This is a genomic window from Escherichia sp. XD33, assembly GCF_019375075.1.
Taxonomy (GTDB): Bacteria; Pseudomonadota; Gammaproteobacteria; order Enterobacterales; family Enterobacteriaceae; genus Enterobacter; species Enterobacter flexneri_A.
This window is the reverse complement of sequence record NZ_JAENDM010000021.1, coordinates 1-82,575: the sequence shown is the minus strand read 5'-3', so window position 1 is coordinate 82,575 and position 82,575 is coordinate 1. Positions and strand designations below refer to the sequence as shown.

General features: G+C 50.7%; 74 protein-coding genes, 1 tRNA gene, 1 other RNA gene and 2 pseudogenes. 45 read left to right on the top strand and 33 right to left on the bottom strand.

The genetic code is table 11. From position 1 onward, the window contains the following. Positions 1-64, bottom strand: a 64-nt coding sequence (locus K0778_RS14185) for an IS1 family transposase (RefSeq protein WP_001676991.1), incomplete at its 3' end; no start/stop codon positions are given. Between the two features lie 72 nt (positions 65-136). On the opposite strand from K0778_RS14185, the gene K0778_RS14180 reads away from it, so the two are divergent. The 11 genes from K0778_RS14180 to K0778_RS14130 all read left to right on the top strand — a co-directional run bounded on the left by K0778_RS14180 (position 137) and on the right by K0778_RS14130 (position 11,316). Further along, positions 137-1,414 (top strand): zinc-binding dehydrogenase, encoded by a 1,278-nt coding sequence (locus tag K0778_RS14180; RefSeq protein ID WP_063084615.1) that lies wholly within the window; start codon positions 137-139, stop codon positions 1,412-1,414. Next, positions 1,411-2,376 (top strand): class II fructose-bisphosphatase, encoded by a 966-nt coding sequence (glpX, locus tag K0778_RS14175; RefSeq protein ID WP_063084614.1) that lies wholly within the window; start codon positions 1,411-1,413, stop codon positions 2,374-2,376. The genes K0778_RS14180 and glpX overlap by 4 nt, the downstream gene beginning before the upstream one ends. A 21-nt stretch (positions 2,377-2,397) precedes the next feature. Further along, positions 2,398-2,907: a fumarase E gene (fumE, locus tag K0778_RS14170; RefSeq protein ID WP_000224146.1), complete on the top strand. Its 510-nt coding sequence runs from the start codon at positions 2,398-2,400 to the stop codon at positions 2,905-2,907. Beyond that, a complete protein-coding gene (locus tag K0778_RS14165) occupies positions 2,904-3,617 on the top strand; it encodes a nucleoside/nucleotide kinase family protein (RefSeq protein ID WP_000687705.1) in 714 nt (237 codons plus the stop codon). The genes fumE and K0778_RS14165 overlap by 4 nt, the downstream gene beginning before the upstream one ends. A gap of 284 nt (positions 3,618-3,901) precedes the next feature. After that, the gene (gene epd / locus K0778_RS14160; RefSeq protein WP_000218480.1) at positions 3,902-4,921 is read left to right on the top strand and encodes an erythrose-4-phosphate dehydrogenase; all 1,020 of its coding nucleotides are present in this window, start codon (positions 3,902-3,904) and stop codon (positions 4,919-4,921) included. Between the two features lie 49 nt (positions 4,922-4,970). Then, positions 4,971-6,134, top strand: a complete 1,164-nt coding sequence (pgk, locus tag K0778_RS14155; protein WP_000111269.1) for a phosphoglycerate kinase — start codon at positions 4,971-4,973, stop codon at positions 6,132-6,134. A 214-nt stretch (positions 6,135-6,348) separates the two neighbouring features. Next, a complete protein-coding gene (gene fbaA, locus K0778_RS14150) occupies positions 6,349-7,428 on the top strand; it encodes a class II fructose-bisphosphate aldolase (protein WP_000034372.1) in 1,080 nt (359 codons plus the stop codon). A gap of 357 nt (positions 7,429-7,785) precedes the next feature. After that, positions 7,786-8,646: a small-conductance mechanosensitive channel MscS gene (mscS, locus tag K0778_RS14145; RefSeq protein ID WP_000389818.1), complete on the top strand. Its 861-nt coding sequence runs from the start codon at positions 7,786-7,788 to the stop codon at positions 8,644-8,646. Positions 8,647-8,784: 138 nt separating this feature from the next. After that, complete coding sequence (gene argO / locus K0778_RS14140; protein WP_000493352.1) at positions 8,785-9,420, top strand: arginine exporter ArgO; 636 nt, start codon at positions 8,785-8,787, stop codon at positions 9,418-9,420. A 92-nt stretch (positions 9,421-9,512) separates the two neighbouring features. Further along, on the top strand, positions 9,513-10,253 hold the full coding sequence (locus K0778_RS14135) for an oxidative stress defense protein (protein ID WP_000669834.1): 741 nt from the start codon (positions 9,513-9,515) through the stop codon (positions 10,251-10,253). Between the two features lie 166 nt (positions 10,254-10,419). Further along, positions 10,420-11,316 (top strand): LysR family transcriptional regulator, encoded by an 897-nt coding sequence (locus K0778_RS14130; protein ID WP_000350807.1) that lies wholly within the window; start codon positions 10,420-10,422, stop codon positions 11,314-11,316. Here K0778_RS14130 and scpC read toward each other — a convergent pair. From scpC to argP, 5 genes are all read right to left on the bottom strand, one after another. Beyond that, positions 11,313-12,791, bottom strand: coding sequence for a propionyl-CoA:succinate CoA transferase (gene scpC, locus K0778_RS14125; RefSeq protein ID WP_000449965.1), 1,479 nt, complete (start codon positions 12,789-12,791; stop codon positions 11,313-11,315). The genes K0778_RS14130 and scpC overlap by 4 nt on opposite strands. A 23-nt stretch (positions 12,792-12,814) precedes the next feature. Beyond that, on the bottom strand, positions 12,815-13,600 hold the full coding sequence (scpB, locus tag K0778_RS14120; protein ID WP_000122080.1) for a methylmalonyl-CoA decarboxylase: 786 nt from the start codon (positions 13,598-13,600) through the stop codon (positions 12,815-12,817). 10 nt (positions 13,601-13,610) lie between these two features. After that, positions 13,611-14,606: a methylmalonyl Co-A mutase-associated GTPase MeaB gene (gene meaB / locus K0778_RS14115; protein ID WP_063084613.1), complete on the bottom strand. Its 996-nt coding sequence runs from the start codon at positions 14,604-14,606 to the stop codon at positions 13,611-13,613. Further along, positions 14,599-16,701 (bottom strand): methylmalonyl-CoA mutase, encoded by a 2,103-nt coding sequence (gene scpA / locus K0778_RS14110; RefSeq protein WP_223367342.1) that lies wholly within the window; start codon positions 16,699-16,701, stop codon positions 14,599-14,601. Before scpA ends, meaB begins: the two co-directional genes overlap by 8 nt. Positions 16,702-16,946: 245 nt before the next feature. Further along, positions 16,947-17,840 (bottom strand): DNA-binding transcriptional regulator ArgP, encoded by an 894-nt coding sequence (gene argP, locus K0778_RS14105; protein WP_000828351.1) that lies wholly within the window; start codon positions 17,838-17,840, stop codon positions 16,947-16,949. A gap of 141 nt (positions 17,841-17,981) precedes the next feature. Between argP and K0778_RS14100 the strand changes: the two genes are divergently transcribed. From K0778_RS14100 to ibsC, 4 genes are all read left to right on the top strand, one after another. Continuing rightward, positions 17,982-18,212, top strand: a complete 231-nt coding sequence (locus K0778_RS14100; protein ID WP_001322018.1) for a hypothetical protein — start codon at positions 17,982-17,984, stop codon at positions 18,210-18,212. 55 nt (positions 18,213-18,267) lie between these two features. Then, positions 18,268-18,927: a ribose-5-phosphate isomerase RpiA gene (gene rpiA / locus K0778_RS14095; RefSeq protein WP_000189743.1), complete on the top strand. Its 660-nt coding sequence runs from the start codon at positions 18,268-18,270 to the stop codon at positions 18,925-18,927. A gap of 255 nt (positions 18,928-19,182) precedes the next feature. Further along, a complete protein-coding gene (gene serA / locus K0778_RS14090; protein WP_001151604.1) occupies positions 19,183-20,415 on the top strand; it encodes a phosphoglycerate dehydrogenase in 1,233 nt (410 codons plus the stop codon). A gap of 228 nt (positions 20,416-20,643) precedes the next feature. Further along, positions 20,644-20,703, top strand: a complete 60-nt coding sequence (gene ibsC, locus K0778_RS14085; RefSeq protein WP_010723220.1) for a type I toxin-antitoxin system toxin IbsC — start codon at positions 20,644-20,646, stop codon at positions 20,701-20,703. A gap of 100 nt (positions 20,704-20,803) precedes the next feature. Here ibsC and K0778_RS14080 read toward each other — a convergent pair whose 3' ends face one another. The 3 genes from K0778_RS14080 to zapA form a co-directional block, all read right to left on the bottom strand. Further along, positions 20,804-21,406, bottom strand: coding sequence for a 5-formyltetrahydrofolate cyclo-ligase (locus K0778_RS14080; RefSeq protein WP_001298273.1), 603 nt, complete (start codon positions 21,404-21,406; stop codon positions 20,804-20,806). A 20-nt stretch (positions 21,407-21,426) separates the two neighbouring features. Then, positions 21,427-21,610, bottom strand: a non-coding RNA gene (gene ssrS, locus K0778_RS14075) — 6S RNA. 41 nt (positions 21,611-21,651) lie between these two features. Further along, positions 21,652-21,981: a cell division protein ZapA gene (gene zapA, locus K0778_RS14070; RefSeq protein WP_001276008.1), complete on the bottom strand. Its 330-nt coding sequence runs from the start codon at positions 21,979-21,981 to the stop codon at positions 21,652-21,654. A gap of 167 nt (positions 21,982-22,148) precedes the next feature. Here zapA and ygfB point away from each other — a divergent pair, with 167 nt between their 5' ends. The 4 genes from ygfB to ubiI are packed head-to-tail and all read left to right on the top strand — an operon-like array spanning position 22,149 to position 26,478. Next, on the top strand, positions 22,149-22,727 hold the full coding sequence (gene ygfB / locus K0778_RS14065) for a UPF0149 family protein YgfB (RefSeq protein WP_001295378.1): 579 nt from the start codon (positions 22,149-22,151) through the stop codon (positions 22,725-22,727). A 25-nt stretch (positions 22,728-22,752) separates the two neighbouring features. After that, positions 22,753-24,078 carry a Xaa-Pro aminopeptidase gene (gene pepP / locus K0778_RS14060; protein WP_001290123.1) on the top strand — a complete coding sequence of 442 codons (1,326 nt, stop codon included), beginning with the start codon at positions 22,753-22,755 and terminating at the stop codon, positions 24,076-24,078. Continuing rightward, a complete protein-coding gene (ubiH, locus tag K0778_RS14055) occupies positions 24,075-25,253 on the top strand; it encodes a 2-octaprenyl-6-methoxyphenyl hydroxylase (protein ID WP_000111199.1) in 1,179 nt (392 codons plus the stop codon). The genes pepP and ubiH overlap by 4 nt, the downstream gene beginning before the upstream one ends. A gap of 22 nt (positions 25,254-25,275) precedes the next feature. Beyond that, positions 25,276-26,478 carry an FAD-dependent 2-octaprenylphenol hydroxylase gene (gene ubiI, locus K0778_RS14050; protein WP_001192185.1) on the top strand — a complete coding sequence of 401 codons (1,203 nt, stop codon included), beginning with the start codon at positions 25,276-25,278 and terminating at the stop codon, positions 26,476-26,478. A 73-nt stretch (positions 26,479-26,551) separates the two neighbouring features. Here the strand turns inward: ubiI and K0778_RS14045 are convergent, their stop codons facing one another. Then, a complete protein-coding gene (locus K0778_RS14045) occupies positions 26,552-26,635 on the bottom strand; it encodes a hypothetical protein (RefSeq protein WP_122056850.1) in 84 nt (27 codons plus the stop codon). 289 nt (positions 26,636-26,924) lie between these two features. Here K0778_RS14045 and gcvT point away from each other — a divergent pair, with 289 nt between their 5' ends. The 4 genes from gcvT to K0778_RS14025 all read left to right on the top strand — a co-directional run bounded on the left by gcvT (position 26,925) and on the right by K0778_RS14025 (position 32,434). Beyond that, a complete protein-coding gene (gene gcvT, locus K0778_RS14040) occupies positions 26,925-28,019 on the top strand; it encodes a glycine cleavage system aminomethyltransferase GcvT (protein WP_063084612.1) in 1,095 nt (364 codons plus the stop codon). 23 nt (positions 28,020-28,042) lie between these two features. Next, complete coding sequence (gcvH, locus tag K0778_RS14035; protein WP_001295377.1) at positions 28,043-28,432, top strand: glycine cleavage system protein GcvH; 390 nt, start codon at positions 28,043-28,045, stop codon at positions 28,430-28,432. Between the two features lie 118 nt (positions 28,433-28,550). Next, a complete protein-coding gene (gcvP, locus tag K0778_RS14030; protein ID WP_000195062.1) occupies positions 28,551-31,424 on the top strand; it encodes an aminomethyl-transferring glycine dehydrogenase in 2,874 nt (957 codons plus the stop codon). A gap of 266 nt (positions 31,425-31,690) precedes the next feature. Further along, entirely contained in the window at positions 31,691-32,434 is a 744-nt protein-coding gene (locus K0778_RS14025) for an SDR family oxidoreductase (protein WP_000951964.1), read from the top strand. Between the two features lie 56 nt (positions 32,435-32,490). Here K0778_RS14025 and bglA read toward each other — a convergent pair whose 3' ends face one another. Next, a complete protein-coding gene (gene bglA / locus K0778_RS14020; protein ID WP_001336277.1) occupies positions 32,491-33,924 on the bottom strand; it encodes a 6-phospho-beta-glucosidase BglA in 1,434 nt (477 codons plus the stop codon). 44 nt (positions 33,925-33,968) lie between these two features. Here bglA and yqfB point away from each other — a divergent pair, with 44 nt between their 5' ends. Further along, positions 33,969-34,280: a N(4)-acetylcytidine aminohydrolase gene (gene yqfB / locus K0778_RS14015; protein ID WP_001182957.1), complete on the top strand. Its 312-nt coding sequence runs from the start codon at positions 33,969-33,971 to the stop codon at positions 34,278-34,280. A gap of 163 nt (positions 34,281-34,443) precedes the next feature. Then, positions 34,444-35,103: a hemolysin III family protein gene (locus K0778_RS14010; RefSeq protein ID WP_000250272.1), complete on the top strand. Its 660-nt coding sequence runs from the start codon at positions 34,444-34,446 to the stop codon at positions 35,101-35,103. 195 nt (positions 35,104-35,298) lie between these two features. On the opposite strand, the gene ygfZ is transcribed toward K0778_RS14010, so the two are convergent. Beyond that, positions 35,299-36,279, bottom strand: coding sequence for a tRNA-modifying protein YgfZ (gene ygfZ / locus K0778_RS14005; RefSeq protein WP_000886062.1), 981 nt, complete (start codon positions 36,277-36,279; stop codon positions 35,299-35,301). Between the two features lie 242 nt (positions 36,280-36,521). On the opposite strand from ygfZ, the gene sdhE reads away from it, so the two are divergent. Together sdhE and K0778_RS13995 are read left to right on the top strand one after the other, a co-directional pair. Then, the gene (gene sdhE / locus K0778_RS14000; RefSeq protein ID WP_000354046.1) at positions 36,522-36,788 is read left to right on the top strand and encodes an FAD assembly factor SdhE; all 267 of its coding nucleotides are present in this window, start codon (positions 36,522-36,524) and stop codon (positions 36,786-36,788) included. Beyond that, on the top strand, positions 36,769-37,176 hold the full coding sequence (locus K0778_RS13995) for a protein YgfX (protein WP_000244777.1): 408 nt from the start codon (positions 36,769-36,771) through the stop codon (positions 37,174-37,176). Before sdhE ends, K0778_RS13995 begins: the two co-directional genes overlap by 20 nt. A gap of 39 nt (positions 37,177-37,215) precedes the next feature. Here the strand turns inward: K0778_RS13995 and fldB are convergent, their stop codons facing one another. Further along, on the bottom strand, positions 37,216-37,737 hold the full coding sequence (gene fldB / locus K0778_RS13990) for a flavodoxin FldB (RefSeq protein ID WP_001055874.1): 522 nt from the start codon (positions 37,735-37,737) through the stop codon (positions 37,216-37,218). A gap of 111 nt (positions 37,738-37,848) precedes the next feature. On the opposite strand from fldB, the gene xerD reads away from it, so the two are divergent. The 5 genes from xerD to lysS all read left to right on the top strand — a co-directional run bounded on the left by xerD (position 37,849) and on the right by lysS (position 43,935). Next, positions 37,849-38,745 carry a site-specific tyrosine recombinase XerD gene (gene xerD / locus K0778_RS13985; RefSeq protein ID WP_000806638.1) on the top strand — a complete coding sequence of 299 codons (897 nt, stop codon included), beginning with the start codon at positions 37,849-37,851 and terminating at the stop codon, positions 38,743-38,745. 24 nt (positions 38,746-38,769) lie between these two features. After that, a complete protein-coding gene (gene dsbC, locus K0778_RS13980; protein ID WP_000715214.1) occupies positions 38,770-39,480 on the top strand; it encodes a bifunctional protein-disulfide isomerase/oxidoreductase DsbC in 711 nt (236 codons plus the stop codon). Positions 39,481-39,485: 5 nt separating this feature from the next. Further along, on the top strand, positions 39,486-41,219 hold the full coding sequence (gene recJ / locus K0778_RS13975; RefSeq protein ID WP_000813200.1) for a single-stranded-DNA-specific exonuclease RecJ: 1,734 nt from the start codon (positions 39,486-39,488) through the stop codon (positions 41,217-41,219). Positions 41,220-41,309: 90 nt separating this feature from the next. After that, positions 41,310-42,408 (top strand): peptide chain release factor 2 gene (gene prfB / locus K0778_RS13970; RefSeq protein ID WP_001701073.1). Its coding sequence is split into 2 segments (ribosomal slippage): positions 41,310-41,384 and positions 41,386-42,408, totalling 1,098 coding nucleotides; the frame shifts between segments, so codons are not numbered across the junction. Between the two features lie 9 nt (positions 42,409-42,417). Beyond that, positions 42,418-43,935 (top strand): lysine--tRNA ligase, encoded by a 1,518-nt coding sequence (gene lysS / locus K0778_RS13965; RefSeq protein ID WP_000003071.1) that lies wholly within the window; start codon positions 42,418-42,420, stop codon positions 43,933-43,935. A 43-nt stretch (positions 43,936-43,978) separates the two neighbouring features. On the opposite strand, the gene idi is transcribed toward lysS, so the two are convergent. After that, complete coding sequence (idi, locus tag K0778_RS13960; RefSeq protein WP_001192820.1) at positions 43,979-44,527, bottom strand: isopentenyl-diphosphate Delta-isomerase; 549 nt, start codon at positions 44,525-44,527, stop codon at positions 43,979-43,981. A 54-nt stretch (positions 44,528-44,581) separates the two neighbouring features. On the opposite strand from idi, the gene K0778_RS13955 reads away from it, so the two are divergent. Further along, the gene (locus K0778_RS13955) at positions 44,582-44,653 is read left to right on the top strand and encodes a protein YqfH (protein ID WP_120795390.1); all 72 of its coding nucleotides are present in this window, start codon (positions 44,582-44,584) and stop codon (positions 44,651-44,653) included. Here K0778_RS13955 and yqfG read toward each other — a convergent pair. Together yqfG and uacT are read right to left on the bottom strand one after the other, a co-directional pair. Further along, the gene (gene yqfG / locus K0778_RS13950; RefSeq protein WP_001010156.1) at positions 44,650-44,775 is read right to left on the bottom strand and encodes a protein YqfG; all 126 of its coding nucleotides are present in this window, start codon (positions 44,773-44,775) and stop codon (positions 44,650-44,652) included. The two genes, K0778_RS13955 and yqfG, sit on opposite strands and share 4 nt — an antisense overlap. A 1-nt stretch (position 44,776) precedes the next feature. Continuing rightward, complete coding sequence (gene uacT / locus K0778_RS13945; RefSeq protein WP_001295374.1) at positions 44,777-46,225, bottom strand: urate/proton symporter UacT; 1,449 nt, start codon at positions 46,223-46,225, stop codon at positions 44,777-44,779. A 435-nt stretch (positions 46,226-46,660) separates the two neighbouring features. On the opposite strand from uacT, the gene ygfT reads away from it, so the two are divergent. Both ygfT and K0778_RS13935 read left to right on the top strand, forming a co-directional pair. Beyond that, positions 46,661-48,580 (top strand): formate-dependent uric acid utilization protein YgfT, encoded by a 1,920-nt coding sequence (ygfT, locus tag K0778_RS13940; RefSeq protein WP_001350545.1) that lies wholly within the window; start codon positions 46,661-46,663, stop codon positions 48,578-48,580. Then, complete coding sequence (locus tag K0778_RS13935; RefSeq protein WP_000838428.1) at positions 48,580-49,068, top strand: 4Fe-4S dicluster domain-containing protein; 489 nt, start codon at positions 48,580-48,582, stop codon at positions 49,066-49,068. The genes ygfT and K0778_RS13935 overlap by 1 nt, the downstream gene beginning before the upstream one ends. Before the next feature lie 35 nt (positions 49,069-49,103). Here K0778_RS13935 and ghxQ read toward each other — a convergent pair whose 3' ends face one another. The 8 genes from ghxQ to mocA all read right to left on the bottom strand — a co-directional run bounded on the left by ghxQ (position 49,104) and on the right by mocA (position 62,432). Next, entirely contained in the window at positions 49,104-50,471 is a 1,368-nt protein-coding gene (ghxQ, locus tag K0778_RS13930) for a guanine/hypoxanthine transporter GhxQ (RefSeq protein WP_000012163.1), read from the bottom strand. Positions 50,472-50,506: 35 nt separating this feature from the next. Continuing rightward, entirely contained in the window at positions 50,507-51,823 is a 1,317-nt protein-coding gene (gene guaD, locus K0778_RS13925; protein WP_001336279.1) for a guanine deaminase, read from the bottom strand. 17 nt (positions 51,824-51,840) lie between these two features. Continuing rightward, the gene (gene xanQ / locus K0778_RS13920) at positions 51,841-53,241 is read right to left on the bottom strand and encodes a xanthine/proton symporter XanQ (protein WP_001280192.1); all 1,401 of its coding nucleotides are present in this window, start codon (positions 53,239-53,241) and stop codon (positions 51,841-51,843) included. Positions 53,242-53,405: 164 nt separating this feature from the next. After that, complete coding sequence (locus tag K0778_RS13915; RefSeq protein ID WP_000583615.1) at positions 53,406-56,276, bottom strand: molybdopterin-dependent oxidoreductase Mo/Fe-S-binding subunit; 2,871 nt, start codon at positions 56,274-56,276, stop codon at positions 53,406-53,408. Beyond that, the gene (gene ygfM, locus K0778_RS13910; protein ID WP_000572462.1) at positions 56,273-57,052 is read right to left on the bottom strand and encodes a molybdopterin-dependent oxidoreductase FAD-binding subunit; all 780 of its coding nucleotides are present in this window, start codon (positions 57,050-57,052) and stop codon (positions 56,273-56,275) included. Before ygfM ends, K0778_RS13915 begins: the two co-directional genes overlap by 4 nt. 50 nt (positions 57,053-57,102) lie before the next feature. Continuing rightward, the gene (gene ssnA / locus K0778_RS13905; protein ID WP_000906252.1) at positions 57,103-58,431 is read right to left on the bottom strand and encodes a putative aminohydrolase SsnA; all 1,329 of its coding nucleotides are present in this window, start codon (positions 58,429-58,431) and stop codon (positions 57,103-57,105) included. Positions 58,432-58,433: 2 nt separating this feature from the next. Continuing rightward, positions 58,434-61,532 carry a putative selenate reductase subunit YgfK gene (gene ygfK, locus K0778_RS13900; RefSeq protein WP_000502391.1) on the bottom strand — a complete coding sequence of 1,033 codons (3,099 nt, stop codon included), beginning with the start codon at positions 61,530-61,532 and terminating at the stop codon, positions 58,434-58,436. 321 nt (positions 61,533-61,853) lie between these two features. Further along, on the bottom strand, positions 61,854-62,432 hold the full coding sequence (gene mocA / locus K0778_RS13895) for a molybdenum cofactor cytidylyltransferase (protein WP_001272828.1): 579 nt from the start codon (positions 62,430-62,432) through the stop codon (positions 61,854-61,856). 102 nt (positions 62,433-62,534) lie between these two features. Here mocA and yqeC point away from each other — a divergent pair, with 102 nt between their 5' ends. Together yqeC and yqeB are read left to right on the top strand one after the other, a co-directional pair. After that, positions 62,535-63,305 (top strand): selenium cofactor biosynthesis protein YqeC, encoded by a 771-nt coding sequence (gene yqeC, locus K0778_RS13890; RefSeq protein WP_001298920.1) that lies wholly within the window; start codon positions 62,535-62,537, stop codon positions 63,303-63,305. Between the two features lie 47 nt (positions 63,306-63,352). Next, entirely contained in the window at positions 63,353-64,978 is a 1,626-nt protein-coding gene (yqeB, locus tag K0778_RS13885) for a selenium-dependent molybdenum cofactor biosynthesis protein YqeB (protein ID WP_001020381.1), read from the top strand. A 40-nt stretch (positions 64,979-65,018) separates the two neighbouring features. On the opposite strand, the gene arcC is transcribed toward yqeB, so the two are convergent. Genes arcC through ygeW form a run of 5 tightly spaced genes read right to left on the bottom strand, consistent with a single transcriptional unit; the run spans position 65,019 to position 71,147 of the window. Beyond that, entirely contained in the window at positions 65,019-65,951 is a 933-nt protein-coding gene (gene arcC / locus K0778_RS13880; RefSeq protein WP_000037992.1) for a carbamate kinase, read from the bottom strand. Positions 65,952-65,998: 47 nt separating this feature from the next. Further along, positions 65,999-67,384, bottom strand: a complete 1,386-nt coding sequence (gene hyuA, locus K0778_RS13875; protein ID WP_063084617.1) for a D-phenylhydantoinase — start codon at positions 67,382-67,384, stop codon at positions 65,999-66,001. 52 nt (positions 67,385-67,436) lie between these two features. Further along, positions 67,437-68,648 (bottom strand): YgeY family selenium metabolism-linked hydrolase, encoded by a 1,212-nt coding sequence (locus tag K0778_RS13870; RefSeq protein ID WP_001107125.1) that lies wholly within the window; start codon positions 68,646-68,648, stop codon positions 67,437-67,439. A 57-nt stretch (positions 68,649-68,705) separates the two neighbouring features. Then, positions 68,706-69,902 (bottom strand): diaminopropionate ammonia-lyase, encoded by a 1,197-nt coding sequence (dpaL, locus tag K0778_RS13865; protein ID WP_000110493.1) that lies wholly within the window; start codon positions 69,900-69,902, stop codon positions 68,706-68,708. Between the two features lie 57 nt (positions 69,903-69,959). After that, complete coding sequence (gene ygeW / locus K0778_RS13860) at positions 69,960-71,147, bottom strand: knotted carbamoyltransferase YgeW (RefSeq protein ID WP_000859787.1); 1,188 nt, start codon at positions 71,145-71,147, stop codon at positions 69,960-69,962. 478 nt (positions 71,148-71,625) lie between these two features. On the opposite strand from ygeW, the gene K0778_RS13855 reads away from it, so the two are divergent. Beyond that, positions 71,626-73,404 carry a sigma-54-dependent Fis family transcriptional regulator gene (locus K0778_RS13855; RefSeq protein WP_000417791.1) on the top strand — a complete coding sequence of 593 codons (1,779 nt, stop codon included), beginning with the start codon at positions 71,626-71,628 and terminating at the stop codon, positions 73,402-73,404. A 39-nt stretch (positions 73,405-73,443) separates the two neighbouring features. On the opposite strand, the gene xdhC is transcribed toward K0778_RS13855, so the two are convergent. Genes xdhC through xdhA form a run of 3 tightly spaced genes read right to left on the bottom strand, consistent with a single transcriptional unit; the run spans position 73,444 to position 77,106 of the window. Continuing rightward, entirely contained in the window at positions 73,444-73,923 is a 480-nt protein-coding gene (xdhC, locus tag K0778_RS13850) for a xanthine dehydrogenase iron sulfur-binding subunit XdhC (RefSeq protein ID WP_001016605.1), read from the bottom strand. Then, entirely contained in the window at positions 73,920-74,798 is an 879-nt protein-coding gene (xdhB, locus tag K0778_RS13845; protein ID WP_000459182.1) for a xanthine dehydrogenase FAD-binding subunit XdhB, read from the bottom strand. Before xdhB ends, xdhC begins: the two co-directional genes overlap by 4 nt. Before the next feature lie 10 nt (positions 74,799-74,808). Continuing rightward, complete coding sequence (gene xdhA / locus K0778_RS13840; protein WP_072651265.1) at positions 74,809-77,106, bottom strand: xanthine dehydrogenase molybdenum-binding subunit XdhA; 2,298 nt, start codon at positions 77,104-77,106, stop codon at positions 74,809-74,811. Between the two features lie 414 nt (positions 77,107-77,520). Here xdhA and actS point away from each other — a divergent pair, with 414 nt between their 5' ends. The 7 genes and pseudogenes from actS (at position 77,521) to K0778_RS13805 (ending at position 82,276) form a co-directional block, all read left to right on the top strand. Then, positions 77,521-78,276 (top strand): amidase activator ActS, encoded by a 756-nt coding sequence (gene actS, locus K0778_RS13835; protein ID WP_001301085.1) that lies wholly within the window; start codon positions 77,521-77,523, stop codon positions 78,274-78,276. Between the two features lie 78 nt (positions 78,277-78,354). Continuing rightward, positions 78,355-78,428 (top strand) — tRNA-Gly (locus K0778_RS13830). Between the two features lie 233 nt (positions 78,429-78,661). Next, positions 78,662-80,272 (top strand): glycoside hydrolase family 15 protein, encoded by a 1,611-nt coding sequence (locus tag K0778_RS13825; protein ID WP_000676901.1) that lies wholly within the window; start codon positions 78,662-78,664, stop codon positions 80,270-80,272. Positions 80,273-80,284: 12 nt separating this feature from the next. Continuing rightward, positions 80,285-80,404: pseudogene (locus K0778_RS13820) on the top strand (type III secretion protein); the annotation flags it as partial. Next, positions 80,364-81,351: pseudogene (locus tag K0778_RS13815) on the top strand (YscQ/HrcQ family type III secretion apparatus protein). The pseudogenes K0778_RS13820 and K0778_RS13815, both read left to right, overlap by 41 nt. Next, positions 81,341-82,006: an EscR/YscR/HrcR family type III secretion system export apparatus protein gene (locus K0778_RS13810; protein WP_000071554.1), complete on the top strand. Its 666-nt coding sequence runs from the start codon at positions 81,341-81,343 to the stop codon at positions 82,004-82,006. Before K0778_RS13815 ends, K0778_RS13810 begins: the two are co-directional and overlap by 11 nt. Before the next feature lie 9 nt (positions 82,007-82,015). After that, positions 82,016-82,276: an EscS/YscS/HrcS family type III secretion system export apparatus protein gene (locus tag K0778_RS13805; protein ID WP_000341004.1), complete on the top strand. Its 261-nt coding sequence runs from the start codon at positions 82,016-82,018 to the stop codon at positions 82,274-82,276. A 74-nt stretch (positions 82,277-82,350) separates the two neighbouring features. Here K0778_RS13805 and K0778_RS13800 read toward each other — a convergent pair. Next, positions 82,351-82,575, bottom strand: a 225-nt coding sequence (locus K0778_RS13800) for an IS1 family transposase (RefSeq protein ID WP_024169623.1), incomplete at its 5' end; no start/stop codon positions are given.

Here is an 82,575-nt window from a genome sequence, read left to right as displayed (position 1 = left end):
TGCCGTTACGCACCACCCCGTCAGTAGCTGAACAGGAGGGACAGCTGATAGAAACAGAAGCCACTGGAGCACCTCAAAAACACCATCATACACTAAATCAGTAAGTTGGCAGCATCACCTGATTACAGAGGTAAAAATGAAAACCAAAGTTGCTGCTATTTATGGCAAGCGGGATGTCCGTCTGCGCATATTTGAACTGCCAGAAATTACCGATAATGAATTACTGGTGAGTGTAATTTCTGACAGCGTCTGTTTATCGACCTGGAAAGCGGCGTTACTCGGTAGTGAACATAAACGCGTACCCGACGATTTAGAAAATCATCCGGTCATTACCGGGCATGAATGTGCCGGGGTTATTGTCGAAGTGGGTAAAAATCTCACTGGCAAATATAAAAAAGGCCAGCGTTTTGTATTGCAGCCGGCGATGGGGTTACCAAGCGGATATTCAGCGGGCTACAGCTACGAATATTTTGGCGGCAATGCCACTTATATGATTATTCCCGAAATCGCCATTAATTTGGGCTGCGTATTACCGTATCACGGCTCTTATTTTGCTGCGGCGTCGCTGGCAGAGCCTATGTGCTGCATTATTGGTGCTTATCATGCCAATTATCACACCACGCAATATGTTTATGAGCATCGCATGGGCGTCAAACCTGGCGGCAATATTGCACTGCTGGCGTGTGCAGGTCCGATGGGCATTGGCGCTATCGATTACGCCATTAACGGCGGCATACAACCGTCGCGGGTGGTGGTGGTCGATATCGACGACAAACGTCTGGCGCAGGTACAGAAGCTGCTGCCGGTGGAACTGGCGGCCAGTAAAGGCATTGAGCTGGTGTATGTGAATACCAAAGGGATGAGCGATCCTGTCCAGATGCTGCGGGCGCTGACAGGAGATGCCGGGTTCGATGACATTTTTGTTTATGCGGCGGTGCCTGCTGTCGTTGAGATGGCTGATGAATTACTGGCGGAAGATGGCTGTCTGAACTTCTTTGCCGGGCCGACGGATAAAAACTTCAAAGTGCCGTTTAATTTCTACAACGTCCATTACAACAGCACGCACGTCATCGGTACATCTGGCGGTTCAACGGACGACATGAAAGAGGCGATTGCCCTTAGCGCCACTGGGCAGTTACAGCCGTCGTTTATGGTGACCCATATCGGTGGCCTGGATGCGGTGCCAGAAACCGTGCTCAATCTGCCGGATATCCCTGGCGGTAAAAAACTCATTTATAACGGCGTGACCATGCCGCTCACTGCCATTGCCGATTTTGCCGAAAAAGGCAAAACCGATCCGCTGTTTAAAGAGTTGGCGCGGCTGGTTGAGGAAACGCACGGCATCTGGAATGAACAGGCCGAGAAATATCTGCTGGCACAATTTGGCGTTGATATCGGGGAGGCCGCGCAATGATGTCCCTGGCGTGGCCATTATTTCGCGTTACGGAACAGGCAGCGTTGGCTGCCTGGCCGCAAACCGGATGTGGCGACAAAAATAAAATTGATGGCCTGGCGGTCACCGCGATGCGCCAGGCATTAAACGACGTCGCTTTTCGTGGACGATTGGTTATCGGCGAAGGAGAAATTGACCATGCGCCGATGCTGTGGATTGGCGAAGAGGTGGGCAAAGGCGATGGGCCAGAAGTCGATATCGCGGTTGATCCCATTGAAGGCACGCGGATGGTGGCGATGGGGCAGAGCAATGCGCTGGCGGTCATGGCTTTCGCCCCTCGAGATAGCCTGTTACATGCGCCCGATATGTATATGAAAAAGCTGGTTGTTAATCGGCTGGCGGCGGGCGCGATTGATCTGTCTTTGCCTCTGACGGACAACCTGCGCAACGTGGCGAAAGCGTTAGGCAAACCGCTGGATAAGCTGCGCATGGTTACGCTGGATAAACCGCGCCTGAGTGCCGCGATTGAGGAAGCAACACAGCTGGGCGTGAAGGTTTTTGCCCTGCCGGATGGCGATGTCGCCGCCAGCGTGCTGGCCTGCTGGCAGGATAATCCTTACGATGTGATGTACACCATCGGCGGTGCGCCAGAAGGCGTGATTTCTGCCTGTGCCGTTAAAGCATTAGGCGGGGATATGCAGGCCGAGCTGATTGACTTTTGCCAGGCTAAAGGGGATTACACGGAAAATCGGCAGATTGCAGAGCAGGAGCGCAAGCGTTGCAAGGCAATGGGCGTTGACGTTAACCGTGTGTACTCGCTCGATGAACTGGTGAGGGGGAACGATATCCTCTTTAGCGCTACGGGCGTGACGGGCGGTGAGCTGGTGAACGGTATCCAACAGACGGCGAATGGGGTGCGGACGCAGACATTACTGATCGGCGGCGCGGACCAAACGTGTAATATAATAGACTCCCTGCATTGATGGTGATCTATCGGAAGACCAATGGCGACGCTGACAGAAGATGATGTGCTTGAGCAACTGGATGCACAGGACAATTTATTTTCATTTATGAAAACTGCGCATACCATTTTGCTCCAGGGGATACGCCAGTTTCTGCCGTCGCTGTTTGTCGATAACGATGAAGAGATCGTGGAATATGCAGTGAAGCCGTTACTCGCCCAAAGCGGCCCGCTTGACGATATTGATGTTGCACTGCGTTTGATTTATGCGTTGGGGAAAATGGATAAATGGTTGTACGCCGATATCACGCATTTTTCCCAGTTCTGGCATTACCTGAACGAACAGGATGAAACGCCCGGATTTGCCGATGACATGACCTGGGATTTTATCAGCAACGTCAATAGCATAACCTGCAATGCGACGCTCTATGACGCGTTGAAAGCGATGAAGTTCGCCGATTTCGCCGTCTGGTCAGAGGCGCGTTTTAGCGGAATGGTCAAAACGGCGCTGACGCTGGCAGTAACGACCACCTTAAAGGAATTAACGCCGTGAAAATTGAATTAACGGTGAATGGGCTGAAGATACAGGCACAGTACCAGAACGAAGAGATTGAAAATGTACATAAACCGTTGCTGCACATGTTGGCGGCCTTACAGACGGTAAATCCGCAGCGGCGTACGGTGGTTTTTCTTTGCGCTCCGCCGGGGACGGGTAAATCAACCCTAACCACCTTCTGGGAATATCTCGCGCAACAAGACCCGGAACTGCCCGCTATTCAGACGCTCCCGATGGATGGTTTTCACCATTACAATAGCTGGCTGGATGCGCATCAATTGCGCCCCTTCAAAGGCGCACCAGAGACATTTGACGTTGCGAAACTGACGGAAAATCTGCGCCAGGTCGTGGAAGGGGATTGTACGTGGCCGCAGTACGATCGACAAAAGCATGATCCTGTTGAAGATGCGTTGCACGTTACCGCACCACTCGTCATCGTCGAAGGAAACTGGTTGTTACTGGATGATGAAAAGTGGCTGGAGTTGGCATCTTTCTGCGATTTTTCTATTTTTATTCATGCACCTGCTCAAATTCTGCGGGAGCGCTTGATTAGTCGTAAAATTGCGGGAGGATTAACGCGGCAAGTAGCCGAAGCATTTTATGCCCGCACCGATGGCCCCAATGTCGAGCGTGTGCTGATGAATAGCCGTCAGGCCAATCTGATAGTAGAGATGACTGAAGAAGGCCGGTATCACTTCACAAGCTGACAATTTATTCCAGTTATTGTAGGGTTATTATTACGCCAGCCTGGAATAAAGCTTCCCACAAAAGGGGATAAAAGTGTGATGTGAGTCAGATAAATGTCTTCTTCGGCTGGACAAACATTCCTTTTATTCCACGTTTCGCTTATCCTAGCTGAAGCGTTTCAGTCGATTAAATGTTCGACAATTAACCAATCAGTCGCAGTTTGCGACAGGTAAGGTTTCCCCGGACGATTTGCTGGATTACTCTGTCTGGCAAATTTGCTCAGGGAAAACCTTGCAGGAGATCTATGACCGTACGCGTAGCGATAAATGGCTTCGGTCGCATCGGGCGTAATGTGGTTCGTGCTTTGTATGAATCCGGACGCCGGGCGGAAATTACCGTGGTGGCAATCAACGAACTGGCGGATGCTGCGGGCATGGCGCATTTGTTGAAATATGACACCAGCCATGGCCGTTTTGCATGGGAAGTACGACAGGAACGCGATCAACTTTTTGTTGGTGATGACGCCATCCGCGTATTGCATGAACGTTCACTGCAATCGCTCCCCTGGCGTGAACTTGGCGTTGATGTAGTCCTCGACTGCACCGGCGTATATGGCTCCCGCGAGCATGGCGAAGCGCATATTGCCGCCGGGGCCAAAAAAGTGCTCTTTTCACATCCTGGCAGTAACGATCTCGACGCGACCGTTGTTTACGGCGTCAATCAGGATCAACTTCGTGCGGAACACCGCATCGTTTCTAACGCTTCCTGTACCACGAATTGCATAATTCCCGTCATCAAATTGTTAGATGATGCGTACGGTATTGAGTCCGGCACTGTGACCACAATTCACTCCGCCATGCACGATCAACAGGTTATTGATGCATACCATCCTGACCTGCGTCGCACCCGGGCAGCCAGCCAGTCGATCATTCCGGTCGATACTAAACTGGCCGCCGGTATCACACGATTTTTTCCGCAATTTAACGATCGCTTTGAAGCGATTGCGGTACGTGTGCCAACCATAAATGTGACGGCAATCGATTTAAGCGTGACGGTGAAGAAACCTGTAAAAGCCAATGAAGTCAACCTGTTGCTGCAAAAAGCAGCACAAGGTGCATTTCATGGTATAGTTGACTATACGGAATTGCCGTTGGTCTCTGTAGATTTTAACCACGATCCGCACAGTGCCATTGTCGATGGCACCCAAACCCGGGTCAGTGGCGCACACCTGATCAAAACGTTGGTCTGGTGCGATAACGAATGGGGCTTTGCTAACCGAATGCTCGACACGACGTTAGCTATGGCTACTGTTGCTTTCAGGTAAGACGCAAGCAGCGTCTGCAAAACTTTTAGAATCAACGAGAGGATTCACCATGTCTGTAATTAAGATGACCGATCTGGATCTTGCTGGGAAACGTGTATTTATCCGTGCGGATCTGAACGTACCAGTAAAAGACGGGAAAGTAACCAGCGACGCGCGTATCCGTGCTTCTCTGCCGACCATCGAACTGGCCCTGAAACAAGGCGCAAAAGTGATGGTAACTTCCCACCTGGGTCGTCCTACCGAAGGCGAGTACAACGAAGAATTCTCTCTGCTGCCGGTTGTTAACTACCTGAAAGACAAACTGTCTAACCCGGTTCGTCTGGTTAAAGATTACCTCGACGGCGTTGACGTTGCTGAAGGTGAACTGGTTGTTCTGGAAAACGTTCGCTTCAACAAAGGCGAGAAGAAAGACGACGAAACCCTGTCCAAAAAATACGCTGCACTGTGTGACGTGTTCGTAATGGACGCATTCGGTACTGCTCACCGCGCGCAGGCTTCTACTCACGGTATCGGTAAATTCGCTGACGTTGCGTGCGCAGGCCCGCTGCTGGCAGCTGAACTGGACGCGCTGGGTAAAGCACTGAAAGAACCTGCTCGCCCGATGGTGGCTATCGTTGGTGGTTCTAAAGTATCTACCAAACTGACCGTTCTGGACTCCCTGTCTAAAATCGCTGACCAGCTGATTGTTGGTGGTGGTATCGCTAACACCTTTATCGCGGCACAAGGCCACGATGTGGGTAAATCCCTGTACGAAGCTGACCTGGTTGACGAAGCTAAACGTCTGCTGACCACCTGCAACATCCCGGTTCCGTCTGATGTTCGCGTAGCAACCGAGTTCTCTGAAACTGCACCGGCTACCCTGAAATCTGTTAACGATGTGAAAGCTGACGAGCAGATCCTGGATATCGGTGATGCTTCCGCTCAGGAACTGGCTGAAATCCTGAAGAATGCGAAAACCATTCTGTGGAACGGTCCGGTTGGCGTGTTCGAATTCCCGAACTTCCGCAAAGGTACTGAAATCGTGGCTAACGCTATCGCAGACAGCGAAGCGTTCTCCATCGCTGGCGGCGGCGACACTCTGGCAGCAATCGACCTGTTCGGCATTGCTGACAAAATCTCCTACATCTCCACTGGCGGCGGCGCATTCCTCGAATTCGTGGAAGGTAAAGTACTGCCTGCAGTAGCGATGCTCGAAGAGCGCGCTAAGAAGTAAAAAATCACAGGGCAGGGAAACCTGCCCTTGTTTCAGCGCGCTTTTAGAGCACGCAATTTTTCATACTCTAAATAATTCGAGTTGCAGGAAGGCGACAAGAGAGTGAATCCCCAGGAGCTTACATAAGTAAGTGACTGGGGTGAGCGAACGCAGACGCAGCACATGCAACTTGAAGTATGACGAGTATAAGGCCCGACGATACAGGACAAGAGACATGTCTAAGATTTTTGATTTCGTAAAACCTGGCGTAATCACTGGTGATGACGTACAGAAAGTTTTCCAGGTAGCAAAAGAAAACAACTTCGCACTGCCAGCAGTAAACTGCGTCGGTACTGACTCCATCAACGCCGTACTGGAAACCGCTGCTAAAGTTAAAGCGCCGGTTATCGTTCAGTTCTCCAACGGTGGTGCTTCCTTTATCGCTGGTAAAGGCGTGAAATCTGACGTTCCGCAGGGTGCTGCTATCCTGGGCGCGATCTCTGGTGCGCATCACGTTCACCAGATGGCTGAACATTATGGTGTTCCGGTTATCCTGCACACTGACCACTGCGCGAAGAAACTGCTGCCGTGGATCGACGGTCTGTTGGACGCGGGTGAAAAACACTTCGCAGCTACCGGTAAGCCGCTGTTCTCTTCTCACATGATCGACCTGTCTGAAGAATCTCTGCAAGAGAACATCGAAATCTGCTCTAAATACCTGGAGCGCATGTCCAAAATCGGCATGACTCTGGAAATCGAACTGGGTTGCACCGGTGGTGAAGAAGACGGCGTGGACAACAGCCACATGGACGCTTCTGCACTGTACACCCAGCCGGAAGACGTTGATTACGCATACACCGAACTGAGCAAAATCAGCCCGCGTTTCACCATCGCAGCGTCCTTCGGTAACGTACACGGTGTTTACAAGCCGGGTAACGTGGTTCTGACTCCGACCATCCTGCGTGATTCTCAGGAATATGTTTCCAAGAAACACAACCTGCCGCACAACAGCCTGAACTTCGTATTCCACGGTGGTTCCGGTTCTACTGCTCAGGAAATCAAAGACTCCGTAAGCTACGGCGTAGTAAAAATGAACATCGATACCGATACCCAATGGGCAACCTGGGAAGGCGTTCTGAACTACTACAAAGCGAACGAAGCTTATCTGCAGGGTCAGCTGGGTAACCCGAAAGGCGAAGATCAGCCGAACAAGAAATACTACGATCCGCGCGTATGGCTGCGTGCCGGTCAGACTTCGATGATCGCTCGTCTGGAGAAAGCATTCCAGGAACTGAACGCGATCGACGTTCTGTAAGATATTCCTTTCTGCTTATCTCAAGGCCCGCTCTGCGGGTCTTTTTTTCGCCAAAAGCAAAATTGCCTGATGCGCTACGCTTATCAGGCCTACACGTATCCTGCAATATATTGAATTTGCAGGTTTTTGTAGGCCGGATAAGGCGTTCACGCCGCATCCGGCATGACAAAGCGCACATTGATATCTGTCTGAGCCCCGCTCTGCGGGGATTTTTTCGCCAAAAGCAAGGTGATTCAGATGAGAAATCTGTGATCTATTTGGCAAAATTATGCTTTATTGTTTACCCTTGTCAGACTGCCCGTCATAAGGCGGCGGAGTGTATTTCTCCATTTTGAGTCAGTTGAAAAGGAATATTGAATGGAAGATTTGAATGTTGTCGATAGCATAAACGGCGCGGGAAGCTGGCTGGTAGCTAACCAGGCGCTGCTGCTAAGTTATGCAGTAAACATCGTGGCGGCACTCGCGATCATCATCGTTGGTTTGATTATCGCGCGGATGATTTCCAACGCGGTGAATCGCCTGATGATCTCCCGTAAAATCGATGCCACTGTTGCTGATTTTCTTTCTGCATTAGTCCGTTACGGTATTATCGCCTTTACGCTAATCGCAGCCCTGGGACGCGTGGGTGTACAAACCGCGTCAGTCATTGCTGTACTCGGTGCCGCAGGCTTAGCTGTTGGTCTGGCTTTGCAGGGGTCACTGTCTAACCTGGCCGCTGGCGTGTTACTTGTCATGTTCCGCCCGTTCCGTGCCGGAGAATATGTTGACCTGGGCGGCGTAGCCGGTACTGTGCTGAGTGTGCAGATTTTCTCCACCACCATGCGTACTGCAGACGGTAAAATTATCGTTATTCCGAACGGTAAAATTATTGCCGGAAATATTATTAACTTCTCCCGCGAGCCAGTTCGCCGTAACGAATTTATTATTGGCGTGGCGTATGATTCCGATATCGATCAGGTTAAGCAGATCCTGACCAATATTATCCAGTCTGAAGATCGCATTTTGAAAGATCGCGAAATGACTGTGCGCCTGAACGAACTTGGTGCATCGTCGATTAATTTCGTGGTCCGCGTCTGGAGCAACAGCGGCGATCTGCAAAACGTGTACTGGGATGTGCTGGAGCGTATTAAACGTGAATTTGATGCCGCCGGTATCAGCTTCCCGTACCCGCAAATGGATGTGAACTTTAAGCGGGTGAAAGAAGACAAAGCTGCGTAATCAACGCTGAGGCCAGATAATACTCTCTGGCCTCTCTCTTATTAGTTTTTCTGATTGCCAATTAATATTATCAATTTCCGCTAATAACAATCCCGCGATATAGTCTCTGCATCAGATACTTAATTCGGAATATCCAACGTGTTTTCTTATTACTTTCAAGGTCTTGCACTTGGGGCGGCTATGATCCTACCGCTCGGTCCACAAAATGCTTTTGTGATGAATCAGGGCATACGTCGTCAGTACCACATTATGATTGCCTTACTTTGTGCTATCAGCGATTTGGTCCTGATTTGCGCCGGGATTTTTGGTGGCAGCGCGTTATTGATGCAGTCGCCGTGGTTGCTGGCGCTGGTCACCTGGGGCGGCGTAGCCTTCTTGCTGTGGTATGGTTTTGGCGCTTTTAAAACAGCAATGAGCAGTAATATTGAGTTAGCCAGCGCCGAAGTCATGAAGCAAGGCAGATGGAAAATTATCGCCACCATGTTGGCAGTGACCTGGCTGAATCCGCATGTTTACCTGGATACTTTTGTTGTACTGGGCAGCCTTGGCGGGCAACTTGATGTGGAACCAAAACGCTGGTTTGCACTCGGGACAATTAGCGCCTCTTTCCTGTGGTTCTTTGGTCTGGCTCTTCTCGCAGCCTGGCTGGCACCGCGTCTGCGCACGGCAAAAGCACAGCGCATTATCAATCTGGTTGTGGGATGTGTTATGTGGTTTATTGCCTTGCAGCTGGCGAGAGACGGTATTGCTCATGCACAAGCCTTGTTCAGTTAGGCGCTATCTGATGGAAAAATAAAACAGAGGCGCTAAGCTTGCCTCCAGAGGTCCTGAATTTTGGGCAAGTCAATTAACACGGAGAGACTAACGTGAAGTTCAAAGTTATCGCCCTGGCGGCATTAATGGGTATTAGCGGGATGGCAGCGCAGGCTAACGAATTGCCGGATGGACCGCATATTGTCACCTCCGGTACGGCAAGCGTGGATGCGGTGCCAGACATTGCCACTCTTGCGATTGAAGTTAACGTGGCCGCGAAGGATGCCGCTACTGCCAAGAAACAGGCAGATGAGCGCGTCGCACAATACATTTCCTTCCTTGAACTCAATCAGATCGCGAAAAAAGATATCAGCTCAGCGAACTTACGCACCCAGCCAGATTATGATTATCAGGATGGTAAAAGTATCCTTAAAGGCTACCGCGCTGTGAGAACGGTGGAAGTCACGCTCCGTCAGTTAGACAAACTGAATTCCTTGCTGGATGGCGCGCTGAAGGCGGGTCTTAACGAAATTCGTTCTGTGTCGCTGGGCGTGGCGCAGCCGGATGCCTATAAAGACAAAGCGCGTAAGGCAGCGATTGATAACGCGATTCATCAGGCGCAGGAACTGGCGAACGGCTTTCATCGTAAACTGGGGCCGGTATATAGCGTGCGCTACCATGTTTCCAACTATCAGCCCAGCCCAATGGTGCGGATGATGAAAGCCGATGCCGCGCCGGTGTCCGCCCAGGAAACTTACGAGCAGGCCGCTATTCAGTTTGATGATCAGGTCGATGTGGTCTTCCAGTTAGAACCTGTGGATCAACAACCCGCTAAAACACCTGCAGCACAATAATATTTGTAGCCCGACGTATTCGTCGGGCTAATGCCTTTACCCGATATTGCCTCCTTTTTCTGTAATTTTCTGTAAAACCATGACGTAATCACCTATCTTTGCTCGCGGTTTCATCAAGGATAGGCTGACTGAAACGGTTAAGCGGACAAGGATGCGGGGGAGGGGGATGGACATTTTTATTTCGAAAAAGATGCGCAATTTCATTTTATTAGCGCAAACCAATAATATTGCCCGGGCGGCAGAAAAAATCCATATGACGGCTTCGCCATTTGGTAAAAGCATTGCCGCGCTGGAAGAACAAATTGGCTATACGCTATTTACCCGCAAAGATAATAATATCAGCCTCAATAAAGCCGGACAGGAACTGTATCAAAAACTGTTCCCGGTTTATCAACGGCTTTCTGCGATTGATAATGAAATCCATAACTCAGGGCGTCGTTCACGAGAAATTGTGATTGGCATAGATAATACTTATCCGACAATTATTTTCGATCAGTTGATTAGTCTCGGAGATAAGTATGAAGGCGTGACCGCCCAGCCAGTTGAGTTCAGCGAAAATGGCGTTATCGATAATCTTTTTGACCGCCAGTTAGATTTTATTATCTCCCCACAGCATGTATCTGCACGAGTTCAGGAACTGGAAAACCTGACTATCAGTGAACTACCACCGCTGCGATTAGGCTTTCTCGTTTCTCGCCGTTATGAAGAGCGACAAGAGCAAGAGCTGCTTCAGGAGCTGCCCTGGCTACAAATGCGCTTTCAGAACCGGGCCAACTTCGAAGCAATGATTGATGCGAATATGCGACCTTGTGGGATCAATCCAACCATTATTTATCGTCCCTACAGTTTTATGGCCAAAATCAGCGCCGTGGAGCGCGGACATTTTCTGACGGTGATCCCGCATTTTGCCTGGCGACTGGTGAATCCGGCAACGCTGAAATATTTTGATGCACCGCACAGGCCGATGTATATGCAGGAATATCTTTATTCAATCAGAAATCATCGTTATACCGCCACGATGCTTCAGCATATTGCTGAAGATCGTGACGGGACGAGTCATTAACCCAGCATCGAGCCGGTTGCAATTAAATTACGGTGTAAGTCGAAGACGTGGCTAAGATCGTGGTGAATATGTCCGCCAGGCGCATTTTCCAGATAGCGATGCAGATAATCCCGATACATAGGATGTGCACAATTATCAATGATAGTGCGGGCGCGTTGAAGCGGGGAAAGACCGCGCAGATCGGCGATCCCTTGTTCGGTGATGATCACTTTGACGCTGTGTTCGCTGTGATCAACATGGCTGCACATTGGCACGACGGTTGAGATCTTGCCTTCTTTAGCAATCGACGGGGCCATAAAGATCGACAGATACGCGTTGCGTTCAAAATCACCGCTGCCGCCGATGCCGTTCATCAGATCGACCCCGGCTACGTGTGTTGAGTTGGCATGCCCGTAAATATCAAACTCCAGGCCGACGTTCAGAGCGATGACGCCCAGACGACGGATGATTTCCGGGTTATTGGAAATCTCCTGCGGACGCAACACAATGCGGCTGGCAAAGTAATCCATATTGTCGTAAATCTTGCGCAGGGAATCGGCCGAGATTGTCAGGCTGGAGGCGCTGGCCCCGCTGATTTTGCCGGTTTCCAGTAAATGCACCACCGATTCCTGTAGCACTTCCGAATACATCATAAACGGAGGAATTACCGGGTTTTCCCCCAGACGCGCCATTACCGCATTATTGATATTGCCCACGCCACTTTGCAGCGGCAGAAATTCCGGCGGAATACGCCCATGCGCCATTTCCTGCAATAAGAACGTGACCACGTTATCGGCAATCTGCTGGCACATGGGATTTTGCTTATCCAGCATATTACCGGCGTCGGGCAAGTTGGTTTCCACGACGGCGACAATCTTTTTCGGATCGATTTGCACATAGCGGGTACCGACGCGATCCATTGCATGGAAGATCGACACGCTATTGCGCCGCGGTGGCGCGCCAGGAATCACAATATCCGCCAGTTCTGCAACGCGCGGATCGTGATAGTGATTGAGTTCAATGATCACTTTCTTCGCCCGCAGCAGCCAGGTCGGCGCATTACCGATCCCGCTGGTTAACCAGACTCGACCATCCGGTGCCAGTGCCGATGCTTCAATGACGGCAACATCAATGTCGCCGAAGAAACCGTAATTGACCATTTGCGCCACTTCGCTCAAATGCAGGTCAACGAAACTCACCGCGCCCTGATTGATCTTTTTACGTAAACCGGACGATGTTTGATATGGCGCACGCCAGGAAACAGCATCGGCGTCAGAAAGTACATCGTCAGCGGCGGCGCTGATTGACGCACCCGTCAGAAGGCGAATTTGATACGGCTTTTTGGCCTCATGCTGTTCGTTAGCTCTGCGGGCAATCGCGGTGGGTAGGGCTTTCGGCGAACCCGCCGGGGTAAAGCCGCTAAATGCCACCATGTCGTTATGCTGGATAATTTCTGCCGCTTCATTGGCGGTCATCCTTGTCCACTGAGTTTCCATTTTTACTCCTTCGTTCGCAGGGATTAATGACCAACGAAATTAGGTTTACGTTTTTCGAGGAAAGCGTTCATCCCTTCCTGGTAATCTTCGCTGTCATACACCGCGCGGCGCATCCCCTGAATACGTTCAAATTCATCGGAGTTCATGGTGTGTGCTTCGCCCAGTACACGCAGCTCTTCTTTGATAACGGCAATGGCTAACGGCGCTTTCTCAGAGATGTGGTGCGCCATTTGTAAGGTGAAATCTTCCAGTTCTTCCACTTCCACAACATGGTTGAGGATGCCGACAGCCAGCGCGCGCTGGGCGGTGATTGGCGAAGCGGTAAAAATCAGCTCTTTGACAATGTGGAAGCCCGCGTCGCGGGTCAGGTTGTGAATGCCGACCAGGTTATACGGGACGCCGAGGTTTACAGGCGTCATTGAGAAGGTTGAGGTACTGGCGGCGATGATCAGATCGGAACTCATGATCATTTCAAATGCGCCACCCCAAACACTACCTTCCACCATCGAAATGATCGGTTTCGGGAATTTTTGGATCATGCGGGTGATTTGACGCAATGGATCATCATAGGAGAGCGGATCGCGACCGCCAGACGGCAGTTCGTGAATATCGTGACCTGCGGAGAAGACTTTGGATCCACTCGGTGCGCGCAAAATGATACAGCGAATTTCCGGCCGGTTGAGATCGCTTAACGCCTGCATAAGATCATCAATAAAGACTTTACTTAAGGCATTAAGTTTTCGGCCATAGTTAAACTCAATGACCGCCACTTTGTTGATAGTGACAACGTTAACATACTGATAAGACATAAAAATTCCTTTAATCAAAATATTGCGTCTGGATAAATTCACTGAGCTGCCGCAGGCCGGTGCGCGGTGAGAGCGTATTGTTTTTGACCGCTAAAAGCGTCTGGCGGTAATAGCGATCGAAATCTTCATTCGCGAACAGGTGATTCAGTACTTCTTCTTCGGTCTGCTTACGCAGCCATTCCACCGATTGTTGTTGCCGCACTTGTTGTAAACGACCACTGGCAGTTAGCGCGGTTTTGAAGTCGATGATGGCGTGCCAGATCTCATCGATTCCACGTTTTTCCAGTGCGCTACAAGTCAGAACCCGTGGCTGCCATTCGTCGTATTTACGTCGCAGAATATGCAGGGCACTCTCGTACATATGCCGGGCAATGGCGACATTGGTATGGTTATCGCCATCGTCTTTGTTGATAACGATCAGATCAGCCACTTCCATCAGCCCTTTTTTAATGCCCTGCAGATCATCGCCGCCACCGGCAATTTGCAACGAGATAAAACAGTCCACTATGCGGGCGACTTCTGTTTCCGACTGCCCGACGCCAACCGTTTCGACAATCACTACGTCATAACCCGCTGCTTCGCATAACAGCATTAATTCCCGCGCTCGCTGACTGGCACCGCCCAGATGACCGGAGGATGGTACCGGGCGAATAAACGCCGCTTCGGCACGCGCCAGGTCATTCATGCGGGTTTTATCCCCGAGAATGCTACCGCCAGTGACCGGGCTGCTGGGATCGACCGCAATAACCGCGACCTTTAATCCCTCTCGAATCAACAACATGCCAAAGGCCTCAAGAAAGGTACTTTTCCCCGCGCCGGGGGTGCCGGTAACGCCCAGTCGCAGGGTGTTACCGCAGTACGGCATAATGGCATCAAGCAGCTGCGTACTTAGTGCCTGATGACGCGGATGACGGCTTTCCACCAGCGTCATGGCCTGGGCGAGTGTGGCACGCTCACCCTGACGTAAGCGGCGAATACTTTCTGCCAGCGTGGCTTCATTAATCATGATGCTGGCTTATCAGATTCAGTACGTCGCGCACACTGTCGAGCATAGGTGTACCTGGACCATAAATCGCCGCCACGCCGCGCTCTTGCAGGAAGGCGTAATCCTGCGGCGGAATGACGCCACCCGCGACCACGCAGATATCTTCGCGTCCCCATTTTTTCAGCGCTTCGACCAGTTCCGGGATCAGCGTTTTATGACCGGCAGCCAGTGAGGATGCGCCCACTACGTGAACGTCGTTTTCTACGGCCAGGCGGGCGATCTCTTCAGGTGTAGAGAACATCGGGCTTAAATCTACGTCGAAACCGAGATCGGAATAGGCGCTGGCGATCACTTTCGCGCCGCGATCGTGTCCATCCTGGCCCATCTTAGCGATCAGAATGCGCGGGCGACGACCATTGTCGGCAAGGAACTGCTCCGTTTGCGCAACAATGGCATCGAACTCGGAGGCCGATTTCTCAGACTGATGATAGCTTTGCGCAATCACGCCGGTAACACACTGGCTTGGCACCAGATAACGGTCGAAAGCGACTTCCAGCGCATCGGAAATTTCACCCAGGGTGGCGCGAACGCGAGCGGCATTAACAGCGGCAGCCAGCAGGTTTTCGTTATGCTGTGCGGCGTGAGTCAGGGCGTTCAACGCGGCGGTTACGGCGGCATCATCACGGGTGGCGCGAATGCGTTCCAGCGAAGCAATTTGCTCGTTACGCACCATCACGTTGTCGATCTCAAGTACATCGGTTTCGTCTTCGTGATCCAGTTTGTACTTGTTGACACCAACGATGACACGCTTGCCCTGGTCGATCAGCGACTGTTCGCGCGCTGAGGCCTCTTCGATCATTCGTTTTGGCAGACCTGCTTCGATCGCTTTCGCCATGCCACCGGCTTCGTCGATCTGTTGGATAATAGCTCTGGCTTGTTTGACGATTTGATCGGTCAGCGACTCAATGTAATAGGATCCGGCCAGTGGATCGACGGTGCGGCAGAGTTCTGATTCTTCCTGGATGATGATCTGGGTGTTGCGGGCAATGCGTGCTGAGAAATCGGTAGGCAAACCAAGCGCTTCGTCAAAGGCGTTGGTATGCAGTGACTGAGTACCGCCCAGCGTCGCAGCCAGCGCTTCAATGGTGGTGCGGATAACGTTGTTATACGGATCCTGTTCAGTCAGGCTCCAGCCTGAGGTCTGGCAGTGGGTACGCAGCGCCAGTGATTTCGGGTCCTGTGCGCCAAATCCACTGACCGCTTCGCTCCATAAATAACGTGCCGCACGCAACATGGCGACGTTCATAAACAGATCCATGCCGATGCCGAAGAAGAACGACAGGCGAGGAGCGAAGTCATCAATTTTCAGTCCGGCAGAGATTGCTGCTTTGATGTACTCAATCCCATCAGCGAGCGTAAATGCTACCTGCTGCACGCAGTTGGCACCCGCTTCACCCATGTGGTAACCGCTGATACTGATGGTATTAAATCGCGGCATGTTGCCGGAACACCAGGCGATGATGTCGGCGATAATGCGCATTGACGGTTTTGGTGGGTAAATATAGGTGTTGCGGCAGAGGTACTCTTTGAGAATATCGTTTTGAATGGTGCCGGTCAGTTTATCAGGTGTAACACCTTGCTCTTCTGCGGCGACGATATAAAACGCCAGTACTGGTAGCACTGCGCCATTCATGGTCATCGAAACCGACATTTTATCCAGCGGGATCTGGTCGAACAGGACTTTCATATCTTCCACGGTGTCGATAGCGACGCCCGCTTTGCCGACGTCGCCCGCCACGCGCGGGTTATCGGAGTCGTAGCCACGGTGGGTGGCAAGGTCAAACGCAACGGAAAGACCTTTTTGCCCGGCGGCCAGGTTACGGCGATAAAAAGCGTTGGACTCTTTTGCTGTTGAAAAACCAGCATACTGACGGATGGTCCACGGTTGGGCGGTATACATAGTGGCACGCGGGCCACGAACGTAGGGCGGCAAACCAGGAAGGGTACCTGTCACCTCCAGATTATCGAGATCGGCTTCGGTATACAGCGGCTTGATGGCGATCCCTTCCGCGGTTTGATGAACCAGCGAGTCGACAGTTTTCTCCCGACGGCTCAATTCCTTGTTGGCAAGCTGTTGCCACTCCTACACGTTAGACATTATTTGCTCCGTAAAACGCAATCAAAATGAGGGTATTTGCGCCTACGGTGAGCTTTTTACGTGGGTTTGTCGCCAGCAAAAAAAATGCATTCAGACGTCGTTTTTTGCCGCCTGAGATTTGTCTATTTTGTGATGTGATTCAAGGAATACAAAAAGAAGTGAGGACAACGCCTGATATGTGCTATCAGGCATTATTTGATGGATTAATCCTGACGAAGGACTTTGTGACCATAATCGAGTAACGCATCAGTGACTTTACGCATCATGCGGCTTTCAGGAGCAAAGCGGTGCCAGTAGAGCATCCGTCGTTGAAATAGCCCAGGCGTTAAGTCAATCAGTTCACCGCTGGCCAGCTCTTTCTCGATTTGCAGGTGCGGGATCATACAGCAGGTGGTGCCCTGGCGAGCAAGTTGTACGAACGCTTCTGAAGAATTAACGATATGGCAGGGCACGCTGCCTGGAGGCAGATCGAAGTTTTGCTGCAAAAAGGCCTGGTGCATATCGTCAAGATGGTCAAACGCGACCACTGGCGCTTTCAGTAATGCCGAACGCGTTACGCCGTTAGGGAAATATTTTTCGGCAAAGGGTTTTGAGCTGACGAACAGATAGTCGAGCGCACCAAGTTTATCGACAAGACAACTCGGCAGCGCCTGATGTTGAATACTCACCGCGCCGACCACTTCGCCGCGGCGCAGACGTTCCTGAGTGCGGGTTTCATCTTCTACCTGCAAGTTGAGGCGGATAGGCGAATCAGCCAACACAGGAGCCAGTGCAGGAAGCAACCACGTCGCCAGACTGTCGGCGTTGACCGCCAGTGAAAGCAGCAGCGGAGTCGAACCGGTTTGTTCATCGCCCAGCCACTCTTCTTCCAGCAACTCCACCTGGCGCAGCAGTGCCAGCAGTTTTTGCCCTTGTTCCGTCGGGCGCGGCGGTACGGTACGCACCAACAGCGGCTGCCCGAACATATTTTCCAGTTGCTTAATGCGCTGTGAGACGGCTGATTGTGTAATGCACAGCTTTTGTGCCGCGCGCTCAAATCCTCGTTCACGTATCACCGCATCCAGTGCCTGTAATGTTCTGTAGTCCGGGCGTTTCATTGCTGTTGTCTGCTCCTGGTAAATGCTTTTTCCTGCACTATGACACAATTTTGTGTCAGGTTGCATATACCGAAGCCGTCGGCGGGTAACATTTGTATTCGTGGTTAAACGCGCAGCTTAAAAGATCAGGGATTTGCGCTAATGCATTTCGCTCAGCGAGTTCGCGCCCTGGTTGTGTTGAATGGCGTGGCGTTATTGCCTCAATTTGCCTGTAAACAGGGGCTTGTGAACGGTGAACTGGTGCGCCTGTTTGCTCCGTGGAGCGGCATACCCAGATTGTTGCATGCCTTATTTGCGGGGCGAAAGGGGATGCCTGCCATTGCGCGATATTTTATGGATGAGTTAACCACGCGGCTTGCCAACGGGGTCTGAATCGCTTTTTTTGTATATAATGCGTGTGAAATTTCATACCACAGGCGAAACGATCATGACGCAGGATGAATTGAAAAAAGCAGTAGGATGGGCGGCACTTCAGTATGTCCAGCCCGGCACCATTGTTGGTGTAGGTACAGGTTCCACCGCCGCACACTTTATTGACGCGCTCGGTACAATGAAAGGCCAGATTGAAGGGGCCGTTTCCAGTTCAGATGCTTCCACTGAAAAACTGAAAAGCCTCGGCATTCACGTTTTTGATCTCAACGAAGTCGACAGCCTTGGCATCTACGTTGATGGCGCAGATGAAATCAACGGCCACATGCAAATGATCAAAGGCGGCGGCGCGGCGCTGACCCGTGAAAAAATCATTGCTTCGGTTGCAGAAAAATTTATCTGTATTGCAGACGCTTCCAAGCAGGTTGATATTCTGGGTAAATTCCCGCTGCCAGTAGAAGTTATCCCGATGGCACGTAGTGCAGTGGCGCGTCAGCTGGTGAAACTGGGCGGTCGTCCGGAATACCGTCAGGGCGTGGTGACCGATAATGGCAACGTGATCCTCGACGTCCACGGCATGGAAATCCTTGACCCGATAGCGATGGAAAACGCCATAAATGCGATTCCTGGCGTGGTGACTGTTGGCTTGTTTGCTAACCGTGGCGCGGACGTTGCGCTGATTGGCACACCTGACGGTGTCAAAACCATTGTGAAATGATCTGACGGGGGAACCTCCCCCGTTAAAAAAATTCTCTTCATTAAATTTGGTGACATGTGTCACGTTTTTACCTGGCTATTGTCGATTGCTCTAAATAAATCTTCTAAACCAGCATATTCATCCAAGAATTACCTTTGCGTGATATTTCCTCAACATCGCGACGCAAACGTTCATATTGCCGCAATATTATTTTTTGATATGTTGAAAGGCGGACGCAAATCCGCACACAACATTTCAAAAGACAGGATTGGGTAAATGGCAAAGGTATCGCTGGAGAAAGACAAGATTAAGTTTCTGCTGGTAGAAGGCGTGCACCAAAAGGCGCTGGAAAGCCTTCGTGCAGCTGGTTACACCAACATCGAATTTCACAAAGGCGCGCTGGATGATGAACAATTAAAAGAATCCATCCGCGATGCCCACTTCATCGGCCTGCGATCCCGTACCCATCTGACTGAAGACGTGATCAACGCCGCAGAAAAACTGGTCGCTATTGGCTGTTTCTGTATCGGAACAAACCAGGTTGATCTGGATGCGGCGGCAAAGCGCGGGATCCCGGTATTTAACGCACCGTTCTCAAATACGCGCTCTGTTGCGGAGCTGGTGATTGGCGAACTGCTGCTGCTATTGCGCGGCGTGCCGGAAGCCAATGCTAAAGCGCACCGTGGCGTGTGGAACAAACTGGCGGCGGGTTCTTTTGAAGCGCGCGGCAAAAAGCTGGGTATCATCGGCTACGGTCATATTGGTACGCAATTGGGCATTCTGGCTGAATCGCTGGGAATGTATGTTTACTTTTATGATATTGAAAATAAACTGCCGCTGGGCAACGCCACTCAGGTACAGCATCTTTCTGACCTGCTGAATATGAGCGATGTGGTGAGTCTGCATGTACCAGAGAATCCGTCCACCAAAAATATGATGGGCGCGAAAGAAATTTCACTAATGAAGCCCGGCTCGCTGCTGATTAATGCTTCGCGCGGTACTGTGGTGGATATTCCGGCGCTGTGTGATGCGCTGGCGAGCAAACATCTGGCGGGGGCGGCAATCGACGTATTCCCGACGGAACCGGCGACCAATAGCGATCCATTTACCTCTCCGCTGTGTGAATTCGACAACGTCCTTCTGACGCCACACATTGGCGGTTCGACTCAGGAAGCGCAGGAGAATATCGGCCTGGAAGTTGCGGGTAAATTGATCAAGTATTCTGACAATGGCTCAACGCTCTCTGCGGTGAACTTCCCGGAAGTCTCGCTGCCACTGCACGGTGGGCGTCGTCTGATGCACATCCACGAAAACCGTCCGGGCGTGCTAACTGCGCTGAACAAAATCTTCGCCGAGCAGGGCGTCAACATCGCCGCGCAATATCTGCAAACTTCCGCCCAGATGGGTTATGTGGTTATTGATATTGAAGCCGACGAAGACGTTGCCGAAAAAGCGCTGCAGGCAATGAAAGCTATTCCGGGTACCATTCGCGCCCGTCTGCTGTACTAATTCCCCTTCTCTGAAAATCAACGGGCAGGTCACTGACTTGCCCGTTTTTTTATCCCTTCTCCACACCGTTGCCGCGTTGCGCATTCTACTTTGCGAGTCTGCTCCAGAAAATAAATCAAAGTCAGATCAATGCGTTGTGTTTATTTAATGGGGATTTACGATGGCAGGGCAGCATGGGGCTGTAACGGTAAAGCCCTCACCGAAGCGAGGGCTTGAAGGAGAAGGGTTATGATGCGACTTGTCATCATACTGATTGTACTGTTACTCATAAGTTTCAGCGCTTATTAACAGTCAGTCTCAGGGGAGGAGCAATCCTCCCTTACCCTTACTCACTAAATTAGGTCAAAGAATCAACGATGTCAATCAGGGCGATGCAGGTGTGTCGCCCTTACCACTCCCAGACTTTCGACGGTGTAACCACCGCAGGCAGTGGGATATCCCACTCTTCAACGGGGAGTTTTTCCACCAACTGACAATCATGCGCATAACCCACCGGTTGCATTTTATAGTGCTGCCAGTTTTGTAAGGTCCGATCATAAAAACCTCCGCCCATTCCCAGGCGCTGACCGTACTCATCAAAGGCGACCAGGGGGGTGATCAGGACGTCTAATCGGGAAAGGGGGAGCACGTCACGCACATCCAATTTTGGCTCATGGATCTTCAACCTGTTCATCACCAGTTCGCTTTGCGGATGGTAATTCAGGAACAGCAAATTACCGGCACTAAAGGGATGCAAAACTGGAAGATATACGCGCTTACCGGCGCGCCAGAGTTGTTCTATGAGTGGCTGGGTGTCGAGTTCGCCATCAAAAGAGAGGAATACAGCGACCGTATGTGCCATCACCACCGGGGGATAAGTCATCATCCGGGTAGCGGCTTGTTGACCCATTTCCTGCTGTTGTTCCGGCGTTAACGCACGACGACGTTGCCGAATCATTTTGCGGATTTCTTGTCGGGATAATGTCAGTGGGAGTTCTGGTAGTTGCGTCATGGCTGGTGCCAGATAAGAAGGGAATCTCCGAGATGCCGCCGCAGGCTGTAACCCTTGAACCCTTGGTTCAAGGTGAATGTGTCGTCGCAGTTTTAAGGCTTCTCGGACGGACCGAGCATGCTCACCAACCGCGGAGCGCCACATTCTTGTGGTATGAAATATCGGCTCAGGGGACTGGCCCGCTTGCGAACATCTCAGAGAAATTTTGTCTTCACGGTTACTCTACCACAGTAAACCGAAAAGTGTCATTCAAAGTTTTGGTTAGTTTTTTCGGTGATGCGACCTTGTTCAAGTAACGCTTGTTCTATGGTCTGCTGCAGCATCCGAATACGCTGTTCCATACTTGCCGCGTAGTCACGAGTCTTTGCTTTTTCTTGCGCTAACTCATAGCTGATATTCAATGCGGCAATGAAGACCAACTGTTCAGTATTTGTGACTCTAGTGCGTTCTTTCAGATCTTGCAACCGTTGGTTCAGATCGTCCGCTGCCTGATTCAACGCATCCCTTTGGTCAGGCGGGCAGTTCACACGCAGTGAACGGCCAAAAATTTGGATATCGACGGGTTGTGCAGACATGCCACCTTCCTGCTGATTGACTGCGCTGCCTTCGTCTTTAGACCCATGGTCTGCGAAGGGGCGACACTATAGCTACCCTGATGAGAAGAGACAAGCCCTTTTCTGGTCCACCAGGGCCCAAAGTGGTAGCATATCATGAATATTCCTCCCTTTGACGACGAATGCTTATGTCTATACAGAACGAAATGCCTGGTTACAACGAAATGAACCAGTATCTGAACCAACAAGGGACGGGTCTGACCCCAGCTGAGATGCATGGTTTAATCAGCGGGATGATATGTGGCGGTAACGATGACAGCTCATGGCTACCGCTACTTCACGACCTGACGAACGAAGGCATGGCTTTCGGTCATGAGCTGGCACAGGCACTGCGTAAAATGCACTCTGCCACCAGCGATGCCCTGCAGGATGACGGCTTCCTTTTTCAGCTTTATCTGCCTGATGGCGATGATGTCAGCGTTTTCGATCGGGCTGATGCATTGGCAGGTTGGGTCAATCACTTCCTGCTTGGTCTTGGCGTTACGCAACCGAAGCTGGATAAAGTGACCGGCGAAACCGGTGAAGCTATCGACGATCTGCGTAACATTGCGCAACTGGGTTACGACGAAGACGAAGATCAGGAAGAGCTTGAAATGTCGCTTGAAGAGATCATCGAATACGTTCGTGTTGCCGCGCTGTTATGCCACGACACCTTTACTCATCCGCAACCGACCGCGCCAGAAGTACAAAAACCGACTCTACACTAAAAACAAAAAACGTAAGGAGAGTGTTATGAGTGAGATATCCCGGCAAGAGTTTCAGCGTCGCCGTCAGGCCCTGGTGGAGCAAATGCAACCCGGCAGCGCCGCGCTGATTTTTGCTGCACCAGAAGTAACACGTAGCGCCGACAGCGAATACCCCTATCGTCAGAACAGTGACTTCTGGTACTTCACCGGCTTTAACGAACCGGAAGCGGTGCTGGTGCTGATTAAAAGCGATGACACTCATAACCACAGCGTTCTGTTTAACCGCGTTCGCGACCTGACGGCGGAGATCTGGTTTGGCCGTCGCTTAGGCCAGGATGCCGCGCCAGAGAAACTGGGCGTTGACCGCGCACTGGCATTCAGCGAAATCAATCAGCAACTTTATCAACTACTTAACGGCCTGGATGTGGTTTACCATGCCCAGGGCGAATATGCATATGCTGATGAAATCGTGAACAGTGCGCTGGAAAAACTGCGTAAAGGTTCGCGGCAAAATCTCACCGCACCGGCAACGATGATCGACTGGCGTCCTGTTGTTCATGAAATGCGCCTGTTCAAATCGCCAGAAGAGATTGCCGTACTCCGCCGCGCGGGAGAAATCACCGCCATGGCACATACCCGGGCGATGGAAAAATGCCGTCCGGGAATGTTCGAGTACCATCTGGAAGGCGAAATTCACCACGAATTTAACCGCCACGGTGCGCGCTATCCGTCCTATAACACCATTGTCGGCAGCGGTGAAAACGGCTGCATTCTGCACTACACCGAAAACGAGTGTGAAATGCGCGACGGCGACCTGGTGTTGATTGACGCGGGTTGCGAATACAAAGGTTACGCTGGCGATATTACCCGCACCTTCCCGGTCAACGGCAAATTCACCCAGGCCCAGCGTGAAATCTACGACATTGTGCTGGAGTCTCTCGAAACCAGCCTGCGCCTGTATCGTCCGGGAACTTCCATTCTGGAAGTCACTGGTGAAGTGGTGCGCATCATGGTTAGCGGCCTGGTAAAACTCGGCATCCTGAAAGGTGATGTTGATGAACTGATCGCTCAGAACGCCCATCGTCCTTTCTTTATGCATGGCCTTAGCCACTGGTTAGGACTGGATGTCCATGACGTTGGCGTTTATGGTCAGGATCGCTCGCGCATTCTGGAACCGGGGATGGTACTGACCGTAGAGCCTGGTCTGTATATCGCGCCGGATGCGGATGTGCCAGAACAATATCGCGGTATCGGCATTCGTATTGAAGACGACATTGTGATTACCGAAACCGGTAACGAAAACCTCACCGCCAGCGTGGTGAAAAAGCCGGAAGAAATCGAAGCGTTGATGGCTGCTGCGAGAAAGCAATGAGCGTAATCATCGTCGGTGGCGGCATGGCGGGCGCGACGCTGGCGCTGGCTATTTCCCGGTTAAGTCACGGGGCGCTGCCGGTACATTTGATTGAAGCGACTGCGCCAGAGTCACATGCTCATCCGGGCTTTGATGGACGAGCGATAGCGCTGGCGGCGGGTACCTGTCAGCAACTGGCGCGCATCGGCGTCTGGCAATCTCTGGCGGATTGCGCAACTGCCATCACCACCGTGCATGTCAGCGATCGTGGTCACGCTGGATTTGTCACCCTCGCCGCAGAAGATTACCAACTGGCGGCGCTGGGACAGGTTGTCGAATTGCACAATGTCGGGCAACGGCTGTTTGCATTGCTGCGTAAAGCACCTGGCGTAACGCTGCATTGCCCTGATCGCGTGGCTAACGTTGCCCGTACTCAGAGTCACGTTGAAGTGACGCTGGAGAGTGGCGAGACGCTGACGGGCCGCGTGCTGGTAGCCGCTGATGGCACCCATTCAGCGTTAGCCACCGCGTGCGGCGTTGACTGGCAGCAGGAGCCTTACGAACAACTGGCAGTGATTGCCAACGTTGCTACTTCTGTTGCGCACGAAGGCCGCGCTTTTGAACGCTTCACGCAACATGGCCCGCTGGCGATGTTGCCGATGTCTGACGGACGCTGTTCGCTGGTCTGGTGTCATCCACTGGAACGGCGCGAAGAGGTGCTGTCGTGGAGTGACGAGAAGTTTTGCCGTGAGCTCCAGTCGGCCTTTGGCTGGCGACTTGGAAAAATTACCCACGCCGGTAAACGCAGTGCTTATCCGCTGGCGTTAACCCGCGCCGCCAGAGCTATTACCCATCGTACCGTGCTGGTGGGCAATGCGGCGCAAACCCTGCACCCGATTGCCGGGCAAGGGTTCAACCTCGGTATGCGAGATGTGATGAGTCTTGCGGAAACCCTGACTCAGGCGCAGGAGCGCGGAGAAGACATGGGGGATTACGGCGTATTGTGCCGTTATCAGCAGCGTCGACAGAGCGATCGCGAAGCAACCATCGGCGTCACGGACAGCCTGGTACATCTTTTTGCCAACCGTTGGGCACCGCTGGTTGTCGGGCGCAACATCGGACTGATGACGATGGAATTATTCACCCCGGCACGCGATGTGCTGGCGCAGCGCACCCTCGGTTGGGTGGCGCGTTGAAGGCGGTTTTAAGGAATAAACAATGCAAAGTGTTGATGTAGCCATTGTTGGTGGCGGCATGGTGGGGCTGGCGGTTGCCTGCGGCTTACAGGGGAGCGGCTTACGCGTTGCCGTACTGGAGCAGCGCGTACCGGAACCTCTGGCGGCGGATGCACCACCACAACTGCGCGTTTCGGCTATCAATGCCGCCAGCGAAAAATTACTCACCCGTCTTGGCGTCTGGCAGGACATTCTCTCTCGTAGGGCCAGTTGTTATCACGGTATGGAAGTGTGGGACAAAGACAGTTTTGGTCACATTTCGTTTGACGATCAAAGCATGGGCTATAGCCATCTTGGGCATATCGTTGAAAACTCAGTGATTCACTACGCGCTGTGGAACAAAGCGCAGCAGTCGTCAGATATCACTCTGTTGGCCCCCGCAGAATTACAGCAGGTCGCCTGGGGAGAAAATGAAACTTTCCTGACGCTGAAAGATGGCAGCATGTTAACGGCGCGTCTGGTGATTGGCGCGGACGGTGCTAATTCCTGGTTGCGCAATAAAGCAGATATTCCGCTGACTTTCTGGGATTATCAGCATCACGCGCTGGTAGCGACCATTCGCACGGAAGAACCGCATGATGCGGTGGCGCGGCAGGTTTTCCATGGCGAAGGCATTCTGGCCTTTTTACCGCTTAGCGATCCGCATCTTTGCTCAATTGTCTGGTCACTGTCGCCAGAGGAAGCGCAGCGGATGCAGCAGGCAAGTGAAGATGAATTTAATCGCGCGTTAAATATCGCTTTTGATAATCGCCTGGGCTTATGCAAGGTTGAGAGCGCGCGTCAGGTGTTCCCACTGACGGGGCGTTATGCGCGCCAGTTTGCCGCGCACCGTCTGGTGCTGGTGGGCGACGCCGCGCATACCATTCACCCGCTGGCGGGGCAGGGAGTAAATCTCGGCTTTATGGATGCTGCAGAGCTGATTGCTGAACTGAAACGGTTGCATCGTCAGGGGAAAGACATCGGGCAGTACATTTACCTGCGCCGGTATGAGCGTAGCCGCAAGCACAGTGCGGCGCTGATGCTGGCTGGTATGCAGGGATTCCGCGATCTGTTTTCCGGTACCAATCCGGCGAAAAAACTGCTGCGTGATATTGGTTTGAAACTGGCCGACACGCTTCCTGGCGTTAAACCACAACTTATCCGCCAGGCAATGGGATTAAACGATTTGCCTGAATGGCTGCGTTAAAAATTTCTCTTCTGCTGTTTATTTGATACCCATCACACTTTCATCTCCCGGTTTTTTCGCCGGGAGATTTTCCTCATTTGAAATAAACTAATTTCACCTCCGTTTTCGCATTATATTTTCTAATGTCATTATTTTTTGATTTAGTGTTTTTTGACATTTTTTTAGCTCTTAATATTGCCTTATTCAAATTAGCTTTCTAATGGCATCATCTTTATATAGAAACTGGTGTGTTTTTTGGTTTTTTATTCTGTCGCGATTTTGGCGTTTTTTAACCATAAGCTAATGTGATGATCAATTTTACCTTATGGTTAACAGTCTGTTTCGGTGGTAAGTTCAGGCAAAAGAGAACGATTGCGTTGGGGACCGGGAGTGGCTCCGACGCTGGGTTTCGTGGTGATAATTTCACCATGAAAAGTTGTCAGCCCCGCTTATTCAATGAGGACAAGATGGCACAACAGACTCCTTTGTACGAACAACACACGCTTTGCGGCGCTCGCATGGTGGATTTCCACGGCTGGATGATGCCGCTGCATTACGGTTCGCAAATCGACGAACATCATGCGGTACGTACCGATGCCGGAATGTTTGATGTGTCACATATGACCATCGTCGATCTTCGCGGCAGCCGCACCCGGGAGTTTCTGCGTTATCTGCTGGCGAACGATGTGGCGAAGCTCACCAAAGGCGGCAAAGCCCTTTACTCGGGGATGTTGAATGCCTCTGGCGGTGTGATAGATGACCTCATCGTCTACTACTTTACTGAAGATTTCTTCCGCCTCGTTGTTAACTCCGCCACCCGCGAAAAAGACCTCTCCTGGATTACCCAACACGCTGAACCTTTCGGCATCGAAATTACCGTTCGTGATGACCTTTCCATGATTGCCGTGCAAGGGCCGAATGCGCAGGCAAAAGCTGCCACACTGTTTAATGACGCCCAGCGTCAGGCGGTGGAAGGGATGAAACCGTTCTTTGGCGTGCAGGCGGGCGATCTGTTTATTGCCACCACTGGTTATACCGGTGAAGCGGGCTATGAAATTGCGCTGCCCAATGAAAAAGCGGCCGATTTCTGGCGTGCGCTGGTGGAAGCGGGTGTTAAGCCATGTGGCTTGGGCGCGCGTGACACGCTGCGTCTGGAAGCGGGCATGAATCTTTATGGTCAGGAGATGGACGAAACCATCTCTCCTTTAGCCGCCAACATGGGCTGGACCATCGCCTGGGAACCGGCAGATCGTGACTTTATCGGTCGTGAAGCCCTGGAAGTGCAGCGTGAGCATGGTACAGAAAAACTGGTTGGTCTGGTGATGACCGAAAAAGGCGTGCTGCGTAATGAACTGCCGGTACGCTTTACCGATGCGCAGGGCAACCAGCATGAAGGCATTATCACCAGCGGTACTTTCTCCCCGACGCTGGGTTACAGCATTGCGCTGGCGCGCGTGCCGGAAGGTATTGGCGAAACGGCGATTGTGCAAATTCGCAACCGTGAAATGCCGGTTAAAGTGACAAAACCTGTTTTTGTGCGTAACGGCAAAGCCGTCGCGTGATTTACTTTTTTGGAGATTGATTGATGAGCAACGTACCAGCAGAACTGAAATACAGCAAAGAACACGAATGGCTGCGTAAAGAAGCCGACGGCACTTACACCGTTGGTATTACCGAACATGCTCAGGAGCTGTTAGGCGATATGGTGTTTGTTGACCTGCCGGAAGTGGGCGCAACGGTTAGCGCGGGCGATGACTGCGCGGTTGCCGAATCGGTAAAAGCGGCGTCAGACATTTATGCGCCAGTAAGCGGTGAAATCGTGGCGGTAAACGACGCACTGAGCGATTCCCCGGAACTGGTGAACAGCGAACCGTATGCAGGCGGCTGGATCTTTAAAATCAAAGCCAGCGATGAAAGCGAACTGGAATCACTGCTGGATGCGACCGCATACGAAGCATTGTTAGAAGACGAGTAACGGCTTTATTCCTCTTCTGCGGGAGAGGATCAGGGTGAGGAAAATTTATGCCTCACCCTCACTCTCTTCGTAAGGAGAGAGGTTCACAATTCACTGCACGTTTCAGGAACCATCGCTCATGACACAGACGTTAAGCCAGCTTGAAAACAGCGGCGCTTTTATTGAACGCCATATCGGACCGGACGCCGCGCAACAGCAAGAAATGCTGAATGCCGTTGGTGCACAATCGTTAAACGCGCTGACCGGCCAGATTGTGCCGAAAGATATTCAACTTGCGACACCACCGCAGGTTGGCGCACCGGCGACCGAATACGCCGCACTGGCAGAACTCAAGGCTATTGCCAGTCGCAATAAACGCTTCACGTCTTACATCGGCATGGGTTACACCGCCGTGCAGCTACCGCCGGTTATCCTGCGTAACATGCTGGAAAATCCGGGCTGGTATACCGCGTACACTCCGTATCAACCTGAAGTCTCCCAGGGCCGCCTTGAAGCACTGCTCAACTTCCAGCAGGTAACGCTGGATTTGACTGGACTGGATATGGCCTCTGCTTCTCTTCTGGACGAGGCCACCGCTGCCGCCGAAGCAATGGCGATGGCGAAACGCGTCAGCAAACTGAAAAATGCCAACCGCTTCTTCGTGGCTTCCGATGTGCATCCGCAAACGCTGGATGTGGTCCGTACTCGTGCCGAAACCTTTGGTTTTGAAGTGATTGTCGATGACGCGCAAAAAGTGCTCGACCATCAGGACGTCTTCGGCGTGCTGTTACAGCAGGTAGGCACTACCGGTGAAATTCACGACTACACTGCGCTTATTAGCGAACTGAAATCACGCAAAATTGTGGTCAGCGTTGCCGCCGATATTATGGCGCTGGTGCTGTTAACTGCGCCGGGTAAACAGGGCGCGGATATTGTTTTTGGTTCGGCGCAACGCTTCGGCGTGCCGATGGGCTACGGTGGCCCACACGCGGCATTCTTTGCGGCGAAAGATGAATACAAACGCTCAATGCCGGGCCGTATTATCGGTGTATCGAAAGATGCAGCTGGCAATACCGCGCTGCGCATGGCGATGCAGACTCGCGAGCAACATATCCGCCGTGAGAAAGCGAACTCCAACATTTGTACTTCCCAGGTACTGCTGGCAAACATCGCCAGCCTGTATGCCGTTTATCACGGCCCGGTTGGCCTGAAACGTATCGCTAACCGCATTCACCGTCTGACCGATATCCTGGCGGCGGGCCTGCAACAAAAAGGTCTGAAACTGCGCCATGCGCACTATTTCGACACCTTGTGTGTGGAAGTGGCCGACAAAGCGGGCGTACTGACGCGTGCCGAAGCGGCTGAAATCAACCTGCGTAGCGATATTCTGAACGCGGTTGGGATCACCCTTGATGAAACAACCACGCGTGAAAACGTAATGCAGCTTTTCAACGTGCTGCTGGGCGATAACCACGGCCTGGACATCGACACGCTGGACAAAGACGTGGCTCACGACAGCCGCTCTATCCAGCCTGCGATGCTGCGCGACGACGAAATCCTCACCCATCCGGTGTTTAATCGCTACCACAGCGAAACCGAAATGATGCGCTATATGCACTCGCTGGAGCGTAAAGATCTGGCGCTGAATCAGGCGATGATCCCGCTGGGTTCCTGCACCATGAAACTGAACGCCGCCGCCGAGATGATCCCAATCACCTGGCCGGAATTTGCCGAACTGCACCCGTTCTGCCCGCCGGAGCAGGCCGAAGGTTATCAGCAGATGATTGCGCAGCTGGCTGACTGGCTGGTGAAACTGACCGGTTACGACGCCGTTTGTATGCAGCCGAACTCTGGCGCACAGGGCGAATACGCGGGCCTGCTGGCGATTCGTCATTATCATGAAAGCCGCAACGAAGGGCATCGCGATATCTGCCTGATCCCGGCTTCTGCGCACGGAACTAACCCCGCTTCTGCACATATGGCAGGAATGCAGGTGGTGGTTGTGGCGTGTGATAAAAACGGCAACATCGATCTGACTGATCTGCGCGCGAAAGCGGAACAGGCGGGCGATAACCTCTCCTGTATCATGGTGACTTATCCTTCTACCCACGGCGTGTATGAAGAAACGATCCGTGAAGTGTGTGAAGTCGTGCATCAGTTCGGCGGTCAGGTTTACCTTGATGGCGCGAACATGAACGCCCAGGTTGGCATCACCTCGCCGGGCTTTATTGGTGCGGACGTTTCACACCTTAACCTACATAAAACTTTCTGCATTCCGCACGGCGGTGGTGGTCCGGGTATGGGACCGATCGGCGTGAAAGCGCATTTGGCACCGTTTGTACCGGGTCATAGCGTGGTGCAAATCGAAGGCATGTTAACCCGTCAGGGCGCGGTTTCTGCGGCACCGTTCGGTAGCGCCTCTATCCTGCCAATCAGCTGGATGTACATCCGCATGATGGGCGCAGAAGGGCTGAAAAAAGCAAGCCAGGTGGCAATCCTCAACGCCAACTATATTGCCAGCCGCCTGCAGGATGCCTTCCCGGTGCTGTATACCGGTCGCGACGGTCGCGTGGCGCACGAATGTATTCTCGATATTCGCCCGCTGAAAGAAGAAACCGGCATCAGCGAGCTGGATATTGCCAAGCGCCTGATCGACTACGGTTTCCACGCGCCGACGATGTCGTTCCCGGTGGCGGGTACGCTGATGGTTGAACCGACTGAATCTGAAAGCAAAGTGGAACTGGATCGCTTTATCGACGCGATGCTGGCTATCCGCGCAGAAATTGACCAGGTGAAAGCCGGTGTCTGGCCGCTGGAAGATAACCCGCTGGTGAACGCGCCGCACATTCAGAGCGAACTGGTCGCCGAGTGGGCGCATCCGTACAGCCGTGAAGTTGCGGTATTCCCGGCAGGTGTGGCAGACAAATACTGGCCGACAGTGAAACGTCTGGATGATGTTTACGGCGACCGTAACCTGTTCTGCTCCTGCGTACCGATTAGCGAATACCAGTAATTCACTGATTCGACTATTTTCTAAAGGCGCTTCGGCGCCTTTTTAGTCAGATGACAAAGTACAAAAGTGCTCAGACAGTCCCCTCGCCCCTTTGGGGAGAGGGTTAGGGTGAGGGGAACAGGCCGGCACTGGCGCGAATATTTACCCTCACCCCGGCCCTCTCCCTGAAAGGGCGAGGGGGAAAAGCGTGCCAACATTGAAGATTGAGCCAGTTTGTTAGCAATCTCAAAGATACGTCAACGAATTAATTTTTCTCGGAAAAACAAATGGCTATAGCACTTGTGACTGGTGGCAGTCGCGGCATCGGGCGGGCAACTGCATTACTGTTGGCGCAAGAAGGGTATACGGTGGCGGTTAATTATCAGCAAAACCTCCACGCGGCGCAGGAAGTGATGAACTTAATAACGCAAGCCGGTGGCAAAGCATTCGTGCTCCAGGCGGATATCAGCGACGAAAACCAGGTCGTTGCGATGTTTACAGCAATCGATCAGCACGATGAACCGCTAGCAGCGCTGGTCAATAACGCCGGGATCTTGTTTACCCAGTGCACCGTTGAAAACCTTACCGCAGAGCGAATCAACCGAGTACTTTCCACCAACGTGACGGGATATTTTCTCTGCTGCCGCGAGGCGGTAAAACGCATGGCGCTTAAAAATGGTGGCAGTGGCGGCGCTATCGTCAATGTCTCTTCGGTGGCCTCACGGTTGGGTTCGCCAGGGGAATATGTTGATTACGCGGCATCGAAAGGGGCGATTGATACGTTAACCACCGGACTATCGCTGGAAGTCGCCGCGCAGGGGATCCGCGTTAACTGCGTGCGGCCAGGGTTTATTTATACCGAAATGCACGCCAGCGGCGGCGAGCCTGGACGCGTCGATCGCGTTAAGTCGAACATCCCCATGCAGCGTGGTGGACAGGCAGAAGAGGTCGCGCAGGCCATTGTCTGGCTACTAAGTGATAAAGCCTCTTACGTCACGGGAAGTTTTATCGATTTGGCGGGCGGGAAATAAAACAGGGAAGTTGTCTGACCGGATGCAACAAGTATTGCATCCGGTACTTCATCGACTTAAAGCTTCTCGCCGTTGCTGGCAATCACCTCTTTGTACCAGTTAAAGCTCTTCTTACGTGAACGCGACATATCGCCAGTACCGTCGTCATGTTTATTCACATAGATAAAGCCGTAGCGTTTGCTGTACTGCCCGGTGGTGAACGACACGCAGTCGATGCAGCCCCACGGTGTGTAGCCCATCAGATCCACGCCATCGTAAGTCACCGCTTTTTTCATCTCTTCGATATGGGCGCGCAGGTAGTCAATGCGGTAGTCGTCGTTGATGCTGCCATCTTCTTCCACTTTGTCGTAAGCGCCAAAACCGTTTTCGACAATAAACAGCGGCCTCTGATAACGCTCATACAGTTCGCAAAGTGCATAGCGCAGACCTACTGGATCAATCTGCCAGCCCCAGTCAGATGCTTTAACATACGGGTTTGGTACGCTGCCTTCAAAACCAGAGATCGCATCGCCGGTGCCGCCTTCGGCCTTCACTGCATTGGTCATGTAATAGCTGAAACCAAGATAATCGCAGGTGCCTTCACGCAGCACATCCAGATCGCCGTCTTCCATTTTGATGTTAAATCCGCGACGCTCCCACTCGTTCAACACATAGGACGGGTAATAGCCGCGTAGCTGCACATCGGTAAAGACGTAGCGTTCGCGCATCGACTCCTGAGCGAACATCACATCGTCCGGGTTACAGGAGTAAGGATAGAGCGGCACCATCGCCAGCATACAGCCGACTTTCATCTCCGGGTTAATGCGACGCGCAGCTTTCACCGCCAGGGCGCTGGCGACAAACTGGTGATGCAGCACCTGATACATCGTCTCTTCCGGGTTTTCATGCTCGGTATACACCACGCCGGAGCAGCAGTAACCGAACAGCGGTGCACGCCAGTTACGCTGGTTGTTAATTTCGTTGAAGGTCATCCAGTATTTGACTTTGTGCTTATAGCGTTCAAATACCACTTCCGCGAAACGTACAAAGAAATCAACCACTTTACGGTTGGTCCAGCTACCGTATTGCTGCACCAGATGCAGCGGCATTTCAAAGTGGGAGAGGGTGATCACCGGTTCGATGTTGTATTTCAGCAGTTCATCGAACATATCATCGTAGAACTTCAGCCCTTCTTCGTTTGGCTGAGCTTCATCGCCTTTTGGAAAAATGCGCGTCCAGGCAATGGATGTACGAAAACATTTGAAGCCCATTTCGGCAAATAGCTTGATGTCTTCCTTATAGTGACCATAAAAATCAACGGCTTCATGGTTTGGATAGTATTTTCCTGGCAAGACTTCTTTGGTGATTTCGCGCGGCACGCCGTGTGCGCCACCGGTCAGAACGTCACAAATGCTCGGCCCTTTTCCGCCTTTGTTCCAGCCGCCTTCGACCTGATGAGCGGCAACTGCGCCGCCCCATAAGAAATCTTTCGGTAAGGTGAGTTTTTTCACTATCATAGGCTCCAGATGAGTCAATTCTTACAGGAAATAGTACCATGCAGCCAAACGACATCACTTTTTTTCAACGTTTCCAGGATGACATTCTGGCTGGGCGTAAAACCATCACCATCCGCGACGAGTCTGAATCGCACTTCAAAACGGGTGATGTGCTTCGTGTCGGACGTTTTGAAGATGACGGTTATTTTTGCACGATTGAAGTCACCGCAACCTCAACCGTAACGCTGGATACGCTGACTGAAAAACATGCAGAGCAGGAAAATATGACCCTGACTGAACTGAAAAAAGTCATTGCTGACATCTATCCCGGTCAGACACAATTTTATGTGATTGAATTTAAATGTCTTTAAATTGAACTCACGCCTGTTAGTTGAAATTTCGCATTTAATTTCATGATTTTTAGGAGATTAGTCTCAAATCAGAATTTATTTTAGCTAACAGGTGTTCACTGGAACTATTCTCAGTTACGCTGGAGAGGTATACATGTGCGTGTACGTTTCTCCGGAGTAAGTTATGGTTCAGAAGCCCCTCATTAAGCAGGGATATTCACTGGCAGAGGAAATAGCCAACAGCGTCAGTCACGGCATTGGGTTGGTGTTTGGTATCGTTGGGCTGGTGTTGCTACTGGTTCAGGCGGTGGATCTTAATGCCAGCGCCACAGCGATAACCAGCTACAGCCTCTATGGCGGCAGTATGATCCTGCTGTTCCTCGCTTCGACGCTCTATCACGCCATTCCTCATCAACGGGCAAAAATGTGGCTGAAGAAATTTGACCATTGCGCTATTTACCTGTTGATTGCCGGAACCTACACGCCGTTTTTGCTGGTGGGGCTGGATTCTCCGTTAGCGCGCGGGTTGATGATTGTTATCTGGAGCCTGGCATTGCTGGGTATTCTGTTTAAACTGACCATCGCGCACCGATTCAAAATTTTATCTCTGGTGACCTATCTGGCGATGGGCTGGCTGTCGCTGGTGGTAATTTATGAAATGGCAGTTAAGCTCGCGGCGGGCAGCGTTACCTTACTGGCGGTAGGCGGCGTGGTTTATTCGCTCGGGGTGATTTTCTACGTCTGCAAACGCATTCCATACAACCATGCCATCTGGCACGGCTTCGTGCTCGGCGGTAGTATGTGCCACTTTCTGGCGATCTATTTGTATATTGGGCAGGCGTAATGGGTATGCCTTTGTAGGCCTGATAAGACGCGCCAGCGTCGCATCAGGCATCGGAGCACAACTGCCGGATTCGGCGTGAACGCCTTATCCGATCTACGGGCCTCGTCCCTGTTGTGATAAAGGCATCAAATCCCAGACATGATAAGACGCGCCAGCGTCGCATCAGGCGATAAATGCCTGATGCGATAAAGAGATTTACTCTTCGAGCGAATACGGCAGCGGCTCGATATGCAATGTATTCGCATCGTCGCGTACGCGGAAGATGCTATCCGGTTCCATATCGTTATTCATGACGACCTGTACCACGACCTGACCATCTTCCAGTTTTACCGCAGCCAGTACCGTACCGGTACGACGCCAGTTCTCGCCCATTTTCAGCTCTAAGTCTTCACCAGCTTCCGGCAGTCGGCTGGCGCTACCTGCCAGCAACCAGAGCGCACGTTTATTGGCACCACGGAATTTTGCTCGCGCCACCATCTCTTGTCCGGTATAACAGCCTTTCTTAAAGCTGATACCGCCCAGCGCCTGGAGATTGGTCGCCTGTGGGATAAACTGCCCGCTGTTGGCGGCATCAATCACCGGGAAACCCGCTTCAATGTTTAATGCCAGCCACTGTTGGCTATTGTTCAGTTCCGCTTCACCGCGCAGTTTATCGGTCAGCATATTAGCAGTAGCTTCATCGGTTACGATCAGGAAACGTTCTGCCGGGTGTTCAAACCATAGCAAAGTGGTCGCGCCTTCTTTGACTACCTGTTTTTCTTTCGAAGGCAGTTCGCTAAAGAGATTTGCCAGCGCGGCGCGCGCCTGAAAACCGGCAACACCAAGCAGCACACGCTCGTCGTCTGGCGCGATGGTCACTTTAGAGAATACCGCATATTTTTTCAGTTCAGTCAGCTGCGGTTCACGCACGCTGCGCCGTTCAATCCATGCAAAGCCATCGCCGTCGCGGAACAGACGTAAATTGCTCCACATTTTACCTTTGGCGTCGCAATGGGCGGCGAGCAGGTGCTGATCTTCTGCCATCTGGCTGACATCTGCTGTCACCTGACCCTGCATATATTTTTCGCTGTCCGCGCCAGTAATGGTGGCAAGCGCCCAGTCATCAAGCGTCATCAGCGTCAGCGGTAAACGGGCAGAAGCCGTAGGCTGACGGGGAGGAAAAGGTGTAAAAGCCATAATAGAGTCCTGAGTTGCTTAACGGCGTATTAATGACTAATGGTAAAAGAGCTATGAGGCAATGCAAGTGCTTTCACTACGCGATCTGTGCCTTCTGCGAGGCGACTTCCAAAAAAATGAAGCCATTGAATTGTTGTGAATTAATTTCGCGATCGCGATGGTGTTTACTGATATTCCCGTAAAAGAAGGCGAAAAACACGTTACAATAGCCGGGTACTGGATTTTCGTGAGACAGGAAGAAGATGGACATTAACAACAAAGCCCGCATTCATTGGGCATGCCGCCGTGGTATGCGCGAACTCGATATTTCAATCATGCCGTTTTTCGAACATGAGTACGACAGCTTAAGCGATGACGAAAAACGCATCTTTATTCGTCTGCTGGAATGTGACGATCCGGACCTGTTTAACTGGCTGATGAATCACGGTAAACCGGCCGATGCAGAACTGGAAATGATGGTCCGACTCATCCAGACACGGAACCGGGAACGTGGTCCTGTGGCAATCTGATTTGCGCGTCTCCTGGCGCGCACAGTGGCTTTCCTTGCTGATTCATGGGCTGGTTGCCGCTGTTATTTTACTCATGCCCTGGCCACTCAGTTACACCCCGTTATGGATGGTGTTACTTTCGCTGGTGGTGTTTGATTGCGTTCGCAGCCAGCGGCGTATTAATGCTCGCCAGGGGGAAATTCGCTTGTTGATGGACGGGCGTTTGCGTTGGCAAGGGCAGGAGTGGAGCATCGTCAAAGCACCGTGGATGATTAAGAGCGGCATGATGCTGCGTTTACGTTCTGATGGCGGTAAACGGCAACATTTATGGCTGGCAGCCGACAGCATGGACGAAGCTGAATGGCGGGATTTACGGCGGATTTTGTTGCAACAAGAGACGCAAAGATAAAGATGACGGCAAAGCATATGCGCTAAGCCGTCAGTGAGATCAGGCGTAATGCTCTGCCATTTCGTTGAGGATTTGCTCGCACCAGCTCTGAATACGCTCGTCGCTAAGGTCATACTGGTTAGTTTCATCCAGCGCCAGACCCACGAACAGTTGCCCGTCAGCAATCACCGGTTTCGGGCTGGTAAATTCATATCCTTCCGTTGGCCAGTAGCCGACGAACTTCACGCCTTTGGTCGAGAGTTTGTCATGCAGCATACCGAGCGCATCGAGGAACCACTCGCCGTATCCCAGTTGATCGCCAAGCCCATACAGCGCAACAATTTTACCTTCAAGGTTCAGGTCGTCGAGCTGATCCCAGACGGCTTCCCAGTCTTCCTGGATTTCACCAAAATCCCAGGTCGGGATACCCAGAATGAGCACATCGTACTGCTCCATTAATTTCGGGGAGTCGTCCTTGAGGTTATGTAAGGTCACCAGTTCTGGGCCGATAATATCGCGGATTTTTTCTGCCGCCATTTCGGTGTAACAGGTGCTGGAACCGTAAAAAAGACCCATATTCATAACGTAAGCTTCTCGATTCTGCTGTGGCTTTTGCGGCTAGTGTATCAGAATCGCTTTAGTCACGGCACAATAAGGCATAATGGATCAAATGAGTGACCATAAGGGGCGCAAGTGAAACAGGATCTGGCACGCATCGAGCAGTTTCTTGATGCTCTGTGGCTGGAAAAAAATCTGGCTGAAAATACGTTGAACGCTTACCGTCGCGATCTGTCAATGATGGTGGAGTGGTTGCATCACCGCGGGTTGACGCTGGCGACGGCGCAAAGTGACGATTTGCAGGCATTACTGGCAGAACGGCTGGAGGGCGGGTATAAAGCCACCAGCTCAGCGCGTTTGCTGAGTGCAGTGCGCCGATTGTTCCAGTATCTTTATCGCGAAAAGTTTCGTGAAGACGATCCCAGTGCGCATCTCGCTTCACCGAAATTGCCCCAGCGTTTGCCAAAAGATTTAAGCGAAGCGCAGGTCGAACGTTTATTACAGGCACCATTAATCGATCAGCCACTGGAGCTACGCGATAAAGCCATGCTTGAAGTGTTGTATGCTACCGGGCTGCGTGTCTCTGAACTGGTCGGACTGACAATGAGTGATATCAGCCTGCGTCAGGGCGTGGTACGGGTCATTGGTAAAGGCAACAAAGAGCGTCTGGTGCCGTTAGGTGAAGAGGCGGTTTACTGGCTGGAAACCTATCTGGAACATGGGCGTCCGTGGCTGCTGAATGGTGTGTCAATTGACGTGTTGTTTCCCAGCCAGCGTGCGCAGCAGATGACGCGACAGACCTTCTGGCACCGTATTAAACATTATGCTGTGCTGGCGGGTATCGACAGCGAAAAGCTGTCACCGCATGTGTTGCGTCACGCTTTTGCCACTCATTTATTAAATCATGGTGCGGATTTACGCGTGGTGCAGATGCTACTGGGCCACAGCGATCTCTCCACCACGCAAATTTATACGCATGTCGCTACCGAGCGTCTGCGGCAACTTCATCAACAGCATCACCCGCGGGCGTGATGTCTGAAAAGAACGGGAAGATTTATGAAGAAAGGTTTTATGTTGTTTACTTTGTTAGCGGCGTTTTCAGGCTTTGCTCAGGCTGATGACGCGGCAATTCAACAAACGTTAGCCAAAATGGGCATCAAAAGCAGCGATATTCAGCCCGCGCCTGTAGCTGGCATGAAGACAGTTCTGACTAACAGCGGCGTGTTGTACATCACCGATGATGGTAAACATATCATTCAGGGGCCAATGTATGACGTTAGTGGCACGGCTCCGGTCAATGTCACCAATAAGATGCTGTTAAAGCAGTTGAATGCGCTTGAAAAAGAGATGATCGTTTATAAAGCGCCGCAGGAAAAACACGTCATCACCGTGTTTACTGATATTACCTGTGGTTACTGCCACAAACTGCATGAGCAAATGGCAGACTACAACGCGCTGGGGATCACCGTGCGTTATCTTGCTTTTCCGCGCCAGGGGCTGGACAGCGATGCAGAGAAAGAAATGAAAGCTATCTGGTGTGCGAAAGATAAAAACAAAGCGTTTGATGATGTGATGGCAGGTAAAAGCGTCGCACCAGCCAGTTGCGACGTGGATATTGCCGACCATTACGCACTTGGCGTCCAGCTTGGCGTTAGCGGTACTCCGGCAGTTGTGCTGAGCAATGGCACACTTGTTCCGGGTTACCAGCCGCCGAAAGAGATGAAAGAATTCCTCGACGAACACCAAAAAATGACCAGCGGTAAATAATTCGCGTGAAACAACAGATACAACTTCGTCGCCGTGAAGTCGATGAAACGGCAGACTTGCCCGCTGAATTGCCTCCCTTGCTGCGCCGTTTATACGCCAGCCGGGGAGTACGCAGTGCGCAAGAACTGGAACGCAGTGTTAAAGGTATGCTGCCCTGGCAGCAACTGAGCGGCGTCGAAAAGGCCGTTGAGATCCTTTACAACGCTTTTCGCGAAGGAACGCGGATTATTGTGGTCGGTGATTTCGACGCCGACGGCGCGACCAGCACGGCTCTAAGCGTGCTGGCGATGCGCTCGCTTGGTTGCAGCAATATCGACTACCTGGTACCAAACCGTTTCGAAGACGGTTACGGCTTAAGCCCGGAAGTGGTCGATCAGGCCCATGCCCGTGGCGCGCAGTTAATTGTCACGGTGGATAACGGTATTTCCTCCCATGCGGGGGTTGAGCACGCTCGCTCGTTGGGCATCCCGGTTATTGTTACCGATCACCATTTGCCAGGCGACACATTACCCGCAGCGGAAGCGATCATTAACCCTAACTTGCGCGACTGTAATTTCCCGTCGAAATCACTGGCAGGCGTGGGTGTGGCGTTTTATCTGATGCTGGCGCTGCGCACCTTTTTGCGCGATCAGGGCTGGTTTGATGAGCGTAACATCGCAATTCCTAACCTGGCAGAACTGCTGGATCTGGTCGCGCTGGGGACAGTGGCGGACGTCGTGCCGCTGGACGCTAATAATCGCATTCTGACCTGGCAGGGGATGAGTCGCATCCGAGCCGGAAAGTGCCGTCCGGGGATTAAAGCGCTGCTTGAAGTGGCAAACCGTGATGCACAAAAACTCGCCGCCAGCGATTTAGGTTTTGCGCTGGGGCCACGTCTCAATGCTGCCGGACGACTGGACGATATGTCCGTCGGTGTGGCGCTGTTGTTGTGCGACAACATCGGCGAAGCGCGCGTGCTGGCAAATGAACTCGATGCGCTAAACCAGACGCGAAAAGAGATCGAACAAGGAATGCAAATTGAAGCCCTGACCCTGTGCGAGAAACTGGAGCGCAGCCGTGACACGCTACCCGGCGGGCTGGCAATGTATCACCCCGAATGGCATCAGGGCGTTGTCGGTATTCTGGCTTCGCGCATCAAAGAGCGTTTTCACCGTCCGGTTATCGCGTTTGCGCCAGCAGGTGACGGTACGCTGAAAGGTTCCGGTCGCTCCATTCAGGGGCTGCATATGCGTGATGCGCTGGAGCGATTAGACACACTCTACCCTGGCATGATGCTGAAGTTTGGCGGTCATGCGATGGCGGCGGGTTTGTCGCTGGAAGAGGATAAATTCAAACTCTTTCAACAACGGTTTGGCGAACTGGTTACTGAGTGGCTGGACCCTTCGCTATTGCAAGGCGAAGTGGTATCAGACGGTCCGTTAAGCCCGGCCGAAATGACCATGGAAGTGGCGCAGCTGCTGCGCGATGCTGGCCCGTGGGGGCAGATGTTCCCGGAGCCGCTGTTTGACGGTCATTTCCGTCTGCTGCAACAGCGGCTGGTGGGCGAACGTCATTTGAAGGTGATGGTCGAACCGGTCGGCGGCGGTCCACTGCTGGATGGTATTGCTTTTAATGTCGATACCGCCCTCTGGCCGGATAACGGCGTGCGCGAAGTGCAACTGGCTTATAAGCTCGATATCAACGAGTTTCGCGGCAACCGCAGCCTGCAAATTATCATCGACAATATCTGGCCAATTTAGCGTCATCTTCTCTATAAAAAAGAGCGTGGATTGGGTACAATCCCGCTCTTATCACCGCATTTTGACTAGCTCAATAAAAGAAATCAGACCATGTTTGAAATTAATCCGGTAAATAATCGCATTCAGGACCTCACGGAACGCTCCGACGTTCTTAGGGGGTATCTTTGACTACGACGCCAAGAAAGAGCGTCTGGAAGAAGTAAACGCCGAGCTGGAACAGCCGGATGTCTGGAACGAACCCGAACGCGCACAGGCGCTGGGTAAAGAGCGTTCCTCCCTCGAAGCCGTTGTCGACACCCTCGACCAAATGAAACAGGGGCTGGAAGATGTTTCTGGTCTGCTGGAACTGGCTGTAGAAGCTGACGACGAAGAAACCTTTAACGAAGCCGTTGCTGAACTCGACGCCCTGGAAGAAAAACTGGCGCAGCTTGAGTTCCGCCGTATGTTCTCTGGCGAATATGACAGCGCCGACTGCTACCTCGATATTCAGGCGGGGTCTGGCGGTACGGAAGCACAGGACTGGGCGAGCATGCTTGAGCGTATGTATCTGCGCTGGGCAGAATCGCGTGGTTTCAAAACTGAAATCATCGAAGAGTCGGAAGGTGAAGTGGCGGGTATTAAATCCGTGACGATCAAAATCTCCGGCGATTACGCTTACGGCTGGCTGCGTACAGAAACCGGCGTTCACCGCCTGGTGCGTAAAAGCCCGTTTGACTCCGGCGGTCGTCGCCACACGTCGTTCAGCTCCGCGTTTGTTTATCCGGAAGTTGATGATGATATTGATATCGAAATCAACCCGGCGGATCTGCGCATTGACGTTTATCGCGCGTCCGGCGCGGGCGGTCAGCACGTTAACCGTACCGAATCTGCGGTGCGTATTACCCACATCCCGACCGGGATCGTGACCCAGTGCCAGAACGACCGTTCCCAGCACAAGAACAAAGATCAGGCCATGAAGCAGATGAAAGCGAAGCTTTATGAACTGGAGATGCAGAAGAAAAATGCCGAGAAACAGGCGATGGAAGATAACAAATCCGACATCGGCTGGGGCAGCCAGATTCGTTCTTATGTCCTTGATGACTCCCGCATTAAAGATCTGCGCACCGGGGTAGAAACCCGCAACACGCAGGCCGTGCTGGACGGCAGCCTGGATCAATTTATCGAAGCAAGTTTGAAAGCAGGGTTATGAGGAACCAACATGTCTGAACAACACGCACAGGGCGCTGACGCGGTAGTCGATCTTAACAATGAACTGAAAACGCGTCGTGAGAAGCTGGCGAACCTGCGCGAGCAGGGGATTGCCTTCCCGAACGATTTCCGTCGCGATCATACCTCTGACCAATTGCACGCAGAATTCGACGGCAAAGAGAACGAAGAACTGGAAGCGCTGAACATCGAAGTCGCCGTTGCTGGCCGCATGATGACCCGTCGTATTATGGGTAAAGCGTCTTTCGTTACCCTGCAGGACGTTGGCGGTCGCATTCAGCTGTACGTTGCCCGTGACGATCTCCCGGAAGGCGTTTATAACGAGCAGTTCAAAAAATGGGACCTCGGCGACATCCTCGGCGCGAAAGGTAAGCTGTTCAAAACCAAAACCGGCGAACTGTCTATCCACTGCACCGAGTTGCGTCTGCTGACCAAAGCACTGCGTCCGCTGCCGGATAAATTCCACGGCTTGCAGGATCAGGAAGCGCGCTATCGTCAGCGTTATCTCGATCTCATCTCCAACGATGAATCCCGCAACACCTTTAAAGTGCGCTCGCAGATCCTCTCTGGTATTCGCCAGTTCATGGTGAACCGCGGCTTTATGGAAGTTGAAACGCCGATGATGCAGGTGATCCCTGGCGGTGCCGCTGCGCGTCCGTTTATCACCCACCATAACGCGCTGGATCTCGACATGTACCTGCGTATCGCGCCGGAACTGTACCTCAAGCGTCTGGTGGTTGGTGGCTTCGAGCGTGTATTCGAAATCAACCGTAACTTCCGTAACGAAGGTATTTCCGTACGTCATAACCCAGAGTTCACCATGATGGAACTCTACATGGCTTACGCAGATTACAAAGATCTGATCGAGCTGACCGAATCGCTGTTCCGTACTCTGGCACAGGATATTCTCGGTAAGACGGAAGTGACCTACGGCGACGTGACGCTGGACTTCGGTAAACCGTTCGAAAAACTGACCATGCGTGAAGCGATCAAGAAATATCGCCCGGAAACCGACATGGCGGATCTGGACAACTTCGACTCTGCGAAAGCAATTGCTGAATCTATCGGCATCCACGTTGAGAAGAGCTGGGGTCTGGGCCGTATCGTTACCGAGATCTTCGAAGAAGTGGCAGAAGCACATCTGATTCAGCCGACCTTCATTACTGAATATCCGGCAGAAGTTTCTCCGCTGGCGCGTCGTAACGACGTTAACCCGGAAATCACAGACCGCTTTGAGTTCTTCATTGGTGGTCGTGAAATCGGTAACGGCTTTAGCGAGCTGAATGACGCGGAAGATCAGGCGCAACGCTTCCTGGATCAGGTTGCCGCGAAAGACGCAGGTGACGACGAAGCGATGTTCTACGATGAAGATTACGTCACCGCACTGGAACATGGCTTACCGCCGACAGCAGGTCTGGGAATTGGTATCGACCGTATGGTAATGCTGTTCACCAACAGCCATACCATCCGCGACGTTATTCTGTTCCCGGCGATGCGTCCGGTAAAATAAGCATTACGTTATGCTCACAACCCCGGCAAATGTCGGGGTTTTTTTATTTAAGCTGGGTAAATGCAGATAATCGTTTTCTGGCTTCGCGATTTGTCGCCTGCATCACCATCCACGGACTGAACGCCCACGGCGTGGCATCAATACCGTGTAATACATCTGCTAAATCACACCATTGATAATCCATCACTTCATCATCATTGATCTGTAACGCACTAGTGGTGCGTGCGGCAAATACCGGACACACTTCATTTTCCACAATGCCACTCGGATCGGTGGCGCGGTAGCGAAAGTCAGGATAGATAGATTCAGGAGGCGTAATTTCCACGCCAAGCTCATAACGGCAACGGCGGATCACTGCGTCTTCGTTGCTTTCTCCCAGTTGTGGGTGCCCACAAACCGAGTTAGTCCACACGCCAGGCCATGCTTTTTTGCTCAGTGCGCGGCGGGTAACTAATAATTGTCCTTTGGCATTAAACAGCCAACTGGAGAACGCGAGATGTAAGCGGGTGTCTGCCGTGTGTGCGGCATACTTTTCCAGCGTACCCGTGGGAACTCCCTGTGCATTCAATAAAATGACGTGTTCCGTTTGCATAATTTCTCACATGTAATTCTGATCACTCATCATTATAGATAATTGAAGAGTGAAATGATTAACCAAGTGAGCGTTTATCGACAACCGCCCGTTTTGAGCGGATGCCGACAGGTAAAAACCATTTAAAAAAGTAGCATCATATATTTGAAGCGACTTTCAATGGCCATTGCAACACAGTCAGAAATGACAGGAATAGAGAGAGTAAAAAGCAACAACAGACTGAATATAGCGCGCATTAAAAAATTCATATTATTCTCCATGCTCATTTTTCTTCAGCTTGCGCATCAGAAGCCACATACGTACTGTCCTGACTTTTAAATCTTTATCAGAGACGGATTCCTTCACCAGGTCAGCATGATGCTGATAGCCATTAAAGAAGACGTTCAGCACAACGGCGCTAAGGGTTGCGAGCATAATGCCGCTATGTAGCAGCGGTTGCAGTACGGCCGGTAACTTAGAAAAGAAATCGTGAGAGAGCGTCGGAGTCATGCCAACGCCGAGACTGATCGCCACAATATAGAGGTTGTAACGGTTGGTGGTGTAGTTACAGCGCGACAGAATTCGAATCCCTGTCGCCAGTACCATGCCGAACATCACTAGACCAGCGCCGCCCAGCACAAATTGCGGAATGGAGGCTACCAGCACCGCCATTTTTGGCACCATGCCAAACAGGATTAATATAATTCCCGAAGAAATACACACCCAGCGGCTATGAACGCGCGTCACGCTAACCAGGCCAACGTTTTGAGAAAATGACGTGTGGGGGAAGCTGTTAAACGTGCCGCCTATCATTGTCCCTACGCCATCGACACGCAGCCCGCGAATAATATCGTGCGAAGAGAGTTTACGACCGACTATTTCACCCAGTGCCAGGAACATCCCCATCGACTCGATAAACACGATGATTAACACGGCAGTCATGGTCAGAATGGAAACGGGATCGAAAATCGGCATACCAAACGACATCGGCGTAACAATCGCAAACCATGAAGCATCATGTAGCCCGGATAAATTGACTTCATTCATCATCCACGAAAGTAAAAAGCCAAATACAATCCCCAGTAATACGGCGACGTTGGACATAAATCCTTTCGCATAGCGAGTAATGAGCAAGATAAAAATTAAGACGGCAAAGGAGATACCTAAATAAACGGGATTACCATATTGCGGATTCCCTTTACCTCCGGCGGCCCAGTCAATACCCACCTGAATGATGCTAAGCCCGATAGAAGTAATAACCACACCGGTAACCAGTGGCGGGAATAAAGGCATCAAGCGACCGATAAGTGGCGCTAATAATGTGGTGATAAAACCCGCGGCGATAGTGGCACCAAATATCCCCAGCAGGCCGATATCCGGGTTCATCCCAATGGCTATCATTGGTGTTACAGCAGCAAAGGTCACCGACATAATCACCGGCAGGCGGATCCCCATAAAGCGGCCGATACCGATACATTGCAATAATGTGACGATCCCGCAGCAAAAGAGATCCGAGCTAATGAGCATCGCAATAGCTTCTTTTGAGAGGCCCAGTCGGTCACCAATCATAAGAGGAACAGCGACTGCACCTGCGTACATGACAAGGACGTGTTGCAGACCGAGTATGATCAGCTTTCCTGGTGATAATATGCGGTCAACCTCATCAGTTGGGCGGTCTTGCCCAGAAGATGAGGGAAGTTGGGAATCTATGGCGCTCATCAGTGTTTCTCCTTTCGCCCGCCAGAGTAAAAAGCAACCGTTTACGTTAATGAAACTGTCTAAACACATGCTCGTGGAGTGCCAGTTTTTGCGAGGAAGGGGAGTTAGAGACAGGAATTGCGGAGGCAATCACATAATCGTGGTTAAACCACGAAAATGAGAAGAGAACCTGACAATGGAATTATCTGTAATTTTCTCATATTGATATTTCATTAATCATTCTGGCATGTCGCACTCTCGCATTTAATCGTTTTTATCTGGATAGCGCTCTTTTGATCGGCAATGTTGAAATAATGAAAGCGGCATAGATTGAGGGGCAATAATTTGAACTCAGTCGCAAAATTATAATTAAAACGGTCATGCTACCTAATATATGCCCGTTTATTGCATCGCGAAATTTGAGAAGACATAACTCATTAAATGAAAGGGATGCAAATGAATAAGTTTATTGCTGCTGAAGCTGCGGAATGTATAGGCTGTCATGCTTGTGAAATTGCCTGTGCGGTGGCACACAATCAAGAAAACTGGCCGCTGAGTCACAGTGACTTTCGACCGCGTATCCACGTTGTAGGGAAAGGCCAGGCTGCGAATCCGGTGGCCTGCCATCACTGCAACAATGCCCCTTGCGTTACGGCTTGTCCGGTTAATGCTCTGACTTTCCAGTCCGATAGCGTACAACTGGACGAGCAAAAATGTATTGGTTGTAAAAGATGCGCAATCGCTTGCCCCTTTGGCGTCGTTGAGATGGTCGATACGATTGCGCAGAAATGCGACCTTTGTAACCAGCGCAGTTCCGGCACGCAAGCCTGTATTGAAGTTTGCCCAACACAGGCGTTACGACTGATGGACGATAAAGGGTTGCAGCAGATAAAGGTGGCCCGCCAGCGCAAAACGGCAGCAGGAAAAGCGTCATCAGACGCTCAGCCATCTCGCAGTGCAGCGTTGCTCCCCGTTAACTCGCGTAAAGGCGCAGATAAAATTTCAGCGAGTGAACGGAAAACCCACTTTGGCGAAATATATTGCGGGCTGGATCCACAACAAGCGACTTATGAGAGTGACCGCTGTGTTTATTGTGCCGAAAAAGCTAACTGCAACTGGCATTGCCCGCTGCATAACGCTATTCCGGATTACATCCGTCTGGTACAGGAAGGAAAGATTATTGAAGCGGCAGAACTTTGCCACCAGACCAGTTCCTTACCAGAAATTTGCGGCAGGGTATGTCCACAGGACCGTCTTTGTGAAGGCGCATGTACTTTGAAAGATCACTCGGGCGCAGTCTCTATCGGTAATCTGGAACGCTACATCACCGATACCGCGCTGGCGATGGGCTGGCGTCCCGATGTCAGCAAAGTTGTTCCCCGTAGCGAAAAAGTGGCGGTGATTGGCGCTGGGCCTGCAGGGTTAGGGTGTGCTGATATTCTGGCGCGCGCAGGAGTTCAGGTCGATGTCTTTGATCGCCATCCAGAAATTGGCGGTATGCTGACTTTTGGCATTCCTCCTTTCAAACTCGATAAAACGGTATTAAGCCAGCGGCGAGAGATATTCACCGCAATGGGAATCGACTTTCATCTTAACTGTGAAATTGGCCGCGATATTACCTTTAGCGATTTAACTTCTGAATATGATGCAGTTTTCATCGGCGTGGGGACTTACGGGATGATGCGAGCAGATCTGCCGCATGAAGATGCGCCCGGTGTCATTCAGGCTCTACCGTTCCTGACTGCCCATACCCGCCAGCTCATGGGATTGCCGGAGTCTGAAGAGTATCCGCTGACGGACGTGGAAGGTAAGCGAGTCGTGGTATTGGGCGGTGGCGATACGACAATGGATTGTTTGCGGACTTCCATCCGCCTCAATGCCGCCAGCGTGACCTGCGCGTATCGTCGTGATGAAGTCAGTATGCCGGGCTCGCGCAAAGAGGTGGTTAATGCGCGCGAGGAAGGTGTCGAGTTTCAGTTCAATGTTCAACCGCAATATATCGCTTGTGACGAAGATGGGCGTTTAACTGCGGTGGGCCTGATTCGTACCGCCATGGGTGAGCCGGGGCCGGATGGTCGCCGTCGTCCTCGTCCGGTAGCGGGTTCAGAGTTTGAATTGCCCGCCGATGTTCTGATTATGGCCTTTGGTTTCCAGGCGCATGCCATGCCGTGGTTGCAGGGCAGCGGAATTAAACTCGATAAATGGGGCCTGATTCAAACCGGTGACGTCGGGTATTTACCTACCCAGACGCATCTGAAAAAAGTCTTTGCTGGTGGTGATGCAGTTCATGGCGCGGATCTGGTTGTCACTGCAATGGCCGCAGGAAGGCAGGCGGCGCGCGATATGTTAACTCTGTTTGATACGAAGGCATCGTGATGAAATCGTTAATTATCGTTAATCCGGCTGACTGTATTGGCTGCCGTACTTGTGAAGTAGCCTGTGTGGTCGCTCACCCTTCAGAACAGGAGTTGAATGCCGATGTCTTTTTACCCCGGCTGAAGGTACAGCGACTGGACAGCATCAGTGCGCCGGTGATGTGCCATCAGTGTGAAAACGCCCCTTGTGTTGGCGCTTGCCCCGTGGGGGCGCTGACGATGGGCGAGCAGGTGGTGCAGACCAATTCTGCCCGTTGTATTGGCTGTCAGAGTTGCGTCAGTGCGTGCCCGTTTGGAATGATCACCATTCAGTCGTTGCCGGGGGATACCCGACAACAAATTGTGAAATGCGATCTCTGTGAACAGCGGGAAGAGGGGCCAGCCTGCGTTGAATCTTGCCCAACACAGGCGCTGCAGTTGCTTACTGAAAGAGAACTCAGGCGAGTCCGCCAGCAGCGTATTGTTGCCAGCGGTGAGAATCCTCTCTGAAAGAAATCTCCGCGCTGAAAGGCGCGGAGAATCTATTAGATTGCCCAACCACCCGCGTAAAATGCGACCAGTGCGGCAGTAATGATCACCGTACCAATATTCAGCTTTTGCCATTCGCGTGCAAAGACGCGGCCTACGACCAGTGTCACAAAGCCCAGCATAATACCGGTAACGATATTACAAGTCAGAACGATGAACACGGCACACACCAGGCCAGCCATAGCGTCAATAAAATCATTGAAATCCAGCTTCGAGACGTTACTTAACATCAGCAAACCTACGTACATCAGAGCGGGTGCAGTGGCGTAACCAGGGATCAAAAATGACAGCGGTGATAAAAACAGAATTAACAGGAATAACGCCCCCACTACGGTTGCGGTTAAACCTGTTTTACCCCCGGCGGCGGTTCCTGCCGCTGATTCGATATAAACCGCTGCGGGCGCTGCGCCCACCAGGCCGGAGAATATTGAACTTACTGAGTCACTGGTCAGGGCTTTGCCGCCGTTGATGATCTGGTTGTCTTTATCCAACAAATTCGCCTGACCGGCGACGGCACGGATGGTGCCAGTAGCGTCGAACACTGCGGTCATCACCAATGCCAGTACACTCGGAAGTACAGTTGGCTGGAGTGCACCCATAATATCGAGGCTGAAAATCAGAGACTTACCATCTTCGCCAGTCAGGCTTGGCATCGCCACCAGACCGTGGTATTTCACCGCTGGGTCAAAGATTAAGCCGATGATCGAAATTGCAATAATCACCAACAAGATCCCGCCGGGTACGCGACACTTCTCCAGGCCGAAGATGACCGCCAGCCCCAGCAAGCTCATCATCACCGGGAAGGAGGTAAACGCACCGAGCGCCACTGGCAAGCCTTCAATCGGGTTTTTGATAACCATACCCACACCGTTAGCAGCAATCAGCAGCAGAAACAGCCCGATACCGATACCTGTACCGTGAGCGATACCCATCGGCAAATTACGTAAGATCCAGGTACGCACACCGGTTACGGAAATGGCGGTGAAGATGACGCCCATCAGAAATACCGCGCCCAGTGCGACAGGAACGCTAATTTGTTGCCCGAGTACCAGACTGAATGCGGTAAACGCCGTCAAGGAAATCGCGCAACCAATCGCCATTGGCAAATTAGCCCATAATCCCATCAGCAACGAGCCGAAGCCCGCGACCAGACAGGTGGCAACAAACACAGCTGCGGGAGGAAAACCTGCTTTGCCCAGCATTCCCGGAACGACGATAACGGAATAAACCATGGCCAGAAAGGTCGTTAAGCCAGCCAGTACTTCCTGACGAACGGTACTGCCACGAGCGGTAATTTTAAAATAATTATCCAGCGCGCCCTGTGGCTTTGGTGCGTCCGGTGTTTGTAGGATGTCTCCAGACATAATGATGTCCTCACGAGGATGTTAAAGTTTTATTATTAGTTGCGTTCGTACACCAGACGACCATCAACGTAGGTGCGGTAGATCGAACGGTCATCGCCCAACGTCATCATCACGAACAATTTGTCGACTAAAGAAACAGAGTTGTCATAGCGCAGCTGCTGTAGCGGAGTGGCGGTGGGTTCCATCACCACGAAATCAGCCTCTTTGCCAGGTAAAAAGTTGCCAATCAAATCGTCAAGGCCCAGAGATTTCGCTCCGCCGAGCGTGGCCAGGTAAAACGCTTCATATGCCGAGAGGCGATAGCCTTGTAATTGCAATACTTTGTAGGCTTCGTTCAGCGTTTGCAGCATGTTGAAAGTGGTTCCGGCACCGATATCCGTTCCCATGCCCACTTTAACTTTCTTCTGCCATGCTTTTTTCAAGTTGAATAAGCCGCTGCCGAGGTAAAGGTTGGAGGTCGGACAGAAAGCAATGCTGGATTTGGTTTCGCTGAGACGATCCCACTCTTTTTCTTCGAGATGGACGCAGTGAGCAAAGACACAGTTTTTACCGGTCAGGCCGTACTGATGGTAAACATCCAGATAACCATCATGGTCAGGATAAAGCGATTTCACCCAGGCAATTTCATCTTTGTTTTCACAGAGATGGGTATGTACCCACGTATCCGGATATTCTTCTTTCAGGCGTTGCGCCATCGCCATCTGTTCAGGAGATGAGGTCGGGGCGAAGCGTGGCGTAATCGCATATAGCAGACGACCATTTTTGTGCCAGCGTTCGATCAGTTCTTTGCTTTGGTGATAGCTGCTTTCGGCAGTGTCGAGCAGATAATCCGGTGCGTTGCGGTCCATCATCACCTTACCGGCAATCATACGCATATTGATATGACTGGCGGCTTCAAACAGCGCATCAACAGATTGCGGATGAACAGTGCCAAACACCAGCGCCGTGGTGGTTCCGTTACGTAAAAGCTGCTTGATGAAGAACGCCGACATTTCGCGGGCGTACTCTAAATCCTCATAACGACGTTCAGTAGGGAAGGTGTGTTTATTCAACCACTCCAGCAATTGCTCACCATAGGCCCCCACCATTTCACTTTGCGGATAATGGATATGTGTATCGACAAAGCCCGGTACTATCAGTTTGCCGCGATAGTCGCGCACGCGAATGGTGTCAGGAATTTGATGCTTTCCGTTTTCCCATTCGCCAAACCATTCCACTTTTCCCTGTTTAATGAGTAATAAACCATCCTCAATAAACCGCAGCGCAGAGGCAATCTCTTCCGGGTTATCGATCGTACGGGTGACATCAATAAAACTGCCTCGTACCGCTTTTAACGTGTGTTCTCCTGACATCATTGACTCCTTTACTGTTAATCCATCTCTTCCGCTGAGGTAATACCAGGCAGAACGTTTTCCTGTCGGTAGCCACCAGGGAGGATAATATTTAATAAAATCGCAGTTAACCCGCCAGCACAAATAGGGTTTTCAACTAATACATAAATAGAGGCTGGCAATATTTTAAAAATTTCGGGATCGTAGGAGACGCCAAGCCCTAAACCTAAAGAAGTGGCGACAATAAGTGTTTCACGGCGCTTTAAACCGTTGGTGATGATGATGCGAATCCCTGCGATGGCAATCATGGAAAACATCAACGTCATTGCGCCTCCCAGAACTGCCGAGGGAATGGTCGTGAAGAAGCCGCCAATCATCGGAAATAAGCCGAGGATAACCAGCATTACCGCGATGGTTCGCCCGACATAACGTGAAGCGACGCCAGTCATCTGAATAACCCCATTATTTTGCGCAAACGTGGTTAATGGTAATGAACCGACAGCGGAGGCGATAACAGAAACCAGACCATCTGCCAGCACGCCGCCTTTCAGCCGGGACTGATACTCTTCCCCCTGAATGGGGCGGCGGGAAACCATTGCCGTGGCGGTGATATCGCCGACTGCTTCCAGCACGCTAAGCAGATAAATCGTGCCAACCACCAGGAACTGATGGAAGCTAAAACTAAAGCCGTATTTGAACGGATGCGGGATGGTGATTAACGGCAAATTGCGCATACTGCTGAAATCCACCATGCCCAGGCATAACGATGCGATATAGCCGACACATAGCCCAATGGCGATCCCTCCCATGCGTAGCAACGGACTGCGACAGCAGTTAAAGCCGATCACCACAATTAAAACCAATAAACCAACGCCGAGATGTTCGTAATTGCCGAACGTACCGCTGCTTTTGGCTGCAAATCCTCCACCAAAATCGATAATGCCGACTTTAATCAGGCTTAAGCCGATCATCAGTACCACAATACCGCTGACGGTAGGCGTAATAACCCGACGTAAATAGGGCAAGATAAATGAAGATCCGACAACCAGAAATGCGCCAACGAAGGAGACGCCGAGAAGCGACGACATGATTAACTCTTCGTGAAAACCGTCGCTTTTCATGCTGCTGCCCAGCGCAATCATGACCGTAACAAATGAAAAATTGACTGACTGAATTGAGAGTAGGCCAGAACCGACGATGCCGTAACGGTTTACTTGTAACCAGGTACCAATACCAGAGGCGATCATCGCCATAGAAACAAGATAGGCAGTTGTTTCAGCGGAAAGCTGTAAGGCCGCACCCACGATTAACGCGGGGGTTACCATCGGAACGAAAATTGCCAACAGATGGGTAATGGCACCAACGAGAGCCTGATGAAAGGGAGGGCGATCCTCCAGTTCAAATATAAGGTCAGAACCTGCATGGTTTATATCAGACATCCCTTCACTCCTTTTAAAGTAAATTTGATCATCTGAATTAGTAAAATAAATTCCCACGAATTTGGGGCGCAGGACGCCTTGAGAACGGCTTATCTCATTTTCGCAGTCACTATTTAGTCATCGTTCAAACAGAGAAACAGGCCGCCGAAGCGGCCATTTATTATTTATATTTTTTCCAGCGCAGTGAGTATTTTCTCCGGTGTGAAATGCCATTCGCGTAACCAGATGCCGCATGCATCGTGAATTGCGGTAGCAATCGCCGGAGCTGCGCCATTTACACCGATTTCCGAGATCGATTTCGCCCCGAACGGGCCGACTTTATCGTCGCTCGGCACCAGCACAGCGCGGAAATCACGCGGAATGTCACCAATTTTCGGTGCGCCGTAACTGCGTAAATCACGCGTTAACGGGTGACCTTCGGCGTCATAAATGATCTCTTCGCTCATACTGTGGCCGATAGCACGCAGGGTGGCACCGTAGATTTGTCCCAACGCTAACTCTGGATTGACCGGTGTACCGCAGTCCAGCAAGGCGTAGAATTTATCCAGGCGGATTTCACCCGTACGCGTGTTGACGGCAACTTCAGCGAAGTTTGCGCCATACGGGAAGGCGAAATCAGGCGTGATATAACTGCCAGTTCCCACCAGTGAACCAAAGCCGGTGCCGGTTTCGCCTTTATGGGCAATATCCCCGAAACTAACTTCGCCTTTCTTGCCGCGCACGACGCCCGGCGTTGCCAGTTGAACATCTGCCACTGGCTCACCCAACATTTGCGCGCCGTGGAACAGAATTTTCTCCCGTAGATTTTCCGCTGCCAAACGCGCCGCGTTACCCGAGAAGCAAGTACCGGACGAGGCATATGCGCCTTTATCAAACAACGCATGATCGGTATCACCGGAGATAACATGCACGTCCTGCGGTGGGCAGTGCAGCACTTCTGCTGCCAGTTTCGTCACTACAGTATCCAGACCAGTACCAATATCCGCACCGCCAGAATGAACGATAAAGGTGCCGTCCGATTCCAGTTTGATCATGCAGTTAGCCTGATCGATATCCGGGATACCCGATTTCTGCATGATAATGGCGACGCCGCGACCGATGTGCCAGTCACCATTTTGCGGTTTCGGTGACGACCATTGGATCATCTCGCGACCCTGACGCAGGATCTCTTCCAGTGCACAGCTGGCGGCGGAAGGAACGGAGGTCGGCGCTTTACCTTCACCGATTGCACCGAGAATTTTCAGCTCTTGCCCTTCGTGTACCCGGTTACGTTCGATAATTTCCAGTTGGTCGATCTGTAACTGTTCAGCCAGTTCCGCTAATGCCATGGTGATAGCGAAGTTACCTTTCGGTGCGCCATAACCCTGATAAGCACCATTTGGGCAAATGTTGCTGTAGTAGGTGGTGACCTGGAAATCGACGTTATCGCACGGATATAACGGCAGCGACAGCGCCGGTCCGTTACACGGTACGGTGAGTGAGTGGTTGCCGTAAGGGCCAGTGTTGGCGCGGAAATCCATCTTCACTGCCGTCAGGCGACCATCTTTTTTCGCTCCCAGTTTGACGGTGACTTTCGCGACGTGACGAGAGGTGTTAGCAATAAACTCTTCTTCACGGGTGTAGCGGAACAGTACCGGACGCCCGGTCACGCAGGTTGCCCAGGCGCACACTTCTTCCAGCAGGATGTCCTGTTTGGAACCAAAACCGCCGCCAACTCGCTCTTTAATGACATGAACTTTATGCTGTTTCATGCCCACGAGGCGCGCGACCTGGCGGCGTAAGTGCCATGGTACCTGGGTGGAGGCGTGGATAACCAGACGATCGCCGTCCATACGAGTAAAGCAGATATGTGTTTCAGTCGGGCACTGCTGCGCTTGCGTTGAGTTATAGGTTCGCTCAATGATCACATCGGCATCGGCAAAGCCTTTGTCCATATCGCCAATATGACCATGAATACTGGCGGCGATATTTTTGCGAGGGCGAGAACCGATCGGGAAGTTGATGATCATATGCTCGCCGCGCTGGGCTGCATGGCTGTTATCGTCTTCCAGAGTATCTGGCGCACCAGCAACATACACCACCGGTTCATCGTGCACGACAGGCGCATCTTCCGCCATTGCTTCGTCGATCGACATTACCGGCTTAAGCACTTCATATTCAACGTCGATGAGCTTCAGTGCTTCGAGCGCAATTTCTTCACTTTCTGCGACGACCGCAGCAACACGATCGCCGACGTGACGCATTTTCTTGCCGAACATACGGCGGTCAAGCGGTGACGGTTCCGGTGCGCTCTGACCACCCGGGGTATAGTAGATATCCGGGCAATTCAGGTGAGTAATAACGTGAACGACGCCCGGTAAGGCTTCAGCTTTGCTGACATCCAGATGAGTAATCAGTGCGTGAGCGTGTGGGCTACGTAACATTTTAATGACGCAGGCGTCAGCCGTTACGCGGTCTTCAACATAGCAGGGTTTCGCCTGCACCATTTTCGCGGCATCAGTTTTAGGATAATGCTTACCAATGACTTCTAGGTCGTCACGGAAAGTCGGAGCGATATCAATGGTGGCCTGCGGATTGTTTTTACGTGCAACCGCCAGTTCAATGACCTGATAGTATTGCTGCCAGCCAGCATCGCGGCTGAACAAACCAGAAAGCGCGTCGTCGATCTCTTCGCGGGTAGGTGCGGCGATGCGATCGAGAAGATCGGTGATAATCAGAGCTGCAGCTGGATCGTTATAACCAGACTGCACCACGCCAACATCAACCATTGCCTGTTGAACCAGACTTAACTCGTTCCATTTGCCCAGAGATTCTGCGGTACGAATATCTGCCTTCTCTAACTGTGCGGCAATAAGCAAGGACGCGTTAACGATATTACCGTTAAAGATTATTGCGTCAGAACCGGCAAACCCGAAACCATCATCACTGTTGCGTACAGAGTGCATTCCCATGTTAAACAACAGCTTTTGCACGTTTTCGCCTGGATTAACGGTTAGCTCCTGAGGCGCGCCATTTAAAGTAAAGTGGATGATCATACGGCTTCCTCCCCAGCCTGTTGGCAGTCGGCATACAGGTCGGCTACCAGAACTCCCGTGATATAGCGTTTATAGGCCACGCTGCCCCGCAAATCTTCCTGCGGGAAAATGGCGTTGGCGACAGCCTGTTCAAGTGCATTGCCTTCCAGATTTTGTTTTTCGACATCATGCAGACGCAGTGCTTTACTGGCGACGCCATCCAGCGCAATTCGCATACCGTCGTGGTCTGTCATTGCAACGGCTGCCGTCACGACGGTTAAACCTGCCTGAGAACGGCTAATTTTGCGGGTCGCACAGGTGCGATACGGATCTTTAATGATAATTTCGGTTAGCAGGCGATCGCATGGGCAGGCCAGGTAGTCCTCGATTGACAGCGTTTCGCCGTTGCCAAAAACCAGTTCAGCATCCAGTGCCAACAGGACGGGAAGCAGCACCGACTCTTCCTGGCGGGCGGCGATTTCACCACCAATGGTCGACTGATTACGAACATGGCGTGAGTAAACAAAACCGAGGGCTTCACGCAGCGCTGCAGGAATAAATCGCGCATCTCGCAGTGGCTGCAAGCGAGACATTGCGCCAATCCGCAGTGCACCGTTATCCCAGTCAACCCAGTCCAGTTCCAGATCCTGTAAGGAAATGGCAATCTTTTTATCGGTACGGGTTGGTGTAGCATTGAGTTTGCTGCCCCCGGCGAACCAGACGGCTTCATCCTGGTAGCGGCGCTTCAGTTCCAGCGCCTGTTCGACAGAGTCGGGCCTGAAAAATTGTTCAATCATCTTCTTTCCTTATTTAACCCTCTTCCCTGCGGGAAGAGGGCATCTGTCATTTATGCCAGCGCATCCATCCGACGCCACATACTGGCAGCGGCTTTTCTGGCTTGTGCATAAATGGAATCGCAATCGAAGTTAAACTGACGGTCTTCATAGACCATCACACCATTGACCATCACGCTGTGAACGCTGCCTGAGCCCATACCGAAAGCGATATGCCCGGCGATATTGTCTGCCAGCAGCGGCGTCGGCGAGTTGTAATCGCAAATGGTTAAATCAGCTTTGTAACCGGCTTCCAGAAGCCCAAATTTCGCGCCAAAGTTGCGGCTCATCAGTTCGTTACCGTTAGTCAGGGCTTTGGCAAAACTGTCAGGCCACAGCGGACCACCCGCATCGCGATGTTTAAAGAAGGCAAATTTCATCTCTTCAAACATGTCCGAACCAATGCCGTCCGTTCCCAACGCCAGATTGCGGATGTCGCTAAGGTGATGGTTGTAGCCGACATGGTTGTTCATGTTTGAACGGGCGTTATGCACCAGGAACGCATCGCGCTGATTGAGTAGGGTGATGTCATCTTTCGACAAGTACAGCCCATGAGCGACCAGCGTTTTGCTGTCGATGAGATCGAATTGCGCCAGTCGTGCCAGCAGGTCTTTGCCGTACCAGTGGTGACTGTAGGAAACGTCGTAAAGGTCTTCCGCAGCGTGAATATGCAAACCACGGCCTGTGGCTTTCACGGCTTCACGCAGCATCTCCAGACCGGCATCCGGCACGGTAAACGGCGCGTGAGCACCGATATGTGCTTCCACCAGATACGGCTCGCTTGTCGCTTTCTTCGCCTCATCAATCAAACGGGCGAAACGGATGTTTTCTTCTACACCTTCCTGCAACTCTTTGATGCCGTTGTTACGGTCAGTAGTTTCAAAACAGGTCATCGCGCGCAGGCCAACTTTTAAAAATGCGTCGCGCAATGTGGAGAGCGACCCGCCGATATACGCCGGAGAGGCATGGTGATCGATAACCGATGTACATCCGCTCTTAATCGCTTCCAGGGAACAAATCAGTCCGCTGTAATAGAGCGACTCTTCATCAAGGGCGCGATCGAGCCGCCACCAGAGATTTTTCAGCGTTGAGATGAAATCCGGGCAAGGGGCGATGTTTGCCATAATTCCGCGGGAAAGCCCCGAGTAAAAATGGTTGTGCGAGCAGACAATCCCTGGCATCACAATCCGGCCATGCATCTCTTTGAAGCTGGCGTCGGGGTAGCGTTGCGTCAGGGCATCGCCGATAGCGACAATCACATCGTTTTCGATGGCGATATCAACGCCTTCCTGCACTTTTGCCGGGTGTAGCTGTACCGCAGTGACATTCTTCAGAATCAACATGATTACACCTCCACGCGGCCCAGCAGATAATGATGATGCTGGTGGACATGGCTGATGATGCGGCACATATCGTTCAGCTCCGGTGGTACGTTGTTAAACTGACCTTTGCTGTCGATGTTTAACACCCAGCTTTGGTTATTCAGACGTACTCGTACCCGGCAATCTTCCACAAGGAAGCCTGGGTTGCTGCTGTTATCAAAGTCTTGCGCCAGGCTGAAGACGGTGATTTTGTCTTTGTACGGTTTACCGTTCCACGGACAGAACTGAGCGCAGTTGCCGCATTCGTTACAGTAAGCGTCGAGGTGCAGCGTCTGGAAACGGTTCTGGAAGCCTGGGACCGCAATGGAGACGTTGGCGCGGTTCGGGCAGACATCCACACACTTGCTGCAAACGTAGTTACATTCGAGGCAGCGAGCGGCTTCCTGGGCGACAAACGCGTCACGATCGTCACTGTTCACCAGCGTGATAGAGATATCGCCTTTACGTTGATAGATTTCCGCTGGATTGACGTTGTTCCAGTATTTATCGTTCTGGTGGGAACGGATATTTTCCCGACTAAGGATGGCATCGGTCGCCCGACGCGCGGTTCCGACAGCAGCGACAATGGAGGATGGTCCGCGCTGTACGTCGCCGATCATAAAGACGTCAGTCAGACGAGTTTCGCCATTATGGTCGACGTCTGGCCAGCCGTTTTTGTCCAGCGGCACGCCCATCGCATTCAGGGCTTCAGTATCCTGCTGTTCACCAATGGCGGTGATCAGGCTGTCTACAAGCAGTGTTACTGTTTCATTGGTTTCAACCGGACGACGACGACCTTTCTCATCCGGTTCGCCAAGCGACATAACGCGCAAGGTTAAGGTGCCATCAGCATCGAAACGTTCCGGATTATTCAGGAAACGGAACTCTACGCCGTCGTGCAACGCTTCTTCATACTCTTCGCGCCATGCGGGCATCTCTTGTAGTGAACGACGGTAAACGATCGTTGCTTTTTCTACGCCTGGAACGCGTAACGCCGCACGAGCGCAGTCCATTGCGGTGTTACCCGCCCCGACAACGACCACATGTTTGCCCAGCTTGAGCGCTGTACCCTTGTTGTATTCACGCAGGAAGGGGAGTGATTTCCAGACATTTTGGTTGTCGCCCGCCAGTTTCACACCGCTATTTTTATCAGTGCCGGTGGCAATCAGAACATAGTGGAAGCCCTGATTTTTTAACTGCTCAATGGTTAAATCGGGTGAGCAGCCATACTCAAATTTCACGCCGTGAGCGGCAACAAAATCGATATCGTGCTGAATTAACTCTGCAGGAATACGGAACTGAGGAATGATATTTTTCACCACGCCGCCCGCATTGGCTTCGCGTTCAAACAGCGTAACCGGATGGCCCGCTCTGGCAAGGAAGTAACCTGCTGCCAGACCCGCCGGACCTGCACCAATCACGGCAACCGGATGGCGTGAACCAGAACCGGCTGGTTTGTGCCAGCGTTGCTTATATTCATCCCAACCTTTTTCCAGCGCGACTTTTTTCAGTTCGCGGATATTCAGCGCACTGTCGTAATCCAGGCGGGTACAGTTGTATTGGCACTGGTGATCGCAAATATGACCGGTAATGGCGGGCAGAGCGTTGCGTTGGTAGATGAGTTCCAGCGCGTCGGCATAGCGGTGTTCGCCAAGCAGACGGATGTATTCCGGAATATCTTGCTTGATAGCGCAGGCAGTAACACAGGGGGCAACGTAGCAGTCGGTCAGCGGCAGGTCTTCTGCCACTTCAATACGCTCTTCTGGCTTCCAGTGTTTCTGGGTGTATTCCATGGTTAACGCATCTGCTGCCAGTCTGTTCAGTCGTTCGACGTCAACATGGTCAAGTCCCCAGGCGTCGGAGCCTTCCAGCTCGCGCATGCAGGCACTTAAGCGCAGATAGCCGCCAGGTTTCAGCAGGTCGGTTGCCATAGTAATAGGGCGAATACCTGTATCAAAAATATCGCGGATAGTCAGCTGACTGGCACCACCGGAATAAGAAATGGGCAGTTTGCCGTCAAAGGCGCGAGAGAGAACTGCTGCAACATTGATGGAGAGCGGGAACAGCGCACGGCCTGACATATACATCTCTTCACCAGGCAGTGCGCCTTTATTGTTGATGGTGCCGAGAGTGTTAGTCAGTTTTACGCCAAAGCCGAGTGATTTTTCTTTTGCCAGTGCCATCAGGCGTTCCAGCATTTCCAGCGCTTGCGTCAGCTTGAGGTCGTGATCAAATGACTCTTCTTTTAAGCCTATGTAACCGAAACCGCAGATATCGAGGATCTCACGAACACGCGCGTATCCCAGTAAGGTCGGGTTAAGTTTCACAAAGGTGTTGAGCCCTTTTTCTTCCAGCATGTAGCGGCAAATGGCTTCGATTTCATGCGGAGGACAGCCGTGCATGGTGGAGAGGGTGACGCCATGCACCATACTGGTGGGGATGCGAGCGGGTAAGGCTTGCAAGCTTTCGCGTTTTTCCTGCAATCCGTGGCGAGCTAAAAATGCGTCATCCTGGAGTAATTTATTCAGCGTATCGCGATATTGCGCGAATTTCGGATGGTCAGATGCGTCCATCATATTGTCGATGAACTGTTGCATTGGCGGTTGCTTAATACCTTCGAGGTTGTAACCGACGCTCATATTAAAGATGAACGATTTACCGGAATCAGAAGGTTGGAACATCGCTTCGAGAAGGTGCAGGGCAAACCAGGCTTTGAGGTATTCATCCCAGGCTTTAAGCAGGGTAAATTCGGTAGACCATTCGGTGTTAAAGCACTCGTCTTCGGCATCAATACAGGGCTTTTCCAGCTCCAGGCGGTCAAGAATTTGGACGGTTTTTAGTTCGATGAAACGTCCGCCAGTCAGCCAGGAAGTGACAATATTTTGCGCGAGCTGCGTGTGCGGGCCAGCGGCAGGGCCGACGGGAGTGGCACAGGTTTCACCGAAGACGCTAACAGTTTTACCTTTTACAGGTGAGTAAAACTGTTGCTCGGGAATACCAAAGATTGAGCGTTGTTGTTGGTATTCATCAAATATGCGCGTCAAAAGTTCCTCAAACGGAATGGGACGCATAATATCCCCCATAACCCTCTCCTTAGCTTATACAGATATCATTGAGTGACCGGTGTTGAGAAATCCGGTGGTTTAGGGGGATAGAGCAACAATCGCACCACTCTTGCCAGGTTTGGCGGGAAATATAAAAAAATGTGAGGCGGCTCGAAACTTAAGGGCTTTTTGTGAATGAACTCACAGGTGCTAAATGAGAATTAAAATCACTCCTGAAAATTATTATTGCCAGCCCATTTATCAATTTTTCTCTTTTCTCAAAATCAGTGATTCCTTATCATTATGATAATGAGTGCCGGAAGGATTAAATATTTGAACGCAATCGTTTAACTACGTTTTCTAAATTTCAGTATACCTTTCCTTCGCTGTAATAAAGTCGTCCGGAGTATCAATATCTAAAATTATTTCTGCATTTTCTATTTCGACGGAATAATGATCTCCCATAAGGAGTGCCTGACGCATATTGGTGACATTGGGTCGTTGGATTGCCTGCATCAGGCATGGTTTTGACACTAAAATCGGATGGCCGGGGATGCCATTATGGAGTGGCAGTATTGCGCCATCATTTCGTAACGACCAGATTTTTCTAAAAATATCGATGGTGAGGGTTGGCATGTCACCGTGGGTGAGAAAACAATGTTCTGTTTGCACTGCGGGTACTGCGGCCTTGACGGATGTTAGTAAACCCTGCGCATAATCTGGGTTGTGAATAATAGTGATATTGCTCTGGTTCGCATAACGTTCGTGCAGTTCATTACCACGATAGCCGGTGACTAAAATAATTCGGCTACAAAACTGCAACGCATTTTTGATACTTGTATCAAGAATTGTTCCCTGTTCCCAGGGTAACATCATTTTCCATTGCCCCATTCTTGATGATAATCCGGCAGCGGTAATTATACAGTCGATGGCTGACATAGTGGTTCCATTATTTATAGGGGCTAATAACGCCTGATAATTGCGTTACTTCCTGATGGATTAAGTTGGGGATAATTTATCCCAGAGAGGTCATAAAGACTCGTGAAAAGTATAGTTGACCCATCGGCATTAGTCATTGATTTAGGTGCGCAGAAACGTCCCACTGTGATTTCTGTTGTTGGTGCTGGGGGGAAAACCAGCTTGCTTTTTTGGCTGGCAGAACTGCTCCAGGCTAGCGGCAGGCGTGTGTTAATCACGACGACGACACATATGTTTATGCCAACGTCTCACTGGCCCGTGGTTTTCTGTCGTGATCCCGCCATGCTTCCTCATGCGTCTCTTACATCCCCCATTTCATTTTGTTTTCACAGCTGGAAAGCGAACCAGGGAAAAGTGCAGGGATTTACGCCAGAAGCGATTGATGCACTGGTGCAACGACCAGAGTGTGACGTAATTCTCATTGAAGCAGATGGCTCGCGTGGAATGCCGTTAAAAGCGCCTGATGAGCACGAACCTTGCATACCCAAAAGCAGTTGCTGCGTGATTGCTGTGATGGGAGGACATACTTTGGGCGCGAAAGTGAGCACAGAAAATGTCCATCGCTGGTCGCAGTTTGCTGATATTACCGGGTTAACACCTGATGCAACCTTGCAACTGAGCGATCTCGTTGCGCTGGTTCGCCACCCTCAGGGGGCGTTTAAAAACGTACCGCAAGGTTGTCGGCGAGTCTGGTTCATTAACCGTTTTTCTCAATGTGAGAATGCGATTGCACAAAGCGAGCTCCTTCAACCGCTGCAACAACACGACGTAGAGGCAATCTGGCTGGGCGATATACAAGAACATCCTGCAATCGCGCGCAGATTTGTGAATTAGCGGCCCGGGTATTCCGGGTTACTGAAAGGATATCCATTGAGGTTGGTATGAATATTTTCACAGAGGCTGCAAAACTCGAAGAGCAAAATTGTCCGTTTGCTATGGCGCAAATTGTTGATAGCCGAGGCTCGACTCCCCGCCATTCTGCACAAATGTTAGTGCGCGCCGATGGTTCTATCGTCGGTACAATTGGTGGCGGAATGGTTGAGCGGAAGGTGATTGAAGAGTCGCTTCAGGCATTGCAGGAACGTAAGCCGCGATTATTCCATGGACGTATGGCTCGTAACGGTGCGGATGCTGTCGGGTCAGATTGTGGAGGTGCAATGTCAGTATTTATCAGCGTCCATGGTATGCGTCCACGTCTGGTGTTGATTGGCGCGGGGCATGTCAACCGGGCGATAGCCCAGAGTGCGGCGCTATTAGGATTTGATATTGCCGTTGCTGATATTTATCGCGAAAGCCTCAATCCTGAACTATTCCCACCATCAACCACGCTTCTCCATGCTGAGTCGTTTGGTGCGGCAGTGGAAGCACTGGATATTCGCCCTGATAATTTTGTCCTGATTGCCACGAATAATCAGGATCGTGAAGCCCTCGACAAACTCATTGAACAGCCCATTGCATGGTTGGGGTTGCTGGCAAGTCGTCGCAAGGTTCAGCTTTTCCTGCGTCAATTGCGTGAGAAAGGCGTGGCTGAAGAACATATTGCCCGTTTACATGCGCCCGTTGGTTACAACATAGGTGCGGAAACGCCGCAGGAGATCGCCATCAGCGTGCTGGCAGAAATATTACAGGTGAAAAATAACGCGCCGGGTGGGCTGATGATGAAACCTTCTCATCCTTCCGGACACCAGCTGGTGGTGATTCGCGGTGCGGGAGATATCGCCAGTGGTGTGGCGCTACGTCTGTATCATGCGGGTTTTAAAGTGATCATGCTGGAAGTGGAAAAACCGACAGTGATTCGTTGTACCGTGGCGTTTGCCCAGGCCGTGTTCGATGGCGAAATGACGGTCGAAGGCGTCACTGCTCGCCTGGCAACCAGCTCTGCGGAAGCGATGAAACTTACCGAACGCGGATTCATTCCTGTGATGGTAGATCCCGCCTGTTCATTGCTTGATGAACTGAAACCGCTTTGCGTGGTGGACGCTATTCTGGCGAAACAGAATTTGGGAACGCGGGCAGATATGGCACCAGTAACAATCGCGCTTGGGCCGGGCTTTACTGCTGGGAAGGATTGTCATGCGGTAATTGAAACAAATCGCGGGCACTGGCTCGGTCAGGTGATTTACTCTGGTTGTGCGCAGGAGAATACCGGTGTTCCTGGCAATATTATGGGGCATACCACCCGACGGGTGATCCGTGCTCCTGCTGCAGGCATTATGCGATCCAACGTGAAATTAGGCGATCTGGTGAAAGAGGGCGATGTGATTGCCTGGATTGGTGAGCATGAAATTAAAGCACCGTTGACGGGGATGGTGCGTGGCTTGTTGAACGACGGCCTGGCAGTGGTTGGTGGTTTTAAAATTGGTGATATCGATCCTCGTGGTGAAACCGCTGATTTCACCAGCGTTTCTGATAAAGCCCGGGCGATTGGCGGCGGCGTACTTGAGGCGTTAATGATGTTGATGCATCAGGGCGTGAAAGCGACAAAAGAAGTGCTGGAAGTGGCTTAAATGAAAATGGCCGGATGGTATTACCCACCCGGCCTTTAAATTACTGACAAATCACCGTTCCTGTTTTGCCTTCAATCCCTTCTTTCGCTTTGCTCAATACGGTAATCAGTGCTTCACGACCTGCGCGAGAGCGAGCAAACGAGGCGGCAGCTTCCACTTTAGGTAGCATAGAACCTTTCGCAAAATGACCTTCTTCGATAAAGCGTTCAGCATCACTTAATGACAGGCGATCGAGCCACTGTTCATTCTCTTTACCGAAGTTAATGGCCACTTTTTCTACCGCAGTCAGAATGATCAGCATATCGGCATCAATCATTTCTGCTAAACGGGCGCTGGCCCAGTCTTTATCGATAACCGCGCTGGCACCACGCAGATGGTTACCTTCACGAATAACAGGGATACCACCACCGCCAACGGTGATCACCACCTGACCTGCATCTACCAGAGCTTTAACCGTTTCTTTTTCAATGATATCAACCGGTTTTGGCGAGGCAACAACACGGCGATAGCCGCGACCAGCATCTTCTTTCAGAGTGTAACCCTGTTTTGTCAGTTGCTCTGCTTCTTGCTCGGTAAAGAACGAACCGATCGGCTTGGTCGGGTTGAGGAATGCCGGATCGTTAGCGTCGACTTCGACCTGAGTAACCAGCGTTGCTACAGGTTTATTAATGCCCCGAGAAAGCAGTTCTTCTCTTAAAGCGTTTTGTAGATCGTAACCAATATAACCCTGGCTTAATGCAACACAGACAGACATCGGCAGCATTGGCGAGTGCGCTTCAGTTTTTGCGGCAGCTTCAAAGGCCTGGTTAATCATGCCCACCTGCGGCCCGTTACCATGAGTGACGATAACTTCATGTCCCTGGGCAATTAAATCAACAATTGCCTGAGAAGTAATTTTTACCGCTTTCATTTGCCCGGCCAGGTCATCGCCCAGCGCATTCCCGCCCAGGGCGAGAACAATTTTCTTACTCATTTTTCCTCACTCATCATTCTTGATTGTGTATAGATCCCTGGCAGTGGTTAGAGCACGGGAGGGACAAACGGTTTGCGTCGCAGGAAACGACCTCGCCCGGCTTTGCCTGTAAAGGAGCCGTCACAGAAAATCGTTTCACCACGGGATAAGGTTCTGACAATCGCGCCCTGACAGGTAAAACCCTCCCATGGCGAGTAGTCGGCGTTGTCGTGGAGATGGCGATGCTGAATTTGTTGGCTCTGACGTGGGTCGATAATCACCACGTCGCCGTCGGAACCGGGCGCTAATAATCCTTTTTGCGGCCACAGGCCAAACAACCTGGCGGGCATTGCGCTGGTTAATTCAACAAAGCGTTCCGGTGTTATACGTCCCGTCATCACGCCACTGGAAAACAGTAACTGCATGCGGTTTTCCACACCGGGTAAGCCATTTGGGCAGCGACTGAAATCGCCTTTAGAAATTTGCAGGCGTTGAGCCATCGAGAAGGTGCAGTGATCGGTTGCCACCACGTCAATCGCACCATCGCTGATGCCACACCACAGTTTGTCCTGCTCGCGTACGTTACGCAGCGGTGGGCTAAGAATGAACTTCATGCCATCTTCTGTATCGTAACTGCGTTCGTCCAACAGGAGATATTGTGGGCAGGTTTCAACCCAGACTGGCTGGTGATTCGCACGGGCAAGACGCAGATAATCCAGACCTAAGCCGTTAGACAGGTGCACGATATAGAGCGGGGCGTTACCGGCAATTTGTGCCAGGTTAATCATGCGGGCGATGGCTTCCGCTTCGCATTCCAGAGGGCGACTCAAGGCATGATAGCGCGGCGCGGTTAACCCTGCGGCGATAAATTCCGCCCGCTTGCTGGCGATAGCCGCATCATTTTCCGGGTGCACGGTGGTCAGCGCGCCGGATTCATGCAAGCGGCGTAATGCCTGCAAAACCTCGTCATCGTTGAGTTTGTATTGATAGGTTAAATAGAGTTTAAAACTGCTCAGTCCTTCCTCGACCATCATCGGGATTTCGTCGAGGATTGCGTGATTAATGTGCTGGATCACACCGTGAAAGCTGTAATCGATGACCGCTTTATGGGCGGCATAACCACGATAAACCTCCAGTTGATGGCGTAACCGACAGCCGTTTGGGCCAAATCCCATATGGTCAATAATGGTTGTTGTACCGCCACACGCAGCTGCGCGGGTACCGGTAAAAAAATCATCACAACTGCGCGCGATGCCGACATCAATATTGAAATGCGTATGGACATCCACGCCGCCAGGGAAAACGTAACAGCCAGTGGCATCAATTTCTTCATACGGGAGCTGCGGCGAAATATTGTTGCCCAACTGGCGAACAATCCCGCTTTCAATCAGCAAATCCTGTTTGGCTTGTCCATCTGCGTTAACGACAGTGCCGTTTTTGATCAATACGCGCATAGCAAACTCCAAAAACCCTCCGGCGAACCGGAGGGGAATAAGTGAAGAGTAATTACTCTGTTGCCAGCCAGCTTAACGGGATTGCAGCGTACATCGCGGCACAGGTCACCAGGTGAGATTTCCAGGTTTTTTCGTTAGGTGCATGCGCTTCAGGTTCTTTACCCGGGCCAAAGCCGATCACCGGAATGCCGTGACGGCCCATGATAGATACGCCGTTAGTTGAGAAGGTCCACTTATCAACAACCGGCGCTTTGCCAAACAGCCCTTCGTAGGCATTCACCAGTGCTTTAACGGTGAAGTGATCTTCTTCCACTTTCCAGGTCGGGAAGTAGCATTCGGTTGGGTAAACCAGGCCAGTCCAGGACGGACGGTCGTAGTTGTACATAGAAACAACCGCGTTAGCTTTCTGTACTGCAGGCAGGGCGCGGATTTCGTCCAGCGCGCCTTCCCAGGTTTCGCCCCAGGTCAGACGACGGTCGATTGAAACTGCGCAGCTGTCTGCTACAGCGCAACGGCTTGGGGATGTGAAGAAGATTTCAGAAACGGTGAGGGTGCCTTTGCCGAGGAATTCGTCATAACCCAGACGTTGGGAGAGTTCTTGTAATTCGCCAAGAATCGGACCCATTTTGAAAATGGCGTTATCACCGCGTTCTGGTGCAGAACCGTGGCAGCTAACACCCTGAACATCAATACGAATTTCCATACGACCGCGCTGACCACGGTATACCTGGCAGTCGGTTGGTTCGGTACTGACCACAAATTCCGGGCGAATGCCGGATTGTTCAATAATGTACTGCCAGCACAGACCGTCGCAGTCTTCTTCCTGCACCGTACCGGTAACCAGCAGGGTATATTCATCTTCCAGACCGAGGTCTTTAATGATTTTACCGGCATAAACCATAGAGGCCATGCCACCTTCCTGGTCGGAAGTACCGCGACCACCAATCAGTTCATCAGTTTCCATGCCTTCGTACGGATCGAAGTCCCAGTTTTTGATGTTGCCAATGCCGACGGTATCGATATGAGCGTCCATTGCCACCAGACGCGGGCCGTGGCCGATATAACCGAGAACGTTGCCCATCGGGTCGATTTCAACTTTATCGAAGCCGACTTTTTCCATCTCTTCTTTAATACGATGTACTACGCGTTTCTCGTCGCAGCTTTCACTGGGAATAGCAACCATGTCGCGCAGGAAGCGAGTCATATCCGCCTGGTAATCTTTTGCTTTTTCAAGAATCAGTTTGAATGGAATATTCTTAGCCATTATTTTTCTCCAGATTTTTTACTCCCCGTTTTGCAGGGAGCAGTTCCAATAGGGTGATTAAGGTGCTACAGCGTGTTTGCCTTCCCAGACAACTTCGCGGTAGTGCTTCACGTCGGTGTCGCCTTCAGTGCTGATAACCAGCACCACGGCATCTTTGTTCAGCGCCAGTTTTTCCATCAGGCTTTGACGTTGCGGGTGATAATGAACCGCTGCGAGAACGCCCAAACCGACAGCGCCGGATTCACCGGAGATGATGCGCGGGTCGTTGCCGTACGGATTACCCAGCACGCGCATACCTAATGCGGCAACGCTGTCCTGGCAGGAGATGAATTGGGTGGCGCAGTTACGTAGGATTTCCCAGCCCAGCGGGTTAGGTTCGCCACAGGCCAGGCCTGCCATGATGGTGGCCATATCACCGCCAACGTTGACGATGTCGCCTTTGACGCCGGAGCGATAAATACAGTCAGCTTTGTCAGGTTCAACAATAATGCTGTGCAGATTTTGCGGGCTATAGACGTCGACCAGATAACCCAGCACACCACCGGCCATTGCTCCGACACCGGCTTGCAGCAGAACGTGCGTCGGGGTTACGCCCATTTCACGCATTTGCTCGACGGCTTCATCTGCCAGGGTTGCGTAGCCTTGCATGATCCAGGTTGGGATTTTGGTGTAACCTTCCCATGCCGTGTCCTGTACCACTTCCCAGCCGTGCTGCTGCGCGTGTTGCATGGTCAGGCGAACGGTATCGTCATAGTTCATATCCGTGACGATGCACTCGGCACCGAGGTTCAGAATGGCGTCAACGCGTTCCTGAGCAGAACCTTTCGGCATGTAAATCACCGCATTCTGTCCGAGTTGCTGTGCTGCCCACGCCACACCGCGCCCGTGGTTGCCGTCGGTGGTGGTCGCGAAAGTCATTTTTTCGCCGATGGCATTTTTCAGGTGCTCAAATGACAGCGTTTCGATATCAAGATGATATTTTTCACACAATAATTGAGCGATGGCGTACGCACCGCCAAGCATTTTGAAGGCGTTCAGACCGAATCGTTTTGATTCGTCTTTGACGAGAATTTTCTTCACACCAAAAAGGTTTGCGAGATCGTCCAGCGCACAAAGCGGTGTTGGGCGATAACCAGCTATTTTCTGGTGGAACTGGCGCGCCAGTTTGGCCTGGCTTTGCGAAAAGAGCGGTGATGTTTCGCCGTTGAAAAATTTGTTATCGGCGATATCAATCTTCAATGAGAAAACGGACATATCCTATCCTTTTGGCCTCTGGAAATAGAGGGCCGACCAGCTGATCGGCCCGAGGGGTTATTTCACGCGTTCTTGCGCTTCTTTCAGCAGTTGCTCGAGCAGTGCACCTGGTTTGGCGTATTTACGGGACAGGATCATCGCGGCGATGATATAAGGCTTCCAGCTGGCTTCTTTGTAGGTAGCGATACGGTATTTTTCGAATACGCCTTCAGTCACTTCACCTTCTTTACAGGATACGCCGCTGATATCAGCTGGCAGGCAGTGCATGTACAGGGCTTCGCCATCACGGGTCAGTTCCATCATCTCTTCAGTACAATGCCAGTCTTTGTGTTGCGCGTTCTGTGCCAGACACTGTTTTTCCAGTGCTTTTAAGCCTTCGTGATCGTTCGCACGCAGCAATTCAGTACGCTCTTCCATCACTTTGTAAGGTGCCCATGACTTCGGATAAACGATGTCTGCGTCTTTGAAGGCTTCTTCCATGCTGGTGACCTGACGGAAGCTACCACCGGAGGCTTTAGCATTGTTTTTCGCCACTTCAACCACATCCGGGATCAGGTCGTAGCCTTCCGGATGGGCCAGGGTGACATCCATACCGAAGCGAGTCATCAGACCGATGATGCCTTGTGGTACAGAGAGCGGTTTGCCATAGCTTGGAGAGTAGGCCCAGGTCATGGCGATTTTTTTACCTTTCAGGTTTTCCAGTGAACCAAAGTGTTCACGTAACCACGCGAGGTCAGCCATTGACTGAGTCGGGTGGTCAATATCGCATTGCAGGTTCACTAAAGCCGGACGCTGTGGCAGTACACCCTGCTTGTAACCGTCATCAAGTGCAGCGCCAACTTCACGCATATAGGCGTTGCCTGCGCCCAGATACATATCGTCGCGAATACCAATAGCGTCGGCGCAGAAGGAGATCATATTGGCGGTTTCACGCACGGTTTCGCCGTGAGCGATTTGTGATTTGCCTTCGTCGAGATCTTGTTGTGCAAGGCCGAGCAGGTTAAGCGCGGAAGCATAAGAGAAGCGGGTACGGGTGGAGTTGTCGCGGAATACGGAAATACCTAATCCACTATTAAAGACTTTGGTTGAGATGTTTTCAGCACGCAGTGCTTTTAATGCTGCGGCAACGTCCAGTACTTGTTTCAGTTCATCTGGCGTCTGTTCCCACGTTAACAAAAAATCTTTCTCGTGAAGGTGAGAGGTCAGCGAATTGATATCCTTAATCAGCTCATTAACAGTTTTCATCATAAAGTCCCGGTAGTGGAATGACAGGCAAAGTGGTTTATTTCACTGTGACTTGCCAAAGTGATTGGTGTTTTCACAGCTATACCTGGGACTAACAATAAGTGTGCCAGAATTATCCGCGCGGCTGCAAAAGACTAATTTGACGGATAATGTGTGGGGTTGATCACAAATTGATGCCAGCTTCTGGTTGTTTGTAAAATACGAAAACGTTTGGCTTTTTTTATCGCGTTATTTATTTGCTGCTAAGTATCAGAAATAAGATAAAGGGGCAGGCTATCTCTCTTCAGTTTGATAAACTCACCGCCGTAATTCTCATATTGATATAGAAATGTGATATCTCTTCCATAATTTCATTAGAAAATGATAAAAATCTTATGTTTTTATCAAAGCCAATTTCGCCTGAGTTCATATCATCATGATCTGTGAACCATCAACGTCTTCAATGATCGACTTTTAAGTAAGTCTGGAAGGTAAAGCTATGGAGCTTGCTACTACGCAGTCAGTATTGATGCAAATTCAACCGACAATTCAGCGTTTTGCCAGAATGCTTGCCAGCGTTTTGCAGCTTGAGGTTGAGATCGTTGATGAAAACTTGTGTCGCGTTGCCGGAACGGGCGCGTATGGGAAGTTTCTTGGTCGCCAGTTGAGCGGCAACTCACGCCTGCTCCGCCACGTCCTGGAAACGAAAACTGAAAAAGTTGTGACACAGTCTCGCTTCGATCCCCTTTGCGAAGGTTGCGATAGTAAAGAAAATTGCCGCGAAAAAGCATTTCTGGGTACGCCTGTCATTTTACAGGATCGTTGTGTTGGGGTGATAAGTTTGATTGCCGTTACCCACGAGCAACAAGAGCATATCAGTGATAATTTACGCGAATTTTCTGATTATGTTCGCCATATATCCACCATTTTTGTTTCGAAACTTCTGGAGGATCAGGGGCCAGGAGATAACATCAGTAAAATATTTGCGACCATGATCGATAATATGGATCAGGGCGTATTAGTTGTAGATGATGAAAATCGGGTTCAGTTTGTTAATCAGACTGCCTTAAAAACACTTGGTGTTGTGCAAAATAATATTATTGGGAAACCTATCCGTTTCAGACCATTAACATTTGAGAGTAATTTTACCCATGGACATATGCAGCATATTGTTTCATGGGACGATAAAAGTGAATTAATCATTGGTCAATTGCATAACATTCAGGGCCGACAATTATTTTTAATGGCGTTTCACCAATCGCATACCAGTTTTTCTGTAGCAAATGCACCTGATGAACCGCATATTGAACAATTGGTTGGCGAGTGCCGTGTTATGCGGCAATTAAAACGACTCATTAGCCGTATTGCACCCAGCCCATCCAGCGTTATGGTGGTTGGTGAAAGCGGCACGGGTAAAGAAGTCGTCGCCCGTGCAATCCATAAGTTGAGCGGAAGACGGAATAAACCCTTTATTGCTATCAACTGTGCCGCGATTCCGGAGCAGCTTCTGGAGAGCGAACTGTTCGGTTATGTTAAAGGTGCATTTACTGGCGCTTCTGCCAACGGTAAAACAGGGTTGATTCAGGCGGCGAATACGGGCACGCTGTTTCTCGATGAAATAGGTGATATGCCATTAATGTTGCAGGCTAAATTACTGCGCGCTATTGAGGCACGTGAAATTCTGCCGATTGGTGCCAGTAGCCCAATACAAGTCGACATTCGCATCATTTCTGCAACTAATCAGAATTTGGCCCAGTTCATTGCCGAAGGTAAATTCCGCGAAGATCTCTTCTACCGACTTAATGTTATCCCGATAACTCTGCCACCGCTGCGTGAACGTCAGGAAGATATTGAACTATTGGTGCATTACTTTTTACATCTGCATACCCGTCGTCTGGGATCGGTTTATCCTGGCATTGCTCCCGATGTCGTCGAAATATTGCGTAAGCATCGTTGGCCCGGAAACCTGCGCGAGTTAAGCAATTTGATGGAATATCTGGTTAACGTGGTTCCTTCAGGTGAAGTTATCGACAGCACGCTATTGCCGCCAAATCTGCTGAATAATGGCACAACGGAGCAAAGTGATGTAACAGAGGTCAGTGAGGCGCACCTGTCACTCGATGATGCGGGCGGCACGGCGCTGGAGGAGATGGAAAAGCAAATGATCCGCGAGGCGCTTTCACGTCATAACAGCAAGAAGCAAGTTGCTGATGAACTGGGCATCGGCATTGCTACGCTCTATCGCAAGATTAAGAAATATGAGTTGTTAAACACATAACCTCAGTGAATCCGGCCTGAATTCAGGCCGGATATCCTTTTACTTCGTTTTCTCGCAATCCAGAACTGTATTTACAATCATCTGATACCCCGTGCAGCGACAAAGATTTCCCGCCAGTCCGCGACGAATTTCCGTAATGGTTAATGGCTTCTCGCGTGGTTTCGCCAGCATTGCCGTGGTAGCCATAATCAGGCCAGGCGTACAAAACCCGCACTGCACTGCGCCGGATTTCGCATAAGCCTGCTGAACATGAGAAAGTTTTCCGCCTTTCGCTTCACCTTCCAGCGTGCGGATCTCTTTTCCTTCAGCCCAGGCGGCAAGGTATAAGCAACTGTCTATTGCTGTGCCGTCGACCAACACCGTACAGGCACCACATTCACCCACGCAGCACCCTTGTTTGACACTTAGCAGTCCTTGTTCGCGGAGTAATTCCGAGAGCGGCGTGCCTGGTGCGGCGTGAAGCTGAAAAGGCATCCCGTTAATGGTGCATTCGATGGTAATTGTTTCGCTGTGATTCATTGCAATTTTCCCCCCGCCGCGGCGACGGCTTCGCTAATCACTTTTTTGGTCATCGTCTGGATGAGATGCAGACGAAACTCTTTACTGGCCCGCCATGAAGAACGCGGGGCGACATCTTGCAGGACAGATTCGCTGATAGCTTCCAGCGTTTGCAGGTTTAATGGCGCATTTTGTGCAGTCTGTTCGGCATGTTGGCAGCGAATCGGCGTTGGCGCGGCAACACCAAATGCCAGGCGTAATTCGCTGAAATTGCCGTTATCCAGTCGGCAATGTGCGGCGCAGCCAATCGTTGAAATATCCATTGCGTCGCGCATGGCATATTTAAAATGCGCGCTGCCCGCGTGTTCTTTCGGCTGTGGCGGAAAATGAAAGGCGACGAGGATTTCGTCATGCTCAAGAGACACTTTGCCCGGCCCGGTGTGAAAGCCATTAATCGGGACGAAACGAACACCGCGCGGGGAGTGGATCTCCAGTTTCGCGTCATAAATTAGCGTTGGCGTGGCAGAATCTGCGCTGGTGGCACCGTTGCAAATATTTCCACCGTAGGTAGCGACGTTACGGATCTGCGGTCCAGCAATGGACGTGGCCGCAGCACATAACGCCGGGAGATGACGTTGAGTTATAGGATCTTCTATTAGCTGGGTAAATGTCGTTGCAGAGCCGATACGTAGCGAGCCATCTTCCGCCAGCGTAATTCCCCGCAGCTCCGCCAGATTATGAATATCAACAATATGGCGATAACGGTCATTGTGATGGTGGAGCTGAATCAGTACGTCAGTGCCACCGGCGAGCAGTTTGGCCTGCGGGTTGTCAGCCAGCAGGTTGATGGCATCGGCAAGGGTTGCTGCGCGATGGTAAGAAGCAAAATCAAACATGATGTTATCCTCAAATCAATCCTGCCAGATGGAACTCTTCATATAACCGTTTTGGCGTCAGCGGCAGTGTATTGATTGCAACACCGGTAGCCATCTTCACCGCGTTACGAATAGCAGCGGCAACAGGAATTATTGGTGGCTCACCCAGTGACTTATGTCCGTATGCGGATTGCGGCTCATTGATTTCGACGAACGCGCTTTCCAGTTGTGGCAGATCCGGCATGGTCGGCATTTTGTAATCCAGCAGATTGGGGTTACGGACCACGCCGCTTTTAGCATCGATGATCATCTCTTCAAATAGCGCCCAGCCAATGCCCATTCCCATTCCGCCGTGTACCTGACCTTCTGCCAGCAGTGGATTAAGAATATGCCCTGAATCATGAACGTTGAGGATGCGGTTGATGGTGACTTTGCACAGCGCAATATCGACCGTCAGATCAACAAAGGTACAGCCAAACGCCGGTGGGTTAGTGGTGGTTTTGATGGAGCTTTCAGCAGAGAGCTGCCCGCCGCGTTCAGGGTGGTAGAAAGCGTCCATCGCCAAATCTTTTAACGACATTAACGGCTCTTCCGGTCGTTCAACCAGCACGATATGGCCTTTTATCAGGGTCAGATTCATCGCTGACTGATGTAGCATGACTGCGGCGTGAGCGATGATTTTCTCTTTTAATAATAGTGCCGCACTGCGCAGCGCAGGCGCGGCAACATAGCTCTGGCGTGAGGCAAATGCGCCGGGATCGAACGGCGTAACGTCGGTATCTTGAGTTGAAATAACGCGAACGTCGCTGACCGGAACCCCCACGGTTTCTGCCACCATTTGCGAGAAGACGGTGTCGGCACCCTGACCGATTTCCGTCGCGCCGCTTTGCACGTTGATGGTTCCATCCTGATTCATCAGAAGGCGCGCGCCTGCTATTTCTACGCCGACAGGCCAGGTGTTAGAGGTGTAGCTAAAACAGGCGACGCCAACGCCGCGGCGCAAATTGCCTTGCTGGTTCTGGCATTCTGCACGGCGTTTTTCCCATTCAAAGATTTTCCGGCCTTTTTCAAGACACTCCGGCAACCCTGCGCTGTAAATACGTTTGCCCGTGAGCGGATTAGCATCTCCTTCGCGGGCGGCGTTGCGTAAACGAATTTCAACAGGATCAATACCTAACGCTGTCGCGGCGTCATCAAGCATAGACTCAACGGCAAATACGACTTGTGGCGCGCCATAACCACGCATCGCACCAGCCGAGGGGAGGTTGGTATAGCAGGTCTTTGAACTGTAAGCGTAGGCACAACGAGGATAAAGGTAAGCGACTTTATTCCCCCCCGCAGAAGCGATGGAGTGCCCGTGAGATGCATAAGCGCCGGTGTTAGACAGAACATCCAGACTATAACCTTTCAATGTTCCGTCGCGGTTCACGCCCATTTGCCCGTCAATGGTAAAAGCGTGGCGGGTACGGGTTGCGAGGAAACACTCTTCACGGCTAAGGGAAACTTTCACCGGAATGCCGCCAAGCTTGCTGGTCAGGAATGCCGCCATTGGCTCTTCCAGTACATCCTGTTTATTACCAAAACCGCCACCGACAAATGGTTTGATGACTCGTACGCATGACCAGGGAATATCCAGCGCCTGACCAACCACGCGGCGAACAATGTGCGGGATCTGGGTGCTGGAAACGATGGCAATTTGCGAGTCATCCTCCATCCACGCCAGCGATGTTACGCTTTCCATGTGACAATGTTGAATAACGGGGGTCTGATAGTGCCCCTGTACCTGGTAGTCGGCGGCATCGATTGTTTGTTGGACATTACCCGTCGACATCGTGCTTTGTTTCAGTAAATTGCCACCGTTATGGATTGGTGCAGCGTCTTCTGCCAGCGCCGCTTCTGGCGTGGTGATAACGGGTAATTCTTGCCACTCAATGCTGACCAATTGCGCCGCTTTTTCTGCCGTGAGTTCATCGCGGGCCACGACGATGGCAACGGCGTCACCATGATGACGAACATGGCGAGTTAGCAGTGCGCGATCGGCGGTATCGCGCTTGTTTTCGTCAAGTGTCCAGGCATGCCCAGCTGTAGCGAATGGAATATCAGGCACATCTTCCCAGGTAAAAATCGCCAGTACGCCCGGCAAACTTCTGGCTTGTTCATCATTAATACTTACGGCATAACCATGTGCGATAGGGCTACGTACATATTTCGCATAACACATGCCCGCCATAACATAATCGTCAGTATATCGTGCCCGCCCGGTGACCTTAGCAATGGCATCGACGCGCATGCATGATTCACCCGTAGCGGTTGCTTCCCGCGCTTCCATAGAAATCCCCTCGATTTGAACATTTGGTTCTTATGGCAAAGATTTAGTCTAAGCAGGCAAGATTTACGCCAGAAACGACGATAAGCGTTAGGGGAGGTAGGAAGTGTGATGACGTTAAAAAAACACAGATATGATACGAAACAGGACTCTGAATAGGGGCAGTGATACGTATCAATATGAGTGGCGATAAAATCAATGTGATAAATTGGGATTATTACGCATCAGGATGGGAAATAGGGTAAAAAGTCAGGAAGTTCGATACCTCTACAGCGAATATTTTGCTGATGATACTTCCCTTTGCCAAATGAAATTAACCTCTTTCTCTATTACCACGTTTTTCCAGAAGCAAGAGATTGGGTATCAAGAGGCTGGCTGCTATGATAAGGCGTCTTGTTTTTTAAGCGAGGAAAGATTTTGAGTGCGGGACGCCTGAATAAAAAATCTCTGGGTATCGTGATGTTGTTATCGGTTGGACTGCTTTTGGCGGGCTGTTCGGGTAGCAAATCATCCGATACAGGAACGTATTCCGGCTCCGTTTACACCGTGAAACGGGGGGATACGCTATATCGTATTTCGCGCACCACGGGAACCAGCGTAAAAGAACTGGCGCGACTGAACGGCATTTCCCCCCCTTACACCATTGAAGTTGGTCAGAAACTAAAACTGGGTGGGGCGAAAAGTAGCAGTATTACACGTAAATCAACCGCCAAATCAACGACCAAAACCGCATCGGTTACACCGTCATCAGCGGTACCGAAATCATCCTGGCCGCCAGTAGGGCAACGTTGTTGGTTATGGCCAACGACAGGGAAAGTTATCATGCCGTATTCGACAGCAGATGGCGGCAATAAAGGGATTGATATCTCAGCTCCACGGGGTACACCTATTTACGCCGCGGGTGCAGGAAAGGTGGTGTATGTGGGCAACCAGCTGCGTGGCTACGGTAATCTCATCATGATTAAACACAGTGAAGATTACATTACGGCTTACGCCCATAATGACACGATGCTGGTAAATAATGGGCAAAGCGTGAAGGCTGGGCAAAAAATCGCCACTATGGGGAGCACGGATGCGGCATCTGTTCGCCTGCATTTCCAGATTCGTTACCGTGCAACGGCAATTGATCCGCTACGTTACTTGCCGCCGCAGGGCAGCAAGCCAAAATGCTGATGGCGAATTAATCAGCAGTCAGCAGCGCGGCACTTGCTAAGGAGAGCGTAAGGTTTATAATGCCTTACGCATCTCGAAGCGGGCGTAGTTCAATGGTAGAACGAGAGCTTCCCAAGCTCTATACGAGGGTTCGATTCCCTTCGCCCGCTCCAATTTATCTTCACCTCATCAATCTGCCATTTTTGCTGTATCTGATTTTCTATATTATCTTAATTCAATCGCTTCAGACTTTTCGCAATCGCCGTAATATTTCCCCATTTTGTTGTAAATAAAAAGCGTTTACGCAATGCAATCCTTTTGTAACAACCCAGGTAAAACACCTTATTTTCAAGTTGTTAAATAAGTGGTTATCTACGCTTTTAACAAACGATTGATGGAATATTTTATGAAAGGGAAATCTGCATTAACTCTTCTGCTCGCTGGTATATTTTCGTGCGGCACATGCCAGGCGACAGGGGCAGAAGTGACGAGTGAATCTGTATTTAACATTCTTAATTCCACGGGGGCAGCAACAGATAAAAGTTATTTATCGTTAAATCCAGATAAGTACCCTAATTATCGTCTTCTGATTCACTCAGCCAAATTAAAAAATGAAATAAAGAGCCACTATACCAAAGACGAAATTCAAGGGTTGTTAACATTAACAGAAAACACACGAAAGTTAACGTTGACGGAGAAACCCTGGGGAACATTTATTCTTGCTTCTACTTTCGAAGATGACAAAACAGCGGCAGAAACCCACTATGATGCTGTCTGGCTGAGGGATAGTTTATGGGGCTATATGGCATTAGTATCAGATCAGGGAAATAGTGTAGCCGCAAAAAAGGTTCTGCTCACCCTGTGGGATTATATGTCTACGCCCGACCAGATTAAGCGGATGCAGGACGTCATTAGCAACCCCAAACGACTGGATGGAGTTCCCGGGCAAATGAATGCTGTGCATATCCGATTTGACAGCAACTCCCCCGTGATGGCAGATGTGCAGGAAGAAGGCAAGCCGCAGCTGTGGAACCATAAACAAAATGATGCGTTAGGTCTTTATCTTGATCTCCTTATACAAGCAATCGACACTGGTACAATTAACGCTGAAGATTGGCAAAAAGGTGACCGATTAAAATCGGTTGCGCTGCTGATTGCTTATCTGGATAAAGCCAATTTCTATGTTATGGAAGATTCCGGAGCATGGGAAGAAGATGCCCGATTAAACACATCTTCCGTTGCACTGGTGACCTCTGGACTGGAACGTTTGTCGAACTTACTCTCGAAGAAAGACTCTGTCTTTGTCTCTGATTTACTACGCGAAGCTAAAGCCAATGAACTGGATGAACCTCTTTCAACAACGAGGTTGAACCACCTCATAGATAAAGGTTATGAAAGAATAACGTTACAGCTTGATTTAGGGGGAGAATCCCCAGGTTATCTGGAAAAAGATAAACATTACAGAGAAGCCGATGCGGCTTTACTTAATGTTATTTATCCTGCAAATCTTGCAAAGATAAACACCAGAAGAAAAGAGCAGGTTCTAAAAATAGTTAAAAAACTAGCAGGTCCGTATGGTATAAAAAGATACGAGAAGGATAATTATCAGTCGGCAAATTTTTGGTTCAATGATATTAAAACCGATACCGATCAAAATTCACATGTGAAAAGAGAAAAGAGCTTCATTCCATCAACAGAAGCAGAATGGTTTTTTGACTCATGGTATGCAAAATCAGCAGCAATTGTTTATAAAGAATCAAGAAAAGAAGAGTATTTGAATGACTCAGTGCAATTTATGAATAGATCATTGGCCCAAATAACAGGCGAGAATATGATTGGTGCAAATGGCAGGAGCGTACCAGAAATGGCACTTCCCGAAAGCTATAACTATATCCACAAGTCGGGAACTTTGCATGAAGCGCCAAGCCCTATCATTCCGCTAAATTGGTCGAAAGCTTCAATGACTCTCATGTTGAAAGAGATGTCCAATCTTATCAATGATGAGGGAATTAAATAGTTTTCATAATGAGTTACAGCACAACGTTGGGTATTGACTGAGCAAGATGAACGACAAGGACAACGACATCAGCCTTATGAGGAGCAAGAAAATGAAAGCAAATTCGAAAACGATCAGAAGGATGAAAGTTAATGTTCGGTCTGAGGAAAGTAAATCGAAACACTCATACGTTTGAAACCACTTTTCAAAATTGGAAAGAAAATGGCGAAGATGTTGCATTATTAATGCCCGAATTTAGTGCTAAATGGCTACCGATAGCAGAAGAGAGTGGCAGCTGGTCTGGATGGGTATTGCTTGGAGAAATATTTCCCTTAATTTCATCTGAGCTCGCTGGGATGGCTTTAATGCCAGAAACGGAAAGGTTAATAGGGGAATGGCTCAGTTTATCCAGTTCCCCGTTAAATCTAAAGCATCCTGAACTAAAATATAATCGTTTGCGCGTAGGTAAAGTATTTGATGGAGTATTGAGCCCTGCTCAACCACTAATAAGAATATGGACAGGGGAATTGAATCTTTGGTTAGATAAAGTCACAGTCTGCCAATACGGAAACGCTCCAGCGTTAGACAAAAAATCGTTATATTGCTCCATTCATTTTGTAATTGGATTTAGTAAAACATGTTACAGAAGTCTTGTTGATATTGAAGTTGGTGATGTTTTATTAATCTCAAATAATTTGGCTTATGCGGTTATTTATAATACAAAAATTTTTGATTTAATTTATCCGGAGGAGTTAAAAATGGCTGATCATTTTGAGTACGAGGAAGATTTTGAAACAGATGATTTTGATATCAAAAAAAACGAGAGTGAGATTTATGATGAAAATGACGATCAGATGATTAATAGTTTTGAAGACTTGCCTGTAAAAATTGAGTTTGTTCTTGGTAAGAAAATAATGAATCTATATGAAATAGACGAACTCTGTGCAAAAAGAATAATATCTCTGCTTTCTGAATCTGAGAAAAATATAGAAATACGTGTAAATGGCGCGCTAACTGGCTATGGAGAACTTGTTGAAGTGGATGATAAATTGGGCGTAGAGATTCATTCTTGGTTATCAGGGCATAATAATGTCAAATAGCATTTCGCTGATAGCTATACTATCATTATTTACACTATTGCCGTTTATAATAGCATCCGGGACATATTTTATTAAATTCTCGATTGTTTTTGTTATTGTCCGAAACGCGCTGGGGCTTCAGCAAGTGCCATCAAATATGACACTTAATGGGGTTGCTTTGCTATTGTCAATGTTTGTAATGATGCCGGTTGGGAAGGAAATATATTATAACAGTCAGAATGAGAATCTTTCATTCAATAATGTAGCGTCGGTTGTTAATTTTGTTGAGACAGGCATGAGTGGTTATAAATCATATTTGATAAAATATTCCGAACCGGAGTTGGTTAACTTTTTTGAAAAGATTCAGAAGGTGAATAGCTCTGAAGACAATGAAGAGATATTCGATGATGATAATATTTCAATTTTCTCGTTACTCCCGGCATATGCGTTGAGTGAGATAAAAAGTGCATTTATTATAGGTTTTTATATCTATTTACCCTTTGTTGTAGTGGATCTGGTTATATCCAGCGTTCTGTTAACGTTAGGTATGATGATGATGAGTCCGGTAACCATATCTACACCGATAAAATTAATTTTGTTTGTCGCGATGGACGGTTGGACAATGTTATCAAAAGGACTCATTTTACAATATTTTGACCTATCCATTAATCCCTGAGAAAAAAATATGGACGATATTGTTTTTGCGGGGAATAGGGCGCTGTATCTGATTTTAGTTATGTCTGCAGGACCTATTGCAGTTGCGACATTTGTTGGTTTATTGGTAGGGCTTTTTCAAACGGTAACACAGTTACAAGAACAGACGTTGCCATTTGGCGTCAAATTATTATGCGTAAGTATTTGCTTTTTTTTAATGAGCGGATGGTATGGTGAAAAATTATATTCGTTTGGTATCGAAATGCTGAATTTAGCATTCGCGAGAGGATAGGATGGGGGAGGCGATACTCTATCAGTTGCATAGTCTGCTGGCTGCTACAGCGCTCGGTTGGTAATGACTCCAACTTATTGATAGTGTTTTATGTTCAGATAATGCCCGATGACTTTGTCATGCAGCTCCACCGATTTTGAGAACGACAGTGACTTCCGTCCCAGCCTTGCCAGATGTTGTCTCAGATTCAGGTTATGCCGCTCAATTCGCTGAGTGTAACGCTTGCTGATTACGTGCAGCTTTCCCTTCAGGCGGGATTCATACAGCGGCCAGCCATCCGTCATCCATACCACGACCTC

Coding starts and splice junctions, on each gene's coding strand:
- K0778_RS14180 (WP_063084615.1), top strand. CDS start 137: ATGAAAACCAAAGTTGCTGCTATTTATGGCAAGCGGGATGTCCGTCTG.
- glpX (WP_063084614.1), top strand. CDS start 1,411: ATGATGTCCCTGGCGTGGCCATTATTTCGCGTTACGGAACAGGCAGCG.
- fumE (WP_000224146.1), top strand. CDS start 2,398: ATGGCGACGCTGACAGAAGATGATGTGCTTGAGCAACTGGATGCACAG.
- epd (WP_000218480.1), top strand. CDS start 3,902: ATGACCGTACGCGTAGCGATAAATGGCTTCGGTCGCATCGGGCGTAAT.
- pgk (WP_000111269.1), top strand. CDS start 4,971: ATGTCTGTAATTAAGATGACCGATCTGGATCTTGCTGGGAAACGTGTA.
- fbaA (WP_000034372.1), top strand. CDS start 6,349: ATGTCTAAGATTTTTGATTTCGTAAAACCTGGCGTAATCACTGGTGAT.
- mscS (WP_000389818.1), top strand. CDS start 7,786: ATGGAAGATTTGAATGTTGTCGATAGCATAAACGGCGCGGGAAGCTGG.
- K0778_RS14130 (WP_000350807.1), top strand. CDS start 10,420: ATGGACATTTTTATTTCGAAAAAGATGCGCAATTTCATTTTATTAGCG.
- scpC (WP_000449965.1), bottom strand. CDS start 12,791: ATGGAAACTCAGTGGACAAGGATGACCGCCAATGAAGCGGCAGAAATT.
- scpB (WP_000122080.1), bottom strand. CDS start 13,600: ATGTCTTATCAGTATGTTAACGTTGTCACTATCAACAAAGTGGCGGTC.
- meaB (WP_063084613.1), bottom strand. CDS start 14,606: ATGATTAATGAAGCCACGCTGGCAGAAAGTATTCGCCGCTTACGTCAG.
- argP (WP_000828351.1), bottom strand. CDS start 17,840: ATGAAACGCCCGGACTACAGAACATTACAGGCACTGGATGCGGTGATA.
- K0778_RS14100 (WP_001322018.1), top strand. CDS start 17,982: ATGCATTTCGCTCAGCGAGTTCGCGCCCTGGTTGTGTTGAATGGCGTG.
- rpiA (WP_000189743.1), top strand. CDS start 18,268: ATGACGCAGGATGAATTGAAAAAAGCAGTAGGATGGGCGGCACTTCAG.
- serA (WP_001151604.1), top strand. CDS start 19,183: ATGGCAAAGGTATCGCTGGAGAAAGACAAGATTAAGTTTCTGCTGGTA.
- K0778_RS14080 (WP_001298273.1), bottom strand. CDS start 21,406: ATGACGCAACTACCAGAACTCCCACTGACATTATCCCGACAAGAAATC.
- zapA (WP_001276008.1), bottom strand. CDS start 21,981: ATGTCTGCACAACCCGTCGATATCCAAATTTTTGGCCGTTCACTGCGT.
- ygfB (WP_001295378.1), top strand. CDS start 22,149: ATGTCTATACAGAACGAAATGCCTGGTTACAACGAAATGAACCAGTAT.
- pepP (WP_001290123.1), top strand. CDS start 22,753: ATGAGTGAGATATCCCGGCAAGAGTTTCAGCGTCGCCGTCAGGCCCTG.
- ubiH (WP_000111199.1), top strand. CDS start 24,075: ATGAGCGTAATCATCGTCGGTGGCGGCATGGCGGGCGCGACGCTGGCG.
- ubiI (WP_001192185.1), top strand. CDS start 25,276: ATGCAAAGTGTTGATGTAGCCATTGTTGGTGGCGGCATGGTGGGGCTG.
- K0778_RS14045 (WP_122056850.1), bottom strand. CDS start 26,635: ATGTCAAAAAACACTAAATCAAAAAATAATGACATTAGAAAATATAAT.
- gcvT (WP_063084612.1), top strand. CDS start 26,925: ATGGCACAACAGACTCCTTTGTACGAACAACACACGCTTTGCGGCGCT.
- gcvH (WP_001295377.1), top strand. CDS start 28,043: ATGAGCAACGTACCAGCAGAACTGAAATACAGCAAAGAACACGAATGG.
- gcvP (WP_000195062.1), top strand. CDS start 28,551: ATGACACAGACGTTAAGCCAGCTTGAAAACAGCGGCGCTTTTATTGAA.
- K0778_RS14025 (WP_000951964.1), top strand. CDS start 31,691: ATGGCTATAGCACTTGTGACTGGTGGCAGTCGCGGCATCGGGCGGGCA.
- yqfB (WP_001182957.1), top strand. CDS start 33,969: ATGCAGCCAAACGACATCACTTTTTTTCAACGTTTCCAGGATGACATT.
- K0778_RS14010 (WP_000250272.1), top strand. CDS start 34,444: ATGGTTCAGAAGCCCCTCATTAAGCAGGGATATTCACTGGCAGAGGAA.
- ygfZ (WP_000886062.1), bottom strand. CDS start 36,279: ATGGCTTTTACACCTTTTCCTCCCCGTCAGCCTACGGCTTCTGCCCGT.
- sdhE (WP_000354046.1), top strand. CDS start 36,522: ATGGACATTAACAACAAAGCCCGCATTCATTGGGCATGCCGCCGTGGT.
- fldB (WP_001055874.1), bottom strand. CDS start 37,737: ATGAATATGGGTCTTTTTTACGGTTCCAGCACCTGTTACACCGAAATG.
- dsbC (WP_000715214.1), top strand. CDS start 38,770: ATGAAGAAAGGTTTTATGTTGTTTACTTTGTTAGCGGCGTTTTCAGGC.
- lysS (WP_000003071.1), top strand. CDS start 42,418: ATGTCTGAACAACACGCACAGGGCGCTGACGCGGTAGTCGATCTTAAC.
- idi (WP_001192820.1), bottom strand. CDS start 44,527: ATGCAAACGGAACACGTCATTTTATTGAATGCACAGGGAGTTCCCACG.
- yqfG (WP_001010156.1), bottom strand. CDS start 44,775: ATGAATTTTTTAATGCGCGCTATATTCAGTCTGTTGTTGCTTTTTACT.
- uacT (WP_001295374.1), bottom strand. CDS start 46,225: ATGAGCGCCATAGATTCCCAACTTCCCTCATCTTCTGGGCAAGACCGC.
- ygfT (WP_001350545.1), top strand. CDS start 46,661: ATGAATAAGTTTATTGCTGCTGAAGCTGCGGAATGTATAGGCTGTCAT.
- K0778_RS13935 (WP_000838428.1), top strand. CDS start 48,580: ATGAAATCGTTAATTATCGTTAATCCGGCTGACTGTATTGGCTGCCGT.
- ghxQ (WP_000012163.1), bottom strand. CDS start 50,471: ATGTCTGGAGACATCCTACAAACACCGGACGCACCAAAGCCACAGGGC.
- guaD (WP_001336279.1), bottom strand. CDS start 51,823: ATGTCAGGAGAACACACGTTAAAAGCGGTACGAGGCAGTTTTATTGAT.
- xanQ (WP_001280192.1), bottom strand. CDS start 53,241: ATGTCTGATATAAACCATGCAGGTTCTGACCTTATATTTGAACTGGAG.
- K0778_RS13915 (WP_000583615.1), bottom strand. CDS start 56,276: ATGATCATCCACTTTACTTTAAATGGCGCGCCTCAGGAGCTAACCGTT.
- ygfM (WP_000572462.1), bottom strand. CDS start 57,052: ATGATTGAACAATTTTTCAGGCCCGACTCTGTCGAACAGGCGCTGGAA.
- ssnA (WP_000906252.1), bottom strand. CDS start 58,431: ATGTTGATTCTGAAGAATGTCACTGCGGTACAGCTACACCCGGCAAAA.
- ygfK (WP_000502391.1), bottom strand. CDS start 61,532: ATGGGGGATATTATGCGTCCCATTCCGTTTGAGGAACTTTTGACGCGC.
- mocA (WP_001272828.1), bottom strand. CDS start 62,432: ATGTCAGCCATCGACTGTATAATTACCGCTGCCGGATTATCATCAAGA.
- yqeB (WP_001020381.1), top strand. CDS start 63,353: ATGAATATTTTCACAGAGGCTGCAAAACTCGAAGAGCAAAATTGTCCG.
- arcC (WP_000037992.1), bottom strand. CDS start 65,951: ATGAGTAAGAAAATTGTTCTCGCCCTGGGCGGGAATGCGCTGGGCGAT.
- hyuA (WP_063084617.1), bottom strand. CDS start 67,384: ATGCGCGTATTGATCAAAAACGGCACTGTCGTTAACGCAGATGGACAA.
- K0778_RS13870 (WP_001107125.1), bottom strand. CDS start 68,648: ATGGCTAAGAATATTCCATTCAAACTGATTCTTGAAAAAGCAAAAGAT.
- dpaL (WP_000110493.1), bottom strand. CDS start 69,902: ATGTCCGTTTTCTCATTGAAGATTGATATCGCCGATAACAAATTTTTC.
- ygeW (WP_000859787.1), bottom strand. CDS start 71,147: ATGAAAACTGTTAATGAGCTGATTAAGGATATCAATTCGCTGACCTCT.
- K0778_RS13855 (WP_000417791.1), top strand. CDS start 71,626: ATGGAGCTTGCTACTACGCAGTCAGTATTGATGCAAATTCAACCGACA.
- xdhC (WP_001016605.1), bottom strand. CDS start 73,923: ATGAATCACAGCGAAACAATTACCATCGAATGCACCATTAACGGGATG.
- xdhB (WP_000459182.1), bottom strand. CDS start 74,798: ATGTTTGATTTTGCTTCTTACCATCGCGCAGCAACCCTTGCCGATGCC.
- xdhA (WP_072651265.1), bottom strand. CDS start 77,106: ATGGAAGCGCGGGAAGCAACCGCTACGGGTGAATCATGCATGCGCGTC.
- K0778_RS13825 (WP_000676901.1), top strand. CDS start 78,662: ATGAAAGGGAAATCTGCATTAACTCTTCTGCTCGCTGGTATATTTTCG.
- K0778_RS13810 (WP_000071554.1), top strand. CDS start 81,341: ATGTCAAATAGCATTTCGCTGATAGCTATACTATCATTATTTACACTA.
- K0778_RS13805 (WP_000341004.1), top strand. CDS start 82,016: ATGGACGATATTGTTTTTGCGGGGAATAGGGCGCTGTATCTGATTTTA.